General features: G+C 58.4%; 100 protein-coding genes, 1 tRNA gene and 8 pseudogenes (1 of these 109 cut by a window edge). 52 read left to right on the top strand and 57 right to left on the bottom strand.

Going from position 1 to position 115,343, the window contains the following annotated elements; all coding sequences use genetic code 11:
- The 9 genes from JFT87_RS15340 to JFT87_RS15295 form a co-directional block, all read left to right on the top strand.
- Positions 1–696, top strand: the 3' portion of a protein-coding gene (locus JFT87_RS15340; RefSeq protein WP_201202463.1) for a DUF4123 domain-containing protein. 177 nt of this gene lie to the left of the window's left edge; only the last 696 of its 873 coding nucleotides appear in the window; its start codon lies off the left edge, out of view; the stop codon is at positions 694–696.
- Positions 693–4,118, top strand: coding sequence for a toxin VasX (locus JFT87_RS15335; RefSeq protein ID WP_201202461.1), 3,426 nt, complete (start codon positions 693–695; stop codon positions 4,116–4,118). The genes JFT87_RS15340 and JFT87_RS15335 overlap by 4 nt, the downstream gene beginning before the upstream one ends.
- Entirely contained in the window at positions 4,111–5,298 is a 1,188-nt protein-coding gene (locus tag JFT87_RS15330; protein ID WP_242487263.1) for a hypothetical protein, read from the top strand. The genes JFT87_RS15335 and JFT87_RS15330 overlap by 8 nt, the downstream gene beginning before the upstream one ends.
- 1,203 nt (positions 5,299–6,501) lie before the next feature.
- Positions 6,502–6,996 carry a hypothetical protein gene (locus JFT87_RS15325; RefSeq protein WP_242487262.1) on the top strand — a complete coding sequence of 165 codons (495 nt, stop codon included), beginning with the start codon at positions 6,502–6,504 and terminating at the stop codon, positions 6,994–6,996.
- An 833-nt stretch (positions 6,997–7,829) separates the two neighbouring features.
- The gene (locus tag JFT87_RS15320) at positions 7,830–8,690 is read left to right on the top strand and encodes a hypothetical protein (protein ID WP_201202459.1); all 861 of its coding nucleotides are present in this window, start codon (positions 7,830–7,832) and stop codon (positions 8,688–8,690) included.
- 123 nt (positions 8,691–8,813) lie between these two features.
- Entirely contained in the window at positions 8,814–9,716 is a 903-nt protein-coding gene (locus tag JFT87_RS15310; RefSeq protein WP_242487261.1) for a hypothetical protein, read from the top strand.
- 57 nt (positions 9,717–9,773) lie between these two features.
- Positions 9,774–10,100, top strand: a complete 327-nt coding sequence (locus JFT87_RS15305) for a hypothetical protein (RefSeq protein ID WP_201202457.1) — start codon at positions 9,774–9,776, stop codon at positions 10,098–10,100.
- Between the two features lie 52 nt (positions 10,101–10,152).
- The gene (locus tag JFT87_RS15300) at positions 10,153–10,416 is read left to right on the top strand and encodes a hypothetical protein (RefSeq protein ID WP_201202456.1); all 264 of its coding nucleotides are present in this window, start codon (positions 10,153–10,155) and stop codon (positions 10,414–10,416) included.
- A gap of 133 nt (positions 10,417–10,549) precedes the next feature.
- Entirely contained in the window at positions 10,550–11,047 is a 498-nt protein-coding gene (locus JFT87_RS15295) for a hypothetical protein (RefSeq protein WP_201202455.1), read from the top strand.
- A gap of 41 nt (positions 11,048–11,088) precedes the next feature.
- On the opposite strand, the gene JFT87_RS15290 is transcribed toward JFT87_RS15295, so the two are convergent.
- Positions 11,089–11,898 (bottom strand): VanW family protein, encoded by an 810-nt coding sequence (locus JFT87_RS15290; RefSeq protein WP_201202454.1) that lies wholly within the window; start codon positions 11,896–11,898, stop codon positions 11,089–11,091.
- Between the two features lie 217 nt (positions 11,899–12,115).
- Here JFT87_RS15290 and JFT87_RS15285 point away from each other — a divergent pair, with 217 nt between their 5' ends.
- Positions 12,116–12,943, top strand: a complete 828-nt coding sequence (locus tag JFT87_RS15285; protein WP_201202452.1) for a glycosyltransferase — start codon at positions 12,116–12,118, stop codon at positions 12,941–12,943.
- A gap of 331 nt (positions 12,944–13,274) precedes the next feature.
- Here JFT87_RS15285 and JFT87_RS15280 read toward each other — a convergent pair whose 3' ends face one another.
- From JFT87_RS15280 to JFT87_RS15250, 7 genes are all read right to left on the bottom strand, one after another.
- Positions 13,275–13,859: a hypothetical protein gene (locus JFT87_RS15280; protein WP_201205207.1), complete on the bottom strand. Its 585-nt coding sequence runs from the start codon at positions 13,857–13,859 to the stop codon at positions 13,275–13,277.
- An 85-nt stretch (positions 13,860–13,944) separates the two neighbouring features.
- On the bottom strand, positions 13,945–14,127 hold the full coding sequence (locus JFT87_RS15275) for a hypothetical protein (protein ID WP_201202451.1): 183 nt from the start codon (positions 14,125–14,127) through the stop codon (positions 13,945–13,947).
- A gap of 10 nt (positions 14,128–14,137) precedes the next feature.
- Complete coding sequence (locus JFT87_RS15270) at positions 14,138–14,380, bottom strand: hypothetical protein (protein ID WP_201202450.1); 243 nt, start codon at positions 14,378–14,380, stop codon at positions 14,138–14,140.
- 151 nt (positions 14,381–14,531) lie between these two features.
- On the bottom strand, positions 14,532–15,584 hold the full coding sequence (locus JFT87_RS15265; protein ID WP_201202448.1) for a lipocalin-like domain-containing protein: 1,053 nt from the start codon (positions 15,582–15,584) through the stop codon (positions 14,532–14,534).
- Entirely contained in the window at positions 15,574–18,045 is a 2,472-nt protein-coding gene (locus JFT87_RS15260; RefSeq protein ID WP_201205204.1) for an FtsX-like permease family protein, read from the bottom strand. Before JFT87_RS15260 ends, JFT87_RS15265 begins: the two co-directional genes overlap by 11 nt.
- 1 nt (position 18,046) lies before the next feature.
- Positions 18,047–18,715 (bottom strand): ABC transporter ATP-binding protein, encoded by a 669-nt coding sequence (locus JFT87_RS15255; RefSeq protein ID WP_201202447.1) that lies wholly within the window; start codon positions 18,713–18,715, stop codon positions 18,047–18,049.
- A gap of 195 nt (positions 18,716–18,910) precedes the next feature.
- Positions 18,911–20,608, bottom strand: a complete 1,698-nt coding sequence (locus tag JFT87_RS15250; RefSeq protein WP_201202446.1) for a sulfatase-like hydrolase/transferase — start codon at positions 20,606–20,608, stop codon at positions 18,911–18,913.
- A 389-nt stretch (positions 20,609–20,997) separates the two neighbouring features.
- On the opposite strand from JFT87_RS15250, the gene JFT87_RS15245 reads away from it, so the two are divergent.
- From JFT87_RS15245 to JFT87_RS15165, 17 genes are all read left to right on the top strand, one after another.
- Positions 20,998–22,350, top strand: coding sequence for a UDP-glucose dehydrogenase family protein (locus JFT87_RS15245; RefSeq protein ID WP_201202443.1), 1,353 nt, complete (start codon positions 20,998–21,000; stop codon positions 22,348–22,350).
- Positions 22,347–23,393 (top strand): NAD-dependent epimerase, encoded by a 1,047-nt coding sequence (locus JFT87_RS15240; protein WP_201202442.1) that lies wholly within the window; start codon positions 22,347–22,349, stop codon positions 23,391–23,393. Before JFT87_RS15245 ends, JFT87_RS15240 begins: the two co-directional genes overlap by 4 nt.
- Positions 23,394–23,410: 17 nt before the next feature.
- On the top strand, positions 23,411–24,157 hold the full coding sequence (locus JFT87_RS15235; RefSeq protein WP_201202441.1) for a sugar transferase: 747 nt from the start codon (positions 23,411–23,413) through the stop codon (positions 24,155–24,157).
- Positions 24,158–24,805, top strand: a complete 648-nt coding sequence (locus tag JFT87_RS15230; protein ID WP_201202440.1) for a CpsD/CapB family tyrosine-protein kinase — start codon at positions 24,158–24,160, stop codon at positions 24,803–24,805.
- A gap of 22 nt (positions 24,806–24,827) precedes the next feature.
- Entirely contained in the window at positions 24,828–25,853 is a 1,026-nt protein-coding gene (locus JFT87_RS15225; RefSeq protein ID WP_201202439.1) for a polysaccharide biosynthesis/export family protein, read from the top strand.
- Positions 25,854–25,870: 17 nt separating this feature from the next.
- Complete coding sequence (locus JFT87_RS15220) at positions 25,871–27,463, top strand: GumC family protein (RefSeq protein WP_201202438.1); 1,593 nt, start codon at positions 25,871–25,873, stop codon at positions 27,461–27,463.
- Complete coding sequence (locus JFT87_RS15215; RefSeq protein ID WP_201202437.1) at positions 27,460–28,554, top strand: glycosyltransferase family 4 protein; 1,095 nt, start codon at positions 27,460–27,462, stop codon at positions 28,552–28,554. Before JFT87_RS15220 ends, JFT87_RS15215 begins: the two co-directional genes overlap by 4 nt.
- A complete protein-coding gene (locus JFT87_RS15210; protein WP_201202435.1) occupies positions 28,551–29,921 on the top strand; it encodes an O-antigen ligase family protein in 1,371 nt (456 codons plus the stop codon). The genes JFT87_RS15215 and JFT87_RS15210 overlap by 4 nt, the downstream gene beginning before the upstream one ends.
- Positions 29,918–30,886: a glycosyltransferase family 2 protein gene (locus JFT87_RS15205; RefSeq protein ID WP_201202433.1), complete on the top strand. Its 969-nt coding sequence runs from the start codon at positions 29,918–29,920 to the stop codon at positions 30,884–30,886. Before JFT87_RS15210 ends, JFT87_RS15205 begins: the two co-directional genes overlap by 4 nt.
- Complete coding sequence (locus JFT87_RS15200; RefSeq protein WP_201202432.1) at positions 30,879–32,015, top strand: glycosyltransferase; 1,137 nt, start codon at positions 30,879–30,881, stop codon at positions 32,013–32,015. Before JFT87_RS15205 ends, JFT87_RS15200 begins: the two co-directional genes overlap by 8 nt.
- 12 nt (positions 32,016–32,027) lie before the next feature.
- The gene (locus JFT87_RS15195) at positions 32,028–33,029 is read left to right on the top strand and encodes a polysaccharide deacetylase family protein (RefSeq protein ID WP_201202431.1); all 1,002 of its coding nucleotides are present in this window, start codon (positions 32,028–32,030) and stop codon (positions 33,027–33,029) included.
- Complete coding sequence (locus JFT87_RS15190; protein ID WP_201202426.1) at positions 33,026–34,330, top strand: lipopolysaccharide biosynthesis protein; 1,305 nt, start codon at positions 33,026–33,028, stop codon at positions 34,328–34,330. The genes JFT87_RS15195 and JFT87_RS15190 overlap by 4 nt, the downstream gene beginning before the upstream one ends.
- A complete protein-coding gene (locus JFT87_RS15185) occupies positions 34,327–36,246 on the top strand; it encodes a hypothetical protein (RefSeq protein WP_201202424.1) in 1,920 nt (639 codons plus the stop codon). Before JFT87_RS15190 ends, JFT87_RS15185 begins: the two co-directional genes overlap by 4 nt.
- Before the next feature lie 228 nt (positions 36,247–36,474).
- A complete protein-coding gene (locus JFT87_RS15180; protein ID WP_201202422.1) occupies positions 36,475–37,164 on the top strand; it encodes an N-acetyltransferase in 690 nt (229 codons plus the stop codon).
- Positions 37,165–37,168: 4 nt separating this feature from the next.
- On the top strand, positions 37,169–38,356 hold the full coding sequence (locus tag JFT87_RS15175) for a GNAT family N-acetyltransferase (protein ID WP_201202421.1): 1,188 nt from the start codon (positions 37,169–37,171) through the stop codon (positions 38,354–38,356).
- The gene (locus JFT87_RS15170) at positions 38,328–39,119 is read left to right on the top strand and encodes a ChbG/HpnK family deacetylase (protein WP_201202420.1); all 792 of its coding nucleotides are present in this window, start codon (positions 38,328–38,330) and stop codon (positions 39,117–39,119) included. The genes JFT87_RS15175 and JFT87_RS15170 overlap by 29 nt, the downstream gene beginning before the upstream one ends.
- A 114-nt stretch (positions 39,120–39,233) precedes the next feature.
- Positions 39,234–39,926 carry an N-acetyltransferase gene (locus JFT87_RS15165; RefSeq protein ID WP_201202419.1) on the top strand — a complete coding sequence of 231 codons (693 nt, stop codon included), beginning with the start codon at positions 39,234–39,236 and terminating at the stop codon, positions 39,924–39,926.
- A 138-nt stretch (positions 39,927–40,064) separates the two neighbouring features.
- Here JFT87_RS15165 and JFT87_RS15160 read toward each other — a convergent pair whose 3' ends face one another.
- Positions 40,065–40,871, bottom strand: coding sequence for a class I SAM-dependent methyltransferase (locus JFT87_RS15160; protein ID WP_201202418.1), 807 nt, complete (start codon positions 40,869–40,871; stop codon positions 40,065–40,067).
- A gap of 288 nt (positions 40,872–41,159) precedes the next feature.
- Here JFT87_RS15160 and JFT87_RS15155 point away from each other — a divergent pair, with 288 nt between their 5' ends.
- The 3 genes and pseudogenes from JFT87_RS15155 to JFT87_RS28420 form a co-directional block, all read left to right on the top strand.
- Entirely contained in the window at positions 41,160–41,453 is a 294-nt protein-coding gene (locus JFT87_RS15155; protein ID WP_201202417.1) for a type II toxin-antitoxin system RelE/ParE family toxin, read from the top strand.
- 2 nt (positions 41,454–41,455) lie between these two features.
- Entirely contained in the window at positions 41,456–41,764 is a 309-nt protein-coding gene (locus JFT87_RS15150) for an addiction module antidote protein (protein ID WP_201202416.1), read from the top strand.
- Between the two features lie 223 nt (positions 41,765–41,987).
- A pseudogene (locus tag JFT87_RS28420) lies at positions 41,988–42,269 on the top strand (hypothetical protein); the annotation flags it as partial.
- 264 nt (positions 42,270–42,533) lie between these two features.
- On the opposite strand, the gene JFT87_RS15135 reads toward JFT87_RS28420, so the two are convergent.
- Positions 42,534–43,430, bottom strand: a complete 897-nt coding sequence (locus tag JFT87_RS15135) for a LysR family transcriptional regulator (protein WP_201202414.1) — start codon at positions 43,428–43,430, stop codon at positions 42,534–42,536.
- Positions 43,431–43,611: 181 nt separating this feature from the next.
- Between JFT87_RS15135 and JFT87_RS15130 the strand changes: the two genes are divergently transcribed.
- Positions 43,612–45,039, top strand: a complete 1,428-nt coding sequence (locus JFT87_RS15130) for a mechanosensitive ion channel family protein (RefSeq protein ID WP_201202413.1) — start codon at positions 43,612–43,614, stop codon at positions 45,037–45,039.
- A 78-nt stretch (positions 45,040–45,117) separates the two neighbouring features.
- Here JFT87_RS15130 and ycaC read toward each other — a convergent pair whose 3' ends face one another.
- From ycaC to JFT87_RS15090, 8 genes and pseudogenes are all read right to left on the bottom strand, one after another.
- Entirely contained in the window at positions 45,118–45,744 is a 627-nt protein-coding gene (ycaC, locus tag JFT87_RS15125; protein ID WP_201202412.1) for an isochorismate family cysteine hydrolase YcaC, read from the bottom strand.
- A 69-nt stretch (positions 45,745–45,813) separates the two neighbouring features.
- Positions 45,814–47,650 (bottom strand): annotated as a pseudogene (locus JFT87_RS15120) (amidohydrolase).
- Positions 47,647–48,270 carry an antibiotic biosynthesis monooxygenase gene (locus JFT87_RS15115; protein ID WP_201202411.1) on the bottom strand — a complete coding sequence of 208 codons (624 nt, stop codon included), beginning with the start codon at positions 48,268–48,270 and terminating at the stop codon, positions 47,647–47,649. Before JFT87_RS15115 ends, JFT87_RS15120 begins: the two are co-directional and overlap by 4 nt.
- Complete coding sequence (locus tag JFT87_RS15110; RefSeq protein WP_201202410.1) at positions 48,263–48,679, bottom strand: DoxX family protein; 417 nt, start codon at positions 48,677–48,679, stop codon at positions 48,263–48,265. Before JFT87_RS15110 ends, JFT87_RS15115 begins: the two co-directional genes overlap by 8 nt.
- Positions 48,680–48,805: 126 nt before the next feature.
- Positions 48,806–50,551 (bottom strand): hypothetical protein, encoded by a 1,746-nt coding sequence (locus JFT87_RS15105; protein WP_201202408.1) that lies wholly within the window; start codon positions 50,549–50,551, stop codon positions 48,806–48,808.
- A gap of 111 nt (positions 50,552–50,662) precedes the next feature.
- Positions 50,663–50,869, bottom strand: a pseudogene (locus JFT87_RS15100) (LysR family transcriptional regulator); the annotation flags it as partial.
- Between the two features lie 21 nt (positions 50,870–50,890).
- A complete protein-coding gene (locus JFT87_RS15095; protein WP_201202406.1) occupies positions 50,891–51,652 on the bottom strand; it encodes a hypothetical protein in 762 nt (253 codons plus the stop codon).
- 111 nt (positions 51,653–51,763) lie between these two features.
- Complete coding sequence (locus tag JFT87_RS15090) at positions 51,764–52,687, bottom strand: LysR substrate-binding domain-containing protein (protein ID WP_201202404.1); 924 nt, start codon at positions 52,685–52,687, stop codon at positions 51,764–51,766.
- Between the two features lie 212 nt (positions 52,688–52,899).
- Here JFT87_RS15090 and JFT87_RS15085 point away from each other — a divergent pair, with 212 nt between their 5' ends.
- Together JFT87_RS15085 and JFT87_RS15080 are read left to right on the top strand one after the other, a co-directional pair.
- Entirely contained in the window at positions 52,900–53,331 is a 432-nt protein-coding gene (locus JFT87_RS15085; protein ID WP_201202401.1) for a helix-turn-helix domain-containing protein, read from the top strand.
- Positions 53,332–53,453: 122 nt separating this feature from the next.
- Positions 53,454–56,381, top strand: a complete 2,928-nt coding sequence (locus JFT87_RS15080) for an ATP-binding protein (protein ID WP_201202400.1) — start codon at positions 53,454–53,456, stop codon at positions 56,379–56,381.
- Here JFT87_RS15080 and JFT87_RS15075 read toward each other — a convergent pair.
- Positions 56,316–57,752 carry an ATP-binding protein gene (locus JFT87_RS15075; RefSeq protein ID WP_201202397.1) on the bottom strand — a complete coding sequence of 479 codons (1,437 nt, stop codon included), beginning with the start codon at positions 57,750–57,752 and terminating at the stop codon, positions 56,316–56,318. The genes JFT87_RS15080 and JFT87_RS15075 overlap by 66 nt on opposite strands.
- Positions 57,753–57,842: 90 nt before the next feature.
- Positions 57,843–58,793 carry a GlxA family transcriptional regulator gene (locus JFT87_RS15070; RefSeq protein WP_201202396.1) on the bottom strand — a complete coding sequence of 317 codons (951 nt, stop codon included), beginning with the start codon at positions 58,791–58,793 and terminating at the stop codon, positions 57,843–57,845.
- Between the two features lie 222 nt (positions 58,794–59,015).
- On the opposite strand from JFT87_RS15070, the gene JFT87_RS15065 reads away from it, so the two are divergent.
- Entirely contained in the window at positions 59,016–59,738 is a 723-nt protein-coding gene (locus JFT87_RS15065; protein WP_201202395.1) for a pirin family protein, read from the top strand.
- Positions 59,739–59,788: 50 nt separating this feature from the next.
- Here the strand turns inward: JFT87_RS15065 and JFT87_RS15060 are convergent, their stop codons facing one another.
- Both JFT87_RS15060 and JFT87_RS15055 read right to left on the bottom strand, forming a co-directional pair.
- Positions 59,789–60,307, bottom strand: coding sequence for a hypothetical protein (locus tag JFT87_RS15060; RefSeq protein WP_242487315.1), 519 nt, complete (start codon positions 60,305–60,307; stop codon positions 59,789–59,791).
- 214 nt (positions 60,308–60,521) lie between these two features.
- Complete coding sequence (locus JFT87_RS15055) at positions 60,522–61,397, bottom strand: LysR family transcriptional regulator (protein ID WP_201202394.1); 876 nt, start codon at positions 61,395–61,397, stop codon at positions 60,522–60,524.
- 111 nt (positions 61,398–61,508) lie between these two features.
- On the opposite strand from JFT87_RS15055, the gene JFT87_RS15050 reads away from it, so the two are divergent.
- The 3 genes from JFT87_RS15050 (at position 61,509) to JFT87_RS15040 (ending at position 64,910) form a co-directional block, all read left to right on the top strand.
- Positions 61,509–62,783 carry a YbfB/YjiJ family MFS transporter gene (locus JFT87_RS15050; RefSeq protein ID WP_201202393.1) on the top strand — a complete coding sequence of 425 codons (1,275 nt, stop codon included), beginning with the start codon at positions 61,509–61,511 and terminating at the stop codon, positions 62,781–62,783.
- Positions 62,784–62,854: 71 nt separating this feature from the next.
- The gene (locus JFT87_RS15045) at positions 62,855–63,853 is read left to right on the top strand and encodes an NAD(P)H-quinone oxidoreductase (RefSeq protein ID WP_201202392.1); all 999 of its coding nucleotides are present in this window, start codon (positions 62,855–62,857) and stop codon (positions 63,851–63,853) included.
- A 112-nt stretch (positions 63,854–63,965) separates the two neighbouring features.
- Entirely contained in the window at positions 63,966–64,910 is a 945-nt protein-coding gene (locus JFT87_RS15040; RefSeq protein WP_201202385.1) for an alpha/beta hydrolase, read from the top strand.
- Here the strand turns inward: JFT87_RS15040 and JFT87_RS15035 are convergent.
- Complete coding sequence (locus JFT87_RS15035; RefSeq protein WP_201202383.1) at positions 64,907–66,718, bottom strand: ABC transporter ATP-binding protein; 1,812 nt, start codon at positions 66,716–66,718, stop codon at positions 64,907–64,909. The two genes, JFT87_RS15040 and JFT87_RS15035, sit on opposite strands and share 4 nt — an antisense overlap.
- A 150-nt stretch (positions 66,719–66,868) precedes the next feature.
- Here JFT87_RS15035 and JFT87_RS28415 point away from each other — a divergent pair, with 150 nt between their 5' ends.
- The 3 genes from JFT87_RS28415 to JFT87_RS15025 all read left to right on the top strand — a co-directional run bounded on the left by JFT87_RS28415 (position 66,869) and on the right by JFT87_RS15025 (position 67,955).
- The gene (locus JFT87_RS28415; protein WP_242487260.1) at positions 66,869–67,210 is read left to right on the top strand and encodes a hypothetical protein; all 342 of its coding nucleotides are present in this window, start codon (positions 66,869–66,871) and stop codon (positions 67,208–67,210) included.
- Positions 67,207–67,437 carry a hypothetical protein gene (locus JFT87_RS28410; RefSeq protein WP_242487259.1) on the top strand — a complete coding sequence of 77 codons (231 nt, stop codon included), beginning with the start codon at positions 67,207–67,209 and terminating at the stop codon, positions 67,435–67,437. Before JFT87_RS28415 ends, JFT87_RS28410 begins: the two co-directional genes overlap by 4 nt.
- A gap of 104 nt (positions 67,438–67,541) precedes the next feature.
- On the top strand, positions 67,542–67,955 hold the full coding sequence (locus tag JFT87_RS15025) for a VOC family protein (RefSeq protein WP_201202381.1): 414 nt from the start codon (positions 67,542–67,544) through the stop codon (positions 67,953–67,955).
- Positions 67,956–68,012: 57 nt separating this feature from the next.
- Here JFT87_RS15025 and JFT87_RS15020 read toward each other — a convergent pair whose 3' ends face one another.
- The 5 genes from JFT87_RS15020 to JFT87_RS15000 all read right to left on the bottom strand — a co-directional run bounded on the left by JFT87_RS15020 (position 68,013) and on the right by JFT87_RS15000 (position 73,439).
- Positions 68,013–68,342, bottom strand: a complete 330-nt coding sequence (locus JFT87_RS15020) for a hypothetical protein (RefSeq protein WP_201202379.1) — start codon at positions 68,340–68,342, stop codon at positions 68,013–68,015.
- 148 nt (positions 68,343–68,490) lie between these two features.
- On the bottom strand, positions 68,491–69,516 hold the full coding sequence (rtcA, locus tag JFT87_RS15015; protein WP_201202377.1) for an RNA 3'-terminal phosphate cyclase: 1,026 nt from the start codon (positions 69,514–69,516) through the stop codon (positions 68,491–68,493).
- Positions 69,517–69,524: 8 nt separating this feature from the next.
- The gene (locus tag JFT87_RS15010) at positions 69,525–70,313 is read right to left on the bottom strand and encodes a nucleotidyltransferase domain-containing protein (RefSeq protein ID WP_201202376.1); all 789 of its coding nucleotides are present in this window, start codon (positions 70,311–70,313) and stop codon (positions 69,525–69,527) included.
- Between the two features lie 14 nt (positions 70,314–70,327).
- The gene (locus JFT87_RS15005; RefSeq protein WP_201202375.1) at positions 70,328–71,554 is read right to left on the bottom strand and encodes an RtcB family protein; all 1,227 of its coding nucleotides are present in this window, start codon (positions 71,552–71,554) and stop codon (positions 70,328–70,330) included.
- Between the two features lie 337 nt (positions 71,555–71,891).
- Complete coding sequence (locus tag JFT87_RS15000; RefSeq protein WP_201202371.1) at positions 71,892–73,439, bottom strand: RNA-binding protein; 1,548 nt, start codon at positions 73,437–73,439, stop codon at positions 71,892–71,894.
- A gap of 204 nt (positions 73,440–73,643) precedes the next feature.
- Between JFT87_RS15000 and rtcR the strand changes: the two are divergent.
- A pseudogene (gene rtcR / locus JFT87_RS14995) lies at positions 73,644–75,247 on the top strand (RNA repair transcriptional activator RtcR).
- A 97-nt stretch (positions 75,248–75,344) separates the two neighbouring features.
- Positions 75,345–75,620, top strand: a complete 276-nt coding sequence (locus JFT87_RS14990) for a hypothetical protein (RefSeq protein ID WP_201202368.1) — start codon at positions 75,345–75,347, stop codon at positions 75,618–75,620.
- A 47-nt stretch (positions 75,621–75,667) separates the two neighbouring features.
- Here JFT87_RS14990 and JFT87_RS14985 read toward each other — a convergent pair whose 3' ends face one another.
- The 9 genes and pseudogenes from JFT87_RS14985 to JFT87_RS14945 all read right to left on the bottom strand — a co-directional run bounded on the left by JFT87_RS14985 (position 75,668) and on the right by JFT87_RS14945 (position 86,104).
- Entirely contained in the window at positions 75,668–77,485 is a 1,818-nt protein-coding gene (locus tag JFT87_RS14985) for a glycoside hydrolase family 28 protein (RefSeq protein ID WP_201202367.1), read from the bottom strand.
- 13 nt (positions 77,486–77,498) lie between these two features.
- Complete coding sequence (locus tag JFT87_RS14980; protein ID WP_201202366.1) at positions 77,499–77,867, bottom strand: 5-carboxymethyl-2-hydroxymuconate Delta-isomerase; 369 nt, start codon at positions 77,865–77,867, stop codon at positions 77,499–77,501.
- Positions 77,868–77,892: 25 nt separating this feature from the next.
- Positions 77,893–78,669: an ABC transporter ATP-binding protein gene (locus JFT87_RS14975; protein WP_201202365.1), complete on the bottom strand. Its 777-nt coding sequence runs from the start codon at positions 78,667–78,669 to the stop codon at positions 77,893–77,895.
- 10 nt (positions 78,670–78,679) lie between these two features.
- Positions 78,680–79,519 carry an ABC transporter ATP-binding protein gene (locus JFT87_RS14970; protein ID WP_201202364.1) on the bottom strand — a complete coding sequence of 280 codons (840 nt, stop codon included), beginning with the start codon at positions 79,517–79,519 and terminating at the stop codon, positions 78,680–78,682.
- 11 nt (positions 79,520–79,530) lie between these two features.
- Positions 79,531–80,447 (bottom strand): annotated as a pseudogene (locus tag JFT87_RS14965) (ABC transporter permease).
- Between the two features lie 62 nt (positions 80,448–80,509).
- Complete coding sequence (locus JFT87_RS14960; protein WP_201202363.1) at positions 80,510–82,120, bottom strand: ABC transporter substrate-binding protein; 1,611 nt, start codon at positions 82,118–82,120, stop codon at positions 80,510–80,512.
- Positions 82,121–82,166: 46 nt separating this feature from the next.
- Positions 82,167–83,180, bottom strand: coding sequence for an ABC transporter permease (locus tag JFT87_RS14955; protein WP_446739734.1), 1,014 nt, complete (start codon positions 83,178–83,180; stop codon positions 82,167–82,169).
- Between the two features lie 87 nt (positions 83,181–83,267).
- The gene (locus JFT87_RS14950; RefSeq protein ID WP_201202359.1) at positions 83,268–84,878 is read right to left on the bottom strand and encodes an ABC transporter substrate-binding protein; all 1,611 of its coding nucleotides are present in this window, start codon (positions 84,876–84,878) and stop codon (positions 83,268–83,270) included.
- Positions 84,879–84,950: 72 nt separating this feature from the next.
- Positions 84,951–86,104: pseudogene (locus tag JFT87_RS14945) on the bottom strand (mandelate racemase family protein).
- 361 nt (positions 86,105–86,465) lie between these two features.
- Here JFT87_RS14945 and JFT87_RS14940 point away from each other — a divergent pair.
- The 3 genes from JFT87_RS14940 (at position 86,466) to JFT87_RS14930 (ending at position 89,021) form a co-directional block, all read left to right on the top strand.
- A complete protein-coding gene (locus JFT87_RS14940) occupies positions 86,466–87,191 on the top strand; it encodes an oligogalacturonate-specific porin KdgM family protein (protein WP_201202357.1) in 726 nt (241 codons plus the stop codon).
- Positions 87,192–87,288: 97 nt separating this feature from the next.
- Positions 87,289–88,131 (top strand): NAD-dependent epimerase/dehydratase family protein, encoded by an 843-nt coding sequence (locus JFT87_RS14935; RefSeq protein ID WP_201202355.1) that lies wholly within the window; start codon positions 87,289–87,291, stop codon positions 88,129–88,131.
- Positions 88,128–89,021 carry an SMP-30/gluconolactonase/LRE family protein gene (locus JFT87_RS14930; protein WP_201202353.1) on the top strand — a complete coding sequence of 298 codons (894 nt, stop codon included), beginning with the start codon at positions 88,128–88,130 and terminating at the stop codon, positions 89,019–89,021. The genes JFT87_RS14935 and JFT87_RS14930 overlap by 4 nt, the downstream gene beginning before the upstream one ends.
- A gap of 9 nt (positions 89,022–89,030) precedes the next feature.
- On the opposite strand, the gene JFT87_RS14925 is transcribed toward JFT87_RS14930, so the two are convergent.
- On the bottom strand, positions 89,031–89,786 hold the full coding sequence (locus tag JFT87_RS14925) for a FadR/GntR family transcriptional regulator (RefSeq protein ID WP_201202352.1): 756 nt from the start codon (positions 89,784–89,786) through the stop codon (positions 89,031–89,033).
- A 199-nt stretch (positions 89,787–89,985) separates the two neighbouring features.
- Between JFT87_RS14925 and JFT87_RS14920 the strand changes: the two genes are divergently transcribed.
- On the top strand, positions 89,986–91,128 hold the full coding sequence (locus JFT87_RS14920) for a pectate lyase family protein (protein WP_201202351.1): 1,143 nt from the start codon (positions 89,986–89,988) through the stop codon (positions 91,126–91,128).
- A 203-nt stretch (positions 91,129–91,331) separates the two neighbouring features.
- Here the strand turns inward: JFT87_RS14920 and gspF are convergent.
- From gspF to gspG, 7 genes and pseudogenes are all read right to left on the bottom strand, one after another.
- A pseudogene (gene gspF, locus JFT87_RS14915) lies at positions 91,332–92,541 on the bottom strand (type II secretion system inner membrane protein GspF).
- Complete coding sequence (gspE, locus tag JFT87_RS14910; protein WP_201202349.1) at positions 92,541–93,947, bottom strand: type II secretion system ATPase GspE; 1,407 nt, start codon at positions 93,945–93,947, stop codon at positions 92,541–92,543. The pseudogene gspF and the gene gspE overlap by 1 nt, the downstream one beginning before the upstream one ends.
- A 985-nt stretch (positions 93,948–94,932) precedes the next feature.
- Positions 94,933–97,317, bottom strand: coding sequence for a type II secretion system secretin GspD (gene gspD, locus JFT87_RS14905; protein WP_201202346.1), 2,385 nt, complete (start codon positions 97,315–97,317; stop codon positions 94,933–94,935).
- Positions 97,314–97,856 (bottom strand): type II secretion system protein GspM, encoded by a 543-nt coding sequence (gene gspM, locus JFT87_RS14900; RefSeq protein WP_201202341.1) that lies wholly within the window; start codon positions 97,854–97,856, stop codon positions 97,314–97,316. Before gspM ends, gspD begins: the two co-directional genes overlap by 4 nt.
- The gene (gene gspL, locus JFT87_RS14895; RefSeq protein ID WP_201202340.1) at positions 97,849–99,027 is read right to left on the bottom strand and encodes a type II secretion system protein GspL; all 1,179 of its coding nucleotides are present in this window, start codon (positions 99,025–99,027) and stop codon (positions 97,849–97,851) included. Before gspL ends, gspM begins: the two co-directional genes overlap by 8 nt.
- The gene (gene gspK / locus JFT87_RS14890; RefSeq protein ID WP_201202339.1) at positions 99,024–100,010 is read right to left on the bottom strand and encodes a type II secretion system minor pseudopilin GspK; all 987 of its coding nucleotides are present in this window, start codon (positions 100,008–100,010) and stop codon (positions 99,024–99,026) included. Before gspK ends, gspL begins: the two co-directional genes overlap by 4 nt.
- An 8-nt stretch (positions 100,011–100,018) precedes the next feature.
- Entirely contained in the window at positions 100,019–100,468 is a 450-nt protein-coding gene (gene gspG / locus JFT87_RS14885; RefSeq protein WP_201202338.1) for a type II secretion system major pseudopilin GspG, read from the bottom strand.
- A gap of 147 nt (positions 100,469–100,615) precedes the next feature.
- On the opposite strand from gspG, the gene gspI reads away from it, so the two are divergent.
- Positions 100,616–101,002 carry a type II secretion system minor pseudopilin GspI gene (gene gspI, locus JFT87_RS14880; RefSeq protein WP_201202337.1) on the top strand — a complete coding sequence of 129 codons (387 nt, stop codon included), beginning with the start codon at positions 100,616–100,618 and terminating at the stop codon, positions 101,000–101,002.
- Between the two features lie 4 nt (positions 101,003–101,006).
- On the opposite strand, the gene JFT87_RS14875 is transcribed toward gspI, so the two are convergent.
- On the bottom strand, positions 101,007–101,438 hold the full coding sequence (locus tag JFT87_RS14875; RefSeq protein WP_201202335.1) for a type II secretion system protein N: 432 nt from the start codon (positions 101,436–101,438) through the stop codon (positions 101,007–101,009).
- 114 nt (positions 101,439–101,552) lie between these two features.
- On the opposite strand from JFT87_RS14875, the gene gspH reads away from it, so the two are divergent.
- Together gspH and JFT87_RS14865 are read left to right on the top strand one after the other, a co-directional pair.
- Positions 101,553–102,014, top strand: coding sequence for a type II secretion system minor pseudopilin GspH (gene gspH / locus JFT87_RS14870; RefSeq protein ID WP_201202333.1), 462 nt, complete (start codon positions 101,553–101,555; stop codon positions 102,012–102,014).
- Positions 102,011–102,621: pseudogene (locus tag JFT87_RS14865) on the top strand (PulJ/GspJ family protein). Before gspH ends, JFT87_RS14865 begins: the two are co-directional and overlap by 4 nt.
- Positions 102,622–102,682: 61 nt before the next feature.
- On the opposite strand, the gene JFT87_RS14860 reads toward JFT87_RS14865, so the two are convergent.
- Positions 102,683–105,865 carry a DEAD/DEAH box helicase gene (locus JFT87_RS14860; RefSeq protein ID WP_201202332.1) on the bottom strand — a complete coding sequence of 1,061 codons (3,183 nt, stop codon included), beginning with the start codon at positions 105,863–105,865 and terminating at the stop codon, positions 102,683–102,685.
- Here JFT87_RS14860 and JFT87_RS14855 point away from each other — a divergent pair.
- Positions 105,849–106,085: a hypothetical protein gene (locus tag JFT87_RS14855; protein ID WP_201202331.1), complete on the top strand. Its 237-nt coding sequence runs from the start codon at positions 105,849–105,851 to the stop codon at positions 106,083–106,085. The genes JFT87_RS14860 and JFT87_RS14855 overlap by 17 nt on opposite strands.
- A gap of 78 nt (positions 106,086–106,163) precedes the next feature.
- Here JFT87_RS14855 and JFT87_RS14850 read toward each other — a convergent pair.
- The 9 genes from JFT87_RS14850 to thrS form a co-directional block, all read right to left on the bottom strand.
- Positions 106,164–106,240, bottom strand: a tRNA-Pro gene (locus JFT87_RS14850).
- 89 nt (positions 106,241–106,329) lie between these two features.
- Positions 106,330–106,686 carry a MerR family transcriptional regulator gene (locus JFT87_RS14845; protein ID WP_003179985.1) on the bottom strand — a complete coding sequence of 119 codons (357 nt, stop codon included), beginning with the start codon at positions 106,684–106,686 and terminating at the stop codon, positions 106,330–106,332.
- The gene (ihfA, locus tag JFT87_RS14840; protein ID WP_002553164.1) at positions 106,667–106,969 is read right to left on the bottom strand and encodes an integration host factor subunit alpha; all 303 of its coding nucleotides are present in this window, start codon (positions 106,967–106,969) and stop codon (positions 106,667–106,669) included. Before ihfA ends, JFT87_RS14845 begins: the two co-directional genes overlap by 20 nt.
- 3 nt (positions 106,970–106,972) lie before the next feature.
- On the bottom strand, positions 106,973–109,354 hold the full coding sequence (gene pheT / locus JFT87_RS14835) for a phenylalanine--tRNA ligase subunit beta (RefSeq protein ID WP_201202330.1): 2,382 nt from the start codon (positions 109,352–109,354) through the stop codon (positions 106,973–106,975).
- 26 nt (positions 109,355–109,380) lie between these two features.
- Positions 109,381–110,397, bottom strand: a complete 1,017-nt coding sequence (pheS, locus tag JFT87_RS14830) for a phenylalanine--tRNA ligase subunit alpha (RefSeq protein ID WP_054596661.1) — start codon at positions 110,395–110,397, stop codon at positions 109,381–109,383.
- 109 nt (positions 110,398–110,506) lie between these two features.
- On the bottom strand, positions 110,507–110,863 hold the full coding sequence (gene rplT / locus JFT87_RS14825) for a 50S ribosomal protein L20 (protein WP_007905879.1): 357 nt from the start codon (positions 110,861–110,863) through the stop codon (positions 110,507–110,509).
- 27 nt (positions 110,864–110,890) lie between these two features.
- Positions 110,891–111,085 (bottom strand): 50S ribosomal protein L35, encoded by a 195-nt coding sequence (gene rpmI, locus JFT87_RS14820; protein ID WP_008145659.1) that lies wholly within the window; start codon positions 111,083–111,085, stop codon positions 110,891–110,893.
- A gap of 60 nt (positions 111,086–111,145) precedes the next feature.
- Entirely contained in the window at positions 111,146–111,697 is a 552-nt protein-coding gene (infC, locus tag JFT87_RS14815; RefSeq protein WP_176469887.1) for a translation initiation factor IF-3, read from the bottom strand.
- Entirely contained in the window at positions 111,697–113,619 is a 1,923-nt protein-coding gene (thrS, locus tag JFT87_RS14810) for a threonine--tRNA ligase (RefSeq protein WP_201202329.1), read from the bottom strand. The genes infC and thrS overlap by 1 nt, the downstream gene beginning before the upstream one ends.
- 375 nt (positions 113,620–113,994) lie before the next feature.
- Here thrS and JFT87_RS14805 point away from each other — a divergent pair, with 375 nt between their 5' ends.
- Entirely contained in the window at positions 113,995–114,297 is a 303-nt protein-coding gene (locus JFT87_RS14805) for a hypothetical protein (RefSeq protein WP_201202328.1), read from the top strand.
- 292 nt (positions 114,298–114,589) lie between these two features.
- Entirely contained in the window at positions 114,590–114,802 is a 213-nt protein-coding gene (locus JFT87_RS14800; protein ID WP_003179963.1) for a cold-shock protein, read from the top strand.
- 72 nt (positions 114,803–114,874) lie between these two features.
- Here the strand turns inward: JFT87_RS14800 and JFT87_RS14795 are convergent, their stop codons facing one another.
- Positions 114,875–115,195: an I78 family peptidase inhibitor gene (locus tag JFT87_RS14795; protein WP_201202327.1), complete on the bottom strand. Its 321-nt coding sequence runs from the start codon at positions 115,193–115,195 to the stop codon at positions 114,875–114,877.
- Positions 115,196–115,343 lie beyond the last annotated feature (148 nt).

Here is a 115,343-nt window from a genome sequence, read left to right as displayed (position 1 = left end):
ATCGCCCTTAAAGGCGCTAGCGATCCACTTCTGGCGCACTTCAAGGACAATGCTGCGTTTGAATGGGGCTATCTGTTGTTCAGTGATGCTGATATCCGTAAATTATGGGATCACTGGCGCAGTCTTCTAACTGTTGAGCATCCAAGCGGTGTGGAGGTCATGCCCCGAATTGCAGATCCGGCAGTCATGCACCAACTGTTCGGAATAGCGGAGGAAGCACGTAGCGCCCGTTGGTTCGGGCCATTCTCACATGCCTGCTTACCTGACGGCGTAGAGGGTAAATGGCGTCAACACCAGCGACCAGATCCTGCCAACGCCGAACCACAAACCTATCGGTTGACGGATTCAGAACTAACCGCATTGGGTGAAGTAGAGTTCCGTAATTTCGTCTCTGATCTGAATGAACATCTGCAAAATTACTTCCCAGACTTTATGTCATCTTTTGTAGAGCCAGAACGTCGCAAGTATGCACAAAAAATCGCAGATGACGCCTATCAGCAAGGGTTTGCTTCTGAACAGGAAATAACTCTCTATGCGAATATTTTCGGGTATCTAGCCGGTGAGCCGGTAACTGACCATCCCGATATCTTTCACCTGTTGACGGAGTCAACACCGGAGGCGCCATTGAAGCGTCTTGAGCGAGCAGCCGAATTGGCTGAGCGCCGTGCCATCGATCGACAAGGAAGCCCATCGTGACTACCCAACAACCGCCAAAACTCAGCCCTAATACCGCCGCCATGGCCAAGAGCGCAAAGGATACCCGGGCCCCTATGGGTGAGTGTCAATTGGCAAAGAAAAAAGTACAGTTACTGCCGCTGCGTTTTGGACTTGTTGAGTATCTCGATCCGAAGACTGAACTGGCCATGCCATTTCAGACAAAAAGCCAGCCACTTGGCGTCCGGCTGTTACGCGACGGCTACTTGTACATCATCGACGGCACTACCGGCTACCTGCACGAATACCGCGTTGAAAAAGGGCAAATCACCAAGCTCCTTTGGAACAACCAAGAAGTATCAGGCGATACACGAACCAGTTCCGTTGGTGAGCCTCACCTGGTTTTTCCTCGAAATCATGCGTTGTATGCCAGTTATTCGGAAATCCAATGGACGGCTTTCAAGTGCTCACAAGTACTTAAATCCAAGGATGAGCGAAAGCGCTTGATGCAGGCAATTGATCTGGCTAGTGCCTGCCCTGAAAAGGGTGGCGAAAGTCTGCTGAGCACGTTACAGGCAAAAAAATGGCTGGCAGAGGTTGCTGAGAATGAATCTCGAGCAAAGGCCCTTCCGGAGGGTGCCGACCCAGAAGAGAACAAACCCTACAATTGGGAATATGAGCCGCTCTTCCAAAATACGGCGATAGAAACGCTCACCAGCAAGGTACAGGGCCCGTACAAGGATGATTATCTGTTTCTTGTGCTGCGTGATGACATTGGTGTAATGCGCGATCTAGCCAGCGCACAGTTGAAAGTGGCTGATTGGATTGGAAAGTGGAGTGCTGACGATAAGTGTCAGGCGCAGTACCTTACCGGCTCCTACATTCAGTCGTTGTATGACGTAAATGCGTCTCGACTGTCAGCCCTGAGCAATACGGATCCAAACGTCAAAGCCCTAAAAAATGAAACGACCGAGCAACAGCAGTCAAAAATATACGACTATTTGAAGGCCCGTCGCGACCATCGTGACCCAGGTGTGTACGGCGACGAAGCTAACTGGAGAAGGGCCGCTCAGACCAATCCTTACGCCAAAGCTTTTATCGATATGACCGATGCGATGGGGCAAACGCTTTATCGTAAGCACGAAAGCACAATCAATACGCTAAGTCTCCAAACTTGGGAGGCCTTACATGGAAAAGATCTTGGCCAGCGCGGTATCGAACAGCTGATCAAGCGGGACGAAATGGAAACATTTGTTACCCGCCAGCAAAACCTGCTGAGCCATTGGCAAAAACGCTTGAAAAAAATACGCGAAGATCGTCTGATTATGTTCTCCGGCGGACTTTTCCATCGTGCGGCATGGTATTACGATTTCCATGTTGATGCACAAATTGAACACCGCTTGAAAACCGAATTCCTGTGCGTTTCGGCTGTTTGCCCAGATCGCGAAGCTGCTGAAAAACTTGCAACTTATTTGGAGGCCAACCTACTAACCATTGTACCCGGGCTAGATACTTTAGGGCTAATCGACCAAATAGATATTGCCAAGAAACTAGTAGACATAAGCAACTTAGCAATTGGCGTATTTTCAGCCAAAGAGAATTTAGCAAATGCCGATGCACTTGGCAATCAATTTAGTAGTTTGGTCGCAGGCCGCCTACCAAACTATGCAAAACTAAGCACTCAATTCGCCGGACTGCAAAGTATGCTTACCGAGGCGTACAATCCAGCAATCCAATTGAGGGCTGCTGATCAGTTGGAAAAAGCCCATAACTCATTCCGACATATGCAGAATATTGATCCAAACACTTATATCCGGGACATTGGCAATCCGGCCCGACTTCAACTACTACGTGAATTTTCCACTAAAGGCCTGACTTTACGGGCTGCGACCGCTACTGAGATCGCCGCTTATAATCAAGCAAGCGAAAAGTCGTTACATCTGCGCAGCCAGTTGAGTGCGACATATAAACTGCGTAATCGTGAATTGATACGGCAATCTTCTGGCGTTGCGCAGCCAGGGAGCGAGGCTGTTTACCAGCAGCGAATTGATCAACTAAAACTGCAATTGATACCGCTGGAAGAGAAATTAGCTGACGCATTATCTGTCGGTAGTAATAGCCCCGCTCAAATTGGCACAGTAGTCGATGGACTAGATCCGCAATTGCGTATGGAAATGGACAGGACTGTGAGGGATTTTCGCGCGACGGGAACCTTTAGAAAACCTCTCAGTGGTGTTCTAAAATCGAAGGGAGACCTGCTGGCCTTTGGGTTGTTTATTATTCAAGGTCAAAAATTTATTGATGCCGTGAGCAACTTCCTAAAAAAGGACAAAGGCTCACTGTCTACAAACGATGTTTTGGCATTTACTGAAGCATTTGTCGGTATGGCCGGTGCAGGATTTGCTACAGTGCAAGGCCTATCTGTGACGATCTTACAAGCTCATATTGAAGAAATGGCTAGCACAGCGGGTAAGCTGAACACCATGACTCGCCTGGGTCGCTGGACAGGTATCGCGGGCATAGGAGCTTTTGGATTTAGTGTATTATCCGCGTCACTAGATTTACGCAAACACTCACTGCAATGGACAAAAGCGTTTGCTGAAGGAGATTCTAAAGGTCTCGGAGCGTCAACAATTCAAATTAGTGGCGATGCAATATTGATAGGCTCAAGTACTTGGGGGGCAAAACATACGGGGTCTATCATCAAAACTGTAATGACAACATCGACTGAAATGCGTGCATTTGCTTGGGCACAAGCGAGCCCAAAGCTGGTGTCATTCGGCGCTCGCGCTAATTTAATTGGGCTGATTGGTACCGCTCTGCAGCTGTTAGGCGAGGGACTTTACAATTACTTTAACTTAGATGAGCTTCAGAAGTGGATGCAGTCCAGTGCATGGGGAAACCAGACAAAGCAACGTAGCGTTCAAGATGAGTGGAACGAGCTAGCAAAAGTTGTTCAAAAACCAACCTGCGAACTAGTTCGCGATGATAAACAGACATACTTAACACTTACTCTCCCGGGCGTAAGCACGCAAGAGATCGACGAGCGCAAATTGCAACTTCTTGCTTACCAACAGCAACGCGATGCCCCTATGCGAGGAGAGTACAATCCTAACCTCCCACCACTACGCTGGAGAGAGAGCACTTCCATTTGGGCGACAAGATTTATAATTGTGAGCAAAGATCAACAAGCACTAACCCTCAAGCTACCCATAAGTGACTCGTTGCAAACATCAGATTTCGCGTTAGCCTTAGACATTGGTTATCAACTCGAAGCAGAGCGCGATTTAATTCATCGAACTATTTTCGTCCTAAAGGACTTGCAGATAATTACAAATCATGGGGTACGTATCCCTGCTAAGGGCAATTACAAACTTACCGCAGTGGAAACCATGCCGCTCGGAACAGGAAAAGGGTCCTTTAAAATCATCAAAAAAGAAGAGTTGGCGGTTATCGATGTTTAGGAATCTATTTAAGACCAACAAAAAAGCCTCAAAGGCCGCGCCTGCACCGGACTTCAAAAGCAAGCGTCCGTGCGCCGGAGAAATTCGAACTAAAGGTTTTAACGAGACCTTATTTCTAGCTCCACTACCTGTTTACACTGGACAAGTAGCGGGCTCCAGCAGAAACTTTTCCGAAATTAACGACACCTTTATTGAAGTAGGTGGAAATAATTGGGGAATGGTGGAGCAAGGAAAAATACTTGCCGCAGCCATTTGGATGGCCTTATTTACGGCTTTTATAATGCCAAGCCTTGCTATCCTTGCTGGCGTAGTTTTCTACCCTGAAAATTTTCCGGACCCGGTAGGTGACTTGCATACCTTCCTGAAGGTAACAACTAGCGTCTCACTATTGTTCATTATTCCTATAGGTGCTTATCTATACGGCATGTTTTCTGATGTATTACTCTCCCCCCAAAAAACGCTTCGCTTCAACCGGCAGCGTCGAGAGGTTTGTTACGTAGACAGTAAAACTAATGAAGTATTAATAATCCATTGGGAGGACATTGTAACGTGGATCGCTAACACACAAGGTATAACTACTTATGGAGCAACTCGTCAGTACACATTCGGCATAGGTCTGGAGGATAAAGATCATGATGATGTGAAATTTATTCTTATATCGCAACCCAGTGATGCTCATGCATTAGGGATGTGGACCTCAATTCGCAATTACATGGAGGACGGCGTACTCGTAGATACACCGAACCCAATGCTGGCGGCTTTGGGGCTACCCCCTACTGAAAGTCGACTAAAACCCTACGAAGGGCTACATACATTTGAAGTCGAACGTGCTGACGCTCGGTGGATGTGCAACATGAAAGATGAAGGCGCTGACCTCTCAGATAAAGAGCGTGAACATTACGGCTACCCTAAACGCACGCCTTGGCCACTACGCCGCTGGTATATGTGGCGTGTCCTAAGTTTTTGGAAAATGCCTTATATGCTGGCTGAATGGGCCCACCGCGCAGGACGCCCTGCTTTACCGGAGAAGGTAACAACTTGGTCAAATCCACTGCCTGAAGACCATTGGGCTAAACCAAGTCCAGCTTTAGTAAAAGCCAACAGGGTTATAAAAGAAGCAATGGATAAAAAAGGAGCCACGTTTGTTGAAGCATGCAAGTGTGCAGGGTTTCATCCATGAGTGTAGAAAAACGTATTAGCCCTAAACCGGTTGCCTCTGACTGCTTCACGCCAACATATATAGATGGAAAGATTCAACACCCCGCTCAAAAAAAAAGACACAACAGCTCTCTTTTACCCAAGAGATCCATACATACAAAATAAAAATACGCCCCTAATGTGTTGGACAACCAAAGTAACCCCTGCATCGCCCAGAAAAATCTGGCACGCCGAACTTCAAATCATTACAATTCATACTGGGTCTTTCTTATTTTTGATAGACCCAGTTACGATGGCTTTAGGCTTTGCCCGCTTTTTATTATTTTGGAAAAACAAAACGTACATTAGAAATAGCACTTTGTGGCACAACTACAACTCATCACCGTCGAACACTAACTAATGGCAACTACTCACCGCACCGCGATCAAACTATAGAGCTTTAAGCCCATTTCCCCATACAAACAGTTGCTCGAAAAACACCTAAAAACATTTAAGACGCTGCTGATCAAGATCGCCATACATACACAAAAAACGGGAACAATGATTTTAATCACTAACATGCCAACCAAAATTTATCATCAAAACATGGAGCGGACTCTACAACAAAGCAAACAAAGTGGACAAACAAAACAAGCTGATTCAGCTCCACCTGAACGGAGAACATATTTAAACTTGAAGCCCGCTTGTTCACCCAGCATGAAAGCTCCGTTATCCAGTTTATATTTCAAGTACCCCCAGGGGCATTTTAGCAAAACGGAAGAGGCGCCTATCTGTTCAGAATAGCATTGACGCGGGCCACAATTGAGGCAAACCGAACCAATGGAAAGTTTAGTGATGAGTCTAGGAAAAGGAAGACACGACTCAAAACTCAAAACTCAAAACTCAAAACTCAAAACTCAAAACTCAAAACTCAAAACACGCTAAACCTTTAAGCTATCGATTCCACCACCCATTTAAAGAGCGGAATAATGCTAAACTTCAACAAACCACTCTCGCTACCACCACAACTTCATTGGAATCATGCCGATAAGCCAGAGCTATTGAGTTGGACACTCACAGCACGCAACTACAACATATTCGTTGCAAATTGCATGTTCTTATTTATGACAGCGATAATCCTGGGCGCAACCCTATTTATGTATTCAGTCTATGAGGAAATGGAACAACCCTGGCGCACTCTGTCCTGCGTGTTTTTTTCGCATTTATCCTGTTCACAATCTCCTGCATGACTCATCAAAAAATGAACTTCGCCTATCGCTTCACTCAATCCGGACTGGAGTGCTGCGAATGGAAAGATCTCCCTAAATGGACGTTAACTTTCTTAAAATGGTTCACAGGAATCACAGCAGTAATTTTCATCATTCTCGCGACGATAGACCCTGCGTTTTTGATCGGAGCGATAATTGGACCTGGTGGTATGGCATTAATTTATCTATCAATGGCCAACTCGAAGAGCTACCGTGAAATGCACACTCAATACCACCATCTTATATATGAATGGGAAGATTTTACTCAACTGGCCATTGCAACGAATCGAGAGGTAGTTGACTTGAAATTCACTCATTTCAACCAGCGCCTTGGGAAGGTCATAAGTTACAGTATCAACATATTCTGCAAGCCAAAACAAAAAGAGAACGTCGCCAACTTCATAAAGCCATACTTATCTCCAGATGTACCTATCATCAAAGCCAAAGTAAATGTCCCGATGAGCACTGCCTGATTCGGCGCCCCGATGAGTCGGCGGAGGCCGGCCCTTTATCAAGGGGATATATCAAAGATCTCTTGCATGGAGCACAGATCTTAAATCTGTCGACTCGCTTGTGAAGCGTCTATGATGCTCTGTTATGGATCAATTTAATACGCCCTCTACCAAACAATGCTTTATGTCGGCCCTTCAACGAAGGCATCGCACATTAACAGTGGACTTATCGCAGCCAAGGCTCAACAAGATGAACTCAACCAGCTGTATGCCATCTTATAAACACCTCGTGTCAGCATGGAGAGTAGCTCGGTCACAGCATCTTCAAGTGGTCCATCCGGAATGACCTATGTAAGTTCCATTGATAGCTTGACCATCGACTTACCCGGGGCAGAGTCTAGTAGCACCTATTTAGAGCTAAGTCTAATTGGTGATCCGGTAGACACTCAGGCACACGGCGAGTTGATAAAAAACAGTCGCATCGACAACTACAAACCACCTACCCCTTAGCGGAATTTGGCGCCTGAATGGTTGGCCCACAGCAACTGTAATTGGATCCCGTTCAATGAGGGGCAGGGATTGCGCCTGAGTGGACCTTTCAATACGGTACCAGGCGTTCTTGGTTCAAAACCTCGTACAGTTTCCCTGCGCTTGCGGTATCGAACGCCATTGATCGCAATGCTGGGCGCCAGCAACTTTATCGGTGGTGAACGAGGTGTTGCCTTTACTCTAAATGACAACTCTGGCGTGATTGCCTTACGGGACGAACCTACAGTAGAACTGGATCGTATGCCAAGCTATCAACTCGCCCAGGGTAAGCCCGGCGCCATTTACCTGCGACCTAAGGGCAATACATGAGCACGCCTACGGCAGGAACGACAAAGAAACGAGTACTTTCACGTGATGACTATTTGGCGCCACTGCCCATCGCCACCGGCGAAAAACCCTCAGATGTACTCAACACTATCTGGCGCAAGAACGATACGTTTCTCGATATTGGTAACTACAGCGTAGGATCAACGGTAATGGTCATGTGGCCAACACTAATGCTGTTTTTATCTCTGGCCTTTGGTTTCAGAAATATTTCACCAGATCTCAGTGTTTTTATTCTTATTGGTGGTGGGATCATTATCGGAATTCCATCCATGATTCTGGTGCAGGGTTTGTTACGCCCAGTACCTTTACCGATACGATTCAACCGCCAGCGCCGTGAGGTTTGCGTCCCGCGGGAGGGCGGCGAATATTGGATAGTTCCGTGGGAGAGCGTAACCGCAGCGGCAACGCAGCACTCCTCGGTAAGCCAGGCAGGTAAAGCCACGATGGGCCTTTTAATCATTGGATTTGAGAACCCTGATCCACAGGCAAGAGATGACAACAAACACTTCTCACTGGGTTTTAACTGTGGCGGCGGCACCACCGCCATGGCGCTTTGGGAATGCATGCGTAGTTACATGGAAATCGGTCCGAATGCTGTTGAGGACCAGACGGCTCGTTTCGACAGATCCAAAGGAATATGGGCTACCTATTTCGACGATCTGAAGAAAGCCGCTAAGTTGAGAGGATGGCTTGTAACCGCTTTGTGGGAAGGCTTTTGCGGCATTTTTATTTTTAATACGCTGCTGATTGACGTACTTGAACGCTGGAAATTGAATCCGCCGCCCAACCTGACCTATCCCGAAATCATTGAATGGTCCAAACCACTGCCACCCGAATAATGGGCCAAGCGCTCCCCAGAACTGGAAGAAGCTATCACCAAGCGTGAAGCCGAACTAGCCGCCCAGACAGATCAAGCATTAGCTTGATGATGAGTAGCAGGACTTACAACCCAAGGGCAGCATATGAGTACGCCACCGGCAGGCACTACAAAAAAACGATTGTTTTCGCGCAACGACTATTTGGCGCCGCTACCCATTCCAACCGGTGAAAAACCCTGTGATATGCTTAACACCATCTGGCGAAAAAACGAGGTTTTTCTCGACATCGGAAACTACAGCATCGGTTCGGCGGTGATGGTGCTATGGCCGATGGTCGTGGTACTAGCGCTGATGACGTACATCACCCCCAAGCCGGCAATGATCTTGATTGTAGGAGCAATCATAGTAATTGCATTTATGGGACTAGTCGGGTGGGACTGGATAGCTGACCGTTACTTTAACTTGCTTAGATCTGCGGGAAATGAATTCAACAGAAAAACCGGAATGCTCACCATCTCTCGTCGATTCCGCTCAGCCTTCACAGCACCATTCTATGAGTTCGATGCGACCATGGAATTTCGGCCAGGCCCGTACGGTAGCAGTGGCACGGCTATCTGGTTACATCATCGATACTACGACTTTGAGATATTCCTCGGCGGGAAAATTCAATCGCTGGGAATGAGTCGTGAAGAATGCATGGCTTTCTGGGATACCTTACAGCGCTACATGGACGTTAGTCAGCCACTACCGGAATTACCATTCCTGGAACAATTCCGTGACCTAGACCCTGCCACTTCGGCCCATGACAAACTCTCCAACCGTAATCCAAACCGCTGGCGTGAGACGAAATCCAGAGTCTGGGATCGCACCATACTGCCCGGCATGATGCAAAAAAACCTGGATTACCCTTGGCAGAATCAAGGCTGCGTTCTAATGGCTAAAATCGACCCGACATTGACCATTGAAAATTATTATCACGCTCAAGAGGCTAAAGGCATTCACTCAACGCCCAAGGCAACTGATTACGATGATATCCATCGTGGTTGAACATGATCGCGTTAACGCAACCCGCGTCTGGATTACTCACCAATCACGAGCACCAAGATGAGCATTATTGCGACCTGCCTGATGCTTTTCACGCTGACATTTCCCGCTGTTTCTCAAGCAACCGATACCACCAGTCCGCTCCCACCCGACGTATCCAGCTTCACCAAAAACCGAGACAACTGCGACACTCTCAGAGGAGAAATCCCCGAACCTGATCCGGCAGACCCAGACAACCTCAGCCAGGTGATCAGCGCCATCAATCAAGCTTGCAAGGGCACGGACAAGCAATTGATGCAGTTAAAGAACAAGTATTCGACCGACGAAAACATCATGAAGAAACTATCGAGTTATGAAGAACGCATCGAAGCAGACATGAGCCTTTAGGCATTGGCCACCTGAACACTCATGACTCCAGCGAGCGCCTGCGAGGTGAAGATTGAAATTCAACGACACGTTCATCAACCGGACCGAACGCTTCACCCTCGGTATCGAAACCCTCTCTGGTACACCGTACCTTTCCATCCCGGTGAGCAACCGTTTGGTGGATTACGAGGAGTACTACGAAATCAGCAGCGACTCTTACGCGCTGTTCCTGAACGATCCATCCGCCGCATCGGATTTTGCCGAGCGCTGCCGAAACCGTCAGGAAGACCAACGATTGATGCTGAAACCCGGATCAGATCGCGGCGTTGCTTCATAAGTACATTCGCAGGCAGCATCGTATTGACGCAGCCACAGCAGGACACTCGCCAGTGACGGGCACTTTCCAACACGCTTTAGATCACCATGAAACCGCGGATCGAAACGCTTTAACCCGAAGACTTGGAAACCCCATGAATAAACATCAGATCACCCTCGCCAACGGCTGGACGGCCACTTTTGAAAACCGGGGCGAGTTCCGCATGGGGGCTGAAGGCTGGGGCTTGTTTCTGCAAGGGCCGGACGGCAGGACTATTGAGTACTTCGCTGACCAGATCATTCTGGTCAATGATGAGGACGGCACTCAGGCCAGTTCGTGCATTCGGCTCTCAAGCGATGGTGTGTACGGCTACTTGAGTGCAGCGATTGATCATTGCTGGGTGATCGACTTTGCGCGGGGCATGATCGCGCCCCATCGAGCGAGCATCCATCACTACCATCACGCCTACGACGAGAGCATCTCGCATTACGAGCAGCCAGCGTTCAAGCGTGAGCGGCAATACATCAGCGTGGTGGGCATGCACATTTATCTGACATTCCCGCTGACCCGCGACGAGGAATTCTCCAAGGTTTGGGATGAGTATCTGTCGATCCGCAGACGCCAACTGGACGAGTTGTATTTCAGAAACTGATCATCTCTGGCGCGCATGTCCAGAAAACATCTATTCGCGCCCTACCCGATCAACTCGTCGGCCACTTCATACTTGACCACCACGCGATTGCGATAAAGCCGTTCGCGTTTCACCAACTCACCCACCTGCCCCTTGTTTCGCACTTCTCGCCAGATTTCGTTCTCGCGGAATACCCGTCCTGCTTCCCGTACAAAGCGGTGCGCCTCCTGGAATACGTGATAGCGATACGCGCGCACTTGATCGCACAACAACTCGCCTTCGAGCTGCGTCTCACCGACATGCAGCTTCAACTGAAAGTGGCGATCCGTCGGGTTGTGCAGTACCAGATCGATGTAGTTGTAAAAAATCGCTGCCCCGGAGCCGAACGGTAACACCCGGCCCTCATCGGGGAACGGATCGAAGCTGTGATTGGATCGTTCAATCACCACCAGCGGCGAATGAATGGCCATCCAGTGAATCAGGTTGCTCAGTTGGCAGATGCCACCACCCACACCGCGTCGAGCCTCGCCGAACGACAGTTCCATGCCTTCGACATAGCCACGTTGGCGGGTCGGACGGCCGACCAGACGACAAAAAGAGAAATGTTCGCCAGGGCCGATAATGACGCCATCGATGGCGGCGACGGCGAGTTTGAGGTTGATAACCTTGTTGTGTTGCAGGACTGGGTCGGAGTCACCAAGTTTGCGGATCAGTTTCGAGGTGTGTTTGAGGTAACGAAATGGCAGACGTTCAGCGGCGGCAGGCCGTGCGTAGCGTTTGCTCGAACAGTACCAGGCGATCTGGCGGAACAGTCTTTTTTGCCACACGCGCAGCCAGTACAAGGCGGGGTGGTAGAGGGAAAGTGGTTTCATCCGTGACACAACGGCGACGCCGTTATCGTCCTTGGGGCGGTTTCAGGGGCACGCATTCTAGCGTGGAAGTCATTGGAAAGCTGCGGCGTTTGCCGCGTACCACCTCACCCGCCCCCCACTGCCGAAACGGCAAATTAAGGTTGGCCTAAGGTTGCTTCGTTAGCATCCCGGTTCAAGAAGCACTGTCGCCCCTTAATTTGCGGATGAGCCCTTGCCAATGACAACGTTTGATTTACCCGCCCAACAGCCGTCGACGTTCAGTCTTGTCCTGGTCAATTACAAAACCCCGGACCTCACCAGAATGTGCCTGGAATTATTGCGCGAGCACGTCAAGGAACAGCGTATTCCAGTGTGGGTGGTGGACAATGATTCGGCCGATGAAAGTCTGGATTATTTGCGTTCTCTGGACTGGATCAACTTGATCGAGCGCCCGTCACCCGGTAAAGAAGCTGGGCACATCGCCCATGGCAAAGCGTTGGATCTGGCGTTGGCGAAAGTTGAAACCGACTATCTGTTTCTGTTGCACACCGATACGTTTATTTACGACCCGGCGGTGTTCGCCATGATGATGCGCGAGTGCACGAAGTCGGCTGATATTGCAGCGGTCGGTTGTGTAGAGCAAATCAATCGGGGTGCAGTGAGAGATACCTGGCGCTTAACTTCGCGCTTTTGCAAGCATTATATTCGTCGCGCCAAACAGCAGTTTGGCTTGCGCTCAAAAGAGCCAAAACCCTACAGAGAAACACATCTGAAAAGTTTCTGTACATTGTGGAATGCTCGGTTGATCAAGTCGCAAGGCCTGCACTTCTGCCTGGACGATCGCGTGCCCGGTTATACGCTACAGGACCGCATGATGGGGCGCGGCTACGGCATCAAGTTTCTGTCTCCACGGAAGATTTTTCGCTATTTGGATCACATCCAGTCCGGCACCGTCGCGGCAGCCGGCACCTACGGCAAAGATCATCGACGGACAAAAATGTATCAGGCCACGCTCAAGCGTTTTCAGGGGCAGCAAGATAAGTCCGGTATCCAGGCATCGAGTTAATCGATCGGCAATAAAAAAGGGCGACTTCACAGTCGCCCTTTTTATTTGAAATTGTATACAACCTCCCCAATGGAGGTGTTCGCCCAGTGTAATGGCCTGGCAATCCATGCACCGGTAAAGAGCCCTGACACTGGGCGAACGGGAAGCATTTTAGTTGAAGTTGGCGCTTATGTCGTCATGCATCATGATGTTTTTTATGTACTAGAAAGTTAAAAAGTGTGTATTGCCGATATTTCCCGGCAAACTTCCTAACCTCTTCAGCCGGAGCAATTAGTATGATTGTTCTCATACAAAACCCTGTACAAGAACAATCATTCTGTAGAGTTAATGCTCAGCTTTCATGCTCGCTGGTCACTTTTAATATATCGGTGTAAGTGACGATTACGCTCTGCCCTTCTTTCAAATCCTTCAGTTTCGCCTGAATTTCAGGCTTTTTGACGTCGAGCGTTTTTGATTGTCCCGATGGGTTTTCGAGGGTCACCTGATTTTTCTTCAAATCAATTTTGGTGATTTTCAGTTGCACCTGAATCTGACGGAATGCTTCGCCGCCCGGGTTTTCGCTGCCCGGAGCGTTGCGCAGCTCGCCCGTACGCTCGGTGGAGCCAGGCAGACCTTTATCCACATCGGTGTCGAGATAGGCCGCGACAGAGCGCTGAACCTCGACGTTGACCTTGTCGCCAACTTTCAGATTGGCGAGGTTTTTTGCCTTGTCGCTCAGTTGAACATGCACCTGTCGACCTTCGGCGCCTTCCAGCACCACCTGATGCTTGGCAGCATCAACGGAGAGCACTTTAGTGGTGACCTGATCCGCTTCAATGGTGGCGGACAGCGGAATATCGGCGGCAAATGCTCCGAAGCTGGTGGCGGACAATACGGTTGCGAGAGTGATGGCCTTGGCCAGTGCGTGGAGCTTCATAAGCGGTACTTTCCCTGTGATGAATGGCAGCACCCGACGCCGAAGCCTGTTCGGCGACAGATGTGCCACTGAGCATAGACGCTGTTCAGGGCTTGGCTTTGGTTTGTTGCTTCGCGGTTTCCTGCGCCGTCGATTCACCGCTCGCAGTGCCTTTGCCACTGTTCTCGCGCTGTTTGGGATCGGTGGGCCGCAGGGCGTCGTTATCGCGCTCAGTCTCGCCCGGTGGCCGCGGTTCGTCGGGGTGTTCGCTTTGAGAGATAGGTTTCATGGGAGAGTCCTCAGGCTTCGGGATCATCGAGTTCACGGGCGACGTTCACCGCTGGAGAGTCCTTGTGCAGGTCAGCAGCTTTGGCGCGCAGGATCTGCCACTGCTCCAGGTCGATGGCGCCTTGCCCAAGCAGGTCGTCGGCGACGCGTTGCAGGTCGAAATAATGGGCGTCGGGAGACTGCTGCCACAGGGTTTCATCGTCGAACAGACGCTGCCAGGTATTCATGTCCGGGGGTTGCAGGTCGTCGCTCATGACAAATCCTCGACTGGTATATCTGTGTAGAGGTTCAGCGAACAAATGGAGTTCAACCCAAATCCCTGTAGGAGCTGCCGAAGGCTGCGATCTTTTGATCTTTAAAAACAAGATCAAAAGATCGCAGCCTTCGGCAGCTCCGGCGGGGGATTCAATAGCCGGTCATTTCGAGGTAGCCGCTGCCGGTGTGGCTGCCACTGATGTTGACCGGCCCTTCCCAATACGGAATCCGCAGATCCATCCACGCGTTCGGGTTCAGCGCGGTGGTGGTGATGTCGAGGTGTTTGCCCGGGATTTTGATCGACCAGCGCACCGGCATCGCCCGGCCAGCGACCTTGGCGGTTTCCTGGGGCGTGAGGCTGATGTCGTCGCCGTGCAGCAACTGCGTTTGCCCTTGGGGGTCGATCCAGGTGCCGGTCAGATAAGGCGCGCCGTCCTTTTGTCGCATGCGGTAGAGCATCACTTGCTCGCCACTGTCCAGGTGCAGAGAGAACCAGTCCCAGCCGGTCTGGTTGGCGGTCAGGGGTTGGCTGCTCCATTCGCGGTCGAGCCACGCGGGGCCGCTGACGGTGTAGGTTTTGCCGTCAATCTCTAGCGAACCGTTGGCCTGGAAAAACGGCTGGCTGTAGTAGTACGACGCCTGACCTTGTTCGGATTTTTGACTGAAACCCTGATCGCCTTGAAGCACCAGCGGACGGGTCGACGTCAGCCGCAATTGATAGCTGAAACCCTTGTCCCGGGCGCTGAGTTGCATATCGGCCAAAGGACCGCTAAACCGCCAATCATCGATCCACGCGTTGAACGGCGCCACACTCACACCTGCCTGACCCACGCCGCCACGGGCATAGCGCTCGGCGGCGTGATGCACCGTTGCCGACGTGACGGCCGCGTGCCCGAGCCAGATTGTTTGATTGCTCCACCCCGGCACCTCTGGCGTCGCTTTCAAGGCGCTGCGGAACAACGTCCACTGCACGCCAAACTCATGCCCTTGATCGTCCTTGAGATTGGCGGTGACGTACCACCACTCGATGCGAAATCCATCATGCGGCCCATGATCCGCCGGAAAACTGAACACCCGACCCGGCACCACCGGTGTAAACGCCGAAGCCTCGCCGCCGAGCCCCGCGAAGCCTTTTTCGACCGGTGCCGAGTTATCGCAACCGCTCAACAACGCCAAAATCAACACGCCGACCTTAATCTTCATGAGCAAACGTCCTCAGCAGATCCGCCGGTTGGGTGCGATACAAGCTGTACAACGGCCACGCCGATGCCAGCAATGTGGCGAGCAATGCCAGCCCCATCAACTGCAACAGTTGCAGCGGGAACACCCGCAATGGCAGACGCCAGCCGAAGGCCTGGACGTTGATCACTGTGTCCAGGCACCAGGCCAGCGCGATACCCAAGGGCAACGCCAGAATCAGCGTCAGCAACGCCAGCAACCAGGTCTGCCCGAGGTTCAGCAGCATCAGTTGCCGGCGCGTCACGCCCAGCGCCCATAGCGGTGCGAGTTGGCCGAGACGACTCTGGCTCTGGGTCAGCAGGCTGATAAACAGCGCCACACCGGCCACGCCAAGGGTCAGGCTGTTGAGGGCAGCGGTGGCGGCGAAGGTGCGTTCGAAGACTTGGGTGGACCAGCCCTTGAGCCGGGCCTGATCGACGATACGACTGTCGTCGAGGGCGAAGCGGGTTTGCAGCGCCGTGAGGAACGACGGGATCGCCGCCGGGTCGATGCGTAGATTGAACCGGTTGGGCGTGAGTTGCGGCCAGCCACGCAGCAAGTGATTGGCGTTGACCAGCACGTGGCCCTTGGGGTTGCCGTAGTCGGCGTAGATCCCGACCACTTGCGGCGACCACGAGCCGTTGGGCGTGGGGATCGTCAGGTGATCCCCCAAACGCACCTTCAGCCGCCGCGCCAGTTGTTCGCTGAGCATCAACGCGTCGTCCTTCGCCAGGCGATCCCAAGGGTTGTCACCCAAGGCCTCGAGCAACGGCCAGTGTTGGCGATAGGCCGGGTGGTCGATCACACCGTAGAGGTCCGCTGGCCAGCCTTGCAACTGGATCGACACTTGCCAGCTGGGCAGCACCGCCGTGACCTGCGGTTGCTGTTGGAGCCAGGTTTGCATCTCGCGGGCCTGGGCCGGGTTTTGCGGGTTGAGGTAGAGCTCGGCAGTCAGGCGTTGTTCGAGCCAGTCGCTGAAGGTCTGGCGGAAACCGGCGGTCATGCTGCCGGCACCGATGTTCGCCGCCAGCGCCAACAGCAGCGCCATCAGGGCCAGGCTCAGGGCCGGCAGTTGTTGACGGCAATCGGCGATAAACCATTGGCCGAGCACCGAACGACTGCGCAGCAACAGCAGATTGAGCACCGTGTTGAGCAACACCGGCAGCGCCAGCGCAGCGCCGAGCAACAGCGCCGCCATCAACACAAAACCGGCGGCCAGGCTGTCGCCCCAGATCAACGCCAGCAGCGCGATCACGGCTGCAATGGCGGCGACCCAACCCTGACGTCGCAACCACCGCGCGTGAGCCTGATGCCAGGCCTGCGGATTGGCCAGGGCCAGCAATGGCAAACGCGTCGCCCGCAGCAGGCTGTTGGCACCGGCCAGTAACGCGCCGAGCAGGCTCAGGCCAATACCGCTCAGCCACCACCAAGGACTCAAGTTCAACTGCCCCGCCACTTCGGCGCCGTACAACCCGCGCAGGCTGGCGGCGACGTCCGGCAACAACACGCTGGCCAGCAGATAGCCGCTGGCGACGCCGACGATCCCGCCAATCAGTGCCAGGCCGCCCAGTTCGACGGCGAGGCAGCCAATCAACATCCGAGCGCTGACCCCGCAGGCTCGCAGGGTTCGAAGCAAACCCCGGCGTTGTTCCAGCGCCAAGCCAATCGCCGCGTGGACGATGAACAAGCCGACCACGAAGGACAGAAAACCCAAAGCATCCAAGTTCAGATGAAAGCTTTCGGTGAGGCGAGCGAGGTTGTTTTCTTCACCACTGGTTTTGAGCTGGAGTTGGCCTTTGAATTGATCCGGCAATACTGCGCTGAAATCCTTGGGCAACAGCAAGCGTGACAGCTGATTCGGCAGGCCGAGTATCTGCTGGGCAAAACCAATGTCCACCAGCAGCACGCCGGGGGCCATGTCGGGCTGGGCGCGCAGCGGCGGCAAGGTCTGCCCGTTCTCGGAAATGGGTGTGTCGCCGTCATGCAAACCCAAGGCCTGCAAGGTCGGCGGCGCGATCCAGGTACTGCCTGGCGGACTGAAAAACTCGACGATTCGACCGATCGCCAACGCCTGCCCCGCCACTGCCGAACCGGCAGGCAACGACACCGGTTCGATGCCCATCAGTTGCAAGCGCTGATCGTCGTGGCCCTTGAGCGTCAACCGGCCTTGCAGCACCGGCGACACTGGCCAGCCCGCCAGACGCAGATCGACAAACAGTTGCTGGGAGAACACCCCGCCACCGGGCGCACTCAGGCTGGCTTGGGGTTCACCGCCGATCAATTGGCTGGCCCGAGCGTAGCTTTCCCGCGCGTGGCTATTCAGCGCCTGCACCCCAGTCAGCAGGCTGGTAGCCAGCCACAACCCGGTCAACACACTGAAAAACTGCACCGGGTGCTGCCGCCAATGGCTCAGCAGCGCGCGTAAGGTTTCGCGAAAGACCCGCACGTCAATGCGCGCCCGCGTCAGCCAGACGACCATGGTGCAACACCACTTTCTGCGCCAATCGCGCGGCAACCCGTGGACTGTGGGTGACCATCAATAAGGTCGTCGGGCTGTCGTCGAGCAGTTCCAGCAACAACTTCAACACCTCGTCGCTGGTGGCTTCATCGAGGCTGCCGGTGGGCTCGTCGGCCAGCAGCAGCTTCGGTTGCGAAGCCAGGGCTCGGCCCAGCGCCACACGTTGCTGTTGCCCACCGGACAACTGCTCCGGATAGCGTCGCAGCAAATCGCCCAAGCCCAATCGCTGCACCAAATGCGCCTGCCAACGCGGATCGTGGCGCCCGGCCAGGCGTGCCTGGAACGCCAGATTGTCCTCCACCCGCAAGCTTCCGATCAGGTTGAACTGTTGGAACACCAAGCCGATTTCCGTGCGCCGCCAGTTCGCCAGTTGCGCTTCGTTCATCTGGTCGAGTCGATGTTCGCCGCTGGTGATGCTACCGCCGTCAACCTTGTCCAGCCCGGCGATCAAATGCAGCAAGGTGCTTTTGCCACTGCCGGACTCGCCCATCAGCGCCAGGCTGCTGCCGGGTTTCAACTCAAGGTCGACACCTTGCAGCACCGGTAACGAGCCTTGAGGAGTGAGGTAACTTTTGCAGACGTTTTCAATCTGGAGCATGCCGCCACCTGATGGGTCAGTGTGGGGCAAGGATAGCGGATGCCGATGACAGACCAGAGCCTGGCGTTGAATCAAACGACCTCATCGCTGGCAAGCCAGCTCCCACAGGGATTCAGGTTGTTCACAGATACCTGAATTCACCCTCAATCACTGTGGGAGCGAGCCTGCTCGCGATGAGGCCAGGCAATACAAAACCTACTGCCCCACCACCACGCTCGTTGCCGGCTCACCCGGCGTAACGACCGTCTTCAAATCAATATGCTTCCACGCAGGCTTGGCCCCCAACCGCGCATTGAACCGATAGTTAAAAGTGAAGTCATCCGCAGTCGGCACACTCAACGGCTTGCCATACACCGCCTCCACCCCCGCTAGGTCATACCCCATCAACTGCAACAGCGTCGGGAAGATGTTGTAGTGACTGGAGCGATCCTTGTTACCGGCCAGTTGCGCCGACCAGTCCAGCGTCTTCAAACTACTGCCCTGAATCACCACCAATGGCACCAGCCCTTCCTCCTCCACCGGGTCACCGCCGCAGTGTGTGTTGAGTCCCGGATTACCGCGTTCATGCAGATCCTGCCCATGGTCCGATGTGTAGATCAGCAGCGCATGGCTCAAATCCGCCTGGGCGAACACCCGTGAAAAAAACTCCCCGACATTCCACAGCAAGGTGTTCTTGTAGGCGTTGCGGTAGAGCACCCAGTCATCGGGCTGACCGTTGAAACCATCCCGCTTGCCCGTGTCCGCCACTTCGACAAACTGCCCACGGGGCAAAGTCGGCCGGTAGGTCATGAAGGCGTCCGGGTATTTGTCGTGCACCGGGAAATGAGCGCCGACCTTATTGATCACCACCAGCTCCGGCGTGTCATCGTTGAGCAGTTCGATCAGCTTGGCGGCCGCCGCCATGTCGCGGTCGCGCACGCTGGTCTGGTCGAACTGCACAAACTCGTCGATGTCCTTTTTCTCGGTGTCGTTCATCAGGTTCTGCAGGTTGCCGCCAGTGCGCTGGGCGTCGATGTAGACCGTGCGCAACCCGGCTTTCTTGGCGTACTGCCAGATCGACGGCAACGTGGTGTTGATGCGCACGTAGTCGGCGCGGGTGCCGCCGTAACGCAGGGTCACGTTGGTGTCGGCGCTGCAATTGGCGATGGAGGCGGCGTAGCCATAATTGAAGATGTCGACGCCCGGATGAGCCTCCTTGAGATTGCTGTGCACGCCAAACGGCGCGTTGATGTCCAGGTAGTTGCCGGAAATGCTCTCGTCGATGATCAGTACGATGTCGTGATTCACCGGTTGATCAACCCGCGCCAGTTTCACCGGCTCACGCGGGCCGACGCTGTTGTGCAGCGCTTCATAGGCAAACAGGTTCAGGTAGGCCAGCGGCGTGTACATGATCGGCAGACCGCGGGCGCCCTCGCCGGCCCGCACGAACAGCACCGCGCTAAGCAGCAAAACCCCACAAATCGGCGCGGCTACGCGCAAGGCATTCGGCACCCTCAGCGAGTGTCGGGGTTTCAGACCAATGCCCAACAGCAGCAACAAGCCATTCAGGACGCCATGCAAGATTGCATCGCGGTACTGATACGCCGCTTCCTGGATGAAGCCACCCGAGTACACCAGCGAGACAAAGCTGCTGTAGTTCAGGTAATCCGCGGTGACCCGCGTATAGACATCAAAAAACACCGCCGAGGCGAACATGAACAATGCGAATAAATGTCGAATGAGCGCCTGTCGTATATACGCCGTTAGATATAACGCTAAAGTAAGCGCCAAAAACATCGCGCCAAAAAGAACTACAGAAAACCCCAGGCCGATAGCATTTAACCGCTCAATGTAATAATCGGAATAAACCAGTAGATAAATAACTAAAAGCAGTTCTTTGAGGTATCGAAACATGGCTATTCCGGTCGCGCGAAACGGCAGAGGGTCAAGGTTTTGTCGGTCAAAAACTGACACTAGCACCGAGCCATCAAACCGCAAGAAATGCCGGACTTTTCACCAAAGCGTCAAAAAATTGTTGACTCAAATCTGACACACTCAAGGCGCTACAGCCCTTGTAATTAAGGGCTCTCGACCGTTTATCGCTTTCTTCCAAATGTGAAAAACGCGTCAAAACCGCGGCAAATCCAGTAACAGCAAGCACTTGATGGCCAATCGCCCCCAAAAATGGGGGTGTTATAGCAAAGCAACATGTCATTTTGCTGACATGGTTTGCCTAGGCTGGGCTATACCCCTTTTGACAGTCTCATTTCAGATTTCTCCACCGTCTTACGAGGCACGCCAATATGGACGTGAGCGTATTTGGTACGGGCTATGTCGGCCTGATACAAGCAGCGGCACTGGCCGATGTCGGACATCGCGTCTTGTGCGTCGATATTGATCCGAACAAGATCAAGCAGCTGCAACAAGCAGTCCCGCCGATCAGCGAACCAGGACTGTCCAGCACGCTGGAAGAAAACATCAAGGCTGGCCGATTACTGTTCACCACCCAGGCCAGCGATGCGGTGGAACATGCCGAGTTGATCTTCATCGCGGTCGGTACACCGGCCGATGAAGACGGTTCCGCCGACCTCAGCCATGTGTTGAATGTGGCCCGGCAGATCGCCTGCTTCATGGAGGCCGATCGCACCCTGATCATCAAGTCCACCGTGCCGGTGGGCACGGCGGACAAGGTCGCCGCCACCGCCCGTGAAGAACTGCAACGCCGGGGCAAAGGCGCCCTGAGCGTACGGGTGGTGTCCAACCCGGAGTTTCTCAAGGAAGGCAGCGCCCTGGCCGACTGCATGCGCCCGGACCGGATCATCGTCGGCACCAATGACGACGAAGCCCGCGCCCAGTTGACCGAACTCTACGCACCCTTTTGCCGCAACCATGAAAAGCTCATGTTCATGGACAACCGCAGCGCCGAACTGACCAAGTACGCGGCCAACGCGATGCTCGCCACCCGCATCAGTTTCATGAACGAACTGGCCAACCTCACCGAACTGCTGGGCGCCGACATCGAAGCGGTGCGCAAAGGCATCGGCTCGGACCCACGCATCGGTTACCACTTCATCTACCCCGGCTGCGGCTTCGGCGGTTCGTGCTTCCCCAAGGACCTGCGCGCCCTGCTGCACACCGCCGAACACAACGGCATGCCGCTACGCCTGCTGCGCAGCGTCACCGAGGTCAACGATACCCAGCGGCACATTCTGTTCAGCAAACTGAAAGCGCAATTCCCCCAGGGACTGGCCGGCAAATCCATCGCCGTCTGGGGCCTGGCCTTCAAGCCCAACACCGATGACATGCGCGAAGCGCCTAGCCGGTATCTGATGGATGCGCTGTGGGCAGAGGGCGCGAGTGTTCAGGCCTACGACCCGGAAGCCATGTCCGAATGCCGACGCATCTACGGCTACCGCAGCGACCTGCACCTGTGCGCCACCCGCGACGACACCCTGGAAGACGCCGATGCGCTGGTGATCTGCACCGAATGGAAGAATTTCCGTGTAGTGGACTTCGACTTGCTGGCGAGCAAATTGCGCTCCAAGGTCATCATCGACGGTCGCAACCTCTACAACCCTGAACAGGTGGCAGCCGCCGGATTGCACTACAGCGGCATCGGGATTCGGCACATCGTTCCCGAGGTGCTGCACCCATGAAGATTCTGGTGACGGGAGCAGCAGGTTTTATTGGTGCCCATTGCGTGTTGCGGTTGTTGCGCGACGGGCACCGGGTTTGCGGGCTGGACAACTTCAACGACTACTACGACCCGCAACTCAAGCACGATCGCGTGCGGTGGGTACAGGAGCAAGTCGGCAGTTTCCACCTCGCCAGAATTGACCTGGCCGATGCTTCGGCCATTGATGCATTGTTTGCCCGTGAGCAACCGGAAGTGGTGATTCACCTGGCCGCCCAGGCCGGAGTGCGCTACTCGCTGGATAACCCCAAGGCGTATCTGGACAGCAACCTCGGCGGTTTCCTGAATATTCTCGAAAGCTGCCGGCACCATCCGGTGAAGCACCTGATCTACGCCTCGTCCAGTTCGGTGTATGGCGCCAATCAACACACGCCCTACTCGACCCATGACGGCGTCAATCACCCGCTGTCGTTGTACGCGGCCACCAAAAAAGCCAATGAGCTGATGGCCCACAGTTACAGCCACCTGTTCGGCATTCCCAGCACCGGCCTGCGGTTCTTCACGGTCTACGGGCCTTGGGGCCGGCCGGACATGTCGCCAATCCGTTTTGCCAAGGCGATTGTCGAGGGCAGCCCGTTGAAGCTGTTCAACTACGGCCAGCACCAGCGCGACTTCACCTACATCGACGACATCATTGAAAGCATCGCAAGGCTGATCGAGCACCCACCGCACACGAGCCCCGACTGGAACCGCGAATCCCCGGACGCATCCAGCAGCATGGCGCCCTGGCGGATCTACAACATCGGTGGCGAACACCCGGTTGAACTCAAGGACTATCTGGCCCTGATGGAAAAGCACCTGGGCCGCAAAGCCAATGTCGAGCTGCTGCCCCTGCAACCGGGCGATGTGCTCAACACCTGCGCCGATGTCCATGAGCTGGAAGACGACACCGGTTTCCATCCACGCGTCGAACTTGACGAAGGCCTTGGCCGCTTCATCGCCTGGTTCCGCGATTACTACCCACTGCACGCCCACATGCCGCTTGCGGCTGAGCTACAGGGCTGAATTTCAGCGGAGGATCTATGACTGGACATGAAAAAGGTGTGCCCCTTCCGCAACTGCGCCGTGACAAGCGCCTGGACCCTGAGCACCGAATCCGCATGGACGCCGCTATTCACATGCAAGGTTGCGGCTGGATGACCGGTCGTGACGGGGGCCGGCCCTGGACGTTGTCGCGCACCAATCGGGTCGTCGCCTGCTTCGGTGCACTGATGATCCTGGTGTTGATTTCGCCGCTGCTGCTCGGTCTGGCCCTGGCGATCAAGTTCAGCAGCCCTGGCCCGGTCATGTTCGTGCAGAAACGCACCGGCTATCGCGGCCGCTCGTTCGGCATGTACAAGTTTCGCACCATGGTGGCCAACGCCGAGGAGCTCAAGGAGTCCCTGCGTCACCTGAACAAGCACGGTGCCGACGCCATCGATTTCAAGATCGACAAAGATCCGCGCATCACCCGCATCGGTGGGTTCTTGCGGCGCAGCAGCCTCGACGAGCTGCCTAACCTGATCAATGTGTTTACCGGTGACATGCGCCTGGTGGGCCCTCGGCCAACCTCGTTCAGCGCGTATCGCTACAAGGACAACCACCTTGCACGCCTGAGCATCTACCCCGGCATGACCGGCCTGTGGCAGATCTCCGGGCGCAGCAATATCGACTTCGACCAGCGCGTTGAGTTGGACCTCAGCTATATCGCCGAGCAGAGCCTGTTGCTTGATCTGAAGATCCTGTTGAAAACCCCCTTCAAAGTATTCAGCGGCCACGGAGCGAGTTAAATGGACGGTTCATCCACCAAAAGCCTGACCATCGCGAACCCGAGCGAGTCCAACCTGACCTCGACCGTGCTCGATCAAGATCTGCGGATCCTATTCCTGACCGCTGCCAACCCCGGCGCAGGCACGACCACCAGCGCCCTGGCGCTGGCCAGCCAACTGGCGCAGATGAGCAGCGGCCTGGTGCTGCTGGTCGACGCCAGCCAGTCGGCAACCAACCTTACGACTCAGCTCAACTTGCAAAAAGAACGCGGTTTTCGCGACCTGCTGTTCAACGCCGACAACCCGCCGCTGCTGCAGGATTGTGTGGTGCAGGTCTCCAGCCTGCCCTTCCATGTGCTGCCCAACGGCCGGCACATCCGCGGCAACGAACGCCTGACCGCCGAATGCCTGCGCCCGTTGCTCGACCAACTCGGCAGCCGTTATCGCTTTGTGGTGGTCGACGGCGACGCGGTGTATTCGGCCGCGGACACCCTAGTCATCAGCACCCAGGTGGACGGCGTGATCATCGTCGTACGCTCGGAAGATACCCGCTGGGAAGTGGCCCAGGCCGCCGTCCAGCGCCTGACCCAGGCCGGCGCAAAACTGGTCGGCAGCGTGTTCAACCGCCGCAAGTACTACATGCCTAAATGGCTCTACAAAAACCTGTAAGCAACCAGAAAAGGATGACGCCATGAACGCCAAATTGCTTCTCCTGCTGTTGCTGCCACTTGCAGGTTGCTCCAGCAATACCGAAACCCAAACCATGCCGGTGCAGATCCTCACGGCCACGCCGGGCAACGCCCAAGCCACCGACATGCCCAGGGTCGAACAGACCTTGCGGCCTCAGGATGTGCTGGACGTGATCTTCCATATCAGCACCAGCGGCTCTGAAGCCTACCGCGTGCAGTCCGGTGACCAGATCGGCCTGAACTTCACCGCGGCCAGCCAGCTCAACGGCAATCAACTGGTGCTGCCTGACGGCACCATCAACCTGCCGGGTGCCAACACGTCGGTGAAAATCGTCGGGTTGACCAGTGACCAGGCCCGCGACGAAATCCAGCGTGCCTATCAGCGCAAACAGCTGTTCCAGCCCAACCGCAATCAGCTGACGGTGCAAATCATCAGCCCGCTGACCAACGAGCAAAACCTCAAGAGCGCCATGAACCACCCGGCCACCGGTATGAGCCGCGAGATCACCGTGGGCACCGATGGCTATGCGAGTTTCCCGGAAATTGGCGCGGTGCCGCTGCAAGGCATGACCATCAACCAACTGGAAACCTTCCTCAACAAACGCTACGCGACCCTGCCGGGACGGATGAGCGTCGACGTAATGCTCAAGTCCACCGCAGGCAACGAAATCTATGTACTGGGCGAAGTCGGCCAGCCGGGTTCCTACCCGATTCGCCGCCCCGTCTCGGTGCTTGAAGCGCTGACCCTGGCCCGTGGTACCAGCATCAAGGCGCGGCTCGATTCGGTGGTGATCATGCGCCGCACCGGCAACCACGTTCAGGCGGTGCACTATGACGTCGAAAAAGCCCTGGCCGGCGATGCTTCGCAAATCGCCTACCTGCAACCGGACGACATGCTTTACGTGCCCAAGACCAAACTGGCTAGCGCCGGTGAACTGGCCCGGCAACTGGCAGACGTCGTGTTGTTTCAAGGCGTGGGCATGAGCTTCAGCTACCGCCTCGATAACAAAGGCAGCACCACCAACTAACGCCCAGGTACTCGGCCATGAATCCAAAAGAAAACTACTTGCATGAGTTCTTCAGGATCTTCTTCGCCAACAAGCAGTTGGTGAAACGCGTGTTCCTGGTCTTTGCCGTGATCGCCCTGGTCTTGCCATTGGTGCTCAAACAAAGCTTCGATATCACCGCCCAGGTGATCGTGCAGTCCAAGAAACTCTCTCAGGGCGACGCGACGACCTCCCTGAATCAGGAAAATGCCAGTTTCATTCCGCCGTCACTGGCGGATATGGAAACCGAGAGCAATATCCTGCGTTCGCCGGCGCTAATTCGTCAGACCATCAGCGAACTCCGGGATAAAGGCGAGTACACACCCAGCCCTGGTGTGTTCTACAAACTGGTGAGCCAGCCGTTCAAACGCTTTGTCACCACCCCGCTGCGCGAATACGTGATCAACCCGGTCAAGTCCGCGCTGGGCATGGAGACCGATCCGGTGCGCGACACCATCCTGGATGCGCTGACCCAAGAGGCCATGGACAAACTCAAGGTCGAAACCCTGCCGGGCTCCAACGTGATCTCCATCATCTACAGCTTTGGCGATCCGCATCAGGGCACCGAGTTTGTCGCGACGTTGCTGCAAAACTACCTGGTCAGCCGTCAGGAATTGCAATCCATCGACTTGCCGCAAAGCTTCTATGAAACCAAGAAGAAGCAGTACCAGGTGCGTCTCGATGGTCTGGAAGGCACTCGGCTGACGTTGCTTGAAGGCATCGGCTCGTCCGATCCCAAGGAAGAGATCACCTTCCGCCTCAACGCCATCAACACCGAAGAACAAGCGCTCAATCTGTTCCAGGACCGTCGGCTGCAAAGCGAACGCTGGCTCGACTACCTGAAAACCAGCCTGGCGGCCGCCAACGCGTCCAAGCTCAACGACTACACCTTCCCCTACACCTTCACCACCACCGTCGACAACGTGGCGTTTGAAGACCGGGAGATCAAGCAATTGGGTGAGCAACTGACCACTCAGGTCAGCCGCTACATGAATGACCTGGCAGTGTTCCAGCCGGGCAGTGAACCGATGCTGCTGACCCGTGAGCAAATCTCGCGCACCCGCCAGCAGTTCCTGAAAATCGTCAGCAACCGGATTCAGGAACGGACCAACGACCTGGCGATTGTCAGCTCGGTGATCGATCAGAAAACCGCGCGCATTGCCGAGTTCAAGAACCGCATCCACCAGTTACAGGAAACCCAGAGCAAGCTGCGGCAGATGGACACCGAGATCGACGCCTTGCACGCGGCGTTCTCCACGTATGCCCAACGCTTTGCCGAAAGCAGCACCTCCCGTTCGCTGGACAACGACCTGTCCAACGCCCGGGTACTCAGCCCGCCATATGAGCCGACTGACCCGGCGTTTCCCAAGCCGTTCCTGATCATCCCGTTCGGCTTGTTCACCGGTCTGTTGCTGGCGATTGCCCTGGTCTACGTGCGTGAGTTCTTCGATCATCGCTTCAAACACCCTGCGCAAATCACCCATGAACTGGGCCTGCCAGTACTGTTGGTGATCAACGATCAAAACATCCTGCCGACCAACCCGCACAAAAACTGGACCGTACCAAGCTTCGTGCATTGGGTGCGCAATTGAACGCGCCGCTCAACCCTTCCAGCGCCCTGCCGATCATTCATTTGCTCAGCAGCGGCGGCTTCTATGGGGCTGAGCGGATGCTGCTCGACCATTGCCTGGCGACGCCGGGGCAGCACCAAGTGCTGTTTCTCGATGCGCCGCCCGCACTGATTGCACGGTTTCGCGAGGCCGGGGTGGATTGTCGCGGCTGCTCGGGGCTGGGGGCGTTGCTGGCGCATTTGCGCCAGCGGCGGGCGGAACAACCGTTGATCAATACGCACAATTTCAAAGGTCTGTTGTTTGGCTGGGTCGGCGCGACGCTGTTGCGTCTGCCGCTGGTGATTACCCAGCACGGTTTTACGCCACGCAGTCGCAAGCAGAAGTTTTACACCTGGGTCAGCCTGCAACTGTGCCGCACCGCCTCGGTGAACCGAGTGGTCTGCGTCGCCGAAAGCATCGCCACACTGTGCCGTCAGGCCAGTGTCCGGGCGGAAAAACTGCAAGTGATCCCCAACGGCCTGCCGGCGGCCAACGATCTGCTGCCGCACAGCGTCGACCACCCACGGTGGCTGGCCGGTTACGTCGGGCGGCTGAGCAGTGAAAAAGGCCCGGATCTGTTTCTCGATGCATTGATTCCGCTGTGTCATCAGCACCCGCAACTGGACGCCGTGATGCTTGGCGACGGCCCGGAACGGGAAACCCTGCTGGCACGGATCAACACCGCCGGTTTGCAAGAACGCATCACCCTGCCCGGCTACCAGACCGAAATGGGGCCGTGGTGGCGACAACTCGATGCGCTGGTGATCAGCTCACGCACCGAAGGCACGCCGATGATTTTGCTTGAAGCGATGCAGGCCGGGGTGCCGGTGGTGGCGTTCGGCGTCGGCGGAATACCCGATGTGCTGGAAGACCGGCACAACGGCTTGCTCGCCGCGCCGACCGACAGCGCCGCCCTCGCCCGGCAGATCGGCACCTTGTTGAACGAGCCGAAACTGGCCCGGCAACTGCGCGATAACGCAAAACGCACGCAACTGGATCGCTACGACCTCAAGGCCTTGGCCGAACGCTGGTCGCAGCTTTATATCCGCACTGCACGGGAGGCACGCTCGTGATCTTTCCGCTCTCGATCGTCAGTTTGCTCGGCCTGGTCTGCCTCGGTTTGCTGGCCAGCCCCTATCCGTATCTGGCGCCGGGCGCGGTGCTTGGCCTGGTGGGTGTCGCGGTGCTCTATCGCAAGCCGACCTGGGGTTTGCTCGGGATCGTCGCGCTGGTGCCGTTCGAAGGTTTTTTCAAGGACAGTGCGCTGTCAGGGACCAAATTCGTCGGCGCCTCGCTGGCGCTGATCCTGATGCTGCAACTGGCGATTCATCAACTGCCGTCGGAACGCCTGCGCAGCAACATCTGGCGCTACCTGATCTGGTTCATGATCCTCTACATGCTGAGCCTGATGAACAGCGATGACCTGGGCATGTCGTTCGGGCATCTGCGGGAGCTGAGCGTCGGCCTGATTCTATTCGTGATTACCCTGCTGATCGGTCGCGACTTGAACCTGGACCTGTTCGCCAAACTGGTGACCCTGAGCGTCAGCCTGACCTGTGTACTGGCGATGTTTTCCACCAAGTATCAGGACCAGGGCCGCGCCGCCGGCCTGCTCGAAGACCCGAACGCCTTTGCCCTGCTCATCGCGTTCGCCATCCCCTTGGGCCTGCTGTTGGTCATCCGCAGCCCGAATACACTGCACCGTTTGTTCTGGGGCGGTTGCTGCCTGCTGCTGCTTGGTGGCATGACCAAAACCGAATCGCGCTCCGGGCTCGTCGTGTTGGCGCTGAGCCTGTTGATCGGTTGCTGGCATTACCGCTCGCAACTGACGCGGATTCGTCCACGGCATCTGGGTTTCGCCATGCTCGGCGCGGCGATTGTGATCCCGCTGGCAATCTATGCGATGCCGGCGGGTTACATCGCCCGCATCCAGTCGTTAAGCGTGCTCAGCGCCGGGGCCAAGGGGCACGACGATGAATCCCTCGGCCGGCGAGCGTCGTACATCGTGGTCGGCAGCCAGATGATCCGCGAGAACCCGCTGCTGGGTTCCGGCCCCGGCACCTTCCCGCTGCACTACGCCACCACCGGTTACGCCAAGGCATTTTCCGCCAACCGCAAGGTCGGCGACTTGTATCGCCGGGCGCACAACACTTACATGGAAGTCTTCAGCGAACTGGGCATTCCCGCCGGCCTGTTGTTCGTCGGCATGCTCGCCCTCGGCTTGTACAACCTGATCCGCGCCCGCCGCGCCTGGATGCTGCGCCGCAACTGGGAACAGACCGACCTGATGACCCACCTGGGCATGAGCTTTCTGTCGCTGACATTGTTTTTGATGTTTCTCAGCGCGCCGAGCCAAAAGTACGTGTGGATCATGCTCGCCCTGACCAGCGTGCTGCGCCTGAAGGCTGAAGAAGCACCCCTGGTGGAGGCCAAGGTATGAGTAAAATCAGCATCGTTATTCCAATGTTCAACGAAGCCCGGCACATCGGCCGGACCTTGCTCGCCGCACAAAAGGCCGCCGATGTCGCGAACCTGGAGTGCGAGCTGATTGTGGTCGATAACGGTTCCCGTGATCAGGGCCCGCAGATTGCCCGGCAGTTTGGTGCGCAGGTATTGGTGCTGCCCGGTGTGCTGATCGGTGCGCTGCGCAATTACGGTACGGCCATCGCCACCGGGGAATGGCTGGCCTTCATCGATGCCGATGTCGAGATGCCTGAAGACTGGCTGACCCTGCTGTGCAAACTCGAGTCAGGGGCCCAAGGCGAAGTATTTGGCCTGGACCTGCACACACCGGCCGAAGCCCCTTGGTATGCCGATGCCTGGCAGCGCCGCACGCTGCGCCCGCGCAGCAACATCCTGCACCCGGTGCAATGGCTGCCCACCTCTAACCTGCTGATGCGCCGCACCTGGTTTGACCGGGTCGGGGGCTTCGACGAAACCCTGCGCACCGGTGAAGACAAAGACTTCACCATGCGTTTGGGTGCAGTCGGCGCGCGCTTGTTGGCGGTCAACGAAAGCGTCGCCCTGCATTGGGGTTACGAAAGCAGTTGGCGCGAGTGGATGGGCAAGGAGATGTGGCGCCAGGGCAGCCACCTGCAATTGCTCCGTACCCATGGGTTGAGCTTTCGCTTGCTGCGGTTTCCGATGCTGTCGATCATCGTCTGGTTGCTCGACTTCCTGGCGATCTCCGCGCTGCTCAATGGCTTCCCGCACCATGCGGCGTTTATGGTGCTGGTGACTTCCCTGCCGGGGCTGGCCCTGAGCCTGCGCCAGAGCCTGAAACACCGCGATCTGCTTCTGACCCTGCAACTCTGGGGCCTGCACTGGGTGCGTCTGCACCTGGCAGGCGCCGCGTTTATCCTCAGCCTTTGTCATTGGAATGCCAGGAGGCCCGCCCGTGGCTGAATTCATTTTCTGGTTGTGCCTGTTGCTGCCCGTCTACGCCTACCTCGGTTACCCGTTGCTACTGACACTGCTGGCGCCGATGTTTGCGCCTCGCCGGCATGACCCTGCGCCGCCGCTGAACATCAGCATTGTGATCGCAGCGCACAACGAAGCACGGCACATCGAACACAAGCTGCGCACCCTGCTCGCCCAGGATTATCAGCCTGCCAGGCTCGAAATCATTCTGGTCAGCGACGGCTCGTCCGATGACACCGTGGCCTGCGCGCACAAGGTCATCGACCCGCGCATCAGCGTGCTCGACCTGCCCCGCCAGGGCAAAGCGGCGACCCTGAACGCCGGCGTAGCGTTGAGCACCGGCGACATTCTGGTGTTCACCGATGCCGACAACCAATGGTCCCGCGAGACGCTTGGTCACTTGCTGGCGCCGCTGGCAGACCCCGACGTCGGTGGCTGCGCCGGGCACATGGTGATCCCGGTCACCGGTGATGGCCTGAGCGTTGGTGACAGCCTCTATCGACACTACGAAGGCTGGCTGCGCTGGGCGGAGAACCGCACCGGTTGCATGGTGTCCGCCGACGGCGCGCTGCTTGCCTTGCGCCGCGAGTTGTTCCAGAACGTGCCAGCGGAGGTCAACGATGACTTCTTCATCAGCACCTGCGCGCCGGTGGCGTTCAAACGCATCATCTATGTGCCCGAAGCCCAGGTGATCGACCACGGTGTGGACGAAGCCGACAAGCAATTTCGTCGGCGTCAGCGGGTCACCGTCGGCGGCTTGCAAAGCCTCGCTCAACGTCGGGAACTGCTCAACCCGCTGAAGCATGGTCTGTATGCGATTGCGCTGATCAGTCACAAGCTGATCCGGCGGCTGGCGCCAGTCCTGCTGGTGCCGTTGTTGCTGAGCAACTTCTGGCTGTGGGACGAGCACTTTTTCTATCAAGTGTTCCTGGTGGCGCAACTGCTCGGTTATGCAGTGGCCATCGCCGGTCTGCTGGACGTGCGACACCGTTTACCCAAACCCTTTCGCCTCGCCGCATTCCTTTTGGTGACGCTTGCCGGGATGAGTATCGGTCTGTGGCAGTTCCTGCGTGGCCATCGGTATAGCCAGTGGAACCCCGAGCAAAATCGATGAAAGGAGCGTGCCATGGCGATCAAACAATTATTAAAACGCACCAGTGGCTGGCTGTACCTCAATTCATCAGTGGGGCGCAGTCAACTGCACGGCGCCGGGGTGATCCTGATGCTGCACCGGGTGCTGGCCAACGACCGCGCCGCTGACCTGCCCCACCGCAATGAATTGTGCGTCGGGCCAAACGCGTTCGAGCACTTGCTGATCTGGCTGAAAAAGCACTTCGACTGCGTGCCGCTGATGGACATCCTGCAACCCGGCACCCAGCGCTCGGACCGGCCGAAAGTGACGCTGACCTTCGATGACGGCTGGCGCGATAACGCCGTGAATGCCTTCCCGCTGCTGCAAAAATATCAAGTGCCGGCGAGCATTTTCCTGTCCACCGATTTCATCGGCAGCCGCCAGCGCTTCTGGTGGGAGAGCATCGGTGAAACCCTCTGGGATAGCCATGGCGCAAAAGCCCGGCGCCACTTGATCGAGTGCCTGCATGCCAGCGGTCATCCGTTGCCAGTGTTGCTCGATGACATCGATGTCGACCGCCGTAGCCTGTCGCTGCTGCATTACCTGCAAGGGCTGAAAACCCTTGAACCGCAGGAGCTTGAACGCCTGACCGACGAATGCCCGGAAGAATCATTGCCCCAGGCCCTGGACTGGCAGCAAGTGCGCTCGCTGGAAGCCACCGGGCTGGTGCGCTTCGGTCCTCACGGGGCGAGTCATGCGATCCTCACCGGCCTCGACGATCAACGCCTTGATGAAGAACTCAGTCGCAGCCGCGATGCGCTGTTGAACGGCTGCAATCGGCCGCTGCCAGTCTATTGCTACCCCAACGGCGACCACGACGCGCGGGTTCGCCAACACGTGGCCGACCACGACTTCGCGTTTGCGCTGGGCACCGGCACCGGGATTTATCGCGGCAACGGCGAGCCCTTGGCCTTGCCACGTTTTGGCGTCAGCCAGCGCGCGGCGCGCAAGCCGGAATTGCTGTCCTGGCGCATCTACCGAGGCGCCCGGCCATGAGCCGCAGCCACTACCTCAAGCACCTGGCCCTGAGCATGGGCACCAAACTGGCGATGATTGGCCTGCGCTTGCTGCGCAACGTGTTGCTGGCGCGGATTCTCGGGCCAAGTGAACGTGGCTTGTTTGCGCTGCTCAGCACCCTGCCCGACCTGATCAGCGCCGCCACCAGTGGCGGCTTGAATTCGGCGGTGGGCTATCAGGCGGCCAAGCAACGGCCGATGGGCTTGCTGCTGAGCCAAGTGCTGGTGTTCGGCTGTTTACTCGCGGCGCTGTTGACCCTGTTGGTGGTCGCATTGACCCGGGAATTTGGCAGTGAACTGGACATCACCACACAACTGGGTTTGCTCGCTTGGCTGCTGCTGCTGGCGGTGCCGCTGACCGTACTCAAGAGTGGCTTGCTGACCTTGCACAACGCCTCGGGCGGCGTGGTCGCGTTCAATGCCTTGCGGCTGGTGGAATCCCTGGCGCCGTTGCTGCTGTTTCTGGCGTTGTTCTGGATGTGGAAAACCGCCGCCCTCGAAGCGGCGCTGATCAGTTGGCTGGCGGGTCTCAGCCTGGTGGTGTTGGCCGGTTGGGTCTGGCTCAAGCGCGATCAACCACTGACGCTGCAATGGGACCGCGCCGGCCAGAACGAATTGCTGCGCTACAGCGCCCGCAGCCATCCCGATCTGTTGTTCCAGCAAGTGATTTTGCGTTCCGATTACCTGTTCATCGGCGCCCTGCTCGGCAGCACCGCGCTGGGTCATTACGCGATGGCCAGTGCTGCCGCCGAGTTGCTGCTGATCGTCCCGGAAGCAGTCACCACGCCACTGATGAAACGCCTGCTGCAACAAGACGAAGGCATGGACAAAGTGACCCCGCTGGCCCTGCGCCTGACCGCCACGGTGATGCTCGGTGCGTGCCTGACCATGGCCGTCATTGGTGAATGGCTGATCGTCACGCTGTTCGGCATCGCCTACCAACCGGCGTATCCGGCCCTGCTCGCCCTGCTGCCCGGGCTGTTGGGGTTGTGCTACGCGAGCATCCTGCGCCTGGATTTACTCGGCAAGAATCGTCCCGGCACGGTGTCGCTGCTGATGGGCTTGGGTGCGCTGCTGAACCTGGCGCTGAACCTGGTGATGATTCCGGCTTACGGCATCGTCGGCGCCGCAGCGGCTTCGTCCATCGCCTACCTTGCAGTGACCATTGCGTTGCTCGCGATGTATTGCCGCTTGAGCGGCGTGCCGGTCTGGCAAACCCTGATCATCCTGCCCAGCGACGTCGCGCCCATGCTGCACATGCTGCAACGGAAGTCGATATGAAACGCCTGGCGCTGCTGTTGGGGTTGGGCTTCGCGCTCGATGCTCAAGCGGCGTCGATGCGCTGGACGGACATTCGCGACGGCAGCCTGTACCTGCAAGCGGATCGCCCCGACACCGTGACCGTGCGCTGGGTCCCGGCGTGGCAGGCAGATGCCAACGAAGAACACATTTACCTGATCGATGGCCAAGGCAAACTTGAGGGCGAACGCCTGATCGCCGCCAGTGAAGCGCGCGGCACCCAGAGCTGGCCGTTGGCGCCAGGCGCCGCCAGTTATCGACTGGAAATTCCGGGCTACAGTTTTCGCCGCTACAAGGTCGAACACGATGAACACACGGTGGCTTTGTTCGAACCGGCCAAGGTGCATTTCAGTGCCGAAACCCATGACGGCGATGAGTTGTATTTCAAAGTAGCCCCGGGAGAACACGCGGTACTCGCCGGTAAGTTCCACGGGGGCGTCGGCGCCCTGCAAGCCCAGCGGGTAAGCGACGGCCAACAACTGTCACTGGCGCTCAAACCCTATCGGGCCTATTGGCAATTCGATCAGGTCGCATTGCCGGTGGCCCAGACCGAACAAATCTGGCGCCTGCGTTTGCAAGGCAGCGGCAAAGCGGCGTTCTGGCTCGACGGCACGGCCAACCTGTTCGCGCAAAATCCGCAGCAGCTCAAGCCCCTGCGCGAAGACGACGGCCAGACCCGGCTGACCCTGCACAAGGAGATTCTCGGCAAGACCCCGAATTTGGGGGTTGCCCTGCCCTACGTGATGCCGCCGGCCTCCAGTTATGCGCTGCTCGATGCGCTCAAGGCGAAAGCTGCCAGTTACTACAGCTTTGTCGACATCACCGCGAAAAACCCGCACTACGAAGATGCGTTCCGCCAGGTCTACCAGGATCGCTTCGGCATCACCCAGGACATCACGCTATTAGCCGGCAGCCAGCGCCAGGCCGATTTGCGGGCCGATACCCTGAGCAACAGCGGCCTCGACGCCTGGCTCGCCAGCACCCGAGCCCTCGGCGGCAACGGCACTCATTACATCGGCTTCGCCGACGAGCCGAACCTCAACTATCCGAGCTACGCCAACTACCAATCCATCTTCAACAGCATGGCCCGGCAGGTTCGCAGCAATCCGGCCAATGCCCGCGCCGGCATCCGCATCGCCATGCCGGCCAGTGCACGGCTGGTCAACGGCCCGTTTGCCGACAACGCCGCGGACAAGCGCGGCATCGATTGGGCCCGCCGTCTGCTGGCGGAATCAGGGGACAAGGTTGATGCACTGGCCTGGCACGAATGGATGATCCGCGACCTGCTCGCCACGCGGGTCTACCGTGACAGCGTGCGCCGCGCCGCAGAGTTGGTGGGCCTCGATGCTCAAGGCCGGCCGCGCAAGGCATTGCTGCTGGACCAGACCAACATGTCCAGCGGCTCAAGCCTGAGCCCTTACGATCAGGAAACCCATTACGCCGCGTTGTGGTGGGCGTCGGTGGTGATCAATTCGTCCCAGGACGGTTTGCTGGAAATGCTCAACTGGTTCCAGGCCGCCGATGAGCCGAACTACCCCAAGGGCATGTTGCGGGTACTCGGCGACGACCATTTCGAACTCAAACCCGTGGGCCTGGCCCAGCAGTTTATTCAGGAGCATTGGCTGGGCAGCGTGATGGGCTTGGAAAACGACGCGTTCGAAGTCGACGTGCTCGCCATGGCCGCCGACCTGCAACGCAGCCTGCTGGGCGTCAACAAAGGCACGCGCTTGCAGCGTGTGGACCTGAGCGGCGCGGCGTGCCCGCTGAACAAAGGCTCATTGCGTTATTTCGGCGCCGACAACCGCAGCCGCGACGCGCCCTACCGCTGCCAGGACGGTCGCGTCAGCTTCGAGCTGCCAGGGCAAACCCTGTTTGCGTTGAGCTGGCGCGCTTCATGACCCCCAATTCCGATCCGTTAAGAGAGAGGTGCGGCGAACACCAAATTTGTGGCGAGGGGGCTTGCCCCGTTGGGCTGCGAAGCGGCCCCAAAACCTGCAACCTCGATGTATCAGATACATCGAATGCAATGGTTTACGACTGCTGCGCAGCCGAACTGGGTGGTGCGGCATTCCGACAAGCCCCCTCACCACAGGTCTTCGCCAAGCCGAAACTCAGGAGACTATCCAATGAGTGCTTTTAAGAAACTCAGAGAACGCATCCAACAAAAAGGCCTGCGCTCCACCCTCAAGAGCCTTTGGAAACACTACGCATTTTTCCACGAAGAACTGCTGTGGATGGAGCGTGACCTGGTCAGCCCGGTCCCGCCACACGCCCTCAGGCCTTATCCGCCGCTGCGGGTCGTCACCATCACACCCGATAACGCCAGCGCCTTCGCGCGGTACTTCGGCGACCGCGTCGAAACCATGGCGGAACTGGCCCGTGAGGGTTACACCGGTCACATGCACCTGGATGACCAAGGGGACGCGGTGGCCTTTATCTGGGGCGCGGCGCGCAACTATCACGACAAGCACTACTACGGCTGCTGGTTCCCGGTGAAGGCTGGCGAATTCTTCGAGTTCGGCGGCGAGCTGACCCGCGCCTATTGGGGCACTACGCTCTCGGTGGACCTGCAACTGGAACTGTGGAAAGCCATGCAGGCCCAGGGTTGCAACAAGGTGGTGGATGTCTGCGAGTTCCACAATATTCCAGCGCTCAAGCTGCACATCCGCATGGGTTATCAAGAGCAAGGACGCATCATGAACGTCTACGAGCTGTTCGGCCGCTGGCGCGTCTACCGTGAAACCCGTTACAGCGGCTCGCGCCTGGATGCCTTGCGCAAACCGTCGCGTCCACCTGTTGCAGCCACGGTGACTTGATCTTATGGCAACGCGATTCGAATGGCGCACTTCGCTTTGCACGCCGGACTTTCCGGTAGCGGCTTACGAAGCGCTGCGCCTGCGAGTGACGGACCACACGCCGTTCAACACCCTGGCCTGGTTGTGCGCCGCGGAACAGGCGATCAGTGACGGGCAGCGTCTGCACGTGCTGCTCGGCTGGCAGGGTGATGAACTGGCGCTGTGCCTGCCGTTGGTGGCGTTGCGCGAACGCTTCGGCGGACTGCCGTTTCGGGTGTTGCATCACCTCGGTTATCCGCTGACCGATCGCCTGGCGCTGCTCGCCTGCCTTGACGCCGAGAGCATCCGCAAGGCACTGATTGTGATCCGTCGTCGCGTACCCCACGCGCTGATGCAACTTAACGAGCTGTCCGAACCCACGGGTGAAGAAAGTGCCCTGACGGTCTGGATGGCCCACAGTTCTACCGGTGAACGGCGCCTGAGTTGCAAGGTGCCGGTGCACCTGATCAGCGAGGCGGATCGCCAGGAAGTCTCGGGCGATCCGCGTTACAAACTGCGCCGCGCGCGCAAACGCATCGCCGCGTGTGGTGCCCAGGTGCGGCGCATCACCCCGGACGCCTCGACCATGGGCCCGCTGTTGCAGGCCATCAGTGAAGTCGAAGCGGTGAGCTGGAAAGGTGATGAAGGCGTCGGCATCTTTGCCGACGAACGTCACCGACAATGGATGGACCGCGCCTTCACCGCCCTCGCCGCTTGCGACTTGGTACGGGTGGTGGTGCTGGAGTTGGATGGGCGCTGCATCAGCTATCGCCTCGGCTTGCTGGAACAGGGTCGGCTGTACGACTACAACCTGGCGTTCCTGCCGCAATACGCCGACCTGGGCAGCGGCCGGGTGCTGCTCGAAGAGTGGATTCGTTGGGGCCTGGACGACAACTGGCGCTGGATCGATGCCTCGCGGGTCAGTCTGGAAAACTCCAGCCATCAACTCCACGAGCGCATGACCGGGCAGCTGGAACACTGGCGCTGGAGTTTCTATTCCTGGCGACCGAGCGGCCTCATCCTCGGTCTGGGCTTGCGCCTGTGGTATCGAATCAAACCGCGCTTGCAAGCCTGGCGGTCACGCCGCCGCGCCGAGCAGGCAAAGCCGACACTCAAACCCGTCGCGATCACCACGGAGGGCGAACATGCCTCGCCAAGTCATAGTCAACGCTGACGATTTCGGCCTTAGCCCGTGCGAAAACGCGGTGATCCTCGGTGCGTTTCAGGCTGGGGTCATCAGTTCCGCCACCGCCATGGCCAACATGCCGGCGTTCGAAGCCGCCTGCGTCATGGCCCAACACCCGTTGCTCAAGGACCGGATCGGCCTGCACTTTAACCTGACTTATGGCCGGCCGCTGAGCCAGGGCATTCTCGCTCGCCGCACATTCTGTGATGACCACGGGGTGTTCGACCTCAGCCTGCCGCGCCATACCGTCTGGCTCGGCCGTGAGGATCGTGATGCGGTGCGTGAGGAATTGCAGGCGCAGTGGCAGCGTTGCGTCGATCACGGGATGCGTCCGAGCCACATCGATTCGCATCAACACGTGCATAACATCTGGCCGATCGGCGAGATCGTCGCGCGCTTTGCCGCGCATCAAGGTGTGCCGATTCGCCTGGCGCGTAATCTGGGGCAAAACCTCAATTTGCCCAAGCGCGTGTTCAAGGGATTGCTCAATTGGCGTTTGCAAAGTCTGGCGGGGGCGACAGCGGACTACGTCTGCACCCCAGTGGACTTGCGCAACGACATTTCGCCGACCGACGGCGTGCTGGAAATCGTCGCTCACCCGACTCAGCTCGGCAGTGATTTTGGTGATGCCTATCTCAACCCGGATGAATCCCTGAGCCGCGTGCTAGAGCAGCGGCTGGCAGGCATTCGACGGATCTCCTACACCGACTTGAACAAGGATTTTCTACGCGGTGCTGCGGCACTCGACTGACTTACATACCTTGCAATACTTTCGAAGATGGCACTTTGAAATGAACTTGCACGGGTGATCTATACCCACCACAGAACCATCCACAACACCCGGGCCACGGCCACGGAGGGCATCATGAGCGTCATCGAAAAACTACAAGAACGCATCCGTCAAAAAGGCCTCGGGCGCACCTTCGGCACCTTGTGGAAACGCTACGTGTTCTTCCACTGGGAATTGTTGTGGATGGAGCGCGACCTCGTCAGTCCGGTACCGCCGCACAAGCTGCGCCCTTACGACGGCCTGCGCAGAGTCGATATCACGCCGCAGAATGCCGAAGCGTTCGGCAAGCACTTTGGTGATCGCATTGAGACCATGGCGGAACTCGCCGCCGAAGGGCACACAGGGCACATGTACCTCGACGCGGACGGTCACGCGGTGGCGTTTATCTGGGGCAGCATTCGCGACTATCACGACCGCCACTATTACGGCTGCAACTTCCCGGTGAAGCCTGGCGAATTCTTCGAGTTCGGCGGCGAAATGACCCGCGCGTATTTCGGCAGCAGCCTGTCGGTGGACGTGCAGGTCGCCTTGTGGGAAGCCATGGCAGCCCTGGGCTGCAACAAAGTGGTGGATGTCTGCGAGACCCACAATATTCCGGCGCTGAAACTGCACATCCGCATGGGCTATCACGAACAGGGGCGCGTCACCCACGTTTACTGCCTGTTCGGCCGGTGGAAATTCTTCCGTGAAACGCGTTACCAAGGCTCGCGACTGGAGCCACTGCGCAAACCGGGACGGCCGGTAGTGAGTGCGGCCGCGCAGGCTTGATTCAATCTCAGGATTTGTGGCGGTCATTAGGCCGTCTTCGCGAGCAAGCTCTGCTCCTACAGGGGTATTCGGCGTACAGCAGATTCCTTGTAGGAGCCGAGCTTGCTCGCGAAGAGGTCGGTCGACTCAATGAAGAACTCAGGCCTTGGTGGCGACCAGGGTAAAACACAACGGCAACTGCGCCACCTGCCGTTCATACCGGTCATACAGCTCTTCGCGGTTGGAGTGCGGGTATTCCTTGAAGTGGCTGATTTGCAATCCGGCGTCGATGGCGCCGGTGAAGATCGCGCCGAGGGTATGGACGAACCAGTAGGACGGCGCTGCCGACTGTTCGACTTTGCCTTCGTAGACGATCGGCTGATGTTGCACGAACGGCTCGCTGCGAAAGTAGGAGCTGTCGAGACGATATGGGTCGGCGGCCTCGGGGTCGAGCATTTCCAGGAATGGGTGGGTTTCGTAGATCACCAACGCGCCGCCGGGCCTGAGGGTTTGCGCGACGTGCCGGAAGAATTCGGCGATGTCCGGCATCCAGTTCAAGACACCAATGGTGATCAGCGCCACATCGAAACGCCTCTGAAGCTCGACAGGCAAATGATGGATGTCCGCTTCGATGAACTCAGCGTCATGAGGCGAACGGCTCGCCAATTCCCGGGCCTGCTCAAGAAAAGCGGCAGACTGATCGATCCCCACCACGCTGCGGGCGCCCAACGCGAACAGCGAAAGACTTTCACGGCCGTTGTTGCAGCCCAGTTGCACCACGTCCTTGCCCTCAACACCGACCTGCTCCAGCACACCGCGCAGGGTGTCATCGATGCAGCAAAAATCCGCCTGCGCGACCTCGCCGAGCAAGGCCTGCCAGTCAGGCGAATCCTGGTGATGGCGGGCGGAATCGTTCCACGCCTGTCGATTGCTCTCGATGGCGGTTTTATTATTAAGCACTTCCATGGCGCACTCCGAACGATGCTCGTGATTGAGCGAACCCGAGTCTAGATCAGCCCGGCAGTTGCGGTTGTTACAAACTTGTAACGCCGCACCTGTAGGAGCTGCCGAAGGTTTGGGCCGCATTCGGACGATCTTTTGATCTTGTTTTTAGACGCGAAGATCAAAAGATCGCAGCCTTCGGCAGCTCCTACAAAAGAATTGGTTCGTGCCTACAAATACCGACGATTTTTCAAGGTTTGATAGACGACTTGCCTGACTTCGCAAAAGTATCCACTTGGATACAGTCAAGCAATGGATTACCTTATTCAACAAACAGCAGCCTTCCAGGCTTGGCACCGTTCTATTCGAGACCTGCGGGCAAAAGTCGCCATCGCACGTCGCATCGATCGGGCCTCAACAGGAAATCTCGGCGATGTTAAACCGGTGGGTGATGGCGTATCGGAAATGCGCGTAGATGTGGCTGCGGGCTTTCGGGTGTATTTCACGATGCGTAACGGTGCAATCATCGTTCTATTGGCTGGCGGCGATAAGTCCTCACAGAGCGCAGACATCCGCCGCGCACAAAAAATGGCTAAGGAGGTTTAACCATGAGCCAGACTTTGACGAATTTCGACATGGCAGCACTGCTGGACAGTGACGAAGCTATCAGCGAATACCTGTCTCAGGTACTCGCAGACGGGGATAACGAAGAGTTTCTTCGTGCAATCGGCTATGTGCTTAAGGCACGCGGAATGACGCAGATAGCCAAAACGTCAGGCATGGGTCGCGAGAGTCTGTACAAGGCGTTCGCGCCGGGTGCAAAACCGCGCTTCGACACGGTTTTGAAAGTCATGCATGCCCTCGGCATTGATCTATACGCGCAGCCGGGGCATGCGATCAATCACCCAGTCGCTTGAATGCAGGGCAGCTATAGTTAATAGCCTTGGGGAATACCGCACTCGCAGGTGCCGCCACGCTAATGCTCGATCGGCTGTTGTTGCTGGGTTGTCTGCTTGCTGATCTTGATTCTAAAAATCAAAGTCAAACTATCGCAGACTTCGGCAGCTCCTATAAAACTGGTCAATCTGGCATCGAGCGAATAATGTCGGCCAGATCATCCATGGTTATTTCATTAGACTTAATAGCGGCGGCAATGGCGGTGGCGGTGGCGGCAATGGTGGAAGTGGTCACGGTGACGGCGGCAGTGGACACAGCGGCAGCGGCCAGGGCTCCGGACACTCCGGTGATTCCGCCTCATCCTCCGGCCGCAACGGCACCCACGCCGAGCCAGGCGATGACCATGGCATCCATCGCGCTGGCGAAGTAGGCGATGACCGAGGACTGCATGCAGCAGGCGAACCGGGGGATGATCGCGGCGTACATGTCGGCGGCGAACCCGGCGACGACAAACGCACCAACTGACAATCCTGCAACACCACGAACCCATGTGGGAGCTGGCTTGCCAGCGATGAGGCCAGATCAGACACTGCTGCATTGCCAGACCCACCGCTTTCGCTGGCAAGCCAGCTCCCACAGAGTTTCTGGTGTTCACAAATCTGGCAGACGGGCGCGATAAATGTAGGAGCAGAGCTTGCTCGCGAAAGCGGTTCGCCTGCCACATCTACTCTGAATGTGCCGCCGTCTTCGCGGGCAAGCCCGGCTCCTACAGTTTGATCTGCGTAGGGTTTAGAGGGCGACGTTGCTTTGGTTGAGGCGTTCGCGCAAGAACTCGATAAACGCCTGCACCGGCCGCGACCCTTGGCGATGCTGCGGGTACACCGCCGACAACGTCAGCGGCTGCGGCCGAAAATCCTCCAGCACCGGGACCAATCGTCCATCCTTCAGCGCCGCGCCGACAATGAACGTCGGCAGATAGGTAATTCCCATCCCGGCAATCGCCGCATCCTTGAGCAGCTCACCATTGTTAACCCGCATCCGCCCGGTGACGTTGACCGTCAGCGGCTTGCCCTTCCCTTCAAACCGCCATTGCACCTGACGACCGTGGCCATACGGCAGGCAGTCGTGGTTGAGCAGGTCTTCGGGTTTGGCCGGCGTGCCGTGTTCGGCCAAGTAAGCCGGGCTGGCGCAGTAAACCCGCTGAATCGAGGCGATGCGCCGGGCAATCAGGGTCGAGTCTTCCAGCACGCCGATTCGCAGTGCCAGGTCGTAACCCTCACCGAGCAAATCCACCGGCCGATCGCTCAAGTCCACCTCCACGGTGACGTCGCGATAGCGCTGCAAAAACGCTGGCAGCAGACAGCCCAGATGCGCCAATGCAAACGACAACGGCGCGCTCAGCCGAATGGTGCCGCGGGGCTCGGTGGTCTGGCCGGCGATGCCCTGCTCCACTTGCTCGACTTCGCTGAGCAGGCGTAACGCTGACTCGTAATAACTCTGGCCCAGTGGCGTGACATCCAGCCGTCGGGTCGAGCGATTGAGCAGGCGAACGCCCAAGCGCTCCTCCAGTTGCATCAATCGGCGGCTGACGAATTGCTTGGACAGGCCCAGTTGATCGGCTGCGGCGGTGAAGCTGCCGGAGTCCATCACCTGGCAAAAAATGCGCATATCTTCGAACGGGTTCATTGTCACGTCCTGGTTGACAGTCAAACACTTTATAGCCGCTTTTTCCGTTTATGGCACCCCATTAATCTGTGTCCATGGTGCAGCGACAGCCACTGCTTCTGAACCCAAAACCAATACCTGTTGGAGCTGCCGGAGGCTGCGATCTTTTTTTGCGCCACGCCGACATTTCCGGAGTTCGCCCATGTCCCTCATCTACGGTCACCCCTTGTCCTGGAGCGCCCTGCTGCTGGTGATCGACGCCCTGCTCTGGCACCTCGCGCCGATCCAGCACCGCGTCACCCGCATCGGCCTGCGCCTGACGCTGTTCCTGATCTTCAGCGCGGTCATCATCAATGCCGGTGTCAGCCCATTACAGGCACCGATATTCGCCGACGACCGTGTGGCGCAACTCGGGGCTACAGCGCTGGGGATTCTCTGGTGGCTGTACGCCGCGCGAGTACTCACCGAAGTCATCGGCCTGGTGCTGATGCGCCGCATCGGTCACAGCGGTCGGTTGTTGCAGGATGTCATCGGCGCGTTGGTGTTTCTGGTCGCGATCGTTGCCGCTGCCGGTTATGTACTGGAGCTCCCGGTCAAAGGGCTGCTGGCGACTTCCGGGGTGGTGGCGATCGTGGTCGGTCTGGCGTTGCAGAGCACCTTGAGCGATGTGTTTTCCGGGATCGTGCTCAATACCACCAAGCCGTATCAGGTGGATGACTTTGTGGTGATCGACGGTGTTGAGGGCAAGGTGCTCGACATCGACTGGCGCGCCACCCATTTGCTCACCAGCGCCGGCACAACCGCCGTGGTGCCGAACTCGGTGGCGGCCAAGGCAAAGATCGTCAACCTGAGTCGACCGAGCAACATGCACGGCGTGTCGATCAGCATTCAAGTGCCAAACCACATCCGCCCGCGTCGGGTGCTGGATGCGCTGGATCGTACGCTTCAGGGCAGCAGCACGTTGCTGCTCAACCCGGCGCCGAAAGCGCTGTTGAAAGAGGCTGGCGAAACCATGTCCGAGTATGTAGCCAGCGGATTTATCGCCGAGTTGGGCAAGAAAGGTGAAGTGCGCAATCAACTGTTTGACCTGGCCCATCGGCACCTGGAAGCGGCGGGTATTTCCCGGCAGCTCGATGGCGTGATCGAGCCTTCGACCCGGGCGCGGGCGTTGCTGGATGAAGTGAAAATCTTCCGTTCACTGAGCGAGGACGAACGTGATCGACTGGCTCAAGCGATGGTCCCGCAGCAATACGCGGCAGGTCAGGTGGTGCTGGAGTTGAATGAAGTGCCGGACAGTCTTTTTGTCATCGCCACCGGCGTGGTCAGCGCCACCGTGCCCGACGGCACCGGGCAAACCGAAGCCGGACGCATGGGGCCGAGCGAAGTCATGGGCGAACAGAGCATCCTCACCGACACACCGTCGCAGGCTACGTTCACGGCGCTGACGTCGAGCATCATTTATCGACTGGACAAGACCCTGACTCGCGATTGCATGGAGCAGCGCACGGAGGTCAGTCGGGCGTTGAATAAATTGCAGGCGGTGCGTCAGCAGAACAGTCATCTCGCGTTGATGGCCAGGCCGGCGCCTGTCAGCAAAAGTGGGTTTCTGCGCTGGTTGCAGAGGCGCTGAAAACAAAAGATCGCAGCCTGCGGCAGCTCCTACATGAGAACGCGTGTAGGAGCTGCCGCAGGCTGCGATCTTTTGATCTTACTTGGCCGTGAACTTGGTGTAGCTGTTCATCAGGTTGCGATAGTTCGGAATGCGCGGCGACAGTAGGTTCGCCAGGCCTTCCATGTCGTTGCGCCAGTCGCCTTGCAGCTCGCACGCTACCGAGAACCAGTTGACCAGTTGTGCACCGGCCGCCGACATACGCGCCCAAGCGGCTTGTTGCACGGTTTCGTTGAAAGTGCCCGAAGCGTCAGTCACCACAAACACTTCGAAGCCTTCGGCCAGGGCCGACAAGGTTGGGAACGTCACGCACACATCCGTCACCACACCGGCAATGATCAACTGCTTGCGGCCAGTATCTTTAACGGCTTTGACGAAGTCTGCGTTGTCCCAAGCGTTGATCTGGCCTGGACGCGGGATGTACGGCGCGTCCGGGAACAGTTCCTTGAGCTCCGGCACCATCGGGCCGTTCGGGCCGTTTTCGAAGCTGGTGGTGAGGATGGTCGGCAGTTTGAAGAACTTGGCGAGGTCCGCGAGGGCCAGCACGTTGTTCTTGAATTCGTTGGGCGAGAAATCCTGCACCAGCGAGATCAGGCCAGTCTGGTGGTCGACCAGCAAGACCACCGCGTCATCTTTGTTCAGACGTTTGTACGGAACGTTGCTCATATGAAACTCCTCGGTAGTGGGATGGTGCTTATGGCGCCGGCACGTTGGGCCGGCGCTCTTTTATGTTCGTCAGAAGGCAAAGCACGAGCAGCCAAAGGCGCCCCAGAAACCCGCAAAATCGCTCACCGGCGCATTCGACAAGCGCGCCTTTTCATGGCTGTGGGAATGCACGCCGCACGGCCCGCTGCAATGGTGAACCTGAGCCTGCATCGGCGAGGTCGGGCGCCAGTGACCCGGGACTTTCACCACCGGCGACCAGTCCGGCAGTACCGGCACGCTGGCCGGGCCAAGTTTTTCGAAGTCCCCGGCGGCATACACCACTTTGCCGCCAACCACGGTCAACACCGACTCGATCCACTTGATCGCTTCTTCATCGACGCTGAAGAAGTCGGCGCTCAGGGCCGCAACGTCTGCCAATTGGCCGACCTTGATCTGGCCTTTCTTGCCTTGCTCGGACGAGAACCAGGCGCTGCCGTGGGTGAACAGCTCCAGCGCGGTGATCCGCGGCAGGCCTTCGGCGTACAGCTCCAGGCCGCCGACGGTGCGGCCGCTGACCATCCAGTACAGCGAAGTCCAGGGGTTGTAGCTCGATACCCGCGTGGCGTCAGTGCCGGCGCCGACCGGTAGGCCTTCGGCCAACATGCGCTTGATCGGCGGGGTCGCTTCGGCGGCTTGCGCCGTAGCGGTCGACGAAGTATTCGCCCTGGAACGCCATGCGATCCTGAATCGCAATACCGCCGCCCAGCGCTTTCACCCGCTCGATGTTCTGCGGGGTGATGGTTTCGGCGTGGTCGAAAAACCACGGCAAGCCGTTGAACGGAATGTCACGGTTGACCTTCTCGAACACGTCGAGCATGCGGCTGATGGATTCGTTGTAGGTCGCGTGCAAACGGAACGGCCAACGCTGTTCGACCAAGTGGCGCACCACCGGCTCCAGCTCCTCCTCCATGGTTTGCGGCAAGTCCGGGCGCGGTTCGAGGAAGTCTTCGAAATCCGCTGCCGAGAACACCAGCATTTCCCCGGCGCCGTTGTGCCGCAGGAAGTCGTCGCCCTGATGCAACTTGACGCTGCCGGTCCAGTTCTTGAAGTCGCTCAGCTCTTCCTTGGGCTTTTGGGTGAACAGGTTGTAGGCGATGCGCACCGTCAGTTGCTTGTCGTTGGCCAATTGCTCGATCACTTGGTAATCGTCCGGATAATTCTGGAAACCGCCGCCGGCATCGATGGCGCTGGTCAGGCCGAGGCGATTGAGTTCACGCATGAATTGGCGGGTCGAGTTGACCTGATATTCCAGCGGCAACTTCGGCCCCTTGGCCAGCGTCGAGTAGAGAATCATCGCGTTCGGCCGGGCGACCAGCATGCCGGTCGGGTTGCCGTTGGCATCACGCACGATCTCGCCACCCGGCGGGTTCGGCGTGTCGCGGGTGTAACCGGCGACGCGCAGGGCGGCGCGGTTGAGCAAGGCGCGGTCGTACAGGTGCAGGACGAACACCGGTGTGTCCGGCGCGGCCTGGTTGAGTTCTTCCAGGGTCGGCATGCGCTTTTCGGCGAACTGGAATTCGTTCCAGCCACCGACCACCCGCACCCATTGCGGCGTTGGTGTGCGGTCGGCTTGATCCTTGAGCATGCGCAGGGCATCGACCAACGAAGGCACGCCTTCCCAGCGCAGTTCGAGGTTGTAGTTCAGGCCACCTCGGATCAGGTGCAAGTGCGAGTCGTTTAGGCCGGGAATGACGCAGCGGCCCTTGAGGTCGATGACCTGGGTGCCGGAACCGCGCAGGGCCATGGCTTCGCCGTCGTTACCGACCGCGACAAAGCGCCCGTCCTTGATTGCCACCGCGCTGGCCAACGGCTTCCCGCGGTCGACGGTGTGGAATTGGCCATTGAATAAAATCAGATCGGCGTTCATCGCGGTTCCTCAGGCAGATGGGAATGTGACGTGTCGGCTGTCAGCCACGGCGCGAACAGGCGCGTCGCCCGAGGCATGAACAGGTACACCACCGAAACCACGATGGTCACGGTGATCAGGAAAGTGGCGACCACGTAATTGGACAGGAAGGCGTTGAGCTTGAGCAGCGGCCCCCAGATCAGCGGCACCAGCAAGGTGTGCGGCAGAATCACCAGCAAAGTGATCACGGCCTGCTTCCAGCGCGGCGGTGGCGAGGCGGCGTCGGCCAGTGGCGAGAACCAGAACTCATTGACCGGGTTGACCTCGGTCTGGTCGCCGTCAGCCAGCATCGGTGTGGCTTCGTTGACCAGTTCCAGGCGTTGCGGCGAGTCGAGCCACAGTTGCATCGCTTCGGTGGAGCAAAAGCGCAGCACGCAGGTGTAGGTGTCGAGGCCGGCGTTCTTGCCGCGCACCACGTCCACGCCCAAGTGCCCTTCGCGCTGCCCGGCGATGCGCACGATGTTGCGCAGCCAGGCTTCGTAAGGCGCCTCGAAACCGGCCTTGACCCGGTGCTTGACGATCAGGGTCACGACTTCCTCGAAACCCGGTTTTGCAGCGTCGGCGCGGTTGGCATCAGGCATAACGAAAGACTCCGGCGAAACGATCATTGAGCGCCAGCCGTCCCGGCCCGGCGATAAGGATGCTGGTGAACACAATCAACAGCAGCCAGCCGAACTGCCCTTCGAACAGGCTCCATTGCGGATGCACAATCAACAGCGCCACCAACAGCACACACAGAATAGGCAAGCACGCCAAACGCACCAGCACCCCGGCGACGATCAGCAGCGGGCACAGCACCTCGGCGAAGATCGCCAGGATCAGCGTCAGGTTGGCACCGAGGTGGAACGGATCTTCGATCTGTTGCAGTTGCGCGCTGTAGTCCAGCAGCTTCGGCAAGCCATGCACCCACAGCAAAAACAACCCGCCGCTGACCCGCAGAAACAACAGTCCAAGGTCCCGAGCCCATTCATCCCGTTGAGAACCGTGCATGGGCCCACCCTTTAATAGTTATTGGGGTGAATCATGCCGGTGATGCGGAGGAAGAAATTGAATGGATGTGCTCTCTTCGGGACCTTCCCGCCAAGAGGCGCCGAAGATGCCGAGAGTGGCTTTTGCTCAGGGCACAGCCCGAATCGTGTATTCACGCGTTTGAAAGATCGCCGCCGTATTAGCGTTCGCAACCTGATCCAAGTTGACCCTGAAACGAATGATCAGCTTGCTGCCGTTCCTCAGCAGTCGCAGGTAATCGGCGGAGATCACAGGGCTGAAGCTGCCATTGGTCACCCAGGCGCGATGCACCATATTTGTCGACCCCACCCACATCCGCAGGTTGTGCGCACCGGTGTTGCTCTGGCCCTCCAGGTCGAGCCAGATCCGTTGGTTCACTGCGATAAACGGCCAGATAAGAAACAACAGATTTGCGCCGAATGGAACGTCTTTCAGATCGAGAATATCAGTGCCGTTGGCCTGAGTGATCCGCGGAGCCACAAGTCGATCCAGCGCAATCTGCGACACGTTCAGACGCAGGGGTTGAGAGGTCACCGGAGCAGAGGTGCCTCGGGTATAAGTAGAGGTCACCTCCATTGATTTTCCGATGCTGAATGGCACCAGCAGCACGGGCAATCTGATTCTGACCGGGCGTGTGGTGCCGGCCGTAACCGGCGTGGTGGTATGCGAACCGGCAGGGAGAGTGCCGACAGCGGCTGTCACCGTTACTGAAACCATATCGGTGGGTTGATGGTCGTAATTGAGCTCAGCCGTCAGGGTCGTTGTTGCGTCCAACGGATTGAGGTTTATGCCATCGGGTGCCTCGACAATCATCAGCGGCAAGGTTTGAATCACGACGTTGATCAGCCATCGATTTGAGGCGCCGCCGCTGCCATCCGCCAACGCCACCGTAAACCCATGCGATCCGCCTGTCAGGTCAGCCGCGACGTAGTTCCAATGACCGTCAACGACATCGACCGTATCGAGTCTGGTCATGCCATCGAATACATTCACTTTATCGGAAGCGCTGCCACTTAGCGTGACCGTGGTGTGTCGGGTGTCAGCGCCGTCGTGTATGTCTCCATCAAGATCCGTGACTGACGATATCTTCGGCCCGTTAGAGGCTGCTGACAGTACGATGTAGTTTCGATGCGCAAATGGCTGCGCGAGCGACGGATCCTGACTTCCTTGCAGCCCGGCCATGAAGTTCAGCGACAGTACGCTGCCATTACGCAGACGTTGCAATGGTTCAGCGTCGAAGTTCTGCTCGAAAAAACCGTAGCGGTTGAATTCGTCATCGACCATGTTGCCCGGCGCTTGCCAGTATCGCGCCTTGAAAGCACTGCCATCGGCGTTTTGGCCTTTGAGTTCTAGCCAGAAGGGATTGCCGCGCCTGCCCAGTAGCCACGCATTTATACGCAAGGTGAACTCAGAAAGGTTGCTGACATTCAGCTCACCACCCTGACCGTCGTTATCGGCCTGTCGGATAAATGGTCGAGGCAGATCCAATTGATTGACGCCTGTTATGTAAAGCGGCAAAGGCTGTGAAGTAACCGGAGGCTCAATGCCACGATAAACCGTGTAAAAGACGATGACGCTCTGCTCGAAGTTGAAAGCCACCAAGAGGTTATCAATATGGGTTTGGAAAGGACGTGTGAACCCGCCGATCGGTATACGCGGTGATGTGTAAGACCCGGAACCTGGCGTTCCTGCCCAGGTGATCGTGAGACTGTCTCCTGGCCGCCAGTCGAAGTCGATCTTGACCGTCAAGTTGTACCGAGCGGCCTCTGGATCCAACAAACCATCAGGTCGACTTTCTTTGATTGAGAGCGGCGGCAGACTGCCACTGTCAAGCTCACGTATCAGCGCATCCATGTTCACGTCCTTTTTGGGCCACCTTGCACATAGGCCAATCAGACATCCGAACAAGGGGATGCGCCACTGTCAGAACTGTCAGGTCAAGCGCTGTTTCAGATGAACGGTTGCTCAAATCACGGGGATATCCAGCGGCGCAGCCATGAACTGGCTGATCCGCGATCTCACCCACTTTTCCGCCGGATCGTTGTCATGCACCCCGCTCCACGCCATCGATAACTGCGCCGCATCAATAGGAAACGGCGCGGCTTCGGCGCGCAACGCGCAACCTTCGACCAACGCACAGGCAGCGTAATCCGGCACGGTGTCGATCATTTCGGGTTCCGGGCGATCGTCGCCTCAGGACTTTGCAGGGGACAATACGATGTAGTTTCGATGCGCAAATGGCTGCGCGAGCGACGGATCCTGACTTCCTTGCAGCCCGGCCATGAAATTCAGCGACAGCACGCTGTGATTACGCAGACGTTGCAATGGTGCAGCGTCGAAGTTCTGCTCGAAAAAACCGTAGCGGTTGAATTCGTCGTCGACCATGTTGCCTGGCGCTTGCCAATATCGCGCCTTGAAATCACTGCCATCGGCGTTTTGGCCTTTGAGTTCTAGCCAGAAGGGATTGCCGCGCCTGCCCAGTAGCCACGCATTTATACGCAAGGTGAACTCAGAAAGGTTGCTGACATTCAGCTCACCGCCCTGACCGTCGTTATCGGCCTGTCGGATAAATGGTCGAGGCAGATTCAATTGATTGATGCGTGTTATGTAAAGCGGCAAAGGTTGTGAAGTAACAGGAGGTTCAATGCCACGATAAACCGTGTAAAAGACGATGACGCTCTGCTGGACGTTGAAAGCCACCAAGAGGTTATCAATATGGGTTTGGAAAGGACGTGTGAACCCGCCGATCGGTATACGCGGTGATGTGTAGGATCCGGAACCTGGTGTTCCTGCCCAGGTGATCGTGAGACTGTCTCCTGGTCGCCAGTCGAAGTCGATCTTGACCGTCAGGTTGTACCGAGCGGCCTCTGGATCCAACAAACCATCAGGTCGACTTTCTTTGATTGAGAGCGGCGGCAGACTGCCACTGTCAAGTTCACGTATCAGCGCATCCATGTTCACGTCCTTTTTGGGCCACCTTGCACATAGGCCAATCAGACATGTGAACAAGGGGATGCGCCACTGTCAGAACTGTCAGGTCAAGCGCTGTTTCAGATGAACGGTCGCTCACATCACGGGGATATCCAGCGGCGCAGCCATGAACTGACTGATCCGCGACCGCAACCATTTCTCCGCTGGGTCGTTGTCGTGCACGCCGCTCCAGGCCATCGACAATTGCGCGGCTTCGATGTGGAACGGCGGGTCTTCGGCGCGCAACGCACAGCCTTCGACCAAGGCACACGCGGCGTAATCGGGCACGGTGGCGATCATTTCCGTACCGGCAAGCAATGCGCGCAAACCGCTGAACTGCGGCACGCCCAGCACCACGCGGCGGTGGCGGCCGATCTTGGCCAGGTCGAGGTCAATGTTGCCGCTCAAGTCCCCGGAAAACGACACCATCGCATGCGGCCGTTCGCAGTATTCGTCCAGGGTCATTGGGCCAGGCCGATTATCCCCGCGCAGGACTTTGCAGGGGATGTCCCGCAGTTTCTTGCGCTTGGCATTGGCCGGTAAATCGGTGGTGTAGCTGACGCCCACGGAGATTTCCCCGGATGCCAGCAGCGCCGGCATCAGCAGGTAGTTGGCCCGGCGCACGACAACGATGATGCCTGGGGCCTCTTCCCGCAACTGACTCAATAACGGTGGAAACAGACCGAACTCGGCGTCGTCCGACAGTCCGATGCGAAACACGTCGCAACTGCTGGCCGGTTCGAATTCCTTGGCGCGGCTGACCGCCCCGGAGATGACGTCCATCGCCGGTTGCAGTTCCTTGAGAATCGCCAGCGCCCGCGCCGTCGGCTCCATGCCGCGACCGTTGCGTAGCAGCAATGGGTCGTCGAACAGATCACGCAAACGCCCCAGCGCCGCACTCACGGCCGGTTGGCCCATGAAGAGTTTTTCGGCGACCCGGGTCAGGTTCTTTTCGAACATCAGGGCTTCGAAAATCACCAGCAGGTTCATGTCGACGCGGCGCAGGTCGTTACGGTTCATCAGCTCGATTTCCTTCCAAGGCCAGCCAGACGCCAGTGCTACGCACTTTAGCCGATCAACGGTGGTTTATTCGCGGGTCTGTTAAGCAAATTAACAACGATTAACTCGTCAGTCGTCGGCCCGCGACCAACAATCGCTTCACTGCGCAGCGTTGTTTTTTGACCTGAGGGAAGCCGCCTGGCGTGGATCCCTCACCAACACGGACCTTGGCCATGGCTCATTTACAGCATACCGTCGCCCTCGCCCCTGCCTGCGAACCGAGCACTGCGCGCATCGGCGGCCTCAGCCCGCAACGCGTGCGGCGGGTAAAGCAATTGATCCTCGAACGTCTTGGCGAAAGCCTGGAAGTGACCGAACTGGCCAAGGCCTGCGCGCTGTCACGCAGTCATTTTTCCCGGGCGTTCAAGTGCAGCACCGGCCTCTCGCCGCAGGACTGGATTCGCTGCCAGCGGATCGAGCGGGCCAAGCAACTGATCCGCGACACCGACCTGACCCTGACGCAAATCAGCCTGGAATGTGGCTTCTGCGACCAAGCGCACTTCTGCCACATCTTCACCCGCAGCGAAGGCATCACGCCGTTTGCGTGGCGGTGTCAGGTGGTGCGTGAACGGAACAACCTGCGCTCCGCGCCCGCGCTGTTTTGATGCCGCCGCTGAAGCCATTCGTTGCACCGATGCTCAAACCTGAGGATTATGCCCGGACACCCCGAAACAGACGGCTTGCACACAGTCTGTCGGGGCTGGCGCATCATCCCAGGAGCGAGCTGTTGAGTCCTCATCCGAATCAGGCGATCGGTTTCGGCCCTTACCGGATCTACCCGGGACAACGTCTGGTGCTGGAAGGCGACCAGCCTTTGCGCCTGGGCCGGCGTGCCATGGACATTCTGTTGATCCTGCTGGAGCACGCCGGGAATGTGGTCAGCAAGCAGCAATTGATCGCGCAGGTGTGGCCCAAAAGCGTCGTCGAAGACATCAATTTGCGGGTGCACATGGCGGCACTGCGCAAAGCCCTCGGCGACGGTCAGGCCGGCCAGCGCTACATCGTCACGGTGGCTCAGCGCGGTTACAGTTTTGTGGCGCCGTTCTCGCTGGCGTCTATCGAGCAGCACCCCGACAACGAGGCCCACGAACCGCGCCGACATAACCTGCCGGTGCGCCGCACCCGACTGATCGGGCGTCAGCATCTGGTGGACAGCTTGGTGACACATCTCGCCCGCCAGCGCTTCATCACCCTGGTCGGCCCCGGCGGTATCGGCAAGACCACCGTGGCCCTGCGGGTGGCCGAACAACTGATCGGTCATTACCGCGACGGCATTCGCTTGTTGGACCTCGCGCCACTCAATGACCCGGCGATGATCACTGCGCATCTGGCGACACTGCTGGACCTGGCGCTGCACGACGGCGAGCCGATGAATAGCCTGGCGACCTGCCTGCGGGAACGGCAGATGCTGCTGGTGATCGACAACTGCGAACACCTGATTGATGCGATTGCGCTGCTGTGCGAAGGCATTCTGCGTGGCGCACCGCAGGTGCATATTCTGGCCACCAGTCGCGAGAGCCTGCGGGCCGAAGGCGAATACGTGCAGCGCCTGGAGTCGCTCGACTGCCCGCCACCCACGGCCGTACATGACCGTGCGCAAGCGCTGGGTTTTTCCGCGCTGCAACTGTTTACCGAACGCGCCATGACCGCTCATGAGCATTTCGAACTCAACGAAGCCAACCTGGCGCAGGCCATCGAAATCTGCCAGCGGCTGGACGGAATTCCGTTGGCACTCGAGTTGGCAGCAGCGCAAATCAGCGAAGCGGATCTGAGTGGCTTGCTCAGTCAGTTGCAGGGGCGCTTGCCTGCGTTGATCGCGGGCAATCAGCAGCGTCACCTCACGCTGCGCGCCACGCTGGACTGGAGTTTCAACCTGCTTGGCCACGGCGAACAAACCTGCCTGCGCCGCCTGGGCGTGTTTCGCGGCAGCTTCACCCTGGAGTCCGCTGCGGCGGTGATGGGTGCTCAGCAGATTCTGCCCGGCGAGGTGATGGTCGCGGTTACGCAACTGGTGGCCAAATCACTGCTCAATGTCGAGGTCGGTGATGAAGAGGTGTTCTACCGCTTGCTCGACACCACCCGGCGCTATGCCCTGGAAAAACTCGATCACGCCGCCGAACTCGGCGAAACCCGCAAACGTCATGCCGAACGCTGCCTGGCGTTGATGCATCAGGCGCAGACCGCTTGGGAACACACCCCGACCGCGTTATGGATCGAGCGCTACGCGCGGTGTCTGGAAGACTTGCGCGCCGCGCTGGACTGGTGCCTGAGCGGCGCCGGCCCGACGGGGCTGGCAATCGAATTGGCGGCGACTTCGGCGCCGTTATGGCAAGAGTTGTCGCTGCTCAAGGAACACGGCGTGTACGTGCGCCGGGCCTTGGCGCTGCTCGATGCCGCCGCCGAGCCCTGCCCTCGCCTGACCATCGCCCTGAAGCTCGCCCTCGGCAGCTCCTGTTACCACGCCCAGGGCGGCACCGCCGAAACCGTCGACGCCTTCGTCAGCGCCAGAACCCTGGCTGAACGTTACGATGACGTTGCCGGTCAGTTGCGGGCGGTGTCCGGGCACATGGCGGTCAATCTCAGCCGTGGTGAGTATCAGGCAGCGTTGGCGCAAAGCGAACATTTCGACCGATTGGGGCTGCACGGCGATGCAGTGTTGTCGCTGAGCACCCACCGTTTGCGCGTGCTGGCGCTGCACTTTTCCGGGGATCAGCAACAGGCGCGGGAGCATGCCGAGCAAGTCATCCAGCGCATGGCCCAGAGCGGCCACCTCAACCGCTTCACCCACGGTTTTGGCGTGCAGTACGATCAGAGCGTCGCGGCGCTAACGATTCTGGCGCGGATTCTCTGGCTGCAAGGCCAGCCGGAACAAGCCTGGCGCACTGCCCGGCAGGCGCTGGACATCGCGATCCAGATCAACCACGGCACGTCCATCTGCTACACCCTGGCGCTGTCCGGTTGCCTGATCGCCCATTACAACGGCGACACGGCTACCGCCCGCGAACTCTTGCGTATGTTGCTGGAGCAAGCGCAGAAGCATTCGGTGGTGCTGTTTTATAACTGGGCGCGGCAGTATGCGCAGGTGATTGAAGGGGCCGAGGGGCCTTCGCTAGCGGGTGTCGGGCTAGTGAAAGAGATCATGGTGACGCTGGATGGTGGTTTTGTTGATGGCGCGTTGTTGGCGCGTGCTGAAAGCGGCGCGGCGGGTTGGAGTACGGCGGAGATTCTTCGGGTTCGGGGGGAGCAGTTGCTGATCACCGATTTTGCGGGGGTGAGCGGATGCCATCACGAGCAGGCTCGCTCCCCCATGGGATCCTCGCCAGGCATGCAACCCTGTCGGCGCGAGCCCGCTCGCGATGGCGTCCGCTCAAACAACGCTGAAATTCGCAAAGCCGAACAGACTCTGCTTCAGGCCCTGTCGATCGCCCAATCCCAAGGCGCGCTGGCCTGGGAACTGCGCAGTGCCACGTCACTGGCCCAGCTCTGGAAACAGCAAAACCGCTACCACCAGGCCCTTGATCTGCTGACCCCGATCTACCAGCGCTTCACCGAAGGCTACGCCACGCCGGATTTGCGCAAGGTGCGCTTGCTACTCGACGAGTTGCGCAGTCAAACGCAAGGCGCCTGCCTGGGACATACGCCCCAGATAATGTAAATGCCGACTCTCGAAGTCGCCGCTGATCAGTTTTTCCCGGGCATACAGCCGAGTGGTATTGAGCATTCGGTAATGCACAACACCCTCCCCGCGCACTACTGTCAGCAACGACTTCTGCACCAGCTGTTCGATGATCGATTGACCCTCTGCCTCAGCGATGACCGCCAGTGCCGCCTCAAGGGTGAAGGTCACTTTGAACACCGTCAGCCGTTGCAGCACCCACTGCTGCGGTTCGGTCAGGCTCCGATAGCTCCATTCCAGAGCTGCTCGCAGGGTCTGATGCCGTGGCACAGCAGTGCGGCGGCCCTGCAATTGCAGGCAATTGCCCAACTGTGCCTGCAAGCCCAGCAGCGCCAGCGCATCGATCTGCGCCGCTGCCAGCTCAATCGCCAAGGGCAAACCGTCGAGTCGCCGACAGATGTCACGTATCACCTGCAAATCCTGTTCGCGCAAGCGGAAGCCCTGCTGACGAGCGCGCGCTCGACTGACAAACAATTGCACCGCCGAGTAGCCCATGACCTCTTCGACACTGTTCAACGCCGAGGACCTGGGAATGCTCAGCGGCGCCAAAACCTGCACGGTTTCCAGATTGGCGCGCAGTGCTTCGCGACTGGTAGCGAGGATCGACAGGCGCGGCGCGGCGTCCAGCAGCGTCTCTACCAACGCCTTGCAGGCATCGCGTAGATGTTCGCAATTGTCGAGCAACAGCAAGCAGTGCTGGGCTGCCAGCGTCGATAAATCGGTGTCGAGGGTTTGCAGAAGGTGGTCGAGCAGCGGCGTGCGCTCATCGATCACTGCCAGATCCACCCGCCAGACGCCATCACGAAAATGCTGCAAGAGCAATTCCGCGACCCGCAACGCCACTGTGGACTTACCGACACCCGCTGGCCCCGTCACGCTCATCAACCGGCACAGCGGCAATTGCCGCACCATGGCGCCGACCAGTGAGTCGCGCCCCGTCACCGGCGTCAGCCTTGCCGGCAAGTTGTGCTGGGGCGCTTGCAGGCTTTCAAACACCACTTGCGCAACACTGTCGGCATGTACCGGGGCCACGAAGCTGTAGCCGCATTGCGGCACGTTGACGATATAGCGCTGGCCGTTTTCGCCATCGCCAAGCGCCCGACGCAACGCGGCAATGTGCACGCGCAGGTTGATCTCTTCGACCACGGACGTTGGCCAGACCAACGCGATCAGATGCTCCTTCCTGACCACACGGCCGGCGCGCTCGACCAGCACCTGGAGGATGTCCAGCGCGCGGCCGCCCATGCGCAGTTGCCGATCCCCTTCGAGGATCAGGCGCTGGCGCAGGTGAAACGCGAAAGGCCCGAAACGCAGCACAGACGCCGAGTTGAAATCGTTGAGACTGTTCATGCCAACTATCTTGGCAGCCTCGGTTGACGCTACAACTACCGCACGGGGCGCAGCACGGACATCACGGTGCGCACAACGGACACAACCGCTCTAGCTGAACTGTTCGCGGTACTGCGCGGGGGTCAAACCGAGCTTTTCACTAAACAAAAAACGCATGTGCCGCACGCTGCCGAAGCCGCTTTTGTAGGCCACGGTCTTGAGCGGTGCGTCGCTGGTTTCCAGCAGATTTCGCGCACGGTCAATGCGCGCACTTTGCAGGAACTCCATGGGCGTCATGTTCACTTCCCGAGCAAACAGCCGGGCGAAGTGCCGCGAACTCATGTTCGCCAGGCTCGCCATGCGTTCGATGCTGAAGGCTTCGTCGAGGTGTTCGAGTACGTAGTTCTGTACTCGGGTAATGGGGGTTTCGTGCGGGGCGACAGCAGCCATCAGCGGACTGAACTGCGCCTGCCCGCCCTGGCGTTTCATCACCACCAGCAGCACTTTGGCCACATCCTGGGCGACTTTTTTGCCGTGGTCCTGGGCGACCACTGCCAAAGCCAGGTCGATGCCAGCCGTCACACCACCGGAGGTGATCAGGTTACGGTCCTCAACGAAGATTTGATCGGTTTGCACCGTTGCCTTGGGGAAGCCTTTGATCAATCGTTCGGTGTAGTGCCAGTGAGTGGTGACGCGAAAACCGTCCAGCAACCCGGCATACCCGAGCACAAACGCGCCGGTGCAGATCGAGCCATAACGCTCGGCCCGGGCAACGGCCCCGCGCAGCCAGGCCAGCAGAGGCTCGCTTTTTTCGTTGTAGGCACCGGGACCGCCCGGCACCAGCAGCAAATCATAGTGCTCCTGAGCCTGATCAATGTGTCGGTCGGTGTGCACCAGCACACCGTTGGATGCACGCAGCGGCCCGAGCTCGGTGCCCAATGTCGTCAGTTGGTAATGCGACTCAGGCTTGAGATAGCGATTGGCAACCGAGAAGACCTCCATGGGCCCAGCCATGTCGAGCAGGAGAAAGTTGGGGAACAGCACCATTGCCACGGTTTTCATGAGGAGCCATCGCTGAGATCAAAGATAAATGAACGCATGAAACAGGCTGAGCATTATGGCCAAGTGCAGCGCGGTCGACGGAAAAGAATGCGTGAACTACCGCGCATTACTGTCAACCTGAACGGGACAGTATTTCAGTTTTCATCTACTTATTGCATCGAGCAGTAACCATTAACCTTCTCCTCACTCGGACGAATTCACGTCCTGACAGGAGATTTCATCATGCTGACCCTTCGCAAAGCCTCGGATCGCGGCGCGGCCAATCACGGTTGGTTGAAGTCGTTCCATACCTTTTCCTTCGCCAACTATCGCAACCCGAAAGAGCAGGGTTTTTCCGATCTGTTGGTGATCAACGATGACCGCGTGGCAGCCGGCAAAGGCTTTGGCCAGCACCCGCATCGGGACATGGAGATTTTCTCCTATGTGCTCGAAGGCGCCCTGGAACACAAGGACACCCTGGGCACCGGTTCGGTGATCCGCCCCGGCGACGTGCAGTTGATGAGCGCCGGCAGCGGCGTGGCCCACAGCGAGTACAACCACTCGGCCACCCGTGGCGTGCATTTTCTGCAAATCTGGATCGTTCCTGAGGTCAGCGGCGCCAAACCGCGCTATCAGCAAGAGCACTTCAGTACCCAGAAAAAACGTGGGCGCCTGCAACTGATCATCTCCCCGGACGGGGCCAAGGGTTCGCTGTCGGTGCGCCAAGATGCGCGAGTGTATGCCGGGCTGTTCGACGGCAAGGAAAGCGCAACCCTGGAACTGGCGGCCAACCGCTACGCCTATGTGCATGTCGCTCGTGGGAGTGTTGAACTCAACGGCGTGCAGTTGCAGGAAGGCGACGGCGTGCGGGTTCGCGAAGAACAGGTGCTGACCTTGAGCAATGGCGTGGATGCCGAAGTGTTGGTGTTTGATTTGCGGCCGCAGGAATTGCCGGAAATGCCATGAAGCGGCGTTTCAACCGCTCACAAAAAACGGCCTTCTCTGAAGGCCGTTTTTTATTGTGGCGGCGTGAGCATTGGCAACATGAAAGGCTTGGGGACACTGAAGTCCTTGCCGGCCTGAATCGCTGTCAGGGTCGTTTGAATGGCCACATACATGTTGGCCTGGTTGGCGTAATAGGACCCGATGACAATGGCGACTATTCCCAATAACTGTACGGCCGTTGCCGCCCAGACATTGGCCTTGACTGTAGCCCCTTGCCTGGCCGCTTCCTCAGCGCTTCTGGCAAGCCCTCGTATCTCCTGAGCAATCAAGTCGTAGCGCTTGTCTCGCTCCGCCTGAGTTTTCTCTCGTTCGACCTGAGTGTTTTCTCGCTCGACTTGAGTCTTGTCGCGCTCTGCCTGCGCCGACAGAAACGCATCAATTTTTGTCGACACCGCGTCCACCCGAGCATCCATCCTTGTTTCGATGGTCTCGATCCTGGCGTTGAACTCTTCACGACTTATAGCGTTCATGGCTTGGGTATTCCGACTTTTGTTCGAGAGGTCACTGATTGGAGATTGATTGAATTGCATGGTTTTCAATTCGACACCTTCCTGGGTCTACCGATACCGTCCCTGGTACATCACGGGTACATCACGGGTACATCACGTCAGTACGAGCAATACGCCGCTCACTGAGCTGTCGAAACGATAGAACCCTTGCCAAAACCTGACAAGCCGGCAGATTCTGCCTCTGCTGTAGGCCGTTTCGTCAGAAGATGTAGCCTCGCCAAAACAGCTTTTTCGCTTAGTCGTTCTCCGATGCGAATACGTCGACGATCTGCTCGATCACCGCCCTCACCCGCGCGGTATGGCGCAAATCCGCGTGGGTCACCAGCCACACTTCATAGGGCAACGGCCGCGTTCGTTCAGGCCAGAGCCTGACCAGGCCATCGCGCTCGCCCATGTACACGGGGATTTCTCCTACACCCAAGCCTGCCGCAAGCGCACGGCGCACCAACAGGCTGGAACCGAGCCCGGCAACGATCCGCCCGCGATTTATCGGCTCAGAAACCAGAGTCAGGTCTTTGTTGCCCTGCAAGTACGGCTGATAGACCACCAGATCATGGCCCTCGAACGCTGAGCCCGGCGGCGGAACACCTTTGGCGTCGACATAGGCCTGCGACGCGAACAACCCCACCGGCCAACGGGCGATCCGTCGCGCGATCAGGTCCGGATTGTCCGGGCGGGTGTTGCGCACGGCGATATCCGCCTCGCGCTTGGCCAGGCTGAGAATTTGCGTGGAGGCATCCAGCAGCACCCGCACATCCGGGTGCTGCTCATGTAGACGGGCAATTGCCGGAATCAGGAAGTCGATGGCCAGTGAATCGGTGGTGCTCACGCGCACGCTGCCGGTGAGACGGTCATCCAGGCCCTGAATCTGTCGCTCCAGCTCCAGTGCCGAATGCTCCATTTTCTCCACACTTTTCAGCGCCGCTTCGCCAACCGCGGTCAGTGCGTAGCCGTCCGAGGTGCGCAAGAACAGCGTCGCGCTCAAGGATTTTTCCAGGGCGGTGACGCGTCGCCCCACCGTTGCCTGATCCACACCCAGCACCCGCGCGGCTCCGCGCAGTGTCGACTCGCGACAAACAGCGAGAAACACCCGTGCATCATCCCAATTCATACCGTCTCCAGATGATGCAATTACGCATCAGTGCGCCGCCAATTCGCTGCGTTATCGCAGCAACGATAGCCGATATGCTGAGCGCCATAAACCTTCCTTGGAATCGCTATCATGCGCACATCCTCCCCCTCCGGGCTCTGGCTGCCGATCTTCGCCGGCCTCTGCGCCAGCCTGGTCAGCATCGGTCTGGCGCGGTTTGCTTACACACCGCTGATTCCCGCGTTGATTCAGGCGCAGTGGTTTTCGGCCAATGACGTGGTGTACCTCGGCGCGGCCAATCTGGTCGGTTATCTGATCGGCGCCCTGCTCGGCCGGCCGCTGGCGCGGCAACTGAGCAACAAAACCGCGCTGCGCATAATGATGCTGGCGGTGACGGCGGCGTTTTTTGCCTGTGCGTTTCCGTTGTCGGTGATTTGGTTCTTCGCCTGGCGGCTGCTCTCGGGGATCGCCGGCGGCGCGATCATGGTGTTGGTCGCGGCGACCGTATTGCCGCATGTGCCGGCGGCGCGCAAAGGCCTGGCCAGTGGCGCGATCTTCCTGGGTATCGGCCTCGGTATCGCAGGGTCCGGCACGCTGGTGCCGCCGCTGTTGAGCCTTGGTTTGCAAGACACCTGGCTGGGCTTGGGCGCGTTGTCGCTGCTGCTGACGGCGCTGAGCTGGTTCGGTTGGCCGGCCGATCTTGCCCACGCGGACGTTGCGCACGATGCCGCGGCGGCTCAGCCGACACCGCCCGGCGTTTATCTGTTGTTTGGCCAATATGCATTCATGGCGGCCGGCCTGGTGCCGGCCATGGTCTTTCTGGTTGATTACGTGGCGCGCGGACTCGGCGCGGGCGCGCATGTCGGGGCGCTGGTGTGGGTGATGTATGGCTTGGGCGCGATTGTCGGGCCGGTGAGTTATGGCTTTCTGGCGGACCGCTTTGGCGCGCGCAGGAGCATTCGGCTGGTGCTGGTGGTGCAGGCGATTGCCCTAGGCTTGCTCGCTGTTGCCCACTCCTTTCTGGCGCTGGCGTTGCTCGCGGTGGTTCTCGGCTCGTTCCCGCCGGGCATCGTCCCGCTGGCGCTGGCCCGGGTGCATGAACTGCTGCCGGAGCATCATCGCCAGCAAATCGCCTGGAGCCGCGCCACGGTGTCGTTTGCCACGTTTCAGGCGCTGGCCGGATTTGCCTATTCGGCGCTGTTCAATGCCACGGGTGGCCATCACGCGTTGCTGTTTGTGATTGCGGCTGGCGCGATTGGGGTGGCGCTGTTACTGGAGCAGGCGGCAATTTTCTGGAAACACACAAACCCTTGCAGGCGTGAGCCTGCTCGCGATGGCAATTCGCCTGAAAACACAGCGCTGACCGTTGTGGCGCCTTCGCGAGCAAGCTCGCTTCCACAGGGTTAACAGCATCGACCTGAATTTATCGAGTGATGCACGACTCCCATCTACACAAACCTTTACCAGGAGGAACCGAAATGTCCTTACCCAACGAAATGACCCTGATCGAAATCACCCAGCCCGGCGGCCCCGAAGTCCTGCAACCGAAGGATGTGCCGATGCCGGTGGTTGCCGCCGGTGAAGTGCTGATCCGCGTCTACGCCGCCGGGGTCAATCGCCCCGATGTGATCCAGCGTGCCGGCAAGTACCCGATGAAACCTGGCATGAGCCCGATTCCCGGGCTGGAAGTGGCCGGTGAAGTGGTGGCGGTCGGCAAAGGGGTCAGTGAGTTTGTGCTGGGCGACAAGGTCTGTGCGCTGACCAATGGCGGCGGTTATGCGCAATATTGCGTTGCCCCGGCCAGCCAGACCTTGCCGATTCCCGATGACATGGACTGGATTCACGCAGCAGCGATTCCGGAATCCTTTTTTACGGTGTGGGCCAATCTGTTTGAAATGGGCGGCGCCAGCAAAGGTCAACACGCATTGATTCATGGCGGCACCAGCGGCATCGGCACCACCGCGTTGATGCTCTGCCGCGAGTTCGGCGTAGAGGCCTTCGCCACCGCCGGCAGCGAGGAAAAATGCGAAGCGATTCGCAAACTCGGCGCCAGGCCGATCAACTATCGCGATCAGGATTTCGCCCAGGTCATTGCCGAAAAAACCGCCGGCAAAGGCGTCGACGTAATCCTCGACATCATGGGCGGCTCGTACTTCAACAACAACGTCGCAGCACTGGCCATGGAAGGCCGACTGGTGATGCTCGGCTTCCTCGGCGGCGCCCACGCCAACGACGTCGACTTGCTCGCGATCATGGCCAAACGCGCAATCATCACCGGCTCACTGCTGCGCTCGCGCACCAAGGAAGAAAAAGCCGCCATCGCCCAAGGGCTGTACGAATACGTCTGGCCGGTACTGTCGGCCGGGCGTTGCTTGCCGATGATCGACAAGGTCTACCCGTTCACCGACGCCGCACAGGCTCACGCGCGGATGGAAGCCGGCGATCATATCGGCAAGATTGTGTTGCAGATGGACTGAGCCGTTGCAGCATTTTGTAATCGTTGTCCGATCACGGTGGTCGAAAATGTCACGCGCAGACCAAGGCTTCTGGTAAAAAGCGTTCTTTGTCCACGCAATGGTGAAACGTTTAATGTTCCTGTCCTTCATGACTCGTCTGCGCCGCCGTCGTCTGGCGTTTGCCTGCATGGCCGCGTTGATTATCGGCGTGCCGACGAGTTGTGCCGTGCTGGAACACACCGAACGCAAACTGCTGTTTCGCATCGAACCGGGCACAGCGGGCTGGTTTCACGGCCTGCCCGGCAGCGTGCAGGAGCTCGACCTGCAACCGAAGAGCTTCAAGGCCGGGCAAAACATTCATGCCTGGTGGTGGCCCGCGGAAAAGGCCAATGCGCCGGCCATCCTGTACTTGCATGGTGTTCGCTGGAACCTCACTGGGCAGTTGTTTCGCATCGAGCAATTGCGCGCGGCAGGTTATTCGGTGCTGGCCATCGACTATCGCGGCTTCGGCCAGAGCCACGGTGATCTGCCCTCGGAAAGCAGCGTTTACGAAGATGCGCGAGTGGCGTGGGAGCGTTTCAAGCTGCTGCAGCCGGACCCGAACAAACGCCTGATCTACGGGCACTCTTTAGGCGGGGCTGTAGCAGTCGATCTGGCGGCCGAACTGGGTCAGGACGCCGCGCGCAATCACACGCCGCTTCCGGTGCGCGGGCTGGTGATCGAATCGACGTTCACCACACTGGCGGATGTCGCTGCCTCCGTGGCCAACACCTCGCTGCCGGTGCGTTGGTTGCTGTCGCAGAAATTCGATTCCATCGACAAGATTACTGACATCGGCATGCCGCTGCTGGTGGTCCACGGCCTGGCCGATGCGTTTATGCCCCCGCGCTTCAGCGAGCAGTTGTTCAATGCCGCCAACGAACCCAAGCGCCTGCTGTTGGTGCCCGGCGGCACGCACAACAACAGCATGGCGCTCGGCGGGCAGAATTACCGCAAGGCGATTGATGCCTTGATGCAGACCCGACCCGCGCCGCGTATGGCCGGGCCTGCGACCGTGCGCAGCGGGCGGGAAACCTAACGGTAGCCGCGCGCCTGCAAATCGAACAGTTGCGCGTAGTGCCCGACAGCAGCGATCAACCCATCGTGGCCACCCTGCTCCAGAATCCGCCCTTGTTGCAGCACGATGATGTGGTCGGCATTGCGCACACTGGAAAAACGGTGGGAGATCAGCAGGGTCATGCGACCTTGGGTGTGCCGGCTGAAATGCTCGAACACCGCCGCTTCCGCCGCCGGGTCAAGGGCTGAGGTGGGTTCGTCCAGAATCAGGATGTCAGCATCGCGGCGCATGTAGGCGCGGGACAAGGCGATCTTCTGCCATTGCCCGCCCGATAACTCCTGCCCCCCGGCGAACCAGCGCCCCAGTTGCGTGGCATAACCGCGATCCAACCCTTCGATAAAAGGCGCAGCCATGCCTTCGGCAGCGGCTTCCTTCCAGCGCTTTTCATCGTCGAAAGCCAGGGTATCGCCGACGCCGATGTTCTCGCCGACGGAGAATTGATAGCGAATATAGTCCTGGAAAATCACCCCGATGCGCCGTCTCAGCGCATCTTCTTCCCAGGTTTGCAGGTCGCTGCCGTCCAGCAGGATGCGGCCCTGATCGGGGCGATAGAGCCGGGTCAGCAACTTGATCAGCGTGGTCTTGCCTGAACCGTTCTCCCCCACCAGCGCCATGCTGCGACCCGGCACCAGGTGCAGGTCGATGCCTTCCAGCGCAGCTCGACTGGCTTCCGGGTAACGAAACCCGACATTCTCGAAACGCAACCCATCACCGGGCACCACGCCCACGGTCAGATGGCCGGTATCACTCACTACCGGCTCGGCCAGGTATTCGTAAAGGGCCGACAGGTAAAGACCATCCTCGTACAAACCGCTGATCGCACTCAGGCTGCTGCTGACGGCGGTTTGTCCCTGTTTGAACAGCACCAGATACATGGTCATCTGCCCGAGGGTGATATTGCCGTGAACGGTATCGACCACCACCCACGCATACGCCAGATAAAACGCCCCGGTGCCCAGCAAACCAAGGACAAAACCCCAGCCATCGCGGCGCAAGGTCAGGCGGCGATCTTCGGCGTAGAGCCGCTTGAACGTGTCGCGATAACGCTTCAACAGCAGCGGCGCAAAACCGAACAGCTTGACCTCTTTGATAAAACTTTCGTGGGACAGCAGCGTCTCGATGTAACTCTGCTGCCGGCTCTCCGGCGCCCGCCGGGTGAACAACCGGAAGGCATCCCCGGAGAAATGCGCCTCGGCAAAAAACACCGGCAACGCCCCGACCACCAGCAACACCAGCGCCCACGGTGAAAAATGCACCAACAGCACACCGAAACTGATCAGCACGATCAGGTTCTGGATCAGCCCCAACGACTTCATCACTAACGCCAACGGCCGGGTCGACGCCTCGCGCCGCACCCGAACCAACTTGTCGTAGAACTCCGAGTTCTCGAACTGGACCAACGACAACGTCTGGGCCTTCTCCAGAATCATCGTGTTGACCTTCTGGCCCAACTGCACGCGCAACAGCGACTGCTGCACCGAGAGCGCTCGTTGTGTTCCCGACAACATCGCCAACACCCCGGCTTCCAGCAACACGTAACGCAACACTGGCCACAGTGGCGCACTGCCGTTCTGCGCATGCAACTGCATCGCTGCGACCACGGCATCGACAATCCGCTGCCCCAACCATGCCGCGAGTGCCGGCAGCAACCCGGCAATCAACGTCGCCAGTACCAGGCCCAAAAATAATCCGCGTGATGTCTCCCAGACCAGGCGCAAGGCTCGCTGTGCCTGGTCGAACAGGGACGTGAAGCGCGATAAAACAGGCATGGGGCATTGAACTCGGCAGGTGATGACAGTGCGACATGGTACTCCAGCACCACGATTGAAATTCACACCGGATGGGTTCCTCGGCATACTGCCGCGCGTCAAACACCACGAAAAGGACTGAGTGTGTTCTCGCGCCCCAACGCCCTATGGATGTATCAGCTGATTTGCTGGCTGGCTGTGCTTGCGCTGTTGGCGCACATCGCTTTCTGTGACTGGGTGCTGCTCAATCCCACCGACGTCGGCGGCACCCTGATGGGCGGCATGAACGGGCTATTGTTCAACGCTGGCTGGCTCGTCGCCACGTCAGGATTGCTGCTGACCCTGCTGCTGCGCTTGCCGGGATCGATTTATGCCAGCATCGGCGCAGGACTCTTGACCCTGGGCATTGGCGCCTGGTCGCTAATCAACTACCCCGACAACGCGGATCAACTAATCTACAGCGTCAGCCCCGGCGAAATCGGCAGCGCCATGCTGACCGGCGCAATTTTTTGACCCTTGGCCTGTTTCTGCGCTCACGGTTCAAGACCACAGGCCGGCCATCGCGCTCTGCGCTCGTGGCAAAGTCCGTCGTGGCGAGCCTGATCGCTATCCTCTTTATTGGTGCGCCGATAAGAATCGCCTGGCAGGTTTCGCTGCCCAACTGCGCCTTCAATAAACAGGGCCAGCAACTGACGATTTGCCTGGGCGATGATGAGGACGAACGCGTTATCGTCGATTAAACCTCGACCCTTGCCGACGTTCAGCACTCTGCCAGGTTTTAACCACCCAACGTGGAACCAGGCGCACAACCGCCACTCCGCGCCTTACTGCCGGGAGCAAAGACATGAAAATCAACCCGTACCTGATCTTCAACGGCGACTGCCGAGAAGCCTTCACGTTTTACCAGCAAGCCCTGAACGGCGAACTGGAGGCCATGACCTCTTTCGGTGAGTCGCCTGCCGCTGAGCATGTCCCGAAAGAGCATCATGCGTTGATCATCCATACCTGCCTGAAAGTTGGCGATCAGATGATCATGGCCTCGGACACCACGCCCGACCGCCCGACCCAGGGCATGAGCGGTTGCTCGATTTCGCTGAACGTCGACAGCGTCGCCGAAGCTGAAAGCGTATTCAACGCGCTGGCCCAGGACGGCCGCGTCGACATGCCGCTGGAGGCGACGTTCTGGGCGGCACGTTTCGGCATGCTGGTGGATCGTTTTGGAGTGTCGTGGATGGTCAATTGCGATACCGACAAGTGACCCCGAGATTGCCTCAGGCATGAAAAAGCCCAACCGATCAAGGTTGGGCTTTCAACTCTAGCGTTGGGCCAATTCGTGGCGCACGCATTGTTCGTAATACGTCTGCTTGACCGCTGCTGGCTTGAGCTTCGATGTGCTGTTGTAGGTTTGTTCGGTGATGCCCATCGCGGTCATGCGCATCCACGGCTGCTGGAATTTGCGTACCTGCAATTGCTTGCGTGCGCCATACAGCGACATGCCCGATAGCTTGGATTGCTGAGCACCGGCGGCAATGTCCGAACCCCAGATGCAGGCAAAGCGATGGCTTTTACTCAACTCTTTCGCTTCGACTCCCGAAGCGAAGACAGCCAGGGAAAGCGTTGCAACGGTTATGGCAATCGTCCGCATATAGCCAACCTAACCTTTTGAAAAAAGGCGATTTTGCCGGGGAAGCTTAACGTCGGGGGCCAGCAATTTGCCGCCTTCGAGAGTTTTTTCAGGCATAAAAAGGGACAGTGTAATTTCCGGATGAAATAACACTGTCCCTGGATGACGATCAGAGGGGCCTGACCTCAACCCGCAATCGATCCGCGCCCTCCTCCTGGCAATCGATACGTACCGGCAAAAACTGCTCGATCACTGCGATATTGCTGTGCAGGTGCTCGGTCATGCGCGGCGTGGTGAACGAACCGCCACCGGCCAGCGCCATCGGCAGCAGCAACTGATCGGCGAGGTGTTCGGCGACAGCGGCACCACTGCGCAACCAGTCGGCGGCCTGATTGATCGCGGTATCGGCGACCTTTTCCGCCCGCAACGACACCTGGCCAAACGCACTGAACACTTCGCTGACGTGTTCGAATACATACTCCAGCAACAATACGTTGCCTGGCCCGCGCGCCGGGTCGAGCGTGACGTGTTGCAGCGCCGAAGGCGGCAGACTTAAACGCTTGGCCACCTGGCTCAACTCACGTTCGGCAACCGTCGGCGCAAGCCCGGCGGTCAGCGCTGAGGCGTGCTGCGAAAGCGCCGCACCACGCTCACAAAGGTCCAGTCGAGCCAGGCGCGAAGGCGCTACCTTCGCCTCGATTTCACCGCCACCGGCCGGCACAAACCCGTGCCGCAGCAACTCCAACTCAATGTCAGCGCCCATGCGCCGCAGCAGTGGCAACCAACTGCGCATGAGGAAGTCCGTCGGCGGTGCCAATGGGTTATGCGTGCCACCGGTAATCCTTACCCGACTCGCCTGCGGTGCCCGCAACAATGCCGGCAACAAGGTCTGCAAGACCAATGTGCAACTGCCGGCCGTGCCAATGGCGAACTGGTAGTCGCCACCGCGAATGGCTCCGGGCTCGAAGCTCAAGGCTTGCGCCCCCAACTGCGCACCACAGACTTTTGCCGCGCAGACCTCGGCCGCCGCCATCACCGCCGTCAGGTGCTGTCGTAACAACCCCGGACGGCTACGCTTGGCACGAATCTGTTTAATGCGAAACGCCCGGCCTGTCACCATCGACAGGCTCAAGGCACTGCGCAACACCTGGCCGCCACCGATGGCGCCGTCCAGTTCTATCACTTCCTGTTTCATTACAATCCTTACGCGTACAGCCCGACGGTATCCCTGAGGTACTGATCCAGCCGTCGCGAGTCTTCCTGAGTTCTGAGTAAGGTGGGCACTTCGCGCTCAAGCTCAGCCGCGATGAACCCGTGCAGTGCCGGACGACGCGGCCCGTAGGCGCTCTCATCGGCATTGCGTTTAAGCGCCAGCAGTTCGTCGACTTCAGCGAGCAGCGCACGATCATCGACCGTGGTCAGCAGGTCGGCGAACGTCATCGGTGGCCGGCCTCGGCCCTGGTCGATCCAGCGCACCGCCAGCAGCGGCCGCAGCACGTAGAAGTACTTCTTGAATCGCACTGTTTCGCCTTGCAGGTAACCGCGAAAGTTCTTCTTCGCCATCGACAAATAGTGATTACGCGCACTGGGTGGGCTGTAGAACGCCTCGGCGAGTTCACGCAGTTGCGCCACCTGGGCGGTTTCGCTGCGATAAACCAGCGGCGAATCGAGCCACTCCAGCAACGTCGGATTGGACTTGCGCAGCAACCCGAGGGTCTTGCGCAGCTCCCAGCCGCTGACGTCGAGTTCATCGTCCAGCGGACGTTCGATCACATCACGCGGTGCATCGACCTGAACAAACCACTCGGGCTTTTCCACATAGACAAACCGCACGTCGTAATCGCTGTCGGTCGAGGCGAAACCCCAGGCCCGACTGCCGGACTCACACGCATACAACACCGTGACATTGCGTTCGCGCTCTATACGCGCCAGCTCTTCCAGTACCCGCGCGCGCATCGTGTCGCACAGCGGATGACGCTCTTCGAGATCCATGACTTGTTTTCCTTTTATCCTTTGACGCACACCACCTGACGCAAGGTGTGCAGCACTTCCACCAACTCACGCTGGGCGTGCATGACTTTGTCGATGTCCTTGTAGGCCATCGGAATTTCGTCGATCACCGCTTCGTCCTTGCGGCACTCGACGTGGGCCGTGGCGCGGATCTGATCGGCCACGGTGAAAGTGTTCTTCGCTTTGGTGCGGCTCATGGTGCGGCCGGCGCCGTGGCTGCAGGAACTGAACGACTCCTCGTTGCCCAGACCGCGAACGATGAAACTCTTCGCCCCCATAGAGCCGGGAATAATCCCCAACTCACCCTTCTTCGCCGACACCGCACCTTTGCGGGTGACCAGCACCTCTTCACCAAAATGCCGCTCTTTCTGCACGTAGTTGTGGTGGCAGTTGACCGCCTCCAACGCCACGTCAAACGGCTTGCGAATAATCTGCCGTGTCGCCTGAATCACCGCGCGCATCATCAGCTCTCGGTTCTGCTTGGCGAAATCCTGCGCCCAGCCCACTGCTTCCACGTAGTCATCAAAGTGCTGGCTGCCTTCCTCGAAGTAGGCCAGGTCACGATCCGGCAGGTCGGCGATGTGCTGGCGCATATCCGCCTGCGCCATCTGGATGAACAGGTTGCCGATGGCGTTACCGACACCGCGCGACCCGCTGTGCAACATGAACCAGACCCGGTTGGCTTCGTCCAGGCACACTTCGATGAAGTGGTTGCCGCTGCCGAGGGTGCCGAGGTGCCCACGGTTGTTGGTGTTGGACAGTTTCGGGTACTTGTCGGTGATCAACTTGAACCGCGGATGCAACGCCGCCCACGCCTGATCGGCCTGCTGCGGGATCTCGTCCCACGCCCCTTTGTCACGTCGCGAACGGGTCGAGCTGCGGCCATGGGGCACCGCTTGTTCGATGGCGCAACGCAGAGCATGCAGGTTGTCCGGCAAGTCGGCGGCGGTCAGCGACGTACGCGCGGCGATCATGCCGCAACCGATGTCGACGCCGACCGCCGCCGGAATGATCGCGCCCACCGTCGGGATCACGCTGCCAATGGTCGAGCCCTTGCCAAGATGCACGTCTGGCATGACCGCCAGGTGTTTGAAGATGAACGGCATCTTCGCCGTGTTCATCAACTGCTCGCGCGCCTCGTTTTCTACCGGGACGCCTTCGGTCCAGAGTTTGATCGGTTTGCCGTTGGCGACTTCAAGCAGTTGGTAAGTATGTTCTTTCATTTCTCTGTTCTTTATTTTTTGGCCGATGATTCGGCGTTGTTCCGTAAGTCGCAGCGACAAAAACACAGGCACTGTGGCTCTGCCAGTTGAGCCCCCGTTGCCGGGGCGGGAGTCGAACCCGCTTTCCGATGTAGTACCTGTCGCATTCGCTGCCAATAACTGCAAAAAAGGTGGCACGACAAAAGTTGATGACTGTTGCGCGTTGCCGCGCTCCGGGGTTAGCCGGACTTCAGATGTACAGCCATCAGGCATTCGTGCCGTCACTGGCGCTGACAAGGGTTTGATGAGACGTTCTGGATGTAGTCCCATCGGCATTCAGCGCCAGTGATAAATCAATTCATAAAGCGCTTTCGATCGCCTCGACCCAGTGCTGCGCACCGTAGTGGCCGCTGGTGAACTGCTCGACCACGTCGAACACGGCATCGCTGAAACCGCCGACATTCAAGATGTCATCACGCTCCGCCGCCTGCGTTGCATGGCCTGGCTGGATATCGATGCACACCAGCCGCGCCTGCGGGTTGAGCTGCTTGATTCGCTCCCACTGACGCATCGTCTCGCTGGCACCGTGGCGCCGCGCATCGATCCACGACTCGTTGTCCGAAACCATGATCAACGTATCGACCCTGGCCTTGCTGTCCGCCAATCTCTTCAGCGGTGCCGAGCAGTTGGTGCCGCCGCCAAAAATCCCGGCGAGCTTCTGCGCATTGCTGATCACGCTGTCACGCGGGTTGAGCTGGATATCCACCACGTTCACCTCGAACGGCATTACCCGTGCTTGCGGCTGTTTGCGCAACACGGCTGCTGCAACCAGCGCCGCTACGTCGATGCAACGCACTACCGACGTCGCGCCTTGGCGATAACCCGTCGCCGGGCTACCCATCGAGCCTGAAACATCCGGGCAAACCACTACCGCCCCTTCAAGCTTCGGCACATTGGCCAATGACAACTCCAGTGCATCCTGCAGCGCTTCGCGTATCAGCGCCGGAATGTCTTCACCCATCATCCGATACGCCGACAACAGCTGATATGGATACACTCGCGCCTTCGCGACTTCTTGCGGGTCGGCCAATCGCGCCGCTACATATTCGACGCAACCCGGCACTTCAAACGCACCGTGGCGAGCCAAGGTGTTGAGGTTGATGCGCAGCCCCTGCCAACCCATGTTGCGCGCTTGCGCCGCCCATTGTTCCTTGCTCAGTGTTTCATTGCCGAGCAACTGAAACGGCACCGCAGGCACCTCATCACTTGCGCCGCTACGAAAGGCCAGCAAATCGCGCGTCAATTGCGGCAAGGCCTTTACCTCAACCGGTTTGCCAATCAACCAGGCGAAGAACGCTTCACGCCACGCTTCGGCAGGTTTCGGGTGAACCATCTTCACCACGTCCGCCAACGACGGTTGATTGCCGATCGACGCTTGCAACAGTTGACGTTCGGTGGCGCTGTTCAGCCAGTTCTGCACCAGACGCTTGGGTTGCGAACCGAGGGATTTACGCCCGGTGGCACCGCTGCGCAGGATCTGCACAAAGTTGCGCAGCATTTTGCCGCTGTCGATCACTTGCTCGAAAACCTCTGGCACCAGGCTCGAACGCTGAGCAGTCAATGCCGCCAGCAACAGCGCTGGCATGTCTTTCATGTGCCCTTGCTTGCGAGCGTAGATCGCGGCCTTCGCCACGAAGCGACTGTCCAACTCAGCCACCAGCTTCAGCACTTGATCCAGCTGGCTTTCAGCGGAGGCGTAAAAGGTCTGGTTCAGGCAACCGGTCACTGCCAGTTGGGCCAGTTGATGCTTGGGGCTGTAGGCATAAGCCGAGGCGCCGGAGGCATTCAAGGTGTTGCAGGCTGGCAAGTGATTCGATTGCGTATTGAAGAGTGTTGAGTTGGCCATCTTGGCGTCTCGCTGTGTTGTCCTGTTCGTTGCGATAGGTATTGCAGCCGCTGTGCCAGCTTTTTAATTTTCAATAAATTTAATTTTAACTTATTGATTTATAACGTTTTTATTTTAATTGCTGTTTTCTCGTGGTCTAACTGAGGACAAACTCAACACAGAAAACCTATCATTGGATATCGTCTTTTATCTTTTGAGATAAGCATGACCAGCAAACGCACTGTTGCCATCGGTTTTATCGGCGCCACCCTCGATCGCGTCGGCAAAGGCGCCAATCGCTGGAGCCATTGGCGGCCCAGCGTTGGCCTGTGCCAACAACCGGACGTGCTGATCAATCGGCTTGAGCTGATTCACGGCATCGACGCCCGCGATGTCAGCCTCGCCGAACGGGTGCGCGCAGACATCCAACAGGTTTCGCCGGAAACCGAAGTGCGCCTGCACCCGATGTCGCTGCGCAATCCGTGGGATTTCGAAGAGGTCTATGGCGCCTTGCATGACTTCACCACCGCCTACGACTTCGATACCGAGCGCGAGGATTACCTCGTTCACATCACCACCGGCACCCACGTCGCACAGATCTGCTGGTTCCTGCTGACCGAAGCACGCTACCTACCGGCGCGGCTGATCCAGACCTCCCCCGCCAAGCGCGCCAGCGAAAGCGATCACGCCATTGGCACTCACGCGCTGATCGACCTCGACCTGTCACGCTACGACCGCATCGCCTCGCGCTTCGCCAACAAGCGCCTGGAAGGTCTGGAGTTTTTGAAGTCAGGCATTGCCACACGCAACCCGGCGTTCAACCGCTCCATCGAACAGATCGAGCGCGTAGCCGTGCGCTCGAAAGCACCGATGTTGCTGATCGGCCCGACCGGCGCCGGCAAATCGTTTCTGGCCCGACGCATCTTTGAACTCAAACGCAGCCGCCATCAAATGCAGGGCCGCTTCGTCGAAGTCAACTGCGCCACGCTGCGTGGCGATGGCGCGATGTCGGCACTGTTTGGTCATGTCAAAGGCGCTTTTACCGGCGCGCAGAATGCGCGTGACGGCCTGTTGCGCGCCGCCGATGGCGGCATGCTGTTTCTCGATGAAATCGGCGAACTGGGTGCGGACGAACAGGCCATGCTGCTCAAGGCGATTGAAGAAAAACGCTTCTTCCCGCTGGGTTCAGACAAAGAGGTCGACAGTGATTTCCTGATCATCGCCGGCACCCACCGCGACTTGCGCAGCCGTGTCGCCGAAGGCTTTTTCGCGAAGATTTGTACGCACGCATCAACTTGTGGACGTTCGATCTGCCGGGCCTTGCCGGCCGTCGTGAAGACATCGAACCGAACATCGACTTCGAACTGCAGCGTCATGCCCGCGAGCACGGACAGTTAGTGCGCTTCAATCTTGAAGCACGCCGCAGCTATCTGGCGTTCGCCGGCTCGCCGGAAGCGGCATGGCTGGGCAACTTTCGCGAACTGTCCGCGTCGATCACGCGCATGGCGACACTCGCCGACAGCGGGCGGATTGATGAAGCGCAGGTGCAGGAGGAGATCGACCGCTTGCGTTATGCGTGGGGCCTGGCGCAGCCGACCGGCATTTCCCGGGATTTGCCGGGAGATAGCGAGCACATGGACCTGTTTGATCGCTTGCAACTGAAGGCGGTACTTGAGGTTTGTCGGCAGGCAGACAGCTTGTCGGATGCCGGCAGAAAGCTGTTTGGCGTTTCGCGACAAGCCAAGGCACAGCCCAACGATGCGGATCGGTTACGCAAATACCTCGCACGATTCGGCATCGAATGGGGCCAGATCAGCCAATCGGAGTAATCGCGAAACTGCCCACATACCGCCTGTCCAACAGCGGGCACCTTCGCCCGCACGGTTCTTCCAATGCAGCACATGCCCTAGCACGGAAGACGCAATGATGAACAACAAGATTGCAGCGATAACCCTGGCCGGCCTGCTCGCAGCCTGCCCGTACCTTGTCCTGGCTGCTGACGGCTCAGCGGAGGAATCGACGACACCGCCCACCGCGATCCCCGGGATTAATCAGGGCGGTATGTCGGAGTCGAACGAGGAAAAGGCCAACAAGAAAGGTGAAGAGGCATCCGGCTCGAACTCCGGCGCCGAGTCGCATGAAACCGATAAGGATGCCGCCACTTCAAGCGACTCGAACGATTTGAAAAAAGCGAAACCTTGAGCAGTCGCATCCTTGATGCAGGATGCGACTGAGCCGATCAGCAACGACTACAAGGGCGGTGGCACAACGTCTTTGAACGTCAACCCGACGCTGCCCGTGACCCGCCACGGATTGGCAGCGCCATGATTGCTGAATACCACGCTGTCGAAGGTCGAATCCTTCAACCCGTCGATTTGCACCTTGGCCGGGCCACTGAAGCGTACGCGCTCGAAGACCAGGCCCTGATGCCAGGCATTACTCTGGCTGTCACCCTTGACCTCGATCGCCTTGCCTTGAGCATTCTCGACACTCACATCGGCAACGCGGATATCACGAAACTGCCCGGCAATGGTCGAACGTTGGTAATCCAGCTTGGCGTTTGGATCGTTGTAATCAAGGGTAAAGATGAACGCCTGCTTGACCGTATTACGGATCGCCGAATCGCGGAAAATGACGTTACGCGCCCCGCCGCCCATGAAGTTGGTGCTCTTCATCCGCAGACCGGCATCAGTGCCGTCAGAGACGTTGTCCTCAGCCAGAATGTTCTGAATCCAGGCGCCGGTATGGCTGCCGGCGACTACCATGCCGTGACCTTTGCGGAAGTAGTTGTTGAAGATCCAGGCATCTTCCTGCGGCTTTTGATGCACCGCCTCGGCGCCAGTGCCCGCGGCAAAATTGACGCAATCATCACCGGTATCGAAGAAGTTATTGAAGACCATCGCGCCTTTGCTGTTGGCGAATTCGATGCCGTCACCGTTGTTGGCGTCGTAGGTCTTGTGCGTGGTGTTGGCCAGCACGACGTTCTCGGTCTCCAGATTCATGATCCCGTGATACGCCGGATTGACCACCGTGAAGCCGCCGTAGAAGACGTTTTTCACATTGCGCAAAGTGATCAACGACGAACGCATCTGCCCGTAGGCATCCTTGACGTTCATCCCGCGCGCCACTGCTTGTTCGACCTGCGCCTTGGCCAGAATGCCGTCCTGCATGTAGCGCGTGTTATCGCTGGGCAGGTAGAACGGCAATGGTTGGCCGCGCTCGTCGACGACATCGGCACGGCGCTTCCAGCCGTTGCCATCAATCGTGCCCTTGCCGACGATACGAATGTTCTCGAACGACTGATGCTGTCGCGGATCACGCGGCAAGGCGTTGATCAGCGACGCCGGACGTACCGTGGTCGAGTACGGATATTGAATGTAGCCCGCCAGCGGATAATCCTCGGCCCGCTCGGAACCGAGCAGTGTTGCCCCTTCGGCGATCTCCAGGGTCATGTGGCTTTTCAGATAGAGCGCACCACTTTTGTAGACGCCTTTAGGCAGCAGCACTTTGCAGCCGGCGGTACAGGCGTCGATAGCATTCTGGATGGCCAGCGTGTCGAAGGCGTTGCCGTCACCCTTGGCACCGTACTTCCTCACATCAAACACTGCTGCAACCTTGCTCGTACGCTGCACCAGCGCAGGACTGTCGGCGGACTCTTTGCCATCGGCACCGACCGAACGCACGGTGAATCGATAGGCCGTATCAGGCTTCAGGCCTTGAGCGGTGTAGCTGTGAATGCCGATGCGGTAGTGAAAGTTCGCGCTGTCCTGCTCGTAGAACTTGTCGATGTAAGGCTTGGCCGGCGAAACCCGATCATTGTTGGCGTTGCTGCTGCCCAACAACGTTCCGTTGGCATAGACCCGATAGTCCTTGATCTGCGCATGGTCGGCAGGCTTTTCCCAGACCAGAATGATTTGTTGATCATCGAAAGCCAGGGTTGGCACTTGCAGTTTTGCCGGCGCATCGAGCGCCCACGCCGGCAGGCTGCAACCCAGCGCCAACGCGGCAGTCAACGAAAGCGCCAGAGCGTGTTTACGCTGCGCAACAGCAGAATATTGATAAGGCATGATCTTTCCTTGTTCAGGCCGATAACCTGGCTTCTTCGAGGTATTGGCTACGGTTGACGAACGTCTCGCGCGGCATTTCCCGAACATCCATCGACAACGCCTCGACGTCCGGTAGCAATGCCACCAGCGCCGCGATGGTCGCCGAGGCGAGGCAACGCTGCTGTTCAGCGCTACGCCCGGCCAACAGGTAGAGGACGACGTGGACAAAATCGTCTTGTGTCGCGCCGCAGCGATAGTGAACAAAGCGGTTGAGCCGCACCTTGATATCGCCAGGCTTGAACACGCCAAAAGCGTCGAGGGCATCGTGTACGGCGGCCAGCAGCGTCGCTTCACCGACGCGCCTGGCCAGGGATTCGGGGCAATCGATAAGGCAATGGGGCATGAGGCATTCTCCACAATTGATCCGCTTAACCGGCGAGCTGGCGCTCCGATTCCTGACTGAAATCACGACTGGCCTGCACCAGCATTCGCGTATAGGCGTGGGTTGCCAGATCCTGGCTGAGCGCCTGACTGTCGAGCAGCTCGACGATTTTGCCTTGCTGCATCACCGCCACCCGATCACACAAATGCGTCACCACACCCAGGTCATGCGTGACCATCAGATACGTGAGCTTCTCGCGTCGGCGCAGATCCGCCAGCAGATTGAGGATTTCCGCCTGCACCGACACATCCAGCGCCGAGGTCGGCTCATCGAGCAGCAACACACGCGGCTCAAGAATCAGCGCTCGGGCGATCGCCACGCGCTGGCGCTGCCCACCCGATAATTGGTGCGGATATCGAAAGCGAAAACTGTCGTTCAAACCGACCTTGAGCAGGATCTCGTTGATCCGGTCATCCTTGTCGCGCACGCCGTGAATAATCAGCGGCTCACGCAGTGCGGTATCGACGGTATGACGTGGGTGGAGTGATCCATAGGGATCCTGGAAAACCATCTGTACGTGGCGGAAATGCTCCTTGGGGATTTTGTGTTGCAGCGGCGCGCCGGCAATGCTCAGCTCGCCGGTCCAATGCCGGTACTGCCCGGCCAGGCAGCGCAGCACGGTGGTCTTGCCCGAACCGGACTCCCCCACCAGACCAAAGGATTCACCGTCAGCCACGCTGAGACTGACGTCGTGCAGCACCTGATTGAGGGCCGGGCCGGCGCCGAAACTCAGGTTCAGCGCGTTTGCTTGGATCATGGGCATGGTCGGTTCCTCAGCAAGTCAGCCATTGTGGGTCGCGTTGCAGCACCGGCAACCGTTCGCGACGATTGTCCATGCTCGGCAATGCCGCCAGCAGGCCACGGGTATAGGGATGTTGGGCGTGTTGCAGGTCGCAGGCAGCGAGCGACTCGACCACCCTGCCCGCGTACATCACCAGCACGCGATCACAGTAATTACGCACCAGGTTGAGGTCATGGCTGACAAAAATCAGGCCCATTTCCTGCTGCTCGACCAGTTCCTCAAGCACGTTGAGCACTTGCTGACGCACCGAGACATCGAGGGCCGAGGTCGGCTCATCGGCGATGATCACTTGCGGCCGCGTGATGACCATCATCGCGATCATGATGCGCTGGCCCATGCCGCCGGAAACTTCATGCGGATACAGGTTGTAGACCCGCTGCGGGTCACGGATATGCACTTTTTCGAGCATCTCCAGCACCCGCTCACGGGCCTCGCTGCGGCTGGCCTTGTGGTGCGCCAGATACGCCTCGGCAATCTGCTCGCCGACCTTGACCACCGGATTCAGCGAGTATTTCGGGTCCTGCATGATCATCGAAATGCGCTGGCCACGAATCTTCTGCATGACCTTTTCCCCGGCCGACAACAGATCGACTTCACCGAACTGCATGGCCTTGGCGGTGATCCGCGCGCTGGGCGGATGCAACTTGAGCAGACTGCGGCCGACCGTTGATTTGCCGGAGCCCGACTCACCGACAATGGCGAGTTTTTCCCGCCCCAGAGTGAAGGACACATCGCGTACGGCGTGGGTTTCTTTCTGACCACTGACGAAGCGCACATTGAGCCCTTCGACGTTCAATTTGATTGCAGACATACAGCCTCCGATTACTCGCTGCGCGGATCAAGAATGTCCCGCAGGCCGTCGCCCAACAGGTTGAAAGCCAGGCTGACCAACATGATCGCGGCGCCTGGAACTGCCACCAGCCACCAGCACTCGAGCATGTAGCGCCGGCCGGTGGAAATCATCGCGCCCCACTCCGGCGAAGGCGCTTGTGCGCCCAGACCGAGAAAGCCCAAGGCGGCGGCGGTGAGGATGATCCCGGCCATGTTCATGGTCAGGCGGATGATCACCGACGACATGCACATCGGCACAATGTGCCGCAGGATGATTCGCGCTGAAGACGCACCTTGCAGCTCGACGGCCACGACGAAATCGGCTTTGCGCAGCGACAGGGTTTCCGCCCGCGCCAGACGTGCGATTGGCGGCCACGACGTTAGCGCAATCGCCACCACCGCGTGCTCCAGGCCCGGGCCCAACGCTGCGATGAATGCCAGCGCCAGCACCAGGCTGGGGAAGGAAATGAAGATGTCGGTCAGGCGCATGAACACTGTGTCGACAATCCCGCCGTAGTAACCGGAGACCGTGCCGATAAACAGGCCGATCGGGCCGACAATCACCGTCACCAGCGTGATGATGTACAGGGTGATGCGCGAGCCGTAGACCAGCCGGCTGAAGATGTCCCGACCGTATTCGTCGGTGCCGAACCAATGCGCGGCGCCAGGGGCCTGTAGCGCATTGGCGAGGTTTTGCGCGACCGGATCATGGGTGGCGATCCACGGCGCGAATATCGCCACGACCACCAGCACCATCGCCACCAGCAATCCGGCGAGGGTCATCGGGTTGCGCAGCAAGTGCCGCAGCACTTTCAGGCCACTCTTGCAGAAGGCGTCGAAGCTGGATCCGGGGTGCGATCCAGTCGCCGTTTGGCACTGGAATCGGTAGAAGACATGTTGGCAATCATGGGCATGTTCTCGGATTGAATTCACGATCAGCCGCTGCGCCCGAAAGCGCACCGGGCGGCATTCAGCGTTGCTTGTAAACACCCAGGTAGCGCGTCGCCTCGGCGTCATCGCCGGCGAAACCCTTGACGTCGGCGGCGCTGACCACGGTGTCGGTCATCTGCGAAATCATCAGGATCGGGCCGACCTGCTGGTCATAGAGTTTCTGTGCCTGGTGATACAGGCTCAGCCGCTGACTGGCGTCGCGCTCGACTCCGGCCTGATCGATCAGGCTGTTGAGCTGCGGATTGAAGAACGAGGCCCGCCAGCCCTGGAAGTTAGGCAAACCAGCGTCATCGCTGTTGTTGGGGTTGTAGGCGAAAGTGCGCAAGCTGAAATACGGATGCGGATAACGCTCGGCCCCACGCGCGACGATGATCTCGAAGTTGCGTGCACGCATCGCGCCGTACACCTGATTGCCGGTGCCGGTGACGATATTGGCCTTGATCCCGCCTTCGGCGAGCGTCGCTTGCAGACGCGCAGCAATGTCGATGAAGGGCGGCTCCGACAGCGTGCGGATGGTGGTGCTGAAACCTTCGGGGTAACCCGCTTCGGCGAGCAGTTTCTTCGCGTTTGCCACGTCCATGTGATAACCCGGATCGGGCAGGCGCGCTTGCAGACTCAGTTGCATCGGTTGCTGATTGAGCTTGCCGTAATACGGCATCACCTGTTCGTCGAGGCCCTTGTAGTCAATCAGGTTGCGCACTGCTTCGCGCACCTTGGGATTGGCAAATTCAGGCTGTTTCATGCTCATCGCGACGTAATACATAGTGCCGCGCGGCAACGACTGAACGTGGATTTTCTCCGAGCCGTCGATGGCTCGAATGTCCGGTGCAGCCATACCGTAGGCCATATCGAGATCACCGCGTTCGAGCATCAGACGCAGCGACTGCGATTCGGTCATGTGCCGTACCACCACACGTTTGAGCTTGGCCGCGCCACCCCAGTAGCCGTCGAAACGGGTCAGCAACAGCGAGTCATTGGCCGTCCACTTGGTCAGCACGAAAGGGCCGCTGCCAGCCTCGTTGGTCACCAGCCAGCCGGCACCCAGGTCGCCATTCTTCTCATGGGCCAATGCTGTTTTTTTATCGACCACCACCGCACTCGGCGAAATCGCCAGCGAGTCGACCAACAGCAGCGGATCCATGGTTTGCGGCAGATCGATGACCAGCGTGTGGGCATCACTGGCGCGGATCAGCGACTGAATGTTGTCGACGTTGTAGCCGTAGGCTTTCCAGGTAGTCGCCAAACCGAAGTTGAGCTTCATCACTCGGTACAGCGACCAGGCCACATCTTCGGCGGTCAGCGGATTGCCGGAATGAAACTTCACGTCCTGACGCAGATGAAACGTCACCTGCTTGCCGTCCTCGCTGATCTCCCAACGCTCGGCCAGTTGCGGCAGGTGCTTTTCCGGGTCGCCCTGATCACGCTTGACCAGCGTGTCGTACAGGTTGGCGTTGACCCCGGAAGCATCCAGACCAGGCGCATTGGCCGGGTCGATGGAGAACAGGTTGACCATGCTCATGCCGACGATCAACTGATCGGCCGGGGTCTTGGCATTGGCCAGCGTCATCGGCCCCAGCGCCAGGATCGCCGCCAACAGGCTTGCGTGCAGTTTGGTAAATGCAGTCGTCATTGAAGAATCCTTCTTTTTATAGTTTTTAGTGCTGCGGCGTTGCGGGTTAACGGGTGCGTGGATCGAAGACCTTGTACAAGGCATCACTGATCAGGTTGAGCGCGACGAAAATCAATCCGATCACCAGCACGCACCCCATCACCGCGTTCATGTCACCGAGCATCAGGCTACTGGTCAGGTATTGGCCAAAACCGGGCCAGGCAAACACCGTTTCGATGAGCACGGCACCTTCGAGCAGCGAGCCGTAGGCCAGCGCCACCACCGTCAGCAACTGCACAAGAATGTTACGGAAGGCGTGCCCCCAGACCACCTGGCGCCGCGAGAGGCCCTTGACCCGTGCGGTGATGATGTATTCCTGCGACAGCTGCTCAAGCATGAAGCTGCGCGTCATGCGGCTGATGTACGCCACCGAATTGAGGCCGAGAATCAGCGCTGGCAGGACGATGTGGCGCAAGGCGCTGGCGAAGGCTTCCCAGTCGCGCGCCAGGCTCGTATCGATCAGCAACAGGCCGGTGACCTCGGGCACCATGCCGTCATAGGCCAGATCAATGCGCCCGGCACCGCCGGCCCAACCGAGCCAGGCGTAGAACACCAGCAAGCCCATCATGCCCAGCCAGAAGATCGGCGTGGAGTAACCGAACAAGGTAATCACCCGCGCCACATGATCGCCGAGGCGCCCTTGATTGCTGGCCGCACACACGCCCAGCGGCAAGCCGATCAGCACGCCGAACAGAATGGCCAGCGTCGCCAGCTCGATGGTTGCCGGGAACACCCGACGGATGTCGTCGAGCACCGGGTGACCGGTCAGCAGCGCATTGCCGAAATTGCCGTGCAGCAAGTCGTTGAGGTACAGACCGAATTGAGTCCAGATCGGCTTGTCCAGACCCATTGCCCGATAGACCTGATCGTAGGTGGAACTGTCGGCGTCCGGGCCGACCACCGCCAGCACCGGATCAAGCGGCATGACCCGGCCGATGACAAAGGTCAACGCCAACAGACCGAGCAAGGTCACCAGCACCGTGCTCGCGCGCCGGGCGGTATTGGAAGCGCGGGCTCCCATGGCAGAGGCAGTCATAACAAACATAGTGAGCTCCTGATAAATCGGTCACCGCTGCAGCCGAAGCGCGGGGTTCACCCCGCGCGGTGTTCAGCGCTTCTTGTAGACGTCTTTGTAGCGCGTGGTCGCTGCCGTGTGGCCTTGGAAATCAGCAACGTCGGCATACACCAGCACCGTATCGGTCATCTGCGAGACCGGCAGAATGGCGCCCACCTGTTGATCGAGTTGCTGCTGAATCTGCTGGTACTGAGCGAGTTGCTTGTTGGCATCGGGCTCGACCTCAGCGCTCTCGATCAACTGGTTCAACTCGGGGCTGTAGAACGACGTGCGCCAGCCCTGAAAATTGCTCAGCTTGGCTTCGTCGCGGTTGTCCGGGTTGTACACCAGTGTGCGCAGGCTCGAATGAGGATGACGCTCCGCCCCGCCACCGCCGCGCCCGACGATGATGTCGAAACTGCGTTCACGCATGGCGCCGTAGATCTGGTTACCGGTGCCGGTGATGATGCTGGCCTCGATCCCGGCCTGAGCCAGGGTCGATTGCAGATTGGAGGCAATGTTGATGAACGGCGGCTCGGCCAGCACGCGGATGCTGGTTTTGAAACCGTTGGGGTAACCGGCTTCGGCGAGGAGTTTTTTCGCCTCTTCGACATTCAGCGTGTAACCGGGATCGGGCAGACGCGCAGCCAGACCCAGCGGCATCGGCCGCTGATTGAGCACGCCGTAATGCGGCATGACCGTCTGGTTGATGCCCTGATAGTCGATCAATGAGCGCACGGCTTTACGCACCCGCGCATCGGCGAACATCGGCTGCTTCACACTCAGCGCGACGTAATACAACGTGCCGCGCTGCAGGGTTTGCGTGCGCACCTTGTCGCTTTTTTGCAGGGCTTCGATGTCCGGCGCGGACATGCCTTTGGCGATGTCGAGGTCGCCGCGCTCAATCATCAGACGCAACGACTGCGACTCGGTCATGTTGCGCATGACGATGCGCTTGAGCTTGGCCGGGCCTCCCCAATAGTTGTCGAAACGACTCATCAGTATCACGTCATTGGCGCGCCAGTCATTGAGCACAAACGCGCCGCTACCGGCCGCGTGCGTGACCAGCCAGGCAGCGCCCAGGTCATTGTTTTTTTGGTGTTCGAGGACTTTTTTGCGATCAAGAATAAATGCGCTGGGCGACGTCGCCAGCGTGTTGAGCACCAGCATCGGGTCAGTCGGGCGTGGCAGCTCGATGACAAAGGTATTGGCATCCGTGGCACGCATCGAACGCTCGACATTCTCGGCGGTGAAACCGTAGGCCTTCCAGGTGGAAGCCAAGGCGAGGTTGAGCTTGAGTACCCGTTGCAGCGACCAGGCAACGTCTTCGGCAGTCAACGGATTGCCGGACTGAAACTGCACGCCGGAGCGCAGGTTGAAGGTCAGGGTCTTGCGGTCATCACTGACCTGCCAGCGCTCAGCCAGTGCCGGCAACAGGCGATCCGGCTGAGCGACATCCTGCACCAGCAACATGTCATAGAGGTTGGCATTGATCTCCGACACGTCCAGACCAGTGGCTGCCGCCGGATCAAGGGACAGCAGATTGATCATGCTCATGCCGACGATCAGTTGATCGGCCGGGGTTTTGGCGTAGGCCACAGGTAACACGCCGACCACCAGAGTCGCCGCCAATACCCGCGCCCACAGCGAAGGAAGAATGCTCATAGCGAGAGTGCCTTTCTTATATTTATAGGGCTCTCGGACAGCCCGGCGTGTACCGGGCAGCCCGCTTACACGTCAGAAGCTTTTCAGCGTATTCATCTCGATGAAGTTGAAATCGATCTCTTCGCCCAGACCTGGCAGGTCGGACAGATGCACGAAACCGTCGCTGTCCATCGGGTCGACCAGACGTTTCAGGTAGGCCGGCACTTCGTCGTAATCCAGATACGGGTGCAGCAAGCCACGTTCGTACCAGGTGCAGTTCTTGATCGCGCCGACCACCGCCAGATTCGCCGCACCATTGCCGTGGATTTCACAATCCATGCCGAACGATTCAGCCATGTGCGCAACCTTCAAGCACGGTGCAATCCCACCCACGCCAGCGACACCGGCACGCAGGATGTCGCAGACATCGTTCTTCACCCAACTGGCCCGGCTCAGGTGTTTGCCGGACAGGGTTTCCGGGCCCAGCACCGGGATGTCCAACTGACCCGCCAGCCAGGCATAGGATTCGGCGGACTCTTCCATCATCGGCTCTTCGAACCAGGCGAAGTCGAGCTTTTCCAGCTCGCGGCCGATGTACAGCGCTTCGGTGCGGCTGTACCAGTGATAACCATCGAGCATCAGGGCGATATCCGGCCCCACCGCTTCGCGCACCGCGGCACAGGCTTTTACGTCAATGCGCGGGCTCGGCGCGAACGACACCGGCGGCATCCAGGTGTGCAATTTGATCGCCTTGTAGCCGCGCTCGACCAGGGTTTCGGCAAACCGGCCGTAGTCTTCCGGCGTGGCCAGACCGCCCGGCAACTCATCGCCGCACATGGTCGAACCGTACGCCGGCACCTTGTCGCGGAAACCGCCGATCAGCTTGTGCACCGGCAGCCCGAGCTTGCGCCCCGCCCAGTCCCACAAGGCTTGCTCGACCAACGCCAGAGCACGGTCAGTCAACTGGCTGGCACTGCCGCGCTGCCAGTGTGCGAGGTCGTGCCAGATCTTTTCGCGATCGAAGGCGTTTTGCCCGACCAGCACTTTGCGCACAAAACCATCCAGCACATAAGGACGGATCAGCTCAGGCGCGCCGAAGGCATAACCCTCCTTGCCGTCTTCAGTCTGGATGCGCAACAAAGCCATTTGCGCCTGGGTGACATCACCGGGATGGGCATGCCCTGCGCTGTCGACGGCGCGGCGAGTGGGATAGGAAAAACCTGGACGTTGACTGCTGTGATTCTCATGGACGTCTTTAGCCTTCTTATTGGATTTGTGACAAGAGTGTCGTCTGTTGTCGCCGATCATAGGTCATCGTACAACGCTTGAAAAGACCCAAAAATACAGCTCGCTCTCTTGCCTTCCTCTACCCAATAACCAGCAAACCTCCGTTTTTAAAGACAACTGTTGAATAACACGACTGGCTTTAGAGCCCTATTCATAGGCCATATATGTGTCTAGATGTTTCAAAAGCAGCAAAATGACGTAGACGAGTCATCTTGTCGTACGATAACTTATATCTGCACCTCAAATGAGAGACAGACGCAACACCGGGGTGCCCGTAGTCCTTGTCAAACGACCCTAACAAAAACAAAAAAAGAAGACCGTATGAACACCACCCTACGCACGCTCGTGACTGTTGCGACCCTCAGCCTGCCTTTCTGCGCCAGCGCTGACTCTGCCAGCATCAACTACCGCCACCAGTACACCGAAGACGACAGCGCCCACGCTGATCGAGTCAAACTCAACTACCGACTGGACAGTGGACTGGGATTTGAAGCGGAAATGAAATACCGCACCGCCGGCGATCGCAAAGATGTCGCCTACGACAACATGGTCAACAACGGCCATGAGTTCACGGTCAGCTACAACTACAAACTCAGCGCGCAATCGACGCTGACCCCAGCGTTCCAGATGGACAGCTCCAAGGATGCGACCGCCTACAAGTTCGGCCTCAAGTACAACTACAAAATCGACGACGCCTTTTACGTAGCGACGCGCTATCGCCTGGACCTGCGCAAACTCGATCGCGACCAGGTCAACAAAGACATGCCCGATCACTACAAGGATGACCAGACCACCCACCGCTTCGAAGGCTGGCTCGGCTACACACCAGCCAACAAGTGGGCTTACGAATATCAGTTCATCTATTTCAAGACCGACTACATCCGCTACGACAACAAGAAGAGCGACTACGAACAGAACCTGATCGTCAAATACAAGCTGACCAAGCAATGGGCACCGTTCATGGAAATCGGCGACGTCAAAGTCGACTCCACCTCCCCCGATCGCCAAGCGCGCTGGCGTCTCGGGGTTCAGTACAACTTCATGTAAGCCCCGCACCAGGCCGAGTTGCCGAGCGCGCATCGCTCGTCAACTCGGCATCTCTCCCTGAACCGACATTCACCACAGCGCAATGGAAGACCTGACCATGACCACGCAAACCTCGCAGCAAAAACCCTTCAAGCGCATTCTGCTGACCGGCGCCGCCGGTGGCCTGGGTCAGATACTCAGAGAAACCCTGCAGGCGCATGCCGAAATCGTCCGTTCCTCGGACATCAGCCCGATGGCCGAGAGCCGTGGCGAGCATGACGAAGTGATCAATTGCAATCTGGCCGACAAGGCTGGCGTGGCAGCCCTGGTCGAAGGGGTCGATGCCATTGTCCATTTGGGTGGGATTTCGGTAGAGAGGCCTTTCGAAGAAATTCTCGAGGCAAACATTCGCGGCACCTTTCATATTTATGAAGCGGCGCGTCAGCAAGGGATCAAACGGATCGTGTTTGCCAGCTCCAACCACGTCACCGGGTTTTATTCACAAGACGCCGAAATCGATGCCCATTCACCGCGTCGCCCTGACGGTTATTACGCGTTATCGAAAGCTTACGGCGAGGACATGGCGACGTTCTACTTTCACCGCTATGGCATCGAAACGGTGAGTTTGCGCATCGGCTCCTCATTCCCCGAGCCACGCAATCTACGCATGCTCTCGACGTGGCTGAGCTATGCAGATCTTGAGCATCTGGTCGCACGCGCACTGCTGGCCGACGATGTGAAGCACAGCGTGGTTTATGGTGTTTCTGCCAACCGCGATCAATGGTGGAGCAATCGCCACGCCGCACATCTGGGCTTTGCCCCTCAGGACAGTTCCGAAGCCTTCCGCGCGAAAATGGAACAACAACCCAAGCCTGCCGCCGACTCGCCCGACAGCCTGTTTCAAGGCGGAGCGTTTACCGCTGCCGGACCATTCGACGACCTTGCGGCGCGCCACCAATGAATGCCGAACTGATCGTCGACGCACGCAATGCAACGGGCGAAAGCCCGGTCTGGCAAGCGGCGGAAAAGGCCCTTTATTGGGTGGACATTCCCGCCGGCCGGTTGCACCGCTGGCAGACTGACGGCAAGACCGACAGTTGGCAGGCAGACGAAATGCTCGCGTGCATTGTCCGCAGCTCGGCGGGGCACTGGATCGGCGCGCAGGAAACCGGTCTGTTCAAATTGCTGCCACAGGCCGATGGTCACTTGAGTGCGGAAAAGCTCGCCGGAGTCGAGCACGCCAGCGCGCCGATGCGTTTTAACGATGGTCGTTGCGATCGTCAGGGACGCTTCTGGGTCAGTACGATGCAAACCCACATGGGCGCAGACGCGGTCGGTGCACTGTATAGATATGATCCGAAATCCGAAGGCATCGTCGATCGGCTTGCCGCGCAAATCGAAGGGCTGGTGGTACCCAATGGGCTGGCGTTCAGCCCGGATGGCCGGACGATGTATTTGTCCGACTCGCACCCGACGCAACAGCACATCTGGGCCTTCGACTACGACATCGACAGCGGCACGCCACACCACCGTCGCGCCTTCGTCGACATGAATAATCATCCGGGACGGCCGGACGGCGCGGCGGTCGATTCTGAAGGGTGTTACTGGATCTGCGCGATTGATTCAGGGCAGGTTCTGCGCTTTACCCCTGAAGGAAAGCTTGATCGTTCACTGCCGCTTCCGGTGAAGAAACCGACGATGTGCGCGTTTGGCGGCGACCGTCTCGACACGCTGTTTGTCACCTCGATTCGCCCTCAAGGCATCGACCTCAGCGACCAGCCTCTAGCGGGTGGAGTCTTCGCCTTGAATCCAGGCGTCAAGGGGCTGCCCGAACCCATGGCGCGGGCCTGAGGCCTGCCATCAAGCGTTCAACGCCTCGACGGCGGCGGCCTCATACGCGCGGCGCATCCGCTCGCGGCTGTTGGACAAATGCAGGCGCATCGCCGCGCGCGCAGCATCGGCATCGCGGCGAACAATCGCCTTGTAGATGTCTTCGTGCTCGCGGCTTAAACGCTCCAGATAGGGCTCTTTATTGTCGTTGACCACACGCTTGGAATGCAGCCGCGTGCGCGGAAGAATACTGACCCCAAGGTGCAGCATGATGTCGGTGAAATAGCGATTACCTGTAGCCAACGCGATTTGCTGGTGAAACTGAAAGTCGGCAGACACCGCGTAATCGACACTGACCGCTCGAGAATTGAGCGCATCCAGCGAGTCGCGCATCAGTTGCAACTGCTCATCGGTGCGACGCGCACAAGCCAGACCGGCAGCTTCGACCTCCAGGCTGATGCGCAACTCAAGCACCGCCAGTACGTCCGCTAACGTGACAATGCTGTCCGGGTCGATGCGAAAACCGCTCGGGCTAGGAATGTCTCGGACAAACGTGCCGATGCCGTGACGGGTTTCCACCAGGCCTGCTGCCTGCAAACGGGAAATCGCCTCACGTACGACAGTACGACTGACCCCATGCTCCTCCATGACTTGAGACTCGGTCGGCAATTTTGTCCCGCGCGCCAGCTCACTGCTGCAAATGCGCCGGGAAAGTTCAGTGACCAACTCCTCCGCCAGACTTCGATGTCTTCGGCGAACACTCGGTTGGACGTAGTGTTTGTCCATCAGGAACAAATTTCTCGAAATTGCCAATAAGTGCTCATCATAGCCCATTCAGTTGTACGACAACGCATATGTTCGATGATAGTATTTCGCATGTAGCGGACGTTCGATTCGCTGCAATGGCGATAAGGACGTCCGCTCGAGAAACGCGCAGGCCTGCTGCGCGTTAAACAACTCAAGTTAATCAAGGATCTGATTACTCATGACTAAACCTTCAACCTTCACTGCCAGCAAACTCGCCAGCGCCATCGTCGGTTCGCTTTTGTTGGCCAGCGTGCCGGCCCATGCAGCCGATATCTGGCTGGATGTTGCCACGACTGGCTGGGCGACGCAAAACGGCGGCACCAAGGGCGGCTCCAGAGCTGCGGCCAGCGATATCTACACCGTAAAAAATGCCGCTGAACTGAAAGCAGCCCTCAGCGCCAGTGCTGGAAGCAATGGCCGGATCATCAAGATCAGCGGGATTATCGACGTCAGCGAAGGCAAAGCTTATACGACGACTGCCGACATGAAGAAGCGTGGTCGCCTGGACATTCTGGGCAAAACCACCATCGTTGGCATCAGCAGCAATGCAGAGATCCGCGAGGGCTTCTTCTACGCCAAAGAAAACGACGTGATCATCCGCAACCTCACCATCGAGAATCCATGGGATCCGGAGCCGATCTGGGACGCGAATGACGGCAGCGCCGGCAACTGGAACTCGGAATACGATGGCCTGACCATCGAGGGCGCCAACAACGTCTGGGTCGACCATGTGACCTTTACCGATGGCCGCCGCACCGATGACCAGAACGGCACCGCCAATGGTCGACCAAAGCAGCATCACGACGGTGCTCTGGACGTCAAGAACGGCGCCAACTACGTGACCATCTCGTACTCGGCGTTCAAGTCTCACGAGAAGAACAACCTGATCGGTTCCAGCGACAGTCGCACCACCGATGATGGCAAGCTCAAGGTGACGATCCACAACACCCTGTTCGAAAACATCTCGGCGCGTGCTCCACGTGTGCGCTTCGGTCAGGTGCATCTGTACAACAACTACCACGTGGGCAGCACCAGCCATAAGGTCTATCCGTTCAGCTATGCGCACGGTGTCGGTAAAAACTCGAAGATCTTCTCCGAGAAGAACGCCTTCGAAATCACCGGTATCAGTGGTTGCGACAAAATCGCCGGCGATTACGGTGGCAGCGTCTACCGTGATCAAGGCTCGACGCTCAATGGCAGCGCACTGAGCTGCTCGTGGAGTTCGAGCATCGGCTGGACTCCACCTTACAGCTACACCCCGCTGAATGCCGACAAGGTCGCCGCCGATGTTAAAGCCAAGGCAGGCGCCGGCAAGATCTGAGTGAAGGGTTACATCGCGTAAAGAGAAGCCCTCGGTGACGAGGGCTTTTTCATGCAGGAGCTGCCGAAGGCTGCGATCTTTTGCTTTTGATCTTTAAAAGCAGATCAAAGGATCGCAGCCTGCGGCAGCTCCAACAGGGTTTTGGTTGTGTCCGGATTTCAGGATCAACCCAATAAGGCCCAATCAGACACCCTCAAAATCTGCTACTGGACCAGTTGGTTGATCTCAATGATCGGCAACAACACCGCCATCACAATCACCAGCACCACCCCACCCATCACCACAATCATCAGCGGCTCCAGCAGCGCGGTCATGCCCATCGCCCGCCGTTCGATATCGCGGGACAGGGTTTGCGCTGCGCGCTCCAGCATCGGTGGCAGCGAACCGGTTTTCTCGCCACTGGCGATCAAATGAATCAGCACCGGCGGAAACACGTTTTCCACGCGCAACGCTGCCGCCAGGTTCACACCCTCACGCACCTTGGCCGTGGCCTCAGTGACGCTCAGGCTTAGACGATCGTTGGACAGTGTCTGCCGCGCCGCTTCCAGCGCCCTTAATAACGGCACCCCGGCGCCGCCGAGAATCGCCAGCGTCGAGGCGAAACGGGCGGTGTTCAGGCCCAGAATGAAACGACCGAAAAGCGGCAACTTCAACACTCGGTGATGCCAACTCAAACGCGCCGCCGGATTGCGCAGATACAGGCGCCAGCTCCAGAACGCCCCAGTCATTAACGCGGCACACAACCAACCCCAACTGCGGATGAAATCGCTGGCATTGAGCATCGCCAGCGTCAGCCCCGGCAGATCCTGCCGCGCCTGGGAAAACGCGCTGACCACCTGCGGCACCACGTAACTGAGCAAGAAAATCACGATGCCGATCGACACCAGTCCGACCACACCCGGATAGATAAACGCGGTGAGAATCTTGCCGCGCAGATTGTTGCGCTCCTCGATGTAATCGGCGAGTCGCTCCATCACCTGCGCCAGATCGCCGGACTCTTCCCCCGCAGCAATCAGTGCGCGGTAAATCTCGGGGAAATCCCGCGGCCGCGCCGCCAGTGATTCCGCCAACCGCATGCCGCTGCGAACATCGGCACGCACGGCGCTTAGGGTGTGGGCGATGTGTTTTTTCGGCCTGCTCGACCGTGGCACTCAATGCGGCCTCCAGCGGCAGACTGGCGCCGAGCAGGCTCGCCAGTTGCCGTGTGGCCCACGCCAGATCGTTGTCCGAGAGCTTGGCGCTGAACAATCCACCGCCGCCGTGCTGGGCGACGTTGCTTTCCTTTTGCACCATGAGTGCCGTCAGGCCGCGCCCGCGCAACGCACTGAACGCAGCGGTTTGACTGTCGGCTTCCAGATGCCCGGATTCGATTTTTCCGGTCGCGTCGGCGGCTTCAAAACGATAGCGATTCATCAGGCGTCCCGTGTCACGCGCAGAATTTCTTCGGGGGCGGTGGCGCCGCTGCGGATCCAGCGCTCACCGTCCTCACGCAGGCTGAACATCCCGGCTTTCGCGGCTGATGCGCGCAAGGCCTGCTCCCCTGCCCCTTGGTGAATCAGGGTGCGGATGTCGTCGTCGATGCAGAACAATTCATGAATGCCGGTGCGGCCGCTGTAGCCGGTTTGATTACATGCCGCGCAACCGACCGGGCGCCAAGTGCCGAGTGTCGCCGGGTCTTCCTGTTTGCATTGATTGCACAGGCGCCGTACCAATCGCTGCGCCAAAACGCCGAGCATCGACGAGGCCAGCAGAAACGGCTCGACGCCCATGTCGATCAAGCGGTTAACCGCCGACACCGCGTCGTTGGTGTGCAAGGTCGCCAGCACCAAGTGACCGGTCAGCGAGGCTTGCACCGCGATTTGCGCGGTTTCGAGATCGCGGATTTCGCCGATCATGATGATGTCCGGGTCTTGCCGCAGAATCGCTCGCAGCGCCAGGGCGAAGGTCATGTCGATCTTGGCGTTGACCTGAATCTGGCTGATACCCGGCAGGTCGTACTCCACCGGGTCTTCCACGGTGAGGATGTTGCTGGTACTCGCATCGAGCCGCGCCAGCGCTGCGTAGAGGCTGGTGGTTTTGCCGCTGCCCGTCGGCCCGGTAACCAGCACGATACCGTGGGGCTGGCGGATCAGGTGATCGAGTTTCGCCAGCACCTGCGCGTCCATGCCTAGCGTTTCCAGGTGCAGACGGCCGGCCTGTTTGTCGAGCAGACGCATCACCACCCTTTCGCCATGCCCGGTCGGTACCGTGGAAACGCGGATATCGATCGGCCGCCCGGCCACGCGCAGGGCAATGCGGCCGTCTTGCGGCAGGCGTTTTTCGGCGATGTCGAGTTGCGCCATGATCTTGATCCGCGACACCAGCGCACCGTGCAGCGCCTTGCGCGGCGAGACCACGTCGCGCAGCGTGCCGTCGACGCGGTAGCGCACCACTGAGTGGGTTTCGAAAGGTTCGATATGAATGTCACTGGCCTCATCACGCGCCGCTTGGGTCAGCAAGGCGTTGATCATGCGAATCACCGGCGCGCCGTCCTGGGTGTCGAGCAGGTCGGTGATTTCTGGCATGTCTTGCATCAGGCGGTCGAGGTCGACTTCGTTTTCCGCCGCACCCACCACCGCCGCCGCGCTGCCGGTGTCGGCGTAAGCAGTGGCAAGCAAGCCATCCAGTTCGTCATCGCGCACGCGCTGTATCGTGGTCGCGCCAAACTGACGCCGCGCCTCACTGATCGCCCAGCCCGGCGTCGACGGGCACACCGTCATCACCCCATCGCACAACAACACCCGCTGCGCCTTGGCCCAGGCGTAAGGCAACGCACTCATCTTTCGCAGTCCCCCGAGTTCTCTGTGGCAATGAGATTTCCTGTGGCAGTGCAATTCCCTGTGGCGAGGGGATTTATCCCCGCTCGGCTGCGCAGCAGTCGTAAACCCAAAACACTCGGTATGCCTGGAGAAATGGGGTCGCAGGTTTTGGGGCTGCTTCGCTGCCCAACGGGGATAAATCCCCTCGCCACAGGGGTATCACTCCTAGGCAGAACCGGTTTCATAATGAGGGCCCCGGCTGGATCGGCACCGCTTTGATCGTGGCGCGTGGCCCCGAGGATGGCACCACCGCCGGCAGTGGCAATGAGATTTCCTGTGGCGAGGGGATTTATCCCCGCTCGGCTGCGCAGCAGTCGCAAACCCAAAACACTCGGTATGCCTGCAGAAATGGGGTTGCAGGTTTTGGGGCTGCTTCGCTGCCCAACGGGGATAAATCCCCTCGCCACAGGTCTATCACTCCTATGCAGAACCGGTTTCATAATGAGGACCCCGGCTGGATCGGCACCGCTTTGATCGTGGCGCGTGGCCCCGAGGGTGGCGCCGCCGTCGGCAGTGGCAATGAGATTTCCTGTGGCGAGGGGATTTATCCCCGCTCGGCTGCGCAGCAGTCGCAAACCCAAAACACTCGGTATGCCTGGAGAAATGGGGTTGCAGGTTTTGGGGCTGCTTCGCTGCCCAACGGGGATAAATCCCCTCGCCACAGGTGTATCACTCCGATGCAAAACCGGTTTCATAATGAGGGCCCCGGCTGGATCGGCACCGCTTTGATCGTGGCGCGTGGCCCCGAGGATGGCACCGCCGTCGGCAGTGGCAATGAGATTTCCTGTGGCGAGGGGATTTATCCCCGCTCGGCTGCGCAGCAGTCGCAAACCCAAAACACTCGGTATGCCTGGAGAAATGCGGTTGCAGGTTTTGGGGCTGCTTCGCTGCCCAACGGGGATAAATCCCCTCGCCACAGGTGTATCACTCCGATGCAAAACCGGTTTCATAATGAGGACCCCGGCTGGATCGGCACCGCTTTGATCGTGGCACGTGGCCCCGAGGATGGCACCACCGCCGGCACACCCTGCGCAGCACTCGGCAATTGCGGCGCCTGCATGTCCGGCATCGCCCAGCTGCGTTCCGGCTGCAAACCACCTTGGGCGCGGCGCATGAAGTCGTAGCGATTAAGGGTAATGCTGCGCCCCGCTTCGCTGTCGCGAATGATGTACGGGCGCAGAAACACCATCAAATTGGTCTTGGTGATCGCCCGGCGCTCGTTGCGAAACAGCGCGCCGATTCCCGGAATACTGCCCAGCCACGGCACCGCATCGTTGCTCTGGCTGTAACCGTCCTGCAGCAAACCGCCGAGCACCATGATCTGGCCGTCATCGAGCAGGATGCTGGTATCAATCGCCCGCTTGTTGGTCACAATCCCCGCCGACGTCGAACTGGCCGACGCACGCTCGTCAATGCTGCTGACTTCCTGATAAATGTCGAGCTTCACCGTGCCACCCTCGGAGATCTGCGGGCGCACATTGAGCTTCAAACCGACCTCTTCACGGGTCACCGTCTGGAACGGGTTATTGCTGGTGCCCCCGCCGCCAGTCACATAACTGCCGCTGACAAACGGGATAGTCTGGCCCACAAAAATACTCGCCGCCTCGTTGTCCAGCGTCAGCAGATTAGGCGTCGACAGCACATTGGTGCCGCCCTTGCTCTTCAAGGCCCGGGCCAGCACTTTCAGGTCGAGGATCTTGCCGATACCGGGGATGTCGACGGTGCCGTTGACGTAGCCCAGGTTCAAACCCTGCGGCAACACGTCGAGGCTGGTTTTACCATTCAGATTGATCCCCGAGCCGCCGAGATTCGTCCCGCCGATCACACCTTTGCCGCCGAGATTACCGGTCTGCCATTGCACGCCGAATTCGCTGGCATCGTCTTCGCCGACCTCGACGATCAGGCTTTCAATCACTACTTGCGCGCGACGCTGATCGAGCAAATCGATAACTTCACGCAGGTTGCGATACAACGGCTCCGGCGCGGAAATCAGCAAGGTGTTGGTGGTCGCGTCGGCTTGAATGGTCACACCGCCAGCGCTGAAGGCGACGCTCTGATCGCTACTCTGAGCGCCGCCGCTGCCGGTGCTGCCGCCACTGCCCTGCGCGTAACTACCACCAGTGCTGCCGCTGCCGGACGTGGTCGAAGTTGTGCCGCTGGTTTGCGTACCGCTCTGGCCACTTTGACCACTGGAGCCGCTGGTGTTGCTGCCCATCGCACTGAGCACCGAACGCGCATTGTCGCTGCTGCCGCTATCACTCTCACCCGTGAGCAAACCGCGCAACGCCTGCGCCAGTTTCGCCGCCTGCGCATTACGCAGATAAACCACATGCAGATTGCTCGGATTACTTTGCGCGTTATCGAGTTTGTAGATCAGATTTCGCGCCAGCTCCGTGCGCTCAGGACTGCCCGCACGAATGATGATGGTGTTGGAGCGCGGATCACCAATCACCGCAATTTTCTGCGTCGGATCATTGCCCGGCGCATCCAGCAAATCCGCCACCATCGGCGCAATGTCAGCAGCGATACCGTTCTGGATCTGCACCACATCCGTGTCGATCGCACTCGGCGAATCAATGCTCGCGATCAACTGCGCCACGCGGGTCAGGTTCTCGGCGTAATCGGTGATAACGATGGTGTTATTGCCCGGATACGCGTTGATCGGATTGTTCGGCGAAACAATCGGCCGCAGCACCGGAATCAGGTTCACCGCGTTCTCGTATTGCAGACGGAAGGTGCGCGTGAGCATGCCATTGCCCGCCGGTTTGTCAGCGCTGTAAATCGGCCCACCCAACAGTTTCGCATCCGCCTCCGGCACCACCTGCGCCACGCCGCCGACATCGACCACACTGAAACCCTGCATGCGCAGCGCCGCCAGCAGCATGTCGTAAGCCTGCCGCGCCGGCACCTGACCTTCCGACACCAGCGTCAACGTGCCCTTCACCCGAGGGTCGACGAGAAACTGCTGACCAGTCGAACGCGACAACGCCCGCACCACCGCTTGAATATCGGCGTCGACAAAATTCAGCGTCACCGGTTGATCGCCCAGTGGATTGCTCGGCAACGCAATGCCCGAAGCCGCCACGCCGCTGCGCGCAGTCTTACTGATGTTGTGCAATTGCTTCGGCGCAGGTCTTGCCTGCGCCTGAGCCCGCTCGCGGTCGAGCACCGCATCGCCGCTGCGCTGGGTGTTGGCCAGCGGACGTCCCAGTTCACTGTCGACCAGCAGCGGCGGCTGGTTCTGCGGCGTGGTGGTGTTGCTGCACGCGCTTAACGCCAACAACAGAAACGGCGCGGCCGTACGTACACAATTGGAACCTGACCACTTCATGAAGCTTCCTTAGCGCCCTGCGCCTGATCCATGCGAACGGTTCCCGACAGAGTGCCTGCCGTATCATCGACCTTGACCTCACTTCCACGCTGCAAGCGAGCCTCGACCACTTCCAGTGAATACTGCACAGGACTGCTCAACAACCAACTGATCGCCGCATCGGCCGGCGCCTCCTCGAACGTCAACAGCCACTCGCCCTCCACCGACTGCAATCGGTAGTGCCCAGCCAATCCGCTGGCGTCGAGCGCTTGCTGCAACGACTGCTCAAGGCCCTGCCCGGCGGGCGGGCTCGACACCTCGCGCAGCAGCAATTCCAGCGCTGCCGCCTGTGAGCGCAATTTCGGGGTTTCGGCCTGCCAGTAATCGAGCTTTTTCAGCGGCGGTTCGATTAACAGCAGCCAGATCAAGGCGCCGCCAACTATCAGCCCTGTGCCCGCCACCATGCGTTTTTCGCGCAACGTGAGTGAGCGCCAATGCCGCTGAATCTGCTCACGCAAGAGCACCCAACGGCCTCGATACAGCGTCAACCATTCACTCATCGTCGTTATCCATACTGGCGTCGCTGTCAGCCGAAGCGGGCTCGACTTGCGAACTCAATGTCCAGACGTTGCCTTCACGCACGGCCGTCAGCCTTGCCTGATCGAGCGCCCCTGTCATCGCGCCGTCGGCTGTCGAATGCGGCGCATCGGCGGCCAATTCCAACTGCAAACGGCCTTGATCGAATGTCAGCCGTTGAACGGTGCCAGCCATGAAAGACATCGTGCTTGCGGCGTGCTGTACCAAGTAGGCAAAACCATCATGGGTATCCGTCGCCGACCCACTCTGTCGCGCCGCCAACTGCTGACGGGCCTGTTGCAACGGGTTGAGAATCACCGGCAACTCAGGGAAAGCCTGCTTCACTCGCTGACTCATCTGTGCCTTGAGTTGCTGGCCTTGGCTGGCTTCACGAGCGGCGTAAAGGTTCAGACCGAAAACCCATACAGCCACCGCCAAGGCACAACAGATCGCAGCCCTGCCCCAACCCGGTGTAGGTCCGGCAGGCTTGCCGACGCCGCCATGCAACCCCCATCCTGGCGCAGCCCCAGACCAGCGCTGATCCGCAGGCCCTTGCTCAAGCACGGCCGCAGGTGTGTCGTCACCGATCCATTGCACAGCGCTGCCATTGGCTAAAAGCACCTCCAGACGCTCTTGAACCAATGGCTCAACCGAGGCCTGCTCGCTGCTGAGGCGCAGCAACAATTGCTCATCTTGCACGCTCGCGCTGATCTGTCCGGTCGGTGGTACCGGCAAGGCATAAGGCGCTGGGTAGAGGCCCCGCAGCTTCAGGTGATGCAGGCTCAATAACTCACCGAAACGCGCCAGAACAGCCTTGGGAAGCCAGGCCAGATAGACCTGACCATTGCCATCCCGAGCGCTGTGGGCGACGTGCATGTGCGCACTGCCACCGAGTATCAGCGCCTGCGCCGCACAGGCCACTGCTGCGGCGATCTTCACTGCCGACAGCGGCGGCAACGGCAGGCTGGTGAGCACGCTGTCGACGGGATGCAGAAAACACTCCAGCGCCGGCGACGAAGATTCCTGCCCCAACAGCAGCAACGTACTGACACCGGTCTGGCTGACGCGACCGCTGTGATCCAGACGTGCAAATTGCAACGCTGTGTGCGACGTCAATTGATCCAGCGGCGGCAAGGCAATTCGCAAGCGGCTCATACTCCGAGCCTCGACCAGACCACTTTGGGCATGTCGTTCTGGGGACGATGCAGCAACGCATCGACGCTCACGCGGCGCTGATCACGACGCGCGTGCCCGCGCAGCAGGAACCATTCACTGCTTATCCCGACGTTGAGCCCGTCGACCTTCAGATGCGGTAAGCGCAGACGATTGACCAAGTCACCCCGGTTGATAAACCACTGGCCGTGATCGCGCTCGACCACTATTGCCTGGGCTTGTGACAGCGACAGCCCAGGCACCACCGCCGCCAGAACCTCGGCGCTGGCCGTGTTGCCGTTGACCCAGGTCTTGGCCGGAACAATGCTCACGAATTGATCCAACCGGGCCAACGCCTGATCGCTCATACCTTGAAGATCACGCAAGTCCTCCAGACTGCGCAACATCGGCCTGGTCGCGGGCAACGGCCGACGACTGGCGTTTGGCGAAGTCGCTCGACCGCTGTCGAAACCCGTCACGGCAGTGCTTTGCCCGGAGGTGGGCGAACTCACAACTCTCGGGTAAGCGGCAATGACGCGTTCGCTGATGCGTTGACCGAGGCTGGCCTCGATGCCGATCATTTCGCAGAGCCTTTCGAAGCTGCGCAACTGACCGAGATCGACACGCTCGTTGCTCATTAAATTGCGCAGATTGAACTTGCCTTGCTGGTCTTCCAGACGCCCTTCAAAAGCACCGCCCAGCGAATTCGCCAGGCTGCTTTTGACAGGTTGCGCCCATGGCTGATCGAGCCTGATCAGAGCGCCTTGCTGGCGGGCGTCGTTCAACAATTGGCGGCTGATTTCCAGTCCGGCCAAAAGCACGGCACCACCCTGCACACGAGACTGCTCAGCTTCAAGAGAACGGGTAAAAACGCTCTGACGGGTGAGCATGCCGCCCGCGATCACAGCGACCACGGCGGCAATCAGCAAAGCGCTGATTATCGCCATGCCGGTCTGTTTCGCCGCTGTCGGCGACGTCGATTTCATGGCGACGCTTAGAGCTGCCAGGAACCGATATCGGCGTTCACGCCGTCGCCGTCTGGCTGTCCGTCTGCACCGAGCGAGAAGATGTCGACTTCGCCGTTCGCGCCGGGATTCAGATAGTTGTAAGGACGACCCCAAGGGTCATTGGGCAAGCGCTCCAGATAGGAACGCCAGTTGCTGTTTTTAGCGTCAGCCGGACGTTCCACTAACACCTTGAGCCCTTGATTCAGGCTTGGGTAAGTGCCGTGGTCGAGACGGTAAAGTTTGAGTGCCTGCATCAGGCCGGCGATGTCTTGTTTCGCCGCAGTCGCCCTGGCTTGATCGGGGCGATCAAGCACTTTGGGCACGACCATCGCCGCAAGAATGCCGAGGATGACCACCACCACCATGATCTCGATCAGGGTGAAACCCTGCTGACCGCGTCGGCCTGCGGATTGAAATTTGACGCGCGCGAAATCCATTTCGACCTTCCTTGGCTTGATTACAATTCGGCGCGCAGTGTAACAAAAGCCAGTCATCGTACAACACTGAATAACGCACTGTTTTTCTGCACATCGGTCGAGAGTCGAGTGCTATTCTGCGGGCCTGTTTCACCCCCAGAGTCTGCTATGGAAGCAATGCGCAAGGAGCGAGGTTTTACCCTGATCGAGGTGCTGGTGGCCTTGGCGATCATCGCTGTGGCCATGTCCGCGGCAGTACGCGTCGCCGGTCTGATGACTCAGAGTAACGGGTTGTTGCGTGATCGCTCGATCGCGTTACTGGCAGCGCAAAGTCGGCTCGCCGAGCTGCGCCTGGAAGGACGATTTTCCGCAGGATTGAAAGTATTTGAGTGTGATCAGGGGCGCTTGCAGCTACGTTGCGAACAAACCATCACTGCGACTAGCGATGGCCGTTTGTTGCGCGTGAGGTTGCTGGTGACTGATCGCGAAACTCAATCGCCGCCCTTGGCGCGCCTGGAAACACTGCTCGGCCAGCCGCTGGAAAAGCGCCAATGAGGGCTCAGGGGCGGGTCAATCGAGGCAGTGCCGGGGCGTCTGGCAGCGTGCTGATCTTCAATCGACTCTGTTGCGCACCTCGCTCGATCACCACTGCATCCGCCTCTATAGCGACCAAGCGCACACCCCGGCTTAGACGCTCGCCCGCCAGAAAACTGCGCGGCGGGCCGTCGTTGAGGCTGAGGATCGCTACCGCGCCGCGCGCTCCAGCCAACACCCCGGACACCTTGATATCCATTGGTGCAGGCTGGCTGGAAAACCACTGCAAAGCTGTGGTGTCGACGCGCGCAGCCACTTTCTGTGGCGCCACGATCGGGGCGTGGGACTCTGCCGTCGTCAGCAGAAGCGATGACCACACCAACCCTCCTGCCAAAGCAGCGACCAACGCCGCCGACTGCAAAAGTTGCGGAGCCGATAAACGAAAAGTGAATGCCAAGACCAAACCTCCCTGTTGTCCTGCGCCGCAGTCTACAGGACAACCAACGGTTTTTTACCCAGGCTGAGCATCCAGGTCTGACAGGACAGATTCACCACGAAGGAACGTTGCAGCATGATCAAGGACAGACAAAAGGGTTTCACCCTCATCGAGTTGATGGTGGTGCTGATCATCATCGGCATCGCCAGTGCAGCCGTCAGCCTGAGCATCAAACCCGACCCGGCGCAGAGTCTGCGCAAGGACGCCAATCGCTTGATCCAGTTGCTGCAAATCGCCCAGGCCGAAGCTCTGGCCGATGGTCGCCCGATCACTTGGCTGGCGGACAAGAACGGCTTTCGCTTTAGCCGTCGCAATGAACAGGGCATCGGTTTCGATCACTTTATTGCCGATCCGCAACTGCATCCTCGCACATGGGAAACCCCATCACTGAACGTACGAGTCACGCCCAAACGGCCGGTTGTGTTGTATGCCGAGTGGTTTGATTCACCCTTGCAACTGCTGCTCTCGGACGGCCAGAACAAGCTCATCGTGCAACGCACGGCGACCGGAAAATTACACTTGGCAAACCAGCCATGAGTAACCGTCAAGCAGGTTTCACGCTGATCGAAGTCATGGTCGCGATCATGCTGATGGCGATCGTCAGTCTGATCGCCTGGCGCGGACTGGACAGCGTGACCCGCGCCGATACTCACTTGCAGGCCAGCACGGCACAAACCGAAGAGCTGTTGCGCACGTTGCATCAACTGGAACGTGATATCGCCCTGCGCGTCAGCATCGAACTGCGCGAACCTGACCTGACGAACAACGACGATGGGCCACCTGCCGGGCCGGGCGCTATCACTGTGCGCAGCGCTGACAATCAGACTTTCCGCCTCGACGTGATCCGCAGTGCAGCAGCGCAGCAGGCCGGTCTGCAGCGCGTTCGCTGGTGGCTGAAAGGTCAAACCCTGTATCGCGCCGCTGCTCCGGCCAGGGATCGCTATCCCCTGCCCGCCCCCAAGGAAGGCGTGGCCGTGCTCGACAGCATCAGTGATCTGCAAGTGCGCGTCTGGGAACCGGATATGGGTTGGCGCCAAGTCAGTGGTAACCGCATCGAAGACCCGCAAGGTCTGGAGATTCGCCTGACCCGAGTGACTCCTCAGGGGAGGAGCACTATCGTCAGGTATTAGGACCGCTGGACTAAGGGGAAGAATGAAGCGCCTTCCCCCTGCAAACATCGAAGCAGCTACAAACTTTGGCCTGCGTCAGGCTGTGCTTCCAGTTGTCTGAGCAGCCCCTGAAAAAGACTCGGGCACCACTACCTGCTGGCTGGCCTTTGCCTTGGTCAGGAAATCCAGAGCAACGTCAAAATGCGGCTGCCCGCCCCACAGTGCCTGATCGCCTACGATGTACAGGTGCTTCTTCGCTCGGGTCACTGCGACGTTCAACAAATTCGGACTCGCTGAGGCCCAGTCGATAGCACCCATGCGACTCGAGTCGCATCCCAGCACGAAGAACACGATATCGGCCTCCTTGCCTTGGAACGTATGTACCGTGCCAATGCAAGTGCGTACCCATGTCGCGAGATTGGCCGGTACCTTGATGTCAGCAGGCAACTTCGCGGCCCAGGCGTGCGGATCTCCCAACAGACGCACCAGCCCCGCCTTCACTTCCCTAAACGGCGTAATAATGAACACGAGAGGTAGCGACGCGGCACCTTCCTCGACGACTGATTGATAGAGCCGGACCAACTCGCCAAGCAATCGCTGCCCTTGAGCCTCGATGTACTTGGTTCCGTCCTCCGACTCCCCGACCACACTCCACCAGGCACTGACACCGAGCACCGGGTGAGCCGCAATGGTCGACTCTTTGGCATGCTGCATTCGCATTGCATAGGCTATACGGTTGGAAATGTCGAACATCGGGTTATCACAGCGACGGTGCATGACCAATGGAATACCGATGTATTTTTCCTCGTCCAGCGGGTGTTTGACGCCCTCACGGTAACCTCGGTCGGCGAAGGTTTGTACCGAGTGACTGTCGATGGCGTAGCGCGAACGGCCGTCGCCCAGCCAGTGCTGGCCCAGCGTGTCGAGCAGTCGCGTCGATTGCGTCACCACCGGCTCGATCTGCAACGGATCACCCACCACCACGACCCGTTGGGCTCGCATGATTGCCCCCACCGCAGCCTGTGGTGCGGCTTGCCCTGCTTCGTCGATGATCAACCAGCCAAGGTCCTCTGCCTCAAGCCCGGCAAACTGCGCACGAATCGAGGCGAAGGTACTCGACACCACAGGCGTGAGCATGAACATCCACTGCCACACAGCTCGTCGAGCGCTCTGCAGTGGCGGACGGTCGAGCATGGCGGTCAAGGCAAATATCAGATCATTGTTGGCCACTTCGAGGAAAAACGCCTCGTGCAGCGTCATCGCAGCAACGAACAAATCGCTGCGTACCGTGTTGAACGTGCTGCCCTGCCAGAAGGCACGCGACTGGTTGGCCTTGCTGTCCAGCGGCTTACCATCCCAAAGCTGCACGTCACAGGTTTTGATCAGCGCTGGCAGATCACGCAACTCACTCTCGAATTCTCGTGCCTTGTCGGCATCGGCACAGGTATCGATCCATTGTTTGTAGAGCGGTTTGCGAAACCATTGCGCCAACCAGCGAAAAAACACCGGCCCGAGCTTGCGCTCAAGCGCCTGCTGCCGGTCTTTCAGACGCCCGATCAAACGCGTGCAGCCTTCGAGCAGCTCGGTAAGATTCTCTGGGCTCAGAGCGGGCGCGACCGGCCACATGGCCTTGATAGCAGGAAACATCTGGTGCAACCGCTCATAGAGCGTGGAGAGCGTCTGCAAATGCTTAAGTTGCTCGTCATAAGCTTCTCGCGCCTTGATGTAACGCTGCCTGGCGCCTTTGAAATCGGGGCGCTGAGTGCTTGAGCTGGACTTGTAGTGCCGATAAGTCATGGCACCGACCTTTTCCCAAGCGGGCAGATCAACCTTGTCAGTATTCAGAAACCTGTCACCCGGTTTATCCGTAGGTGTTACCGCGCGATTGACAAAGATATCGCGGAAGCGCCTACGGTTGCTTTTCTTGCCCAGCGCGGCCGACACCAACCCCCAAACGGGTTCGGGAGCTTTCCAGGCTTTAGTGTCGTGAGCCCCTGCGTAACGGGTCGCTACCTCTTTGAAGTAACCCCAACTGGAAAAGCGTGCATCAATCCCCTTGAGCTGTGGCAACTCGAGCGACAGGTTTTCCACTGCACCATTGTTGGTAGAGGCAACCACCATTTCAAAGCCGGTCAGTGCCTCGGACAACAGCGGAATCTTGTAACTTTTTTTGTTGAAAACCGCCGTGATGCTCTGACCACTCAGGCCATCTTCGGCCCGCGCCAAGCGTGACAACACGTCGGCCCGCTCGACCACCAAATGCGCGATCAGATCACGCAGCAATGTGGTTTTGCCGGTGCCCGGCGGCCCGTTGACAGCGAGCACCTCGCCGACAGGCATGTCGCGCATGCTGTTCAGCGCGAACTGCTGCATCAGTGACTGAATGTGTTGGCTTTCGGAAGGCCAGCGCCCATTGATGCCGTTTTCCGGCTGCAACGCCACGCGGATCGCCTCTTGTCCTATTTCAGAGTCGAGGTCGGTTTTCTGCCGATCCGCCAGCGCCAGGTAAGCCTTCAAGGCGAGTGGCGGACGGTCGCTGTTCAACAGGCGTTTGGCTTGAGCGAGGTCATGCACATAAAAGCTGTTGAGAATCGGCAAGTCATCGACCGGCACCTGTTCAGCCGTGCTTTCGGACTCTGCCTCGGTAGGTTCTATTGCCGCTGGCACTTTTCGGCCCTTGGGCAGCGGCCAGATATCCATGTAAGCCAGATCCGAATGCGGCGAGTCGAAGTTGGCCCATTGCTGCAAACGTGTGACGATCAGATCGATCAATTCAGGCCCCGACATGTTGCCCTGGCACTGCGACCAATCATCTGCCAAACCGCGCTTCAGCGCGTGCACGCTGCCTTCGAAATCTACCGCGCACAATGCGCCGAGGTCATGTTCGATCAACCTGCCCAGCGCCCAGGGCAGCGCGGAAACGCTCATACCCTGGAAGTCCGGCTTACCACTGGGGTCCAGCGTAAGTCTGGCGTAACAGGTCAGGCCGGTGGACGCCATCTCAGTGTCACGCACGCGGTTGATTTCGCTGGCTTCTGGGCCTTGAACATATTGTTCTATCAAGAGCGTGACATGGGACACATCGAACGGCAGCAGATAGAGCACACGACGACGCTCAAGCTGCTTTTCCCACATCCCCTCGGCCAGAGTGGCCGCACTGACCAGTTCCACGCTGCGCGAAGCACGTGCCTCATCGAGGCTGTTATCTAGATCGTAAGAGTTGAAAAACTCAACGCTGTGCCAGAAATCGAGCACGCTGTCGTTGTTGGCCATCGTCATGATGAGAAAAAATCCTTTGCAATTCCAACCTGAAAATACAGCGACCAAAGGGCACCGCGCGATGGCAGCGCCGGATCAGCCTGTAAAGATGGCGAACAAGGTATCAGTAAGCGGCTGCCACGCAAGCGTGAGTATGACCAAATACGATCAGATGGACCACGCGAAGATCGTCTGGCCGGAGGCAGTTCCAGACATGAATATCAGCGAAAACACCGGATAGTTTTGCGCGGGTTTTGCGCAGGCACAAAAAAGCCGATCTAGATGATCGGCTTAAGTGTCTGATTTTATTCAGGAAATATGGTCGGGACGGAGTGATTCGAACACTCGACCCCTAGCACCCCATGCTAGTGCGCTACCGGACTGCGCTACGCCCCGACTAGGCGTGATACTCGTCCCTCATCTCGAAGAACGCTCAAGAATATATCGCAAGCTTTTGAAAACTGGAAGTATTCAAACGCAGGAAATTATTTCTTGAGCACAACCAGCACATCTTCCAATTCAGCGATCATCTGCCGAATCATCTGCTTGTACTGAGTGGTGTCGTCTTTGGCTTCATCGCCGGACAAACGCAGGCGCGCGCCACCGATGGTGAACCCTTGATCGTAAAGAAGCGCGCGGATTTGCCGGATCATCAACACGTCTTGTCGCTGATAATACCGGCGGTTTCCGCGGCGTTTGACGGGGTTGAGTTGAGGAAACTCCTGTTCCCAGTAGCGCAGCACGTGTGGTTTTACCGCACACAGCTCGCTGACTTCACCGATGGTGAAGTAGCGTTTGCCTGGGATGACGGGTAGCTCGTCGTTATGACTTGGTTCCAGCATAAGCCTCAACTCGGGCCTTCAACTTCTGCCCTGGACGAAAGGTGACCACACGGCGAGCCGTGATCGGGATTTCTTCACCCGTTTTCGGATTGCGGCCAGGCCGCTGGCGTTTGTCCCGAAGGTCGAAATTGCCGAAACCGGACAATTTGACTTGTTCGTTGTCTTCAAGAGCGTGCCTGATTTCTTCAAAAAACAGTTCGACCAATTCCTTGGCCTCCCGTTTATTCAGGCCCAGCTCCTCATACAGACGTTCCGCCATCTCAGCTTTCGTCAGAGCCCCCATACGTCACTTCCTTAACGTGGCGTTCAACCTTTGTTCGAGCGAGGTGAGGATATTTTGCGTCGTAGTATTCACCTCATCGTCATTAAGAGTGCGCGATGGATGCTGCCAGGTCAAGCCGACTGCAAGGCTTTTTCTATCAGGATCAATACCTTTACCCTGATACACGTCAAATAGCCTGAGGTCTGTCAGCCATTCGCCTGCATTTTCACGGATTACGTCCAGTACGGCACTGGCTGCGACGTCTTTTTCGGCGATCAGCGCAAGGTCACGACGCACTTCAGGAAAGCGCGACAACTCCTGGAATTTAGGCATTTTACCCAACGCCACTTCGGCCAGAACCAGCTCGAAAACGAAGACCGGGCGATCGAGACCGAGGGTTTTCGACAATTCAGGGTGGATAGCACCAACGAAACCAACCAAACGACCTTCACGCTCGATGCGGGCGGTTTGACCCGGATGCAGCGCTGGATGCTTGCCCGGCACGAAAGTGAACGAATCCAGTGCACCGGCGAAGCCCAGCACCGCTTCCACGTCAGCCTTGACGTCGAAGAAGTCGACGACATCGCGACCTTGCGCCCAGCCTTCCGGCAGACGGCTACCGCAAACAACACCCGCCAGCATCGGCTCTTGCTTCAAGCCTTCCAACTGACCGACGAAGCGCAGACCGCTTTCGAACAGACGGACACGATCCTGCTGACGGTTCAGGTTGTGCTGAAGCGCCTTGACCAGGCCTGGCCACAGGGACGAACGCATGGCGGCCATATCGTTCGAAATCGGGTTAGCCAGCAGCAGCGGCTCTACACCCGGATTAAACAGCTCGAACTGTTTCGGATCGATGAAGCTGTAAGTGATCGCTTCCTGATAACCACGGGCCACCAGCAGACGACGCAGCTCTGGCAGATCGCTACGGGCTTCAGCCTTGGCTTGTGGCGCCAGACGGGCTTGTGGGTAGCGAACCGGCAGACGGTTGTAACCGTACAGACGGGCCAGCTCTTCGATCAGGTCAACTTCCAGGCTAATGTCGAAGCGATGGCTTGGCACTTCTACTTGCCACTGCCCTGCCCCATCGGCAGAAACGGTCAGCCCCAAAGCGTTCAGCAGACGCTCGACTTCGGCCGAATCCATTTCCATGCCCAGCATCTGGGTGATGCGCTGCGCACGCAATGTAACCGGCGCGATTTTCGGCAGGTGCTGCTCGCTGACGGTTTCGATGATCGGGCCGGCTTCGCCGCCAGTGATTTCCAGCAGCAGGCCGGTGGCGCGCTCCATGGCTTCACGGGCCAGTTGCCAGTCCACGCCACGCTCGTAGCGGTGCGAGGCATCGGTGTGCAGGCCGTAGGAACGGGCCTTGCCAGCGACAGCAATCTGATCGAAGAACGCGCTTTCCAGGAAAATATCGCGAGTGGTCGCGGTGTTGACGCCGCTGTGCTCGCCACCCATGACGCCGGCGATTGCCAGGGCGCGGGTGTGGTCGGCAATTACCAGCGTATCGCTACGCAGGCTGACTTCCTGACCGTCGAGCAGCACCAGCTTCTCGCCTTCTTCAGCCATGCGCACGCGGATGCCGCCATTGATTTCGGCGAGATCAAACGCGTGCAACGGTTGACCCAGCTCCAGCATCACGTAGTTGGTGATGTCGACCGCAGCGTCGATGCTGCGCACGTCGCCACGACGCAGACGCTCAACCATCCACAACGGCGTAGGCTTGGACAGGTCGACGTTACGGATCACACGACCCAGGTAACGTGGGCACGCCGCTGGCGCCAGCACTTCAACCGAACGTACTTCATCGTGCACGGCTGGCACAACGACTACGACCGGACGGGTGACTTTAGCGGCGTATAGCGCGCCAACTTCACGGGCTATGCCGGCCAGGGACAGGCAGTCGCCGCGGTTCGGGGTCAGGTCGACCTCGATGCTGGCGTCGTCCAGGCTCAGGTATTCACGAATGTCCTGACCGACCGGCGCATCAGCCGGCAATTCCATCAGGCCATCGTTGCCTTCGCCGACTTGCAGCTCGGCTTGGGAGCACAGCATGCCGTTGGACTCAACGCCACGCAGCTTGGCTTTCTTGATTTTGAAGTCGCCTGGCAGTTCGGCACCGATCATGGCGAACGGGATCTTCAGGCCCGGGCGCACGTTTGGCGCACCGCAAACGACCTGGAAGGTCTCCGAGCCATTGCTGACCTGACAAACACGCAGCTTGTCGGCGTCCGGGTGCTGCTCGGTGCTCAGCACCTCGCCCACTACGACACCGGTGAATACGCCGGCGGCCGGCGTAACGCTATCGACCTCAAGACCGGCCATCGACAGACGAGCAACCAGCTCGTCACGACTTACCTGCGGGCTTACCCAGCCACGCAGCCATTGTTCACTGAATTTCATCCTGCTCTCCTAAGAATTCGTTACGACTAGCGAAATTGCGCGAGGAACCGCAAGTCGTTGTCGAAGAACAGACGCAAGTCGTTCACGCCGTAACGCAGCATGGCCAGACGCTCAACGCCCATGCCGAAGGCAAAGCCCGAGAACTCTTCCGGGTCGATCCCGGACATACGCAACACGTTCGGGTGAACCATGCCGCAGCCCATCACTTCCAGCCAGCCAGTCTGCTTGCAGACACGGCAGCCTTTACCGCTGCACATCACGCATTCCATGTCGACTTCGGCGGATGGCTCGGTGAACGGGAAGTACGAAGGACGGAAACGCACGGCCAGTTCTTTTTCGAAGAACACGCGCAGGAACTCTTCGATGGTGCCTTTGAGGTCGGCGAAATTGATGTCGCGATCAACCAGCAGGCCTTCGACCTGGTGGAACATCGGCGAGTGGGTGATATCGGAGTCGCTGCGGTACACACGGCCTGGGCAGACAATGCGGATCGGCGGTTTTTTCGATTCCATGGTGCGGACCTGTACCGGCGAGGTATGGGTGCGCAACAACATGTTGGCATTAAAATAGAAGGTGTCATGCATCGAACGGGCCGGGTGATGGCCTGGGATGTTGAGCGCTTCGAAGTTGTGGTAATCGTCTTCGACCTCAGGGCCTTCGGCGATGCCGTAGCCAATGTGGGTAAAGAACTGTTCGATACGTTCCAGAGTGCGCGTAACCGGATGCAGACCACCCGAGGTCTGGCCACGGCCAGGCAGGGTCACGTCAATGGACTCGGCAGACAGTTTGGCGGCCAGGTCGGCCTCTTCAAACAGTGCCTTGCGTGCATTGAGAACCTCTGTGACACGCTCCTTGGCAACGTTGATCAGGGCGCCGACTTGCGGACGCTCTTCTGCCGGCAAATTCCCCAGGGTCTTCATCACCTGAGTCAATTCGCCCTTTTTGCCAAGGTAGTGAACCCGGATTTGCTCCAGGGCATTGATATCTTCAGCGCTTTGCACAGCCTCTAGAGCTTGAGAGACCAGCGCGTCCAGGTTTTCCATGTACAGACTCCAGATACAAAATAGGGGAAGAGCTTGAAGGCTCTTCCCCTATTTATGACGTTTAACACCTGGCCCCACAGAGGTGAGGCCGGGTGACTGTCGGGGGTACTTAAGCCAAGGTGGCTTTAGCTTTCTCGACAATCGCAGCAAACGCCGCTTTTTCGTTCACTGCCAGATCAGCCAGAACCTTACGGTCGATCTCGATGGACGCTTTTTTCAGGCCGGCGATGAAACGGCTGTAGGACAGACCGTTGATACGTGCACCAGCGTTGATACGAGCGATCCACAGAGCGCGGAACTGACGTTTTTTCTGACGACGGTCACGGTAGGCGTATTGGCCTGCCTTGATTACCGCTTGCTTGGCAACACGGAATACGCGCGAGCGAGCGCCGTAGTAGCCTTTAGCAAGTTTCAGAATTTTTTTGTGACGTTTACGGGCAATGACGCCACGCTTTACACGAGCCATGAGTTACTTCCTCTATTCTTGACTAAATTAACGAAGGCGCAGCATGCGCTCGACTTTTGCCACGTCACACGGTGCCAGCAAGCTGCTACCGCGCAGTTGACGCTTACGCTTGGTCGACATTTTAGTCAGGATGTGGCTCTTGAAAGCGTGCTTGTGCTTGATACCGTTAGCAGTTTTCAGAAACCGCTTAGCAGCACCACTTTTAGTTTTCATTTTTGGCATGTTCGGATACTCCGCATTCAGTTGATAAACATAATCAGAAGGCCTGCCGTGCCCTATTGATTACTTCTTCTTTTTCGGGGCGATGACCATGATCAGCTGGCGTCCTTCCATCTTAGGATGCTGTTCGACCGAACCGTACTCGAGCAAGTCACCTTCAACTCGCTTGAGGAGTTCCATCCCCAGCTCCTGGTGGGCCATCTCACGGCCGCGGAATCGCAAGGATACCTTGGCCCTGTCCCCATCACTCAGGAAACGTACCAGGTTGCGCAGTTTTACCTGGTAATCCCCTTCCTCCGTCCCTGGACGAAACTTGATTTCTTTAACCTGAATCTGCTTCTGGTTTTTCTTGGCCGCGGCAACCTGCTTCTTCTTTTCGAAGATCGATTTGCCGTAGTCCATCAGTTTGCAAACAGGGGGTACTGCATCGGCGGAAATCTCCACCAGATCCAGCTTGGCCTCTTCAGCCTTAAGAAGCGCGTCTTCAATTGACACAATCCCAAGCTGTTCACCTTCAGCCCCAATTAACCGAACCTCGCGTGCCGAGATATTCTCGTTGATCGGGGCTTTCGGTGCAGCTCGTTTATCTTGTCTCATTTCACGCTTAATAGTAATTACTCCGAATCTGGGCGACCACGCCGGGAAACCGCTTGCGCGAGAAACTCAGCGAACTGGGCGACGGGCATCGAGCCCAGGTCAGCACCTTCACGAGTACGCACAGCGACAGTCTGCATCTCGACTTCCCGATCTCCGATAACCAAGAGATAAGGAACCTTGAGCAAAGTATGCTCGCGGATTTTAAAGCCGATCTTTTCATTTCTCAAGTCAGACTTGGCACGAAATCCGCTTTCGTTGAGAGTTTTTTCAACCTCAGCGGCGAAATCAGCCTGTTTATCAGTGATATTCATGATCACTGCCTGGGTCGGAGCCAGCCACGCAGGGAATGCACCCTCGTAGTGCTCGATCAGGATTCCGACGAAACGTTCGAAGGATCCAAGGATCGCCCGGTGCAACATAACCGGGTGCTTGCGACTGTTGTCTTCGGAGACGTATTCGGCTCCCAGACGGACAGGCAGGTTAAAATCGAGCTGAAGGGTACCACACTGCCAGACGCGGCCGAGGCAATCTTTCAGGGAGAATTCGATCTTCGGACCGTAGAACGCACCTTCGCCCGGCTGCAAATCGTACGGCAGGCCAGCGTTATCAAGGGCTGCGGCCAATGCGGCTTCAGCGCGATCCCACAATTCGTCGGAACCAACGCGTTTTTCCGGACGAGTGGACAGCTTCATTTCGACGTCTTTAAAGCCGAAGTCGGCATAAACGTCCATGGTCAGTTTGATAAACGCAGCGGATTCAGCCAGCATCTGCTCTTCGGTGCAGAAGATGTGGGCATCGTCCTGAGTGAATGCACGTACTCGCATGATGCCGTGCAACGCGCCCGATGGCTCGTTACGGTGGCAAGCACCGAACTCGGCCAGGCGCATTGGCAGTTCGCGGTAGCTCTTCAGGCCTTGGTTGAACACCTGCACGTGGCAAGGGCAGTTCATTGGCTTGATCGCGTAGTCGCGGTTTTCCGACTGAGTGGTGAACATGTTGTCGGCGTAGTTGGCCCAGTGCCCGGATTTCTCCCACAGGCTGCGGTCAACGACCTGCGGAGTCTTGATCTCCAGATAGCCATTGTCGCGCTGAACCTTGCGCATGTACTGCTCAAGCACTTGATACAGGGTCCAGCCGTTCGGGTGCCAGAACACCATGCCCGGCGACTCTTCCTGGGTGTGGAACAGGCCCAGGCGCTTGCCGATTTTGCGGTGATCGCGCTTTTCAGCTTCTTCGATGCGCTGGATGTAAGCCGCCAGCTGCTTCTTGTCAGCCCAAGCCGTGCCGTAAACGCGCTGCAATTGCTCGTTCTTGGCATCGCCACGCCAGTAGGCGCCGGACAACTTGGTCAGCTTGAAGGATTTCAGGAAACGCGTGTTCGGCACGTGCGGACCGCGGCACATGTCGACGTATTCTTCGTGATAGTACAGGCCCATGGCCTGCTCGTTCGGCATGTCCTCGACCAGGCGCAGCTTGTAGTCTTCGCCACGGGCCTTGAACACTTCGATCACTTCGGCGCGCGGAGTGACTTTCTTGATCACATCGTAATCTTTTTCGATCAGCTGCTGCATGCGCTGTTCGATCGCGGCCATGTCGTCCGGCGTAAAAGGACGCTCGAAGGCGATGTCGTAATAGAAGCCTTCGTCGATGACCGGCCCGATAACCATTTTAGCGGTCGGGTACAGCTGCTTGACCGCGTGGCCAACCAGGTGGGCGCAAGAGTGGCGAATGATCTCCAGCCCCTCTTCATCCTTTGGCGTGATGATTTGCAGCGTGGAATCGCTGTCGATGATGTCGCTGGCGTCGACCAGCTTGCCATTGACCTTGCCGGCCACGGTGGCTTTGGCCAGGCCAGCACCAATGGATGCGGCGACCTCGGCTACGGAAACCGGATGATCGAATGAACGTTGACTGCCGTCGGGAAGAGTAATAGTTGGCATGGCGCCTCCTCTCCTAGTGGTGACCCCTACCAAAGGTCACGTGGGTTGGGATGAGCCAGTACAAGATCCGATCCAGGCCATTCAATGACGAACGCCTGCCTTACAGCGGCAGGAGCCTTGCGGCCAACCGGAAAACCGAACCAGAGTGACTGGGATTCAAATCAGGGTTATTCGTACAGTTGCCGCTGCCGGGACTGAATGTCAGCCGAAGCCTGCAAAAGCACGAGCGCAGAATCCTAGCACAGATGAACGGTCGTCGATGCACCCACGCCTTATGCCAGCGTAAAACGACGCTTTTTATGCCAGAGTGCTGAACTTGAACGCGGTTTTATCCATCAGATAACAAGACATTTGACCCACAAGGAGCATCCAAGCATGCGTCTGAATCGTTTATTCGCAGTAGTCGCCCCTCTCGTCCTTCTGCTGCCTCTGGCGGCCCATGCCGATTGGCCGAAGGGCGAGCGGGATAAATACATGGCCCAGTGCGTTCCTGCTGCCGAAAAGAAGATCAGTAACGCTCAGGCAAAAGCCGTGTGTGGTTGCGGCGCCGATCAGCTCAAATCATATCCTGCCAGTGACCTTACGGCATTGATGAACGGCACGGCCAGTGACGCACTGGGGAAACAGGCAATGGAAAAAATTGCCACATGCAGGCTCGAGAATGGTGAGAAAAAATAAGCCAGGCGAAGTCGTTTTTACGCCACCGATGACTGTAAAAAGAGCCCGAGCGTCGCTTTTTCGGACATTTTATACAGGTTTTACAGCTTTTTTTATCGTCTTTACTTTTGGCTGAAAGCCTTTTAAAACGGGGCTTACAGCCAGATCAAGCAGCAAAGAAAGCACGGTTTAAGGGCAAACAGCACCTGCGGGGGGCTCCCAAACCGTACATTTCGACTATGATAGTCCCGTGTGCCCAGTTGGCCTGAGCAGCACAGTACTACTGAAAATATATGTTTCTTGGAGATACACCATGTCTAATCGCCAAACCGGCACCGTTAAATGGTTCAACGATGAAAAAGGCTTCGGCTTCATCACTCCTCAAGGTGGCGGTGACGACCTGTTCGTACACTTCAAAGCTATCGAAAGCGACGGTTTCAAAAGCCTGAAAGAAGGCCAGACCGTTTCCTTCGTGGCTGAGAAAGGCCAAAAGGGTATGCAAGCTGCACAAGTTCGCCCAGAGTAAGTTTCTGGCGCACTAAAAAAACCCCGTCCATGTGACGGGGTTTTTTATGGGCGAAACAAAAGCCTGACGGTATCAGCCGCAGTTGATGCGCGTGATCACCAAGTTGTCGTCAGTGTTCAGGTTCAAGCGATCGGAGCGATACTCCAGGGTCACCATATCGCTGGGCTTGAGAATCCGCGCACTCTGCGCGCCCGCGCGAGTACGTGCCTGCTCCAGCAGTTCTGGCGAGGCCTTTTTGCCGATGGTGAATTCTGCAGCCTTTGAATCACAACGGCTGTGACCGGTGTCGGTCACCACAGGGTCTTTTGCTGTCGACTCGGTGGAGGGAGTGCTGCAACCGGCCAGCATGGCAACGGCCAACAAAGTACCCAATGACGCGAGCTTCCAAGGCATGAAGCCTCCTTCTTTAAATAGTTAATCTGAGATCGTGCGACCGCCAATCTGGCGTTTGGTTTCACGGACAGTACTGTCACCCTGCCCCCAATCTGGACGGTCAGCGAGTTTGCCTGAGCGTCGCAGCATCGTTCATCACTCAATCGTG

The organism is Pseudomonas sp. TH15, assembly GCF_016651105.1.
Classification (GTDB): domain Bacteria; phylum Pseudomonadota; class Gammaproteobacteria; order Pseudomonadales; family Pseudomonadaceae; genus Aquipseudomonas.
Note: the sequence above shows the minus strand (reverse complement) of the source record. Positions and strands in the feature narration are given on the sequence as shown.

Bases quoted from the DNA above. Each gene is read 5' to 3' on its own strand.
- JFT87_RS15330 (WP_242487263.1), top strand. From the start codon at position 4,111: ATGTTTAGGAATCTATTTAAGACCAACAAAAAAGCCTCAAAGGCCGCG.
- JFT87_RS15325 (WP_242487262.1), top strand. From the start codon at position 6,502: ATGACTCATCAAAAAATGAACTTCGCCTATCGCTTCACTCAATCCGGA.
- JFT87_RS15320 (WP_201202459.1), top strand. From the start codon at position 7,830: ATGAGCACGCCTACGGCAGGAACGACAAAGAAACGAGTACTTTCACGT.
- JFT87_RS15310 (WP_242487261.1), top strand. From the start codon at position 8,814: ATGAGTACGCCACCGGCAGGCACTACAAAAAAACGATTGTTTTCGCGC.
- JFT87_RS15305 (WP_201202457.1), top strand. From the start codon at position 9,774: ATGAGCATTATTGCGACCTGCCTGATGCTTTTCACGCTGACATTTCCC.
- JFT87_RS15295 (WP_201202455.1), top strand. From the start codon at position 10,550: ATGAATAAACATCAGATCACCCTCGCCAACGGCTGGACGGCCACTTTT.
- JFT87_RS15290 (WP_201202454.1), bottom strand. From the start codon at position 11,898: ATGAAACCACTTTCCCTCTACCACCCCGCCTTGTACTGGCTGCGCGTG.
- JFT87_RS15285 (WP_201202452.1), top strand. From the start codon at position 12,116: ATGACAACGTTTGATTTACCCGCCCAACAGCCGTCGACGTTCAGTCTT.
- JFT87_RS15280 (WP_201205207.1), bottom strand. From the start codon at position 13,859: ATGAAGCTCCACGCACTGGCCAAGGCCATCACTCTCGCAACCGTATTG.
- JFT87_RS15275 (WP_201202451.1), bottom strand. From the start codon at position 14,127: ATGAAACCTATCTCTCAAAGCGAACACCCCGACGAACCGCGGCCACCG.
- JFT87_RS15270 (WP_201202450.1), bottom strand. From the start codon at position 14,380: ATGAGCGACGACCTGCAACCCCCGGACATGAATACCTGGCAGCGTCTG.
- JFT87_RS15265 (WP_201202448.1), bottom strand. From the start codon at position 15,584: ATGAAGATTAAGGTCGGCGTGTTGATTTTGGCGTTGTTGAGCGGTTGC.
- JFT87_RS15255 (WP_201202447.1), bottom strand. From the start codon at position 18,715: ATGCTCCAGATTGAAAACGTCTGCAAAAGTTACCTCACTCCTCAAGGC.
- JFT87_RS15250 (WP_201202446.1), bottom strand. From the start codon at position 20,608: ATGTTTCGATACCTCAAAGAACTGCTTTTAGTTATTTATCTACTGGTT.
- JFT87_RS15245 (WP_201202443.1), top strand. From the start codon at position 20,998: ATGGACGTGAGCGTATTTGGTACGGGCTATGTCGGCCTGATACAAGCA.
- JFT87_RS15240 (WP_201202442.1), top strand. From the start codon at position 22,347: ATGAAGATTCTGGTGACGGGAGCAGCAGGTTTTATTGGTGCCCATTGC.
- JFT87_RS15235 (WP_201202441.1), top strand. From the start codon at position 23,411: ATGACTGGACATGAAAAAGGTGTGCCCCTTCCGCAACTGCGCCGTGAC.
- JFT87_RS15230 (WP_201202440.1), top strand. From the start codon at position 24,158: ATGGACGGTTCATCCACCAAAAGCCTGACCATCGCGAACCCGAGCGAG.
- JFT87_RS15225 (WP_201202439.1), top strand. From the start codon at position 24,828: ATGAACGCCAAATTGCTTCTCCTGCTGTTGCTGCCACTTGCAGGTTGC.
- JFT87_RS15220 (WP_201202438.1), top strand. From the start codon at position 25,871: ATGAATCCAAAAGAAAACTACTTGCATGAGTTCTTCAGGATCTTCTTC.
- JFT87_RS15205 (WP_201202433.1), top strand. From the start codon at position 29,918: ATGAGTAAAATCAGCATCGTTATTCCAATGTTCAACGAAGCCCGGCAC.
- JFT87_RS15195 (WP_201202431.1), top strand. From the start codon at position 32,028: ATGGCGATCAAACAATTATTAAAACGCACCAGTGGCTGGCTGTACCTC.
- JFT87_RS15190 (WP_201202426.1), top strand. From the start codon at position 33,026: ATGAGCCGCAGCCACTACCTCAAGCACCTGGCCCTGAGCATGGGCACC.
- JFT87_RS15185 (WP_201202424.1), top strand. From the start codon at position 34,327: ATGAAACGCCTGGCGCTGCTGTTGGGGTTGGGCTTCGCGCTCGATGCT.
- JFT87_RS15180 (WP_201202422.1), top strand. From the start codon at position 36,475: ATGAGTGCTTTTAAGAAACTCAGAGAACGCATCCAACAAAAAGGCCTG.
- JFT87_RS15175 (WP_201202421.1), top strand. From the start codon at position 37,169: ATGGCAACGCGATTCGAATGGCGCACTTCGCTTTGCACGCCGGACTTT.
- JFT87_RS15170 (WP_201202420.1), top strand. From the start codon at position 38,328: ATGCCTCGCCAAGTCATAGTCAACGCTGACGATTTCGGCCTTAGCCCG.
- JFT87_RS15165 (WP_201202419.1), top strand. From the start codon at position 39,234: ATGAGCGTCATCGAAAAACTACAAGAACGCATCCGTCAAAAAGGCCTC.
- JFT87_RS15160 (WP_201202418.1), bottom strand. From the start codon at position 40,871: ATGGAAGTGCTTAATAATAAAACCGCCATCGAGAGCAATCGACAGGCG.
- JFT87_RS15155 (WP_201202417.1), top strand. From the start codon at position 41,160: ATGGATTACCTTATTCAACAAACAGCAGCCTTCCAGGCTTGGCACCGT.
- JFT87_RS15150 (WP_201202416.1), top strand. From the start codon at position 41,456: ATGAGCCAGACTTTGACGAATTTCGACATGGCAGCACTGCTGGACAGT.
- JFT87_RS15135 (WP_201202414.1), bottom strand. From the start codon at position 43,430: ATGAACCCGTTCGAAGATATGCGCATTTTTTGCCAGGTGATGGACTCC.
- JFT87_RS15130 (WP_201202413.1), top strand. From the start codon at position 43,612: ATGTCCCTCATCTACGGTCACCCCTTGTCCTGGAGCGCCCTGCTGCTG.
- ycaC (WP_201202412.1), bottom strand. From the start codon at position 45,744: ATGAGCAACGTTCCGTACAAACGTCTGAACAAAGATGACGCGGTGGTC.
- JFT87_RS15115 (WP_201202411.1), bottom strand. From the start codon at position 48,270: ATGCCTGATGCCAACCGCGCCGACGCTGCAAAACCGGGTTTCGAGGAA.
- JFT87_RS15110 (WP_201202410.1), bottom strand. From the start codon at position 48,679: ATGCACGGTTCTCAACGGGATGAATGGGCTCGGGACCTTGGACTGTTG.
- JFT87_RS15105 (WP_201202408.1), bottom strand. From the start codon at position 50,551: ATGGATGCGCTGATACGTGAGCTTGACAGTGGCAGTCTGCCGCCGCTC.
- JFT87_RS15095 (WP_201202406.1), bottom strand. From the start codon at position 51,652: ATGGATGCGCTGATACGTGAACTTGACAGTGGCAGTCTGCCGCCGCTC.
- JFT87_RS15090 (WP_201202404.1), bottom strand. From the start codon at position 52,687: ATGAACCGTAACGACCTGCGCCGCGTCGACATGAACCTGCTGGTGATT.
- JFT87_RS15085 (WP_201202401.1), top strand. From the start codon at position 52,900: ATGGCTCATTTACAGCATACCGTCGCCCTCGCCCCTGCCTGCGAACCG.
- JFT87_RS15075 (WP_201202397.1), bottom strand. From the start codon at position 57,752: ATGAACAGTCTCAACGATTTCAACTCGGCGTCTGTGCTGCGTTTCGGG.
- JFT87_RS15070 (WP_201202396.1), bottom strand. From the start codon at position 58,793: ATGAAAACCGTGGCAATGGTGCTGTTCCCCAACTTTCTCCTGCTCGAC.
- JFT87_RS15065 (WP_201202395.1), top strand. From the start codon at position 59,016: ATGCTGACCCTTCGCAAAGCCTCGGATCGCGGCGCGGCCAATCACGGT.
- JFT87_RS15060 (WP_242487315.1), bottom strand. From the start codon at position 60,307: ATGCAATTCAATCAATCTCCAATCAGTGACCTCTCGAACAAAAGTCGG.
- JFT87_RS15055 (WP_201202394.1), bottom strand. From the start codon at position 61,397: ATGAATTGGGATGATGCACGGGTGTTTCTCGCTGTTTGTCGCGAGTCG.
- JFT87_RS15050 (WP_201202393.1), top strand. From the start codon at position 61,509: ATGCGCACATCCTCCCCCTCCGGGCTCTGGCTGCCGATCTTCGCCGGC.
- JFT87_RS15045 (WP_201202392.1), top strand. From the start codon at position 62,855: ATGTCCTTACCCAACGAAATGACCCTGATCGAAATCACCCAGCCCGGC.
- JFT87_RS15040 (WP_201202385.1), top strand. From the start codon at position 63,966: ATGTTCCTGTCCTTCATGACTCGTCTGCGCCGCCGTCGTCTGGCGTTT.
- JFT87_RS15035 (WP_201202383.1), bottom strand. From the start codon at position 66,718: ATGCCTGTTTTATCGCGCTTCACGTCCCTGTTCGACCAGGCACAGCGA.
- JFT87_RS28415 (WP_242487260.1), top strand. From the start codon at position 66,869: ATGTATCAGCTGATTTGCTGGCTGGCTGTGCTTGCGCTGTTGGCGCAC.
- JFT87_RS15025 (WP_201202381.1), top strand. From the start codon at position 67,542: ATGAAAATCAACCCGTACCTGATCTTCAACGGCGACTGCCGAGAAGCC.
- JFT87_RS15020 (WP_201202379.1), bottom strand. From the start codon at position 68,342: ATGCGGACGATTGCCATAACCGTTGCAACGCTTTCCCTGGCTGTCTTC.
- rtcA (WP_201202377.1), bottom strand. From the start codon at position 69,516: ATGAAACAGGAAGTGATAGAACTGGACGGCGCCATCGGTGGCGGCCAG.
- JFT87_RS15010 (WP_201202376.1), bottom strand. From the start codon at position 70,313: ATGGATCTCGAAGAGCGTCATCCGCTGTGCGACACGATGCGCGCGCGG.
- JFT87_RS15005 (WP_201202375.1), bottom strand. From the start codon at position 71,554: ATGAAAGAACATACTTACCAACTGCTTGAAGTCGCCAACGGCAAACCG.
- JFT87_RS15000 (WP_201202371.1), bottom strand. From the start codon at position 73,439: ATGGCCAACTCAACACTCTTCAATACGCAATCGAATCACTTGCCAGCC.
- JFT87_RS14990 (WP_201202368.1), top strand. From the start codon at position 75,345: ATGAACAACAAGATTGCAGCGATAACCCTGGCCGGCCTGCTCGCAGCC.
- JFT87_RS14985 (WP_201202367.1), bottom strand. From the start codon at position 77,485: ATGCCTTATCAATATTCTGCTGTTGCGCAGCGTAAACACGCTCTGGCG.
- JFT87_RS14980 (WP_201202366.1), bottom strand. From the start codon at position 77,867: ATGCCCCATTGCCTTATCGATTGCCCCGAATCCCTGGCCAGGCGCGTC.
- JFT87_RS14975 (WP_201202365.1), bottom strand. From the start codon at position 78,669: ATGCCCATGATCCAAGCAAACGCGCTGAACCTGAGTTTCGGCGCCGGC.
- JFT87_RS14970 (WP_201202364.1), bottom strand. From the start codon at position 79,519: ATGTCTGCAATCAAATTGAACGTCGAAGGGCTCAATGTGCGCTTCGTC.
- JFT87_RS14960 (WP_201202363.1), bottom strand. From the start codon at position 82,120: ATGACGACTGCATTTACCAAACTGCACGCAAGCCTGTTGGCGGCGATC.
- JFT87_RS14955 (WP_446739734.1), bottom strand. From the start codon at position 83,180: ATGGGAGCCCGCGCTTCCAATACCGCCCGGCGCGCGAGCACGGTGCTG.
- JFT87_RS14950 (WP_201202359.1), bottom strand. From the start codon at position 84,878: ATGAGCATTCTTCCTTCGCTGTGGGCGCGGGTATTGGCGGCGACTCTG.
- JFT87_RS14940 (WP_201202357.1), top strand. From the start codon at position 86,466: ATGAACACCACCCTACGCACGCTCGTGACTGTTGCGACCCTCAGCCTG.
- JFT87_RS14935 (WP_201202355.1), top strand. From the start codon at position 87,289: ATGACCACGCAAACCTCGCAGCAAAAACCCTTCAAGCGCATTCTGCTG.
- JFT87_RS14930 (WP_201202353.1), top strand. From the start codon at position 88,128: ATGAATGCCGAACTGATCGTCGACGCACGCAATGCAACGGGCGAAAGC.
- JFT87_RS14925 (WP_201202352.1), bottom strand. From the start codon at position 89,786: ATGGACAAACACTACGTCCAACCGAGTGTTCGCCGAAGACATCGAAGT.
- JFT87_RS14920 (WP_201202351.1), top strand. From the start codon at position 89,986: ATGACTAAACCTTCAACCTTCACTGCCAGCAAACTCGCCAGCGCCATC.
- gspE (WP_201202349.1), bottom strand. From the start codon at position 93,947: ATGAGTGCGTTGCCTTACGCCTGGGCCAAGGCGCAGCGGGTGTTGTTG.
- gspD (WP_201202346.1), bottom strand. From the start codon at position 97,317: ATGAAGTGGTCAGGTTCCAATTGTGTACGTACGGCCGCGCCGTTTCTG.
- gspM (WP_201202341.1), bottom strand. From the start codon at position 97,856: ATGAGTGAATGGTTGACGCTGTATCGAGGCCGTTGGGTGCTCTTGCGT.
- gspL (WP_201202340.1), bottom strand. From the start codon at position 99,027: ATGAGCCGCTTGCGAATTGCCTTGCCGCCGCTGGATCAATTGACGTCG.
- gspK (WP_201202339.1), bottom strand. From the start codon at position 100,010: ATGAAATCGACGTCGCCGACAGCGGCGAAACAGACCGGCATGGCGATA.
- gspG (WP_201202338.1), bottom strand. From the start codon at position 100,468: ATGGATTTCGCGCGCGTCAAATTTCAATCCGCAGGCCGACGCGGTCAG.
- gspI (WP_201202337.1), top strand. From the start codon at position 100,616: ATGGAAGCAATGCGCAAGGAGCGAGGTTTTACCCTGATCGAGGTGCTG.
- gspH (WP_201202333.1), top strand. From the start codon at position 101,553: ATGATCAAGGACAGACAAAAGGGTTTCACCCTCATCGAGTTGATGGTG.
- JFT87_RS14860 (WP_201202332.1), bottom strand. From the start codon at position 105,865: ATGACGATGGCCAACAACGACAGCGTGCTCGATTTCTGGCACAGCGTT.
- JFT87_RS14845 (WP_003179985.1), bottom strand. From the start codon at position 106,686: ATGCTGGAACCAAGTCATAACGACGAGCTACCCGTCATCCCAGGCAAA.
- ihfA (WP_002553164.1), bottom strand. From the start codon at position 106,969: ATGGGGGCTCTGACGAAAGCTGAGATGGCGGAACGTCTGTATGAGGAG.
- pheT (WP_201202330.1), bottom strand. From the start codon at position 109,354: ATGAAATTCAGTGAACAATGGCTGCGTGGCTGGGTAAGCCCGCAGGTA.
- pheS (WP_054596661.1), bottom strand. From the start codon at position 110,397: ATGGAAAACCTGGACGCGCTGGTCTCTCAAGCTCTAGAGGCTGTGCAA.
- rplT (WP_007905879.1), bottom strand. From the start codon at position 110,863: ATGGCTCGTGTAAAGCGTGGCGTCATTGCCCGTAAACGTCACAAAAAA.
- rpmI (WP_008145659.1), bottom strand. From the start codon at position 111,085: ATGCCAAAAATGAAAACTAAAAGTGGTGCTGCTAAGCGGTTTCTGAAA.
- thrS (WP_201202329.1), bottom strand. From the start codon at position 113,619: ATGCCAACTATTACTCTTCCCGACGGCAGTCAACGTTCATTCGATCAT.
- JFT87_RS14805 (WP_201202328.1), top strand. From the start codon at position 113,995: ATGCGTCTGAATCGTTTATTCGCAGTAGTCGCCCCTCTCGTCCTTCTG.
- JFT87_RS14800 (WP_003179963.1), top strand. From the start codon at position 114,590: ATGTCTAATCGCCAAACCGGCACCGTTAAATGGTTCAACGATGAAAAA.
- JFT87_RS14795 (WP_201202327.1), bottom strand. From the start codon at position 115,195: ATGCCTTGGAAGCTCGCGTCATTGGGTACTTTGTTGGCCGTTGCCATG.